The sequence below is a fragment of the Brachybacterium vulturis genome, assembly GCF_043641765.1.
Classification (GTDB): domain Bacteria; phylum Actinomycetota; class Actinomycetes; order Actinomycetales; family Dermabacteraceae; genus Brachybacterium; species Brachybacterium vulturis_A.
Map to the genome: position 1 here is coordinate 170,259 of NZ_JBHZRO010000003.1, position 83,287 is coordinate 253,545.

General features: G+C 72.0%; 77 protein-coding genes and 1 pseudogene (1 of these 78 running past the window's edge). 11 read left to right on the forward strand and 67 right to left on the reverse strand.

Annotated features, from left to right (window positions below):
• The 3 genes from ACHUEU_RS03490 to ACHUEU_RS03500 all read right to left on the reverse strand — a co-directional run.
• A protein-coding gene (locus ACHUEU_RS03490) for a DUF3040 domain-containing protein (protein WP_394214506.1) crosses the window boundary here: on the reverse strand, window positions 1-372 show its 5' portion. 36 nt of this gene lie to the left of the window's left edge; the window shows 372 of its 408 coding nt (coding positions 1-372); it begins with the start codon at window positions 370-372; its stop codon lies off the left edge, out of view.
• Window positions 373-528: 156 nt separating this feature from the next.
• Window positions 529-1,830 carry a DNA polymerase IV gene (gene dinB / locus ACHUEU_RS03495; protein WP_394214508.1) on the reverse strand — a complete coding sequence of 434 codons (1,302 nt, stop codon included), beginning with the start codon at window positions 1,828-1,830 and terminating at the stop codon, window positions 529-531.
• Between the two features lie 55 nt (window positions 1,831-1,885).
• Complete coding sequence (locus ACHUEU_RS03500) at window positions 1,886-2,374, reverse strand: hypothetical protein (RefSeq protein ID WP_394214509.1); 489 nt, start codon at window positions 2,372-2,374, stop codon at window positions 1,886-1,888.
• Between the two features lie 199 nt (window positions 2,375-2,573).
• On the opposite strand from ACHUEU_RS03500, the gene ACHUEU_RS03505 reads away from it, so the two are divergent.
• The gene (locus ACHUEU_RS03505) at window positions 2,574-3,449 is read left to right on the forward strand and encodes a spermidine synthase (protein WP_394214510.1); all 876 of its coding nucleotides are present in this window, start codon (window positions 2,574-2,576) and stop codon (window positions 3,447-3,449) included.
• 109 nt (window positions 3,450-3,558) lie between these two features.
• Here the strand turns inward: ACHUEU_RS03505 and ACHUEU_RS03510 are convergent, their stop codons facing one another.
• Together ACHUEU_RS03510 and ACHUEU_RS03515 are read right to left on the reverse strand one after the other, a co-directional pair.
• Window positions 3,559-3,762 carry a cold-shock protein gene (locus ACHUEU_RS03510; RefSeq protein WP_096799793.1) on the reverse strand — a complete coding sequence of 68 codons (204 nt, stop codon included), beginning with the start codon at window positions 3,760-3,762 and terminating at the stop codon, window positions 3,559-3,561.
• Window positions 3,763-4,043: 281 nt separating this feature from the next.
• A complete protein-coding gene (locus tag ACHUEU_RS03515) occupies window positions 4,044-5,021 on the reverse strand; it encodes a proteasome assembly chaperone family protein (protein WP_394214511.1) in 978 nt (325 codons plus the stop codon).
• 152 nt (window positions 5,022-5,173) lie between these two features.
• On the opposite strand from ACHUEU_RS03515, the gene ACHUEU_RS03520 reads away from it, so the two are divergent.
• Complete coding sequence (locus ACHUEU_RS03520) at window positions 5,174-7,417, forward strand: HelD family protein (protein WP_394214512.1); 2,244 nt, start codon at window positions 5,174-5,176, stop codon at window positions 7,415-7,417.
• 212 nt (window positions 7,418-7,629) lie between these two features.
• On the opposite strand, the gene nrdR is transcribed toward ACHUEU_RS03520, so the two are convergent.
• Window positions 7,630-8,112, reverse strand: coding sequence for a transcriptional regulator NrdR (gene nrdR / locus ACHUEU_RS03525; RefSeq protein WP_394214514.1), 483 nt, complete (start codon window positions 8,110-8,112; stop codon window positions 7,630-7,632).
• 28 nt (window positions 8,113-8,140) lie between these two features.
• Window positions 8,141-8,533, reverse strand: coding sequence for a LysM peptidoglycan-binding domain-containing protein (locus ACHUEU_RS03530; RefSeq protein WP_394214515.1), 393 nt, complete (start codon window positions 8,531-8,533; stop codon window positions 8,141-8,143).
• A 169-nt stretch (window positions 8,534-8,702) separates the two neighbouring features.
• On the opposite strand from ACHUEU_RS03530, the gene lexA reads away from it, so the two are divergent.
• Window positions 8,703-9,407 carry a transcriptional repressor LexA gene (gene lexA / locus ACHUEU_RS03535; RefSeq protein ID WP_394214516.1) on the forward strand — a complete coding sequence of 235 codons (705 nt, stop codon included), beginning with the start codon at window positions 8,703-8,705 and terminating at the stop codon, window positions 9,405-9,407.
• A 51-nt stretch (window positions 9,408-9,458) separates the two neighbouring features.
• Here lexA and ACHUEU_RS03540 read toward each other — a convergent pair whose 3' ends face one another.
• Together ACHUEU_RS03540 and hflX are read right to left on the reverse strand one after the other, a co-directional pair.
• Window positions 9,459-11,480, reverse strand: coding sequence for an ATP-dependent DNA helicase (locus ACHUEU_RS03540; RefSeq protein ID WP_394214517.1), 2,022 nt, complete (start codon window positions 11,478-11,480; stop codon window positions 9,459-9,461).
• A 35-nt stretch (window positions 11,481-11,515) separates the two neighbouring features.
• On the reverse strand, window positions 11,516-13,066 hold the full coding sequence (gene hflX / locus ACHUEU_RS03545) for a GTPase HflX (RefSeq protein ID WP_394214518.1): 1,551 nt from the start codon (window positions 13,064-13,066) through the stop codon (window positions 11,516-11,518).
• A 146-nt stretch (window positions 13,067-13,212) separates the two neighbouring features.
• Here hflX and ACHUEU_RS03550 point away from each other — a divergent pair, with 146 nt between their 5' ends.
• Complete coding sequence (locus ACHUEU_RS03550; RefSeq protein WP_394214519.1) at window positions 13,213-13,827, forward strand: class I SAM-dependent methyltransferase; 615 nt, start codon at window positions 13,213-13,215, stop codon at window positions 13,825-13,827.
• A 32-nt stretch (window positions 13,828-13,859) separates the two neighbouring features.
• On the opposite strand, the gene dapF is transcribed toward ACHUEU_RS03550, so the two are convergent.
• Together dapF and miaA are read right to left on the reverse strand one after the other, a co-directional pair.
• Complete coding sequence (gene dapF / locus ACHUEU_RS03555; RefSeq protein WP_394214520.1) at window positions 13,860-14,708, reverse strand: diaminopimelate epimerase; 849 nt, start codon at window positions 14,706-14,708, stop codon at window positions 13,860-13,862.
• 10 nt (window positions 14,709-14,718) lie between these two features.
• Window positions 14,719-15,699 (reverse strand): tRNA (adenosine(37)-N6)-dimethylallyltransferase MiaA, encoded by a 981-nt coding sequence (gene miaA, locus ACHUEU_RS03560; protein ID WP_394214521.1) that lies wholly within the window; start codon window positions 15,697-15,699, stop codon window positions 14,719-14,721.
• Between the two features lie 168 nt (window positions 15,700-15,867).
• Here miaA and ACHUEU_RS03565 point away from each other — a divergent pair, with 168 nt between their 5' ends.
• Window positions 15,868-16,359: a YbjN domain-containing protein gene (locus tag ACHUEU_RS03565; protein ID WP_394214522.1), complete on the forward strand. Its 492-nt coding sequence runs from the start codon at window positions 15,868-15,870 to the stop codon at window positions 16,357-16,359.
• A gap of 106 nt (window positions 16,360-16,465) precedes the next feature.
• Here ACHUEU_RS03565 and miaB read toward each other — a convergent pair whose 3' ends face one another.
• The 12 genes and pseudogenes from miaB to ACHUEU_RS03625 form a co-directional block, all read right to left on the reverse strand.
• A complete protein-coding gene (gene miaB / locus ACHUEU_RS03570) occupies window positions 16,466-18,061 on the reverse strand; it encodes a tRNA (N6-isopentenyl adenosine(37)-C2)-methylthiotransferase MiaB (protein ID WP_394214523.1) in 1,596 nt (531 codons plus the stop codon).
• A gap of 12 nt (window positions 18,062-18,073) precedes the next feature.
• On the reverse strand, window positions 18,074-18,772 hold the full coding sequence (locus tag ACHUEU_RS03575; RefSeq protein ID WP_394214525.1) for a regulatory protein RecX: 699 nt from the start codon (window positions 18,770-18,772) through the stop codon (window positions 18,074-18,076).
• A gap of 3 nt (window positions 18,773-18,775) precedes the next feature.
• Window positions 18,776-19,912: a recombinase RecA gene (gene recA / locus ACHUEU_RS03580; protein WP_394214526.1), complete on the reverse strand. Its 1,137-nt coding sequence runs from the start codon at window positions 19,910-19,912 to the stop codon at window positions 18,776-18,778.
• Window positions 19,913-20,186: 274 nt separating this feature from the next.
• Window positions 20,187-20,411 (reverse strand): DUF3046 domain-containing protein, encoded by a 225-nt coding sequence (locus ACHUEU_RS03585; RefSeq protein ID WP_394214527.1) that lies wholly within the window; start codon window positions 20,409-20,411, stop codon window positions 20,187-20,189.
• Window position 20,412: 1 nt separating this feature from the next.
• Entirely contained in the window at window positions 20,413-20,718 is a 306-nt protein-coding gene (locus ACHUEU_RS03590) for a helix-turn-helix domain-containing protein (RefSeq protein ID WP_096803658.1), read from the reverse strand.
• A 211-nt stretch (window positions 20,719-20,929) separates the two neighbouring features.
• Complete coding sequence (locus ACHUEU_RS03595; protein WP_394214528.1) at window positions 20,930-21,454, reverse strand: CinA family protein; 525 nt, start codon at window positions 21,452-21,454, stop codon at window positions 20,930-20,932.
• A complete protein-coding gene (pgsA, locus tag ACHUEU_RS03600; protein WP_394214529.1) occupies window positions 21,454-22,050 on the reverse strand; it encodes a CDP-diacylglycerol--glycerol-3-phosphate 3-phosphatidyltransferase in 597 nt (198 codons plus the stop codon). The genes ACHUEU_RS03595 and pgsA overlap by 1 nt, the downstream gene beginning before the upstream one ends.
• A gap of 55 nt (window positions 22,051-22,105) precedes the next feature.
• A complete protein-coding gene (locus tag ACHUEU_RS03605; RefSeq protein ID WP_394214531.1) occupies window positions 22,106-25,015 on the reverse strand; it encodes an FtsK/SpoIIIE family DNA translocase in 2,910 nt (969 codons plus the stop codon).
• Between the two features lie 106 nt (window positions 25,016-25,121).
• A pseudogene (locus ACHUEU_RS03610) lies at window positions 25,122-25,923 on the reverse strand (ribonuclease J); the annotation flags it as partial.
• A 92-nt stretch (window positions 25,924-26,015) separates the two neighbouring features.
• Window positions 26,016-26,924 carry a 4-hydroxy-tetrahydrodipicolinate synthase gene (gene dapA / locus ACHUEU_RS03615; protein WP_394214532.1) on the reverse strand — a complete coding sequence of 303 codons (909 nt, stop codon included), beginning with the start codon at window positions 26,922-26,924 and terminating at the stop codon, window positions 26,016-26,018.
• Window positions 26,925-26,979: 55 nt separating this feature from the next.
• On the reverse strand, window positions 26,980-29,730 hold the full coding sequence (asnB, locus tag ACHUEU_RS03620; protein ID WP_394214533.1) for an asparagine synthase (glutamine-hydrolyzing): 2,751 nt from the start codon (window positions 29,728-29,730) through the stop codon (window positions 26,980-26,982).
• A 172-nt stretch (window positions 29,731-29,902) separates the two neighbouring features.
• Window positions 29,903-30,631, reverse strand: coding sequence for an HAD-IA family hydrolase (locus ACHUEU_RS03625; protein ID WP_394214534.1), 729 nt, complete (start codon window positions 30,629-30,631; stop codon window positions 29,903-29,905).
• A gap of 74 nt (window positions 30,632-30,705) precedes the next feature.
• On the opposite strand from ACHUEU_RS03625, the gene ACHUEU_RS03630 reads away from it, so the two are divergent.
• The gene (locus ACHUEU_RS03630; protein ID WP_394214535.1) at window positions 30,706-31,476 is read left to right on the forward strand and encodes an AzlC family ABC transporter permease; all 771 of its coding nucleotides are present in this window, start codon (window positions 30,706-30,708) and stop codon (window positions 31,474-31,476) included.
• Entirely contained in the window at window positions 31,473-31,787 is a 315-nt protein-coding gene (locus tag ACHUEU_RS03635) for an AzlD domain-containing protein (protein ID WP_394214537.1), read from the forward strand. The genes ACHUEU_RS03630 and ACHUEU_RS03635 overlap by 4 nt, the downstream gene beginning before the upstream one ends.
• Before the next feature lie 36 nt (window positions 31,788-31,823).
• On the opposite strand, the gene ACHUEU_RS03640 is transcribed toward ACHUEU_RS03635, so the two are convergent.
• From ACHUEU_RS03640 to ACHUEU_RS03665, 6 genes are all read right to left on the reverse strand, one after another.
• Window positions 31,824-32,225 carry a hypothetical protein gene (locus tag ACHUEU_RS03640; RefSeq protein WP_394214538.1) on the reverse strand — a complete coding sequence of 134 codons (402 nt, stop codon included), beginning with the start codon at window positions 32,223-32,225 and terminating at the stop codon, window positions 31,824-31,826.
• A 13-nt stretch (window positions 32,226-32,238) separates the two neighbouring features.
• Window positions 32,239-33,006, reverse strand: coding sequence for a 4-hydroxy-tetrahydrodipicolinate reductase (gene dapB, locus ACHUEU_RS03645; RefSeq protein WP_394214539.1), 768 nt, complete (start codon window positions 33,004-33,006; stop codon window positions 32,239-32,241).
• 51 nt (window positions 33,007-33,057) lie between these two features.
• Entirely contained in the window at window positions 33,058-34,401 is a 1,344-nt protein-coding gene (locus ACHUEU_RS03650; protein WP_394214540.1) for a M16 family metallopeptidase, read from the reverse strand.
• A 164-nt stretch (window positions 34,402-34,565) separates the two neighbouring features.
• Window positions 34,566-36,818: a polyribonucleotide nucleotidyltransferase gene (locus ACHUEU_RS03655; protein ID WP_394214541.1), complete on the reverse strand. Its 2,253-nt coding sequence runs from the start codon at window positions 36,816-36,818 to the stop codon at window positions 34,566-34,568.
• Between the two features lie 207 nt (window positions 36,819-37,025).
• A complete protein-coding gene (rpsO, locus tag ACHUEU_RS03660; protein ID WP_096803672.1) occupies window positions 37,026-37,295 on the reverse strand; it encodes a 30S ribosomal protein S15 in 270 nt (89 codons plus the stop codon).
• Between the two features lie 147 nt (window positions 37,296-37,442).
• Window positions 37,443-38,477 (reverse strand): bifunctional riboflavin kinase/FAD synthetase, encoded by a 1,035-nt coding sequence (locus ACHUEU_RS03665; protein WP_394214543.1) that lies wholly within the window; start codon window positions 38,475-38,477, stop codon window positions 37,443-37,445.
• A 389-nt stretch (window positions 38,478-38,866) separates the two neighbouring features.
• Here ACHUEU_RS03665 and ACHUEU_RS03670 point away from each other — a divergent pair, with 389 nt between their 5' ends.
• Complete coding sequence (locus ACHUEU_RS03670; protein WP_394214544.1) at window positions 38,867-40,399, forward strand: L,D-transpeptidase; 1,533 nt, start codon at window positions 38,867-38,869, stop codon at window positions 40,397-40,399.
• A gap of 82 nt (window positions 40,400-40,481) precedes the next feature.
• Here ACHUEU_RS03670 and truB read toward each other — a convergent pair whose 3' ends face one another.
• From truB to ACHUEU_RS03705, 7 genes are all read right to left on the reverse strand, one after another.
• Entirely contained in the window at window positions 40,482-41,432 is a 951-nt protein-coding gene (truB, locus tag ACHUEU_RS03675; protein WP_394214545.1) for a tRNA pseudouridine(55) synthase TruB, read from the reverse strand.
• Window positions 41,429-41,908, reverse strand: a complete 480-nt coding sequence (rbfA, locus tag ACHUEU_RS03680; protein ID WP_394214546.1) for a 30S ribosome-binding factor RbfA — start codon at window positions 41,906-41,908, stop codon at window positions 41,429-41,431. Before rbfA ends, truB begins: the two co-directional genes overlap by 4 nt.
• Window positions 41,905-43,059, reverse strand: coding sequence for a TRM11 family SAM-dependent methyltransferase (locus ACHUEU_RS03685; protein ID WP_394214547.1), 1,155 nt, complete (start codon window positions 43,057-43,059; stop codon window positions 41,905-41,907). The genes rbfA and ACHUEU_RS03685 overlap by 4 nt, the downstream gene beginning before the upstream one ends.
• A 63-nt stretch (window positions 43,060-43,122) precedes the next feature.
• A complete protein-coding gene (gene infB / locus ACHUEU_RS03690) occupies window positions 43,123-45,957 on the reverse strand; it encodes a translation initiation factor IF-2 (RefSeq protein WP_394214548.1) in 2,835 nt (944 codons plus the stop codon).
• Window positions 45,958-46,052: 95 nt separating this feature from the next.
• A complete protein-coding gene (locus ACHUEU_RS03695; RefSeq protein ID WP_394214549.1) occupies window positions 46,053-46,355 on the reverse strand; it encodes a YlxR family protein in 303 nt (100 codons plus the stop codon).
• A gap of 140 nt (window positions 46,356-46,495) precedes the next feature.
• On the reverse strand, window positions 46,496-47,482 hold the full coding sequence (gene nusA / locus ACHUEU_RS03700) for a transcription termination factor NusA (RefSeq protein WP_394214550.1): 987 nt from the start codon (window positions 47,480-47,482) through the stop codon (window positions 46,496-46,498).
• A 1-nt stretch (window position 47,483) separates the two neighbouring features.
• Complete coding sequence (locus tag ACHUEU_RS03705) at window positions 47,484-48,080, reverse strand: ribosome maturation factor RimP (RefSeq protein WP_394214551.1); 597 nt, start codon at window positions 48,078-48,080, stop codon at window positions 47,484-47,486.
• Window positions 48,081-48,206: 126 nt separating this feature from the next.
• On the opposite strand from ACHUEU_RS03705, the gene ACHUEU_RS03710 reads away from it, so the two are divergent.
• Window positions 48,207-49,283 (forward strand): DUF4439 domain-containing protein, encoded by a 1,077-nt coding sequence (locus tag ACHUEU_RS03710; RefSeq protein WP_394214552.1) that lies wholly within the window; start codon window positions 48,207-48,209, stop codon window positions 49,281-49,283.
• A gap of 40 nt (window positions 49,284-49,323) precedes the next feature.
• Here the strand turns inward: ACHUEU_RS03710 and ACHUEU_RS03715 are convergent, their stop codons facing one another.
• Window positions 49,324-51,108: a proline--tRNA ligase gene (locus ACHUEU_RS03715; RefSeq protein ID WP_394214553.1), complete on the reverse strand. Its 1,785-nt coding sequence runs from the start codon at window positions 51,106-51,108 to the stop codon at window positions 49,324-49,326.
• A gap of 143 nt (window positions 51,109-51,251) precedes the next feature.
• Here ACHUEU_RS03715 and ACHUEU_RS03720 point away from each other — a divergent pair, with 143 nt between their 5' ends.
• Window positions 51,252-52,658 carry a hypothetical protein gene (locus ACHUEU_RS03720; RefSeq protein ID WP_394214554.1) on the forward strand — a complete coding sequence of 469 codons (1,407 nt, stop codon included), beginning with the start codon at window positions 51,252-51,254 and terminating at the stop codon, window positions 52,656-52,658.
• A 28-nt stretch (window positions 52,659-52,686) separates the two neighbouring features.
• Here the strand turns inward: ACHUEU_RS03720 and ACHUEU_RS03725 are convergent, their stop codons facing one another.
• The 11 genes from ACHUEU_RS03725 to rpsB form a co-directional block, all read right to left on the reverse strand.
• The gene (locus ACHUEU_RS03725; protein WP_394214555.1) at window positions 52,687-53,535 is read right to left on the reverse strand and encodes a GNAT family N-acetyltransferase; all 849 of its coding nucleotides are present in this window, start codon (window positions 53,533-53,535) and stop codon (window positions 52,687-52,689) included.
• Window positions 53,536-53,541: 6 nt separating this feature from the next.
• Window positions 53,542-54,702 carry a flavodoxin-dependent (E)-4-hydroxy-3-methylbut-2-enyl-diphosphate synthase gene (gene ispG, locus ACHUEU_RS03730; RefSeq protein WP_394214556.1) on the reverse strand — a complete coding sequence of 387 codons (1,161 nt, stop codon included), beginning with the start codon at window positions 54,700-54,702 and terminating at the stop codon, window positions 53,542-53,544.
• 111 nt (window positions 54,703-54,813) lie between these two features.
• A complete protein-coding gene (locus ACHUEU_RS03735; RefSeq protein ID WP_394214557.1) occupies window positions 54,814-56,157 on the reverse strand; it encodes a M50 family metallopeptidase in 1,344 nt (447 codons plus the stop codon).
• A gap of 3 nt (window positions 56,158-56,160) precedes the next feature.
• Window positions 56,161-57,366: a 1-deoxy-D-xylulose-5-phosphate reductoisomerase gene (dxr, locus tag ACHUEU_RS03740; RefSeq protein ID WP_394214558.1), complete on the reverse strand. Its 1,206-nt coding sequence runs from the start codon at window positions 57,364-57,366 to the stop codon at window positions 56,161-56,163.
• Window positions 57,363-57,911, reverse strand: coding sequence for a DivIVA domain-containing protein (locus tag ACHUEU_RS03745; RefSeq protein ID WP_394214560.1), 549 nt, complete (start codon window positions 57,909-57,911; stop codon window positions 57,363-57,365). Before ACHUEU_RS03745 ends, dxr begins: the two co-directional genes overlap by 4 nt.
• A gap of 96 nt (window positions 57,912-58,007) precedes the next feature.
• The gene (rlmN, locus tag ACHUEU_RS03750) at window positions 58,008-59,300 is read right to left on the reverse strand and encodes a dual-specificity RNA methyltransferase RlmN (protein ID WP_394214562.1); all 1,293 of its coding nucleotides are present in this window, start codon (window positions 59,298-59,300) and stop codon (window positions 58,008-58,010) included.
• Window positions 59,297-60,199, reverse strand: coding sequence for a phosphatidate cytidylyltransferase (locus ACHUEU_RS03755; RefSeq protein ID WP_394214563.1), 903 nt, complete (start codon window positions 60,197-60,199; stop codon window positions 59,297-59,299). The genes rlmN and ACHUEU_RS03755 overlap by 4 nt, the downstream gene beginning before the upstream one ends.
• A gap of 59 nt (window positions 60,200-60,258) precedes the next feature.
• Window positions 60,259-60,825 carry a ribosome recycling factor gene (gene frr / locus ACHUEU_RS03760; protein ID WP_394214564.1) on the reverse strand — a complete coding sequence of 189 codons (567 nt, stop codon included), beginning with the start codon at window positions 60,823-60,825 and terminating at the stop codon, window positions 60,259-60,261.
• A 120-nt stretch (window positions 60,826-60,945) separates the two neighbouring features.
• Window positions 60,946-61,698: a UMP kinase gene (gene pyrH, locus ACHUEU_RS03765; protein ID WP_394214565.1), complete on the reverse strand. Its 753-nt coding sequence runs from the start codon at window positions 61,696-61,698 to the stop codon at window positions 60,946-60,948.
• A 134-nt stretch (window positions 61,699-61,832) separates the two neighbouring features.
• On the reverse strand, window positions 61,833-62,657 hold the full coding sequence (gene tsf, locus ACHUEU_RS03770) for a translation elongation factor Ts (protein WP_394214566.1): 825 nt from the start codon (window positions 62,655-62,657) through the stop codon (window positions 61,833-61,835).
• 99 nt (window positions 62,658-62,756) lie between these two features.
• Window positions 62,757-63,719 (reverse strand): 30S ribosomal protein S2, encoded by a 963-nt coding sequence (rpsB, locus tag ACHUEU_RS03775; protein ID WP_394214567.1) that lies wholly within the window; start codon window positions 63,717-63,719, stop codon window positions 62,757-62,759.
• 412 nt (window positions 63,720-64,131) lie between these two features.
• On the opposite strand from rpsB, the gene ACHUEU_RS03780 reads away from it, so the two are divergent.
• On the forward strand, window positions 64,132-64,848 hold the full coding sequence (locus tag ACHUEU_RS03780) for a M23 family metallopeptidase (protein WP_394214568.1): 717 nt from the start codon (window positions 64,132-64,134) through the stop codon (window positions 64,846-64,848).
• 25 nt (window positions 64,849-64,873) lie between these two features.
• Here the strand turns inward: ACHUEU_RS03780 and ACHUEU_RS03785 are convergent, their stop codons facing one another.
• The 19 genes from ACHUEU_RS03785 to ACHUEU_RS03875 form a co-directional block, all read right to left on the reverse strand.
• Window positions 64,874-65,917 carry a tyrosine recombinase XerC gene (locus tag ACHUEU_RS03785; RefSeq protein ID WP_394214569.1) on the reverse strand — a complete coding sequence of 348 codons (1,044 nt, stop codon included), beginning with the start codon at window positions 65,915-65,917 and terminating at the stop codon, window positions 64,874-64,876.
• A 39-nt stretch (window positions 65,918-65,956) separates the two neighbouring features.
• Window positions 65,957-67,207 carry a DNA-processing protein DprA gene (dprA, locus tag ACHUEU_RS03790; RefSeq protein ID WP_394214570.1) on the reverse strand — a complete coding sequence of 417 codons (1,251 nt, stop codon included), beginning with the start codon at window positions 67,205-67,207 and terminating at the stop codon, window positions 65,957-65,959.
• Window positions 67,204-68,745: a YifB family Mg chelatase-like AAA ATPase gene (locus ACHUEU_RS03795; protein ID WP_394214571.1), complete on the reverse strand. Its 1,542-nt coding sequence runs from the start codon at window positions 68,743-68,745 to the stop codon at window positions 67,204-67,206. The genes dprA and ACHUEU_RS03795 overlap by 4 nt, the downstream gene beginning before the upstream one ends.
• Window positions 68,745-69,236 carry a YraN family protein gene (locus ACHUEU_RS03800; protein ID WP_394214572.1) on the reverse strand — a complete coding sequence of 164 codons (492 nt, stop codon included), beginning with the start codon at window positions 69,234-69,236 and terminating at the stop codon, window positions 68,745-68,747. The genes ACHUEU_RS03795 and ACHUEU_RS03800 overlap by 1 nt, the downstream gene beginning before the upstream one ends.
• A gap of 97 nt (window positions 69,237-69,333) precedes the next feature.
• Window positions 69,334-69,636, reverse strand: a complete 303-nt coding sequence (locus ACHUEU_RS03805; RefSeq protein ID WP_096803700.1) for a DUF2469 domain-containing protein — start codon at window positions 69,634-69,636, stop codon at window positions 69,334-69,336.
• Window positions 69,633-70,478 (reverse strand): ribonuclease HII, encoded by an 846-nt coding sequence (locus ACHUEU_RS03810; protein WP_394214573.1) that lies wholly within the window; start codon window positions 70,476-70,478, stop codon window positions 69,633-69,635. The genes ACHUEU_RS03805 and ACHUEU_RS03810 overlap by 4 nt, the downstream gene beginning before the upstream one ends.
• Entirely contained in the window at window positions 70,475-71,254 is a 780-nt protein-coding gene (gene lepB, locus ACHUEU_RS03815) for a signal peptidase I (protein ID WP_394214574.1), read from the reverse strand. The genes ACHUEU_RS03810 and lepB (ACHUEU_RS03815) overlap by 4 nt, the downstream gene beginning before the upstream one ends.
• Window positions 71,255-71,284: 30 nt before the next feature.
• Window positions 71,285-71,863 (reverse strand): signal peptidase I, encoded by a 579-nt coding sequence (lepB, locus tag ACHUEU_RS03820; protein WP_394214575.1) that lies wholly within the window; start codon window positions 71,861-71,863, stop codon window positions 71,285-71,287.
• Window positions 71,864-71,871: 8 nt separating this feature from the next.
• Window positions 71,872-72,222 carry a 50S ribosomal protein L19 gene (rplS, locus tag ACHUEU_RS03825; protein ID WP_089065816.1) on the reverse strand — a complete coding sequence of 117 codons (351 nt, stop codon included), beginning with the start codon at window positions 72,220-72,222 and terminating at the stop codon, window positions 71,872-71,874.
• 322 nt (window positions 72,223-72,544) lie between these two features.
• Window positions 72,545-73,294 (reverse strand): tRNA (guanosine(37)-N1)-methyltransferase TrmD, encoded by a 750-nt coding sequence (gene trmD / locus ACHUEU_RS03830; RefSeq protein WP_394214576.1) that lies wholly within the window; start codon window positions 73,292-73,294, stop codon window positions 72,545-72,547.
• A gap of 8 nt (window positions 73,295-73,302) precedes the next feature.
• A complete protein-coding gene (rimM, locus tag ACHUEU_RS03835; protein WP_394214577.1) occupies window positions 73,303-73,887 on the reverse strand; it encodes a ribosome maturation factor RimM in 585 nt (194 codons plus the stop codon).
• Window positions 73,884-74,762 carry a hypothetical protein gene (locus ACHUEU_RS03840; RefSeq protein WP_394214578.1) on the reverse strand — a complete coding sequence of 293 codons (879 nt, stop codon included), beginning with the start codon at window positions 74,760-74,762 and terminating at the stop codon, window positions 73,884-73,886. The genes rimM and ACHUEU_RS03840 overlap by 4 nt, the downstream gene beginning before the upstream one ends.
• A gap of 121 nt (window positions 74,763-74,883) precedes the next feature.
• Window positions 74,884-75,126: an RNA-binding protein gene (locus ACHUEU_RS03845; protein WP_096803707.1), complete on the reverse strand. Its 243-nt coding sequence runs from the start codon at window positions 75,124-75,126 to the stop codon at window positions 74,884-74,886.
• A 1-nt stretch (window position 75,127) separates the two neighbouring features.
• The gene (gene rpsP / locus ACHUEU_RS03850; RefSeq protein ID WP_394214579.1) at window positions 75,128-75,607 is read right to left on the reverse strand and encodes a 30S ribosomal protein S16; all 480 of its coding nucleotides are present in this window, start codon (window positions 75,605-75,607) and stop codon (window positions 75,128-75,130) included.
• A gap of 349 nt (window positions 75,608-75,956) precedes the next feature.
• Window positions 75,957-77,069, reverse strand: a complete 1,113-nt coding sequence (locus tag ACHUEU_RS03855) for an amidohydrolase family protein (RefSeq protein WP_394214580.1) — start codon at window positions 77,067-77,069, stop codon at window positions 75,957-75,959.
• A 66-nt stretch (window positions 77,070-77,135) separates the two neighbouring features.
• Window positions 77,136-78,743 (reverse strand): signal recognition particle protein, encoded by a 1,608-nt coding sequence (gene ffh, locus ACHUEU_RS03860; RefSeq protein WP_394214581.1) that lies wholly within the window; start codon window positions 78,741-78,743, stop codon window positions 77,136-77,138.
• Window positions 78,744-78,886: 143 nt separating this feature from the next.
• A complete protein-coding gene (locus ACHUEU_RS03865; protein ID WP_394214582.1) occupies window positions 78,887-81,232 on the reverse strand; it encodes a [protein-PII] uridylyltransferase family protein in 2,346 nt (781 codons plus the stop codon).
• On the reverse strand, window positions 81,222-81,560 hold the full coding sequence (locus ACHUEU_RS03870) for a P-II family nitrogen regulator (RefSeq protein ID WP_394214583.1): 339 nt from the start codon (window positions 81,558-81,560) through the stop codon (window positions 81,222-81,224). The genes ACHUEU_RS03865 and ACHUEU_RS03870 overlap by 11 nt, the downstream gene beginning before the upstream one ends.
• Window positions 81,557-82,963, reverse strand: a complete 1,407-nt coding sequence (locus tag ACHUEU_RS03875; RefSeq protein WP_394214584.1) for an ammonium transporter — start codon at window positions 82,961-82,963, stop codon at window positions 81,557-81,559. Before ACHUEU_RS03875 ends, ACHUEU_RS03870 begins: the two co-directional genes overlap by 4 nt.
• Between the last annotated feature and the right edge of the window lie 324 nt (window positions 82,964-83,287).

Genomic DNA, 83,287 nt, shown 5'->3' on the forward strand with positions numbered 1-83,287 from the left:
GCGCTCCTCCATCTTGCGCATGAAGGTTCCGCCGTCATCCCCGCCGGGAGCGGCGGGACCGGATCCTCCGCCGCCCTCGCCGCCGGCGGTGCCCTTGCCCTCCGAGGAGCTGCCGGACCCCGTGATCGCATAGACCGCACCGGCGAGCATGCCGATGAAGGCGATGACGCCCAGCCAGATCGCCGGGAGGCTCACCGCCAGCACGAGGACCATGAGTCCCACGACGACGGCACCCAGGCCGATGAGGATCCGACGCCCGTTGCGTCGCGGCGGCGTCTTCGGTGCGAAAGCTCGTGCGAGGCGCGGATCATCAGCGAAGAGCTGACGCTCCATCTCGTCGAGCATCCTCTGCTCGTGTTCAGACAGCGGCATGATCCCGCTCCTTGTCCCCGTCCTCTCGCGCCGGTCGGCGCACATCCACCGCACGAGGATCCTGGCCCCCATCGGTGGTGGCTCCAGTTTAGATCCTGTTCCTGGATAATGTGAACAGTCGCAGTACGGCATCACACGGGCACCCGCGCCCCGCCCTCATCGGCCGTCACGCTCTCGGGTGTGCGGCCCGTCCTCGCCGGGGTGCGCCGTCGACTCCGGGGCAGGATCCGGGGCGTGGTCCACCGGGCCGCGCTGCGCGCCGTCGTCGGCGACGAGCGTCGATCCCCGGCCCAGACTGCGGGTGCCGAAGCGCTCGAGCGCCCGATCCATCGCGGCCTCCAGGTCCTGCCAGCCCGCCGCCCGCACGTTGAGCTCCGATTGCACGGGCGTGCCGGCGGCCGGCTCCAGATGCGCGGCACGCACCCCGACCAGTCGGACCCGGCGCATCGTGGAGCGCTCCCGCTCCCACAGCGGAACCACCTGTTCGCGGAGCCGCTCACCGCTGGAGGTGGGCTGATCCCACGTCGAGGAGCGCGTGATGGTGGTGCCGTCGGGGGCGCGGAGCTTGAGCACAACGGTCCGCGTCACGACGTCTCCGCGGCGCAGCTGCCGGGCGACGTCATCCGCCATCTGCGTGATGGCCCGGCGCACCTCTGCGGGGTCGGTCAGGTCCGCGTCCCAGGTCCGCTCGGTCCCCAGCGACTTGTCCCTGGTGCGGTGCCCCAGCCCGGTGCGGTCGCTGCCGTCGGCGAGCGCGAGGATCTCCGGCGCCCGGGGGCCCACGGCCCGCGTCAGGGCGGAGCGGGGGATCTCCCGCAGCTCGCCGATGGTGCGCACGCCGATCCGGGCGAGCGCCTCCTGCGCCTTGGGACCGATGCCGGAGATCACGGAGACGGGCAGCGGGGCGAGGAACGCGGCGGTGCGGGCGGCGGGGACGATGAGCAGCCCATCAGGTTTGGCTCGGGCGGAGGCGATCTTCGCGACGGCACGGGAGATGGAGCCCCCGACCGAGCTCGGCAGGCCGAGCTCCTCCCGGATCCGTCGCCGCAGCAGTTCGGCGATCTGCTCCGGTGCTCCGAACAGCCGGCGGGCGCCGCGCACGTCGAGGAAGGCCTCGTCGATGCTGATCTGCTCGATGTCGGCGACCACGTCGCCGAGCAGCTCCATCACCCGGGCGGAGATCTGACGATAGTGCTCGATCCGCGGCGGCACGATGACGAGATCCGGCGCCAGTCGCCGCGCCGACGCCATCGGCATCGCGGAACGGATGCCCCGGGTGCGTGCGGGGTAGCTGGCCGCGGCGACCACACCGCGCGCACCGGAACCGCCCACCACCACCGGCAGGCCCTGGAGCCGGGGATCGTCACGCACCTCGACGGAGGCGAAGAAGGCATCCATGTCCAGATGCAGGATGCCGGGGACCTCCTCCGCCGACCCCGCATCACCGCACTCGTCCATCAGCACCTCCCTCGTGGGGACTCTACCGGGAATACCGCTCTCCCTCCCGCCGCGATCAGCCGGCGTCGGGGTGCTCGGCGACGTGGCTGGGAAGGTCCTCGAGCAGGCGCTGGGCGACCGCCGCGAGGTGTGCACCGGTCTCCTCGAGGTGACGGCGCAGCAGCACCGGATCGGGCAGGGAGGTCCCCTCGCGATCCAGCCTTCCCCTCTCGGCCACCAGCGGGTCCAGCTGCTCCGCCCGCTCGGCGTCCTGCCCGCCGAGACGCTCGAGCGCGGTCCACACGTTCAGCGGCAGCGCTCGGCGCCGCTCGCGATTGGCGCGCGAGACCAGCACCCCGGCTCCGCGCAGTGCGGCACGATGGATCAGCTCGAAGGCCGCGCGCGGATCTGCCTCGAGCTGAGACCGCCCCTGGCGCAGCAGCTCGCGGGCGCGTTCGAGGTCCGCCTGATCCTGATCCAGGCGAGCCAGGCGCAGACGCAGGGCGCGGGTGCCGGCGCCGATCGGTGCCGGGGCTCCTGCTCGGCGGGACATGGTGCGCGTCATCGCTCTCCTCCTCCGTGGGCACGGGGCGCTCTCTGCGTGGATTCGATGAGGGGAACGCTATGCGTAGGGGCCGACAGACGAGGCGGGTCCATGGACGAGGTGGACGAGCACGGGATGGGGAGGAGCGGTCGCTGCGTCGCCGGCGGTCTCACGGATCTCCGCGGTCCCCGTGCTCCCCGCGGTCTTCTAGAGTGGGCCGATGCCCCGTCGCGACCGCTCGCGCCGCGCTGCCTTCACGCGGCTCGGCCCCCTCGACACCTCGATCCCCGTCTCCACCGGGACCGCACGCCTGACCCTGGAGAACGACGGCTCGGTGCTGCTGGACGTCAACGGGGTCCCCTCATCCCACCTGCATCCCGATCCCGAGCACCTGGTGTTCGAGTACATGCGCTGGATGCTGCTGGTGATCGACCGTCACCTCGCGGAGCTCCCGGCACCGCAGGGCCCTGGCACCACGGTCGCGCCGGGCGGCACCCCGGCCCCCGCGCCCCAGCTCGCGCACCTGGGCGGGGGCGGCTGCTCCCTGCCACGGGCGATCGCCGCCCGCCATCCGCGCACCCGGCAGACCGTGGTGGAGATCGATGAGCTGCTCGCCCAGCAGGTGCGGGACTGGTTCGACCTCCCCCGTTCACCACAGCTGAGACTGCGCATCGAGGATGCGCTCAGCGCCCTCGCCTCCTGGCGCGAGGATCGATTCGACGTCCTGGTCAGGGACGTCTTCAGCGGGATGGTCACGCCTGCGGAGCTCACCACGAGGGAGACGGCCGCCCACGCCGACCGGGTGCTGCGCGAGGGCGGGATCTACCTGGCCAACTGCGCGGCACCGCCGGGCAGCGGCCTGTTGGCGGACGAGGTCGCCACCCTCTCCGCCGTCTTCCCGCACATCGGCGTCATCGCCGAGCCCGCCCACCTCTCGGGCAAGAGGCGGGGGAACTGCGTCCTGCTCGCCTCCCGGCGTCCGCTCCCCGCGGGCATCGACCGCGACCTGCGCTCCGATGCGGTCTCGGTGCGTCTGGCGAGCCAGCCCCGGGTCGAGGCGCTCGCCCGTGCCGGACGCGTGCTGCGCTCCTGCTGAGAGCACCCGGTGAGATCACCCGGGGAGCGTGAGCGACCCGGACGACGACGGACCGGGCAGGAGCGCATTGCTCCTGCCCGGTCCGTGATGCTGACGGAGGTGCCGTCGATCAGACGGGGCGAACCTGCTCGGCCTGAGGCCCCTTGTCGCCCTGGCTGACCTCGAACTCCACGCGCTGACCCTCGTCGAGGGCGCGGTAGCCGTCCATGTCGATCTTGCTGTGATGCACGAAGACGTCTGCGCCGCCTCCGTCGATCTCGATGAATCCGTAGCCCTTTTCGGCGTTGAACCACTTGACCGAGCCCTGTGCCATACCTGTCACCTTCTGTGTCGTCCTTCATCGATCGCACGACGCGATCGCGGTGCCGCGTGAAGCCGTCCCCCGCCGGAGCGGGTGGCGTCAGGTGCAAGCCGTACTGCTGTGCCGAGGCACCGTCGTCGGACTGTCCTGCCGGACCTGCATCACCGCAACGACTCCATTCTGTCATGACCGTGGCCCGGTTCACACGGAGTTGCTCATGACTGGATCACGAAGAGATAACGAACTGCGGTCGATCCGGGCCCTCGCGCCCACGGACCGCTCCGCACCGGCGCTCACAGCGGCGGGGGATCCTCCGGGGAGTCGCCGTCGTGATCGGCGAGGAAGCGCTCGAAGTGCTCGCCGATCTCGTCGGCCGTCGGGAGGTCCATCGTGGTCGCGAGCGGCGAGGAGTCCTCGCTCTCGCCCACCGAGTCGTACTGCTCCTCGAGCGCACCCACGATCTGACGCACCTCCCCGTTCTGCTCGAGGGACCCCTGCAGCGCCACCGTGGCGGCATCGGTGAGGTCTCCGAGGTGGACCAGCGGGAGATCGAGCTCCGCCGCCTCGCTGACCCGCCGCAGCAGGGCCAGCGCGCCGGCCGGGAAGTCGGTCCGGGCCAGGTAGTGCGGGATCTGGGCGGCATAGCCCATCGCGGGATGACCGGCCCGGCCCAGCCGGTGCTCGAGCAGTGTGCTGAAGGCCGCCGGGATCACCAGCTCAGGGGTCCCCTCCTCCCCGAGATCGGGAGCGGTCCCGGGGGCCGGCGTCGCCCCGGCGCCCGGACGGCCCAGCAGGGAGGGGTCGTTGGCATGCGCGAACAGACCGATCGGGCGGGTGTGGGGCACGGCCATGGGCACCCCCTGCATGCCGACCACTCGTTCGACGTCGAAGTACTCCACGAGATCGATCAGGGCCTCGGCCAGGCGGCGCCACTGCAGGTCCGGTTCGGGCCCGTCGAGGAAGAGGAAGGGCCGGTCCTGCTCGTCGTACATCAGCGAGAGCGTGAGCTCGGGGACCTCCACGTCCACGAAGGAGGTGCCGTCGAAGGTCGCGTGCGGGCGGGCGCCGCGATAGTCGAGCAGCTCGTCGGTGTCGAAGGAGACCAGGCGCAGGTGGCGCAGCTCATCGCGCAGATAGGTGGCGGCGATGCGGCAGGCATTGCCGGCATCGACCATCCCCGGCAGGGCATGCACCAGCGTGAGCCCGGAGCGCGGAACCGCCTCCAGGACCTCGGTCGACTCGAACCGATACAGATCGCGAGGGTCTCGCATCGTGGCTCCTCCCTCGCGGCCGATTGGACGTGGATCACCTGATGGCGCGCGCACCCAGGCCCGTCCACCATAATGGACCACCGTGCTTCGCCGATCCGGGGTCCGCCGGAGACGGGCACTGCATGACGACGCACCGGGTGAGAGGCAGGGCCGTGGACGACGCTGAGGAACAGATCGCCCGGGAGATCGCACGTGAACAGACGTACGCCGACCGTCTCTACCGACGGCTGGATGAGCTGATCGCCCAGGTCGAACGCAATCTCGAGACGATCCAGGGATCACAGCACGCCTCGACCCATCAGAACCGCTCCGAGCGCGATTCCTTCATGGCACTGTACGAGGACCGTCTCGCGCTGCTGCGCTCCGTGTCCCGGAGTCTGGTCTTCGGTCGTCTCGACATGGACGACGCGGCCCGTCACTACATCGGCCGCATCGGCCTGTTCACGCCCGAGCGGGAGCAGCTGCTGGTGGACTGGCGCGCCCCCGCCGCGGCCGCGTTCTACCGCGCCACCAGCACCGACCGGCTCTCGGTCCGGCTGCGGCGGCACCTGATCAACCGGGGCCGCACCGTCTCCGGCCTCGAGGACGACGTCCTGGACCCGTCCGTGCTCGCGGACCCCGACCACGATGCCGTGCTCCAGGGCGAGGGTGCGCTGCTCGCCGCCGTCTCCGGGAAGCGCACCGGGCGGATGGGCGACATCGTGGCGACCATCCAGGCCGAGCAGGACCGCATCATCCGCTCCGAGAACCGCGGCGTGCTGGTGGTCCAGGGAGGGCCCGGCACCGGCAAGACCGCCGTCGCCCTGCACCGGGCGGCGTACCTGCTCTACACCCACCGTCGGCGGCTGGAGCACACGGGCGTGCTGATCATGGCCCCCACCCCGGGCTTCCTGCGCTACATCGAGCGAGTGCTGCCGAGCCTCGGCGAGTCCGGAGTCGTGATGCTCACGCCCGGCGAGCTGTTCCCCGGGGTCGAGACCTTCCTGCACGACGAGGACGCGACCGCGCGCCTCAAGGGCGACATCTCCATGGCCGAGCTCCTCGGCCGAGCCGTCAGGCAGCGTCAGGTGATCCCGCAGGCCGACGTCGAGCTGCGCATCGACGGCACCCCGATCACCCTCACCCGGGACGCGGTCCGCGCCGCCCGGCGCGAGGCCCGAGCGTCCCACAAGCCCCACAACGCCGCCCGTGCGGTCTTCGTCCGGGCGGCGATGGACCGCCTGGTGGAGAGCTATGAGAAGTCCCTGCGCACGCAGGGCCACACCGTCATCCCGGAGGATCGCCCGGACCTGCTCTCGGATCTGCGCCACGACCCCGAGATCAAGCGCCAGCTGAACCGGGCCTGGCTCCCCTACACCCCGCAGGGCTTCCTGCGGATCCTGTTCTCCCGTCCCGAACGGCTGCGGGAGGCCGCCCCCCGGTCGCTGGCCGCCCAGGTGGACCTGCTCGTCCGCCCCAAGGACTCCCCCTGGACGGTCGAGGACGTCCCGCTGCTGGACGAGGTCGCCGAGCTGCTCGGCGAGGACGATGCGCCGACCGAGGCCCGGGCCCGGGACGATGCCGAGCGCCGACGGTCGGAGGTCGAGTACGCCCGCACGGTGATCGAGAACATCGACACCTCGGGGATCATCCGTGCAGAGGACCTCGCCGACCAGGTCAGCCACATCCGCGACGGCCGGACCCTGGCCGAGCGCGCCTCCTCGGAGCGGAGCTGGACCTACGGGCACGTGGTGGTCGACGAGGCGCAGGAGCACTCCCCCATGAGCTGGCGGGCCCTCATGCGACGGGCCCCCACCAAATCGTTCACGGTGGTGGGAGACGTCGCCCAGACCTCCTCCGCCGGCGGCACCGACTCCTGGACCGCCGCACTCTCCCCCTACATCCAGGATCGGCTCCAGGTCGAGCGCCTCACGGTCAACTACCGCACGCCGAGCCGGATCATGGATCGCGCGGTGGCGATGGCGCAGGCCCACGAGCTGCCGGTGACACCGGTGAGCTCCGTGCGGGAAGGCGACCGGGGCCCGCTGATCGAGCGGGTCGCAGCCACCGGGCTCGCCGCAGGCACCGCCGCGGCGGTGGTGGCGGTGCACGGGGAGCGACTGGGACGGATCGCGGTGATCGCCGCGCAGGAGCGACTCGACTCCCTCGTCGGAGGCCTGCGCGCCCGGGAGACCCTGCCGGCCATCGGTGTGGGCTCGGCGGGCGTGGACGACGAGATCGCGGTGATGACCGCTCAGGATGCCAAGGGGCTCGAGTTCGACGCCGTGGTGATCGTGGAGCCGGCGGAGCTGATCGACGCCCATGGCGCCGGCGACCTGTACGTGGCGATGAGCCGCTCCACCCAGCATCTCGGCCTGGTCCACGCCCGGGAGCTGCCTGCCGGCATCGCGGAGTGAATGCTGGGGGGCCAGGGCGGCGACCGCCACCCCGGACCGCGATCGGCGGCCGTGGCTTCCCCTCCACGACCGCCGATCAGATGTGCGCTGCATGAGCGCACGAGGCATATCTTATGCACATCCACCGATGCCCTCGCACCACATCCGAGATGTGGCGCGATCTCACCCGCGCCTCGTGTGAGCGGACACCTCTCGCGCCGTGGCGGACAGCCTCAGAGGCTCGGCTCCGCTGCCGGGTCCCCGCCCTGCGGCATCTCCGCACGCAGCCGTGCGATCGCCGCCTCGAAGTCCTCGAGGGAGTCGAAGCCCCGGTAGACGCTCGCGAAGCGCAGATAGGCGACCAGATCGAGCTCCTGCAGGGGCTGCAGGATCGCGAGGCCGACCTGATGGGCGTCGATCTCTGCCAGGCCGCTGGAGCGGATGCTCTCCTCCACCCGTTGGGCGAGCATCGCCAGCTGATCATCGCTGACGGGACGCCCCTGGCAGGCCTTGCGCACCCCGGAGATCACCTTGGCCCGGCTGAACGGCTCGCTGACCCCGGAGCGCTTCAGCACGGAGAGGGAAGCGGTCTCCGCCGTCGAGAAGCGTCGGGAGCAGTGGGGGCACTGCCGCCGACGACGGATCGTCGCGCCGTCGTCGGACGTGCGGGAGTCGACGACGCGGGAGTCGGGATGGCGGCAGAACGGGCAGTGCATCCGCCCAGAATACCGGCCACTCCCCGGCTCAGCGGGCCGCATCCTCCAGGAACGGCAGCTGGATCTCCTGACCGGCCGTGACGCGGCCCGTGGGCAGCTGGTTGTGCACGCGCACCTCGGTGATGAACTCCTGTGCACTCACACCCTCCGGCGCGTACTGCTCGGCGAAGCCCCACAGGGTGTCGCCGGCCTCGACGGTGACCGTCACCGGCTGCTCGCCCCCGGTCCCCGCCAGTGCGGGCAGATCCACCGACAGCAGCACGGCAGCGGCGACGAGCAGGCCGAGGACGAAGGCGACCGCGGTGATCAGCAGGCGCCCGCGGCGGGTCGGCTCGAGTCGAACGCGCGCTCGAGGAGCGCCCTCACGACGAGGCGTGCCCGGCGACGAGATGGGAAGGACCGTAGCGATCTCGGTACGCATATCCGAACTCCTGTTCGATCGAATGTATGTGCGACTGTAACCCGGGCCGCTCGCGACACGCAACAGAAACCTCGAACACATGTTTGGCTTCCGGGGTGTCCCGCTCTACCCTGGGTGACAGGACAACGGAACCGCACGGGTCCGACAGACGACGCCAGGAGGCCGCACGATGACGCCGAGCACCCCCCAGCCGATCCCGCTCCGCGGCGAGGCTCCGGCGGATGAGCGCACCGCGGGCCTCACGCGTCGTCAGCGGCTGATCCTGGAGACGATCAACGAGGCGGTGGCCGCGCACGGCTACCCGCCCACCATGCGCGAGATCGGTGATGCGGTGGGGCTGACCTCCTCGTCATCGGTCGCCCATCAGCTGCAGTCGCTCGAGCGCAAGGGGTTCCTGCGTCGCGACCCCAAGCGACCGCGCGCGATGGAGGTGGTGATGCCCGACACGGACGACGCCCCGGCTCCGCCGTCCTCCGCGCCGGAGCCCGAGATCATCCCGAACTCGGTGACCGTCCCCCTGGTGGGGCGGATCGCCGCCGGTGTCCCGATCACGGCCGAGGAGCACGTCGAGGACGTCTTCACCCTCCCCCAGCGGCTGGTGGGCGATGGTGACCTCTTCCTGCTCCAGGTGGTCGGGGACTCGATGATCGACGCCGCCATCTGCGACGGGGACTGGGTGGTCGTGCGTTCGCAGAGCACGGCGGAGAAGGGCGAGATCGTGGCCGCGATGATCGACGGCGAGGCGACCGTGAAGACCTTCGTGCAGCGCGATGACCACGTCTGGCTGATGCCCCACAATCCGGCCTTCGCCCCGATCCTCGGCGATCACGCCGAGATCCTCGGCAAGGTCGTGGCGGTGCTGCGGGCCGTCTGAGCAGCCCTGGCTGCCCTCCGGGCGGCTGCCGGCGCTCCGTTGTCCGCGCTGTCAGCCGTCCGCGAGACGGCGCAGCGCCGCCAGGGCGATCTCCGGGTCCGTGGTCGGCCACAGCGGCGGCATGGACTCCCGCAGGAAGCTCCCGTAGCGCGCCGTCGCCAGGCGCGGGTCCAGCACCGCGACCATGCCGCGATCCTCGTCGGAGCGGATGAGGCGCCCGGCACCCTGGGCGAGCAGCAGTGCGGCGTGCTGTGCCGAGATCGTCATGAAGCCGTTGCCGCCATGGCGTCCGATCCGCTCCTGCCGGGCCGCGGTCAACGGGTCATCCGGGCGGGGGAACGGGATCCGGTCGATGGTGACCAGCCGCAGCGATCGCCCCGGGACGTCCACGCCCTGCCACAGGGTGAGAGTGCCGAAGAGGCTCGCGTCCTCGTCCTCGCGGAAGGTGCGCACCAGATTCGCCATCGAGTCCTCTCCCTGCACGGCGATCGTCAGATCCAGCCGGGCGCGCACGTGCTCGGCCGCGAGCTCCGCGCCGCGGCGCGAGGAGAACAGGCACAGCGCTCCGCCCCGGGAGGCCTCCACCAGCTCGGTGAGGTGATCCAGCATCGCCGGGGAGGGCCCGTCCCGGCCCGGCTGCGGCAGCTGTCTCGCGGTGTAGAGGATGCCCTGGCGCCGGTACGCGAAGGGGCTGCCCACATCGAGCCCGGCCCATGCGCTGGTGTCCGCTCGCGGCGGCAGCTCGTCCTCGGCGATCCGGTCCCGGCGGGCCAGGCCCACCTCCCCCGCCGCCGGTTCGAAGCGGCCGCCGAGCGCGAGGGTCGCGGAGGTGAGCACCGTGGTGCGCTCCTCGAGGATCGCCCCGCGCATGGCCGCCGCGACGCTGAGCGGCGCGACCTGGATGCTGGAGCGGCCGGTGGCCGGGGAGTGCGAGATCGAGACCACGTCATCCTCGCCCGGAGAGGCGAGGCGTTCGCAGACGTCGATGATCTCCTGCAGGTTCGCCCGGACGGTCTTGCGGGCCCCCGCGGAGGTGTCGTCGCCCGCGTCCTTCGCGTCGGAGTGCGCCGTGCGCGCCTCGACCCGCAGCTGGGTGACCGCGTCGTCGAGACGCTCGGGCAGCTCGCCGATGACCCGCCCGTCGGGAGCGAGCTCGAGGGACTCGCGCAGCTCCTCGGAGGCGTCCTCCAGAGCGGTCCCGGCCACGCCGAGCCCGCGCAGGTCGCGGATGGTGCCACGCAGCATGCCCGGGGTTAGCACGTCGGTGACGGCACCGGTGACACGGGTGGAGAGGTCATGCGCCTCATCGAAGACGACGACGTCGTGGTCGGGGATGATGCCGTGGTTGTCGAAGGCGTCGATGGCGAGCAGCGCATGATTGGTCACCACCACGTCGACCTCTCGCGCCAGGTCCCGGCTGCGCTCGGCGAAGCAGTCCTCCACCATCGGGCAGCTGCTGCCGATGCACTGGGTGCCGGTGACCGAGACCTGCCGCCATGCGCGGTCGGAGACGGCGTCCTCGAGGGAGTCGCGGTCCCCGCTGTCGGTCTCCTCGGCCCATTCGCGCAGGCGCCGCACCTGCTGCCCCAGTCGCTCCCCACCTCCGCGGGCAGGATCCGCCGTGGCCTCCGCGAACAGCGCGCCGGGTTCGATGTCGACCGGGTAGCCGCCGGCGATCTTGTGCTTGCACAGGTAGTTCGCCCGTCCTTTGAGGAGCGCGAAGGTGGGGGTGCGGGGCAGCTGCGGGGCGAGCGCCTCGACCAGACGCGGCAGATCCTTGCGGACGATCTGGGTCTGCAGCGCGATGGTGGCGGTGGAGACCACCACCGGTCGACCGCTGACCAGGGCGTGGCGCAGGGCCGGGACGAGATACGCGAGGGACTTGCCGGTGCCGGTGCCGGCCTGCACCAGCAGGTGCCGACCTCCGGACATGGCCAGGTCCACCGCCTCCGCCATCGTCTGCTGGCCCTCGCGAGGTGCCCCGCCGATCGCCGTCACCGCAGCATCCATCAGGGTGGACAGTGGGATGTCCCCCGCCGTGGGAGCGACGGGGTGGGTGGACGGAGCGGTCATCCGCTCAGGGTATCCGCGCCGTGGCCGCGCACCGCTCAGGACGCGCTGCGCAGCTCGGCGGCGAGCGCCGCATCCACCCGAGCACGGAGGTGGGTGCCCTCCATCAGGTGCTCCTCGGCGAGCACCTCGCCGGTGGTGTGGACCCGGGAGATCAGGTCCCCGCGGGAGTAGGGCACCACCAGGTCCACCTCGACGGCGGGACGGGGCAGCCGCTCGGCGATCAGATCGCGCAGCTCCTGGAGCCCCTGGCCGGTGCGCGCGGAGACCACGACGCTCTCCTCGACCTGGCTCCGGATCCGGGCGATGGTCTCGGGTTCGGCGAGGTCGGCCTTGTTCAGCACCACGATCTCGGGCACGTCGAAGCCCTCGAGCTCGCCGAGCACCGTGCGCACCGCGGTGATCTGACCCTCCGGGTCCGGATGGGAGGCATCGACCACATGCAGCAGCAGGTCGGAGTCCCCGACCTCCTCGAGGGTGGAGCGGAAGGCCTCGACCAGCTGCGTGGGCAGGTGTCGCACGAAGCCGACGGTGTCCGCGTAGGTGAACTCCCGGCCGTCCGGCGTGCTGGAGCGCCGCACGGTCGGGTCCAGGGTCGCGAACAGGGCGTTCTCGACCAGCACCCCGGCGCCGGTGAGCCGATTCAGCAACGAGGACTTCCCCGCGTTGGTGTAGCCCGCGATCGCGACGGCCGGGATCTGGTGACGTCTGCGGTCCGCACGCTGGGCGTCGCGGCCCGGGGTCATCGCGGAGATCTCGCGGCGCAGCTTGGCCATGCGGTCACGGATCCGCCGACGGTCCAGCTCGATCTTCGTCTCGCCCGGTCCGCGGGACCCCATGCCGGCGCCGGCACCGCCCACCTGGCCGCCGGCCTGGCGGGACATCGACTCGCCCCAGCCGCGCAGTCGCGGCAGCAGGTACTCGAGCTGAGCGAGCTCCACCTGCGCCTTGCCCTCGCGGGACTTCGCATGCTGGGCGAAGATGTCCAGGATCAGCGCGGTGCGGTCGATGACCTTGACCTTGACGATGTCTTCGAGGGCGCGGCGCTGGCCGGGTGCCAGCTCACCATCGGCGATCACGGTATCCGCACCGCTGGCGGCGACCATCTCGGCGAGCTCCGCGGCCTTGCCCTTGCCGAGGAAGGTCGCCGGGTCCGGATGCGCACGGCGCTGCAGGACCCCGTCGAGCACCTCGGAGCCGGCGGTCTCCGCCAGCGCGGCGAGCTCGAGCAGGCTGGTCTCGGCCTGCTCGGCGTTGCCGGACGTGAACAGGCCGGCGAGGACCACGCGCTCCAGCCGGAGCTGGCGGTACTCGACCTCGGTGACGTCCTCGAGCTCGGTGGACAGGCCCGCGACACGACGCAGCGCCTGCCGGTCGGCCAGGTCGTACTGCTCGCCGTCGGCCTCGGAGCCGTAGGTGGCGGCAGAGGGGGAGGCGTCGCCGCGGGCGAGGATCCGTGCGGTCAGCGGGTCGCGGGCGGGTCCGGGCCGGTCCGTACTGCGCGAGCTCTCCACGGCCCCGGTTCCTTCCGCGCTGGTCCCGTCGACGTCGGCGTCGGAGGCGGGTTCGGGATGGAAGGCGATGGGCACGGTCGGGGCACTCCTCGGGTGGGGGATACGAAGGTCTCCAGAGTCCCACGTCCCGGCACGGGGGTCGAGGGATTTTGCGCTGGGCGGAGCGGAGGGCACCGGCCGCGCCGCACCCGGAGCACCCTCGGGCTCCGTATCCTGCTCGGGTGGACGAGCACTACTTCACCCCCTCCCCTGCGACCGACGACCGCCGTTTCCCGTTGCGCGTGCGCCTGGCCGGCCATGACCTCGACCTGGTCTCGAGCGCCTCCGTGTTCAGCGGACGCGGCCTGGACAAGGCGACCGCGGTGCTGCTGGACCGTCTCGACGAGCTCGCCGTCCCGCCGCCCGGGGCGACGATCGTGGACCTCGGCTGCGGCTGGGGCCCGATCGCCCTGACCGCCGCGCTGCTGCATCCGGGATCGCAGGTGTGGGCGGTCGACGTCAGCGAGCGTGCCCGGGAGCTCACGGCGGAGAACGCCCGCCGCGCGGGCCTGACCAATGTGCGGGTCCTCGCGCCGCAGGAGGTGCCGGAGGCTCTCGCACCGGAGGCGATCTGGTCGAACCCACCGATCCGCATCGGGAAGGAGGCACTGCGCTCACTGCTGCAGGAGTGGACCGGGCGTCTGGCCCCCCAGGGCACCGCGGCGCTCGTGGTCGGCAAGAACCTGGGGGCCGATCCGCTGGCCCGCTGGCTCGGCGAACAGCTGCCCGACCGTCCGGTCGCGAAGGTCGCCAGCGCGAAGGGGTTCCGGGTGATCGAGGTCGGGCCCGCCGGCTGAGAGCCCGCGCCGCGGCCCCGATCAGCAGGTGCTCACACCAGGGTGGTGCCGTCCGCCACCAGCTGGGCCGGCCCGGTGAGCAGCACCTCTCCCTCTGCGGACCAGCCCACCTGCAGCCTCCCGCCCGGCACGTCGACGGTCCACGGCTCGCGCGAATCGTCCCCGCCGCGCCGCGCCGCAGCGACCGCGACAGCGGCCACCCCGGTCCCGCAGGAGCGGGTCTCCCCCACCCCGCGCTCGTGCACCCGCATCGCCACGTGCCGGGGACCTCGCTCGCTGACCAGTTCGATGTTCGCCCCGCCGGCCGGTTCGGGGTCCAGGGCCGGGCGTCGGCTCAGGTCGAGCTGCTCCAGCACGATCCCCTCCGGGAGGAAGGCCACGGCATGAGGGTTGCCCAGGTCGACGTCCGTCGCGGGCAGCTGCTGACCGGCGATCTCGACCGTGCGGGCCTCGGGCGTGCTGCGGGAGGTGCCCATGCCCACGCGGACGCTCCACGGCCGGCCCGGGCTGGTGGGGCGGTCGAGGATCTCGACGGTGCGCACTCCGGCACGGGTGAGGATCGCGAAGCGCTCGTCGGCGACGTGGCCTGCCCGCTGCAGGTGCGCGGCGAGCACCCGCACCCCGTTGCCGCACATCTCGGCGATCGAACCGTCGGCGTTGCGGTAATCCATGAACCACTCCGGGGCGTCCGGCGGGGCATCGATCCCGGCACTGCGGGACCGGACTGCGCGGATCACGCCGTCCCCGCCGATGCCCGAGCGGCGCTCGGCGAGCCCGGCCACGGTGGCCGCGTCGAGCGTGAGGAGGCCCTCGGGGTCGTCCAGCACCACGAAGTCGTTCTCGGTGCCGTGCCCCTTGGTGAAGTCGATGCGCTCGCTCATGGCACCGAGCCTACGACGACTGCCCGCTGCCCCTCGCGACCGCGACCTCGATCTGCGCCAGCGCCCGATCCACGAGCCCCGGCCCAGCGTCGGCCGCGAGCCAGTGGACCCGCTGGTCGCGACGGAACCAGGTGTCCTGCTTGCGCACCAGGCGCCGGGTGCCGGCGATCGTGTCCTCGATCGCCTGCTCACAGCTCAGGGCGCCGTCGAGCACCGCGAGGCCCTGCTCGTAGCCGATCGCCCGGCGCGCCGTGCGCCCCTCGTCCAGGCCCAGCGCCCGCAGGCTGTGGATCTCCTCGAGCAGGCCCTGCTCGACCATCCGGTGCACGCGCGCCCGGATCCGCTCGTGCAGCAACGGACGGTCCAGGCGCAGACCCAGCTGCACGGTGGTGGGGTCGTGGTGGTGGGGTCGGGGCAGGAAGGCCGTGAACGGGCGGCCGGTGAGCTCCCGCACCTCGAGCGCACGCACGATGCGGCGGGCGTCGTGGGAGCCGATGGTGCGCGCGGCCTCGGGGTCGGTGTCCCTGAGCTGCCGGTGCAGGGCCTCAGCACCCTCCCGCTCGGCCTGCTCCTCGAGGCGGGCGCGGACAGCGGGGGCCGTCGGCGGGAACTCGATCTCGTCGAGGGCGGCGCGGACGTACAGCCCGGAGCCGCCCACCAGGATCGGGACCCGGCCCCGGGAGCGGATCCCGGCCACCGCGTCGCGGGCGTCCCGCTGGAAGGCGGAGACGCTCGCCTCCTCGGTCACCTCCAGCACGTCCAGCAGGTGGTGGGCGATGCCGCGACGCTCGCGCGCGGTGACCTTGGCGGTGCCGATGTCCATCCCCCGGTACAGCTGCAGTGCGTCGGCGTTGACGACCTCGCCGTCCAGTCGTTCGGCCAGCGCGATCGCGAGGTCGGACTTGCCGGTGGCGGTCGCGCCCACCACCGCCACCAGCGGCACCTTCGCGCCCGTCGCGGCGGCGGTGGGCGGTGCGGCGGGGGCGTCCATGGCAGGCATGGTATCGGCGTCCTGGCCGGCACGGATCCGTCCGTCCGGCGGAGCGTCAGCGGGATCACGACGGCCACCGCGGCCGTTCCGACGCCGAGGGAGTAGGGTGATCGGCGATCCGGGCCCCGGATCCTCATGGACCCCTGTACCGAACCCCCGAGGTGGGAAGTGACTGCACCGAACGAGTCCCCTGTGCAGACGGGCACGGACTCCGCCGACGAGTTGGCCCCTCTGTCCCTGTCCAGGGTCGAGGAGAGCCTCGCGCGGCACGGCTACGCCTTCGTCGAGGACGAGGAGCATCCGGAGATCCTGCGCGCGCGCTTCGACGACTACCGATTCCAGTTCATGATCTCCGGGGATGAGCACGGCGTGCTCCAGACCCGCGGGCGCTGGAGCCACTCGGTGGATGTCTCCCGCAAGGTCGAGATGGTCAAGCTCTGCAACGAGTGGAACATGAACCGGATCTGGCCGAAGGTCTACGTGCGCCGCGAATCCGAGGGACTGCTGGGCGTCTACGGCGAGCTCGCCGCGGATTTCCGCGCCGGTGCGCTGGATTCCCAGATCGACAATGCGATCACCTGCGGGCTGAGCACCGTGATCGCCTTCTTCCACAGCCTCGAGGAGCGCCTCGGCGCGGAGCTGGACGACCTCGACAGCTGAGGGCCCGCGACCGTGGCCCCGTTCCTGGCACGAGCTCGGCGGCCACCCCGGGCGGCCCCGCCACGTCCCGGAGGTGCGGCCGCGGAGCGTTGCTGGAGGTCCCGGGTCAGCGCGGGCGCAGTCCCGGCATCCCCAGCGTGATCGGTCCGCTGGGCGCTGCGCCGCCGGTGCCGCAGGAGCTGCCGGCGTCCCCTCCCGGCGCGCCCGCCTCCCAGGCGTCGCCGGAGCGGGTGCGCCGCACCGAGTAGCGTTCGCTGCCGGGGCGGCCGGCCGGTTCCAGCGCGCTGTCGGCGATCAGGTAGTGCGGTGCGGCATACGTGACGGTTGCCGTGACCAAGTCGCCGGGGCGCGGGCGCTCCGTCCCGGTGATCCCCTCGGGCAGCGAGAAATGGACCAGTCGGTGGTCGCGGGCCCGGCCCGAGAGGCGGTCGGTGCGCGCATCCCGCGTGCCCTCCCCCTCGGCGACCAGGATCTCGACCGGCCGGCCCTCGAGGGCGAGGTTCTCCTCATGGGTGATGCGGTCCTGGAGCGCGGTCAGGCGCTCGAAGCGCTCCTGCACGATCTCCTTGGGCAGCTGGCCCTCCATCGTCGCCGCCGGGGTGCCGGGCCGGATCGAGTACTGGAAGGTGAAGGCGCTGGCGAAGCGCGAGGCCTCGACGACCTCGAGCGTCCGCTGGAAGTCGTCCTCCGTCTCCCCCGGGAAGCCGACGATGATGTCGGTGGTGATCGCCGCCTCCGGGATCCGCTCCCGGACCCGGTCCAGGATGCCCAGGAACTTTCGGGACCGGTAGGAGCGCTTCATCCGGCGCAGCACGTCGTCGCTGCCCGACTGCAGCGGCATGTGCAGCTGCGGCATCACGTTCGGGGTCTCCGCCATCGCGTCGATGACGTCGTCGGTGAACATCGCCGGGTGCGGGGAGGTGAAGCGCACCCGCTCCAGGCCGTCGATCTCGCCGCAGGCCCGCAGCAGCTTCGCGAAGGCGCCGCGGTCCCCGAACTCCACGCCGTAGGAGTTCACGTTCTGCCCCAGCAGCGTGACCTCGATGGCTCCGGAGTCGACGACGTCCCGCACCTCGGCGAGGACGTCCCCGGGACGGCGGTCCTTCTCCTTGCCCCGCAGCGAGGGCACGATGCAGAAGGTGCAGGTGTTGTTGCAGCCCACCGAGATGGAGACCCAGGCGGCGTAGGCGGATTCGCGCCGCGTGGGCAGGGTGGAGGGGAACACCTCGAGGGATTCCAGGATCTCGGCCTGGGCCTCGGCGTTGTGCCGCGAGCGGTCCAGCAGCACCGGGAGCGAGCCGAGGTTGTGGGTGCCGAAGACGACATCCACCCAGGGTGCGCGCTCGACGATGGTGTCCCGGTCCTTCTGGGCGAGGCAGCCGCCGACGGCGATCTGCATGCCGGGATTGGCGTCCTTGCCGGGCCGCAGCGATCCGAGGGTGCCGTACAGCTTCTTGGCCGCGTTCTCGCGCACCGCACAGGTGTTGAACACGATGACGTCGACCTCGCCCCGGCGGGCGTCGGCCTCCGCCGGGGCGGCGACGTAGCCGGAGTCCTCGAGCATGCCGGTGAGGCGCTCGGAATCGTGGACGTTCATCTGGCAGCCGAAGGTGCGCACCTGGTAGGTGCCGCGAGGTCGGGGAGCGGCGCCGTCGATACGGGGATCCGGCGCCGGGTGCGGGGCGAGCGAGCTGAAGGACATAGTGAGGCGAGTTTACGGCGCTGAGCCCGTCGACACCTCCGCGGCGGTGCGCAGTTCGCCGGAGATCACGTGGACGGCGAGGGAGCCCGGGTATCCCTTGCGGGTCAGCAGCGCGTCCAGGCGCCGTGAGAGTCGCCGACGGTGGGTGCCGTCGCGTTCGCTGCGGAGCTGCTCCCGGTCGCGGTGCCCGATGCGGGAGCGCACCAGTTCCCGGCAGCGCCGTTCCTCGTCCGTGTCGCCGCCCAGGGCGGCATCGATCCACTGCGCCTCGACCTGCTTCGTCTCGAGCTCTCGGCGCAGGGCCGCGTCACCGAGGGCCCGGAGTTCACGGCGCTGCTGCACCCAGTCCCGGGCGAAGGTCTCGTCGTCGATCAGGCCTGCCCGGTCGAGGCGGGCCATCGCCTCGTGGGCGATCGCGCCGGGCACCTCGCGCTGCCGGAGCCGTTCCCGCATCTCCCCGGCGGACCGACGCCGGGAAGCGAGCAGCCGCATCAGGTATCGACACTCGTGGACCACGGCCTTCTCCTGCGCGGCTCGCTCCGGGTCCGGGGCCGGTCGCGGCGCTTCGAGGATCTGCCGGGTGCGGTCGGCGAGGCGCGCGGTGACATCCCCGGTTCCGGCGCTGCCCGAGGGCGACCCGGACACAGCGGCGCCGGCGGCGGGGACCACCGCCTGGTCGTCGGCGCCGCCGGCGCGGGGAGACGGGGACATCGCTCAGATGGTGACGGGGACGTCCTCGTCGAGGAACTCGTCCTCGCCGAGCGGTGCCGCGACCTCCGGGGTCGCGGCCTCCGGGGCCTCCGGCTCAGCCGCGTACTTGCCCACACCCAGGGTGCGCAGGATCTTCTCCTCGATCTCGGCAGCCAGATCCGGGTTGTCCTTGAGGAACTGGCGGGAGTTCTCCTTGCCCTGTCCCAGCTGGTCCCCCTCGTAGGTGAACCAGGCGCCGGACTTGCGCACCACGCCGTGCTCGACACCGAGGTCCAGCAGGCCGCCCTCACGGGAGATGCCCTCTCCGTAGAGGATGTCGAACTCGGCCTGCTTGAAGGGCGGGGCCATCTTGTTCTTCACCACCTTGACGCGGGTGCGGTTGCCGACGGAGTCGGCGCCGGACTTCAGCGTCTCGATGCGGCGGATGTCCATGCGCACCGAGGCGTAGAACTTCAGGGCCTTGCCGCCGGTGGTGGTCTCGGGGCTGCCGAAGAACACACCGATCTTCTCGCGCAGCTGGTTGATGAAGATCGCGGTGGTGCCCGAGGCGGACAGCGCACCGGCGAGCTTGCGCAGCGCCTGGGACATGAGGCGGGCCTGCAGGCCGACGTGGGAGTCGCCCATCTCGCCCTCGATCTCGGCCTTCGGCACCAGGGCCGCGACCGAGTCGATGACCACGACGTCCAGAGCGCCGGAACGGATCAGCATGTCCGTGATCTCCAGGGCCTGCTCACCGGTGTCCGGCTGGGAGACCAGCAGCGCGTCGGTGTCCACGCCGAGCTTCTTCGCATACTCCGGGTCCATCGCGTGCTCGGCGTCGATGAACGCGGCGATGCCGCCGTTGCGCTGGGCGTTGGCCACCGCGTGCAGGGCGAGGGTGGTCTTGCCGGAGGATTCCGGGCCGTAGATCTCCACGATGCGGCCACGGGGCAGCCCGCCGATGCCGAGCGCGGCGTCCAGCGAGACCGAACCTGTGGGGATGACCTCGACGGGCGGCCGGGTGTCGTCACCCAGGCGCATGATCGAGCCCTTGCCGAACTGGCGGTCGATCTGTGCGAGCGCATTGTCGAGCGAGGAGCTGCGGTTCTTCTCGGTCGACTTCGAGACCGGGGGCTTGGACGCGGACTTCGGTGCAGCCATGTGCTTGTTCCTTCCTGAGGGCCGGGAGACCCGACGCGGGTGACCAGTGCGGCCACACTAGGCGCCGACCCCGACATTCGCCGTCGCCCCCGTCCCGCTGTGGACGGCGGGACGATGGGGAGGGCAGATCAGTACGTGGAGGTGGTGCTGGAGGGACCGTCGGGACACACTCTACCGAACAGACGTTCGAACGCGAGGGAGATCTCGGCGTGTCGCGTGCTGCGGGCATCGCACGCCGGTGGGAGATCCCTCCGGACCGCCCTCCGCTGCGGCCTCAGCGCCGCCGCTGCTGCGCGGGGATCTCCCAGCGCGCGGACTCCGGGACGTCCATCGCCTCGCACAGTGCGGTCCACACCGCACGCACAGCGACCCCGTGCTCGAGTGCCTCCGCGGCACTCAGGCCGCCGATCTCCTCGAGCACGAGGTCGTGCGTATAGGCGCGGGCGAGGGCAGGGCCGAACACGTGGTCGGCCAGCTCCGAGAACTCGCTGCGCCGCACCTCAGCGGGCGCCGACGAGCGGCGCGGTGCCGTCCGCGAGACCCTCCGGGACCGTATCCGGGATCGTCACCTGCTCGGCGATCGCGATCCTCTCGGACACCTCGCGGAGGACGAAGGACAGGGGAAGCCCCAGCGCGTCGGTCACCGAGACCAGCAGCTCGCTGGACGCCTCCTTCTGACCTCTCTCGATCTCACTGAGGTAGCCCAGCGACACACGGGCATCGGAGGACACCTGTCGCAGGGTGCGGCCCTGCGTGCGGCGCGCGTCGCGCAGCACGTCGCCCAGCTCCTGGCGGAACAGGATCATGGACCTGCCTCCTCTCCTCTGACTCGGGGTGAACGCGTGGTGCAGTGCGGGATTGCCGTACGTCGATGTCATCACGAACAGTTCAACGCGGTGCACCACGAAAGTGTTCCCCCGAGTGTAGTGGCCCACCCCCGACAGTTCGCTGAACCGTGTGCATGGTGGGACGGTGGGGAGGAACCCACCTCCCTCCCCTGCTGAGCTGGGGAGCCGCCTACTCCGTGAGCGCGAGGGACAGCATCTCGATCGCGGCGTCGACCGTCAGGGCGCGGATCCGGGCTCTCCCGCCGCTGAGACGGAGCTCACGGGTGAGCGTGGGCAGGCCTCGTCGGGCGAGCCCGAGCACGACGGTCCCCTCGGCGACTCCCCGCTCATCCGGACCGGGGCCCGCCACCCCCGTGGTGGAGACGGCGAGGTCCGCGCAGTACAGGGACAGCGCGCCCTCGGCCATGGCAGCGGCGACCTCCGCGGTGACCGCGCCGGTGGCGGCGAGCAGAGTCGCATCCACCCCGAGCACCCGCGTCTTGGCCTGCAGGGAATAGCAGGCCGCTCCCCCGGCGATCACCGCGCTGGCGCCGGGGGCGTCCACCAGGCGGGCCACCACGGCTCCGGCGGTCAGGGACTCCGCGGTCGCGAGAGTCCACCCCCGCTCCCCGGCCCGCCGGATCACGTCGACGGGGTCGAGGCCCGTCGCGGGACCGGCCGCGGACTCGGGCCCCGCCGTGACGCCGTCGGGCATCAGGCCTCGGCGCCGCCGGCCAGGGCCTCACGCCGCAGCCGCAGGCCGTCCTTGAGGTTCACCAGTCCGGACCACACGGTCAGCACCACGGCCAGCAGCATCATGGCCAGACCGAGCCAGCGTGCCGGGGCCCACCAGACCTCGAACGGGAGCAGGCAGAAGGTGATGGCGATGGTCTGGACCATCGTCTTGGCCTTGCCCGCCATGTTCGCCGGCAGCGCGCCGTACTTCAGGATCGTGAACCGCATGACGGTGATCCCGATCTCGCGCACCAGGATCAGGATCGTCATCCACCACGGCACGTACTCCCACACCGACAGCATGATCAGCGCCGCGCCGGTCATCGCCTTGTCCGCGATGGGGTCCATGAGCTTGCCGAAGTCCGTGATCAGGTTCCGGCTGCGGGCCAGGTGGCCATCGGCGAGGTCCGTGATCATCGCGAGCACGAACACCCCGGCGACCAGCAGCCGGCCGGGCACCGTCTCCGGGTACAGGATCGCGAGGACGACCAGGAGCGGCACCATCGCGCACCGCACCATGGTGAGGATGTTGGCGATGTTCCAGAGCGGGACCTCTGCGGTGCGTGGTGCGGTCATCGGTGGCTCCTGGGCTGGTGGTGAGGTGAGCGTCGGGACGGGACGGGCAGGGTGCTCAGCGCCCGGTGAGGCTCCAGGCGTCCTCGCCGTCCTCGCCGGAGTCGTCGTCGTAGTAGTCGGTGTCCGGCTCCGAGTCGTCCTCGGCCAGCGGGTCCTCGCCGTAGCGGTCGGGGGACTGTCCCGCCCCCTCGGTCTCGACCGGAGTGCCCGGGGTGAGATCGACGGCCTGGTCCGCGCCGTAGGGCTCCTCCCCGCTCTCCTCGGACGGCACGTCCTCGCCGCGGATGCGGGCGATCGCGGTGCCGAGCTCCTCGGGATGGATGAGCACGTCGCGGGCCTTGGACCCCTCCGAGGGGCCGACGATCTCGCGGGACTCCAGCAGGTCCATCAGCCGGCCCGCCTTCGCGAAGCCCACCCGCAGCTTGCGCTGCAGCATCGAGGTGGAGCCGAACTGCGTGGTCACCACCAGCTCGGTCGCCTGCAGCAGCACGTCGAGATCGTCGCCGATGTCATCGTCGATCTGCTTCTTGGCGGCGACGACCTGGACGTCCTCGCGGTAGTTCGGCTTCATCTGGGTCTTGACGTGGTCGACGACCTTGTGGATCTCCGACTCGTTGACCCAGGCGCCCTGGACGCGCATCGGCTTGGCCTTGCCCATCGGATGGAACAGGGCATCGCCCTGACCGATGAGCTTCTCCGCGCCGACGGAGTCGAGGATCACGCGCGAGTCCTGCAGCGAGGAGGTCGCGAACGCCAGCCGGCTGGGCACGTTGGCCTTGATGATGCCGGTGACGACGTCGACCGAGGGGCGCTGGGTGGCGAGGATGAGATGGATCCCGGCCGCGCGCGCGAGCTGGGTGATCCGCTGGATGGAGGCCTCGACATCGCGCGGGGCGACCATCATCAGGTCCGCGAGCTCGTCGACCACGACCAGCAGGTAGGGATACGGCGCCAACCTGCGCTCGCTGCCCGCAGGCACCTGGATCTCCCCGGCGCGGACGGCCTTGTTGAAGTCGTCGAGATGCTTGAACCCGAAGGTGGCGAGGTCGTCGTAGCGGGCGTCCATCTCCTTCACCACCCATTCGAGGGCCTCGGCGGCCTTCTTCGGGTTGGTGATGATCGGGGTGATCAGGTGCGGGATGCCCTCGTAGATCGTCAGCTCGACACGCTTGGGGTCCACCAGCACCATGCGCACCTCCTCGGGGGTGGCGCGCATCAGGATCGAGGTGATCATCGAGTTCACGAAGCTGGACTTGCCGGCGCCGGTGGCGCCCGCGACCAGCAGGTGCGGCATCTTGGACAGGTTCGCGACCACGTAGCCGCCCTCGACGTCCTTGCCCACGCCCATCACCAGGGGGTGCTCGTTGCGGCGGGCCACCGAGCTGCGCAGCACGTCGCCGAGGACGACGGTCTCGCGGTCCGTGTTGGGGATCTCGATGCCGATGGCCTTCTTGCCGGGGATCGGCGAGAGGATGCGCACGTCAGCACTGGCGACGGCGTAGGAGATGTTCTTGTCCAGGGCCGTGACCTTCTCGACCTTGGTGCCGGGGTGGAGCTCGACCTCGTAACGGGTGACCGTCGGCCCGCGGGAGAAGCCGACCACCTCGGCGTTGACGTTGAACTGCTCGAAGACCTCGCCGAGAGCGGCGACGACCTGGTCGTTGACCTCGGAGCGGGTCTTGTGCGGCGGTCCCTCCAGCAGGAAGGAGGACTCCGGCAGGGTGTAGACGACATCGCCGGCGAGCTCGAGCTGCTCCCCGGCGCGCGGGAGGTCGCCCATCGGCGGCGGGACCAGCTCGGGCTTCTCCTCCGCCGCCGGCTTCTGGGCGGTCGTCCCGGCGGGCACCGCCGCGGTCCGCCCTGCGCCCCTGCCCGGGGTGGGCATCGGTGTGGTGGCCTGCGCAGCGCCCGCAGCGCCCGGCGCGGGGAACGTCTTCGGCCGATGGTTCTCGTCCTCGACGGCGCCGAGGACCTCACCGGATTCTGCCGGAGCACTGCCGCGGGTCGCGGAGCGGCGACGCCTGCGCTTCGCGGTCGCGGCGGCCCCGGCGCCCTCGTCCACCCCCTGTTCGAAGGCCTCGTCACCGACGTACCCGAAGCTCTCGTGGTCGCGCTCGGCGGCCTCGGCCTTCTCCTTCCGGGTGCGGCGACGGGGCCGGCCCGTCGGCTGTGCCTCGGTGGCCTGCTCGTGCACGGCGGGATCCACCCGGCGCGGACGCAGGCCGAAGGCGATGCGCTCCTCGTCCTCCTCCTCGCTGCGGCCCACCATCTCCTCGTACACGCCGCGCAGGCGCGACGGGATGGACTCGACCGGGGTGGCGGTGAGCACCAGGACCCCGAAGGCGATCAACACCGAATGGAGGACGATGACGGCGACCGGGGGCACCAGTGCCTCGAGCGGCGCGGCGGCGAGATAGCCCAGCACGCCACCGCCACGGGCCAGGGCATCGATGCCGTCGGCCGGGGCGGGCAGCCGGGCGGAGACCGAGGCGATGGCCGAGAGGGCGGTGAGCAGGATCGCGATCCCGATCGCGATGCGGGAGTTCGCGCGCACCTGGTCGGGACGGCGGAACATCCGCAGCGACCAGCCGGCGGCCAGCAGCGGGATCACCATCGAGGAGATGCCGAAAGTGCCGGCGACCACGGTGTGGACCGCCCCGAGCACGGGCCCGGACGACTGCCACCACTCGACGACGGCGACCAGCGTCCCGATCAGCAGCAGGAACAGCGCGTAGCCGTCGCGCCGCTGCTCGGGCGCGACCTCCCAGCGCTGCACGCCGATCGAGCGGACCATGCCGCCGACCATCCGGGCGATCACCAGATAGCCGGAGCGCACTGCGCGCACCGGCAACGGGAGCGTCGAGGGGTCGTTCGCCGCGGAGCCGCTGGTGCGCGAGGTACCGGCAGCAGAGGTCCGCGAGGAGCCTTTCGACGCACGTGCGGGGGAAGACGTACGTGTCGCCATGGCCCCGATCCTACCGCCCGCATCGCCGCGCGCCCGGGAGGCGGCGCGGACGGCACCATTCGGCGGGCTCAGATCACGCGTGGGCGGAGGCCCGGCGACGGTGCCCTCAGGACTCGATGACGATGGGCAGGATCATCGGCCGGCGGCGCAGGCGCCGACCGACGTAGCGCCCCAGCAACCGGCGCATGACCTGCTGCAGCCGGTGGGTGTCGCGACGGTATGCCCGTTCCGCGACGGCCTGCTCGAGCGCCGCGATGATCTCCGGGCGGATCGTCCCGAAGACCTGCGCGTCCTCCGCCACGCCGCGGGCGTGGATCTCGGGGCCGGCGAGGAGCGCCCCGGTCTCGGAGTCGACCACGGCGAACAGGGAGATGAAGCCCTCGTCCCCCAGGGTCCGGCGGTCCCTCAGGTCCGCCTCGGAGATCTCTCCCGCACTGGAGCCGTCGACGTACACGTCACCGTTCGGCACCTGGCCGACGGTCCTCGCGATCCCGTCCTGCTGATCGACCACGTGGCCGCCCCTCGCGAGCACGATCCGCTCGGGCGGCACGCCGGTGGCCTCGGCGATCTTCCCGTTGGCGAGGATGACGACGTCTCCCGGGCCCACCCCGACCCGGTGGTCGCCCTGCGCGATCCGGCCCAGTGCCGCCATCGGTTCGCCCTGGCTGCCGGTGCGCGGCGGCGGCGTCCAGCACCTGCTGGACGCGGTGGACGTGGCTGGAGAAGGAGGCGGCGACGATCTTCTTCCCGGCCCGGGCGAAGAGTGCGTCCAGGGTGGGGCCGATCTCCCGCTCGCCGACGGTGAAACCGGGGAGCTCGGCGTTGGTGGAGTCGGTCATGAACAGGTCGACCCCGGCCTCGCCGAGACGGGCGAAGGCGCGCAGGTCCGTGATCCGGCCGTGCAGCGGCGGCGGTGGCGGCAGTCGCCGGGAGCGGACGGCTGGCATCGGGACCTCAGAGCGTCAGCGGGCGGGAGAGGGCCCGCGAGGAGCAGCTCCGGTCAGAGCAGACCAGCGGCGTCCAGCGCGGCGCCGAGCATGCGCATCTGGTCACCGTCGGCCGGGACGTGGGGGCCGCGCATCGCGGCATGAGGCAGCACGCCCTGCAGGTGCAGCGCCGCCTTCGCGGCCACGGCACCGGGCATGTGGTTCATGATGGCGTCGACCACCGGGACCAGGCGGTGGTGGGCCTCACGGGCGGCGGCCAGGTCGAAGCGGTCGACAGCATCGATCATCGCCTTCTCCAGCTCACCGGCGACCTGCCCCACCACGGACACGATCCCCACCGCACCGATCGACAGCCAGGGGAGGTTCAGCCCGTCCTCCCCCGAGTAGTAGACGAGGTCGGTCTGCTCCATGATCCGCGAGGCCTGCTGCAGGTCCGCCTTGGCGTCCTTGACGGCGCGGATCCGTGGGTTCTCCCCCAGGCGCAGGAGAGTCTCGTAGGCCAGCGGCGTCCCGGTGCGGCCGGGGATGTCGTAGAGCATGACCGGCAGGTCCGTGGAGTCGGCGATCGCGGTGGTGTGCGAGATGATCCCGGCCTGGCTGGGCTTGGAATAGTACGGCGTGACGACCAGCAGGCCGTCGATGCCGAGCTTCGCGTGCTCACGCGCGAGATCGATCGAGTGGGCGGTGTCATAGGTGCCCACGCCCGCGACCACGGTGATCTCGGGGCCGACAGCGTCGCGCACCGCCCGCGCGAGCTCGAACTTCTCCACATCGGTGAGGGTCGGCGCCTCGCCGGTGGTGCCGGAGACCACGATCATGTCGTGGCCGTGCTCGACGACGTGGACGGCGAGCTGCTGGGCCGCATCGAGGTCGATCTTGTGGCCGTCCTCGGTGAGCGGGGTGACCATCGCGGTCCCCACCGCGCCGAAAGGCCGCGCGAGGCGCAGGTCGGTGCTGGTCATGATCTCCTCCCGAAAATGCTCTGGTCCCCGGAGCCTAGACCAGGACGACGTGGTCTCACCGCTGTGACGCGATGCCGAGATCCACCAGGACCGCCATCGGGGTGCGCTGCCGGCCCTGACCGAGGGGATTGTCGGCGAAGGTCGCCTCGAGGTGCTCGTGCGGGGTCGCCACATCGGAACCCAGGACGTTGCGCCCGATGTCATTGGCGTCCATCACCACGGTGCCCGCGAAGCTCTCGCGCAGGGAGGCGGGGATCTCCGCTGCCCGGATCGCGGCGGAGATCCGGGCGGAGACCGCCTCCGGATCCTTCGGCGGGAGCTTGGCGGAGACGTTCGAGGGGAAGGCGGAGTAGGGCGTGGGGCCGTCGATGGCTCGCACGTTCGCCCCGACGATCTCGTAGAACAGTCCCCTGCGGCCCACCACCTTGCCGGCGGCGCCCGCGGCGGAGGCGGCGAGCACGCGGGGCAGTCCGACCTCGCGGATGGCCAGCTCCATGGTGGTCGGGTCGCCCAGGCCGATGCCGGCCGGGGTGCGGCTGACGAAGCGGCTGAGCACCTTCGCCGAGCGACGGGGCCTGACCTCCCAGGTGAACCAGGAGCGGCCCTGCGAGATCGCGATGATCTTCTCGCTGATCACGAAGTACCACGGCGCGCCTGCGGGCACGGCGTCGGCGGGCAGCTCGGCGGCGAAGCGCTCGATCCGCTGCCGGGCGAGCGCCTCGATGTCGTCGCCGCGGGCCACCAGCTCGGTCTGCAGCGGCAGCCGGCGCCAGGTGTGCCGATCAGCAGCGGAGACGAGATCGAGCTGCTTGCCGGGATTGGCGACGTAGTCGCTCTTGGGTGCTTCGGCCTCCGCCGCCGACGCCGAGGCCACCGCCGGCGCGGGTGCGGGGGCGTCGTCGGCGCCCGCGTCGGCCGAGCCGCCGAGCGCGCGGACCGCACCGGCGGCGTCGTCGAAGAAGGTGCGCATCCACAGCTCGACGTTCAGCAGGCGCCAGAACATCAGGGTGCCGTGGTTCTCCGGATGGGCGATGTAGTCGTCGAACAGTGCCAGCACGCTCGCGGCGTCGAAGTAGGGGCGCGCGGCGAAGGACGGCGAGGCGAAGATCTCCCGCAGCTGCGGGGCGATCGAGCGGAACCACTCCCCCTCGGGCGTGGTGAAACCGATCTTGTTGCGCCGCTTGGAGATCATGTCGGGGAGGATCCCGTCCATGGACTCGCGCAGGATCCGCTTGTTCCACCCGTCGTGGATGATCGCGGACTCATCGAGGGAGAACAGGAACTTCAGCAGCTCCTTGTCCACGAAGGGCACCCGCCCCTCGATGCTGAAGCGCATCGTGTTCTTGTCCTCGTAGCGCAGCAGGGAGGGCAGCGAGGAGCGGAAGGTGTCCTCGAGCAGCCGCTCCTTGAGGTCGTCCTGGACGGAGGAGACCTTCTCGCCGCTGTGCTCGGCGACGAAGCCGGAGTTCAGCAGCGCCTCGATCGGCACCGAGGTGCGGCCGGAGAACTTCGTGCGGGCGAGCTTGCGCAGGATGTCACGGGAGCCGACGAGCTCGCTCGCGAGCTCCTTGAACCGCTTCTGGCGACGCAGCTGGCGCAGGTAGACGTAGAAGTACGGGTTGTACCCGGCCATCATCTCGTCGGCGCCCTGGCCGTCCAGCAGCACGGTGACGTGCTGACTGGCCTCGCGCATCACCGCGTACTGGGCGTACGGGCCGGTGGAGATGATCGGCTCCTCCTGCGTGCGCACGAAGTCGTGCACGTCCTCGAGGAAGGCGGCGGGCTGCGGGGTGATCTTGTGGGAGGTGATCTGGCTCCGGTAGTCCTCCAGCAGCGCGTCCACGTAGCGCTCCTCGTCGTTCGAGGAGTTCGGGAACACTGCGGAGAAGGTGTTCTGGCGGGTGCCGACGGCGCTGTAGCGCTCGTCCTCGGGCTGCTCACGCAGCTGGCGGGCGATCACGGCGGCGACCGCGGAGGAGTCCAGGCCGCCGGAGAGCGAGGTGCCCACGGGCACCTCGGACTGCAGACGCAGACGCACCGATTCCTGGAACCGCTCGCGGTACTCGTCCACGACCTGCTCGTCGTAGGGCCGGGCGGGGCGGGCGGCGATCTCGCGCAGCTCGTCCTGCAGCCGGGTGAAGGAGGAGACCTCGGTGCCGTCGGCACGGATCTCGAGCACCTCGCCAGCCATCAGCCGGTGCACTCCCGCGAAGAAGGTCTGCGAGTCGTCGTCCTGGACCCGGAACTTCAGGTAGCGGTAGACCGCGCGGTCGTCCGGCGCGGCGTCGAACACGCGGGCGGCCAGCAGCGAGCGGATCTCCGAGCCGAACACGACGCGCGGACCGTCCGCGGCCTCGGGGTCGCTCCAGTAGTAGAGCGGCTTGATGCCGAAGTGGTCACGGGCCACGGTCACGGTGCCGGTGCGGGCGTCATGGATCGCGAAGGCGAACATGCCGTTGAAGCGGTCGTAGGCGGCGGTGCCCCACTCCGCATGGGCCTCCAGCAGCACCTCGGTGTCGGAGTCGGTGCGGAAGACGTGGCCGAGACCCTCGAGCTCGGCGCGCAGGTCGAGGTAGTTGTAGGTCTCGCCGTTGTAGATGATCGTGTACCGACCGTCCGCGGTGGTCATCGGCTGGGCGCCGTGCTCGCGGTCGATGATCGCGAGCCGGCGGTGGGCCAGCCCGGTCCGGTCATCGACGAAGAGGCCCTCACCGTCGGGACCGCGGTGGGCGAGCGCGCCGCTCATCCGGCGGGCGATGCCCTCGGTGTCAGCACCGAATCCATAGGTACCGGCGATTCCGCACATACGACGAGTCCTTTCGAGGGGGACGGCTTCCGTCCGCGATCACGACTCCCGACGGCGGAGGGCAGGGGCGTCGACGACGCCTCCGGCGGCTCCGGGCGTACGGACGGACCGGGTTCGGCCGCCCGAGCCTATCAACGCCGGTGGGCGCGTCGACGCAGGCGCGACGTGACGTTCAGCGTCCGCGGCGCGAGAGCAGCAGCTCGGTGCCGTCGACCCGCACCTCGAGATCGTCCAGCGATGTGACCAGCGCCTCCGCGAGAGGAGCAAGGTCCCCCGCCGGCGTGGTGCTGGTCACCGCGACGGTGCGGGCGCCGGCGGCCGCACCGGAGCGCAGCCCACCGATCGAGTCCTCGATGACGATGCTCGCGGCCGGCTCCGCGCCGAGCCTCTCGGCCCCCAGCAGATAGGGCTCCGGGTGAGGTTTGCCCCGGGCGACCTGGTCCGCCGTGACGAGACCGGCGGGGACCGGGAGTCCGGTCCGGTTCCAGCGGGCCTCGAACAGCGGCGCGGTGCAGGAGGTGACGATCGTCCAGGTGGGCCGGCCCAGCTGCGCGGCGGCGGCATCGAGCTCGGCGAGCAGCCGCGCAGTGCCCGGCAGCACCACGATCTCGTCGACGTCGGCGATCTCGAGCTCCTCCACCCGGCGGTGCGCCGCCGTGAGCTCGTCCTCCCCGAGCCCGGGCAGGACCTCGCCGAGCACCTGCCGGGCCGGCTTGCCGTGCTGTTCGGCCCCGAACTCGAGGTCGAGGCCGAGCTCGGCGAACAGTCGGTTCCAGGACCGCTCGACGGCAGCGCCGGAGTCGATCAGGGTGCCGTCCATGTCCAGCAGCAGCACTGCTCCGCGCAGCGGCAGGGTGTGCTCGTGCGCGCGGCGGGAGGCGGGATCCGAAGAGGCGGTCATGGTCCTAGATTCTCACATCGCACGATGGACGGCTCGGCGGCGTCGTCCCTGGTGATCCTAGAGTGGTGAGCATCATGACCACTGCTTCCCCCAGCCCGCAGGAGGCGCGCCCGACCGCCCTCGAGCCGCTCGTCGGCCGGCTGCGCACGATCCGCCGCACCGGGCTGTCGATCGGGATCGCGACCGGTCTGTACGGGATCTCCTTCGGCGCGCTCGCGACGGCGTCGGGCCTGGACGTCTGGCAGGCGATGGTGCTCTCTGCGGTGATGTTCACCGGCGGCAGCCAGTTCGCGTTCATCGGCGTGGTCGGCGGCGGCGGCTCCGCCCTCGGAGCGGCGCTGGCCTCGCTGCTGCTGGGCATCCGCAACACGCTGTACGGGCTGATCCTGGCCCCGTCGCTGCCGAGGGGCGGGTTCCGGGGCCTCGCCCGGGCGCACCTGACGATCGACGAATCGGCCGCACTGGCCGCCAGCGGCACCACGACCTCGCAGAAGCGGGCCGGCTTCTGGGCGGCAGGGGTATCGGTGTACCTCTTCTGGAACCTGTTCTCCCTGGTGGGGGCTCTCGCCGGGCAGCACATCGCGGATCCGGGGGCATGGGGCCTGGACGCGGCCGCGGCGGGGGCGTTCATCGCGCTGCTGTGGCCGCGCCTGCGCAGCGGGGAGGCGATCGCGGTCTCTGTGGCCGCTGCCTTCGTGGCCCTGGTGACCACCCCTGCACTGCCGTCGGGGCTGCCGGTGCTCGCCGCGGCGCTGGTGGCCGTGGTCGCGGGACTGCTGCCGTCACGGCGCAGGCCCGTGCACCATGCGGTCGAGCTCGAGGAGAATCGGGAGGAGCAGCGATGAGCGGGCTGTGGATCGCGGTGATCGCCGCCTCGGTGCTGTCCTTCGCCCAGAAGTGGATCGGCTACCAGGCCCCACCGGATGTGCTCGAACGGCCCCGGGTCTCCCGGATCACCACTCTGCTCCCGATCGCTCTGCTGGGGGCGCTGGTCGCGACCCAGGCCGCGACCAGCGGCAGCGAGATCGTGCTGGATGCGCGTCTGGCGGGCCTCGGGGCGGCGGTGGTGCTGCTCGTGCTGCGCGCCCCGTTCCTGGTGGTGGTGGTGGGGGCGGCAGTGGTCGCGGCGGGGCTGCGGGCGGCGGGCTGGGCCTGAGCCGGCCCTGATCTCGCCGGCGTCGGCGCCCGGCCCTCAGCCGCGGTGCTCGGCGATGGCGCGTCGGGTCGCCCTCCGGGCCCCCTTGCGGTCCCGGAGCGCGTCATAGGCCAGGGCGAGTCGGAACCAGGCGCGCCAGTCGTGCTCGGCGCCGTCCTGGATCGTGGTGCGGGCGGCCTCGAATTCGGCCCGGGGATCCTCGTCGTCGGCCTCGGCCGGGGGCTCGTACTGCCGGGCGAGGCGCCCGGAGCCGAGTCCGAAGAGCAGCTCCCGCCAGGTCACCCAGATCGTGAGCAGCAGCAGGATGACGATGCCGAGGGCGAGGCCGAAGCCGAGCGCGCTGCCGGCACGGACGAAGCCCCAGGCGATCCAGCCCAGGCCCCAGGCGTACGCCGCGGTGATCAGCACCAGCACGGCGACGAAGAGCTTCTCCTTCATCTGCGCGCCCGGCTCAGCCGAGGTCCATATAGCCGTCGAGGCCTACGGTGAGGCCCGGGTGGGCGGCGACCTCGCGCACCCCCAGCAGCACCCCGGGCATGAAGCTGATGCGGTCGAAGGAGTCGTGGCGCAGCGTGAACTGCTCCCCCGCTCCGCCGAACTGGACGACCTCGTGGGCGACCAGGCCGCGCTGGCGGACGGCGTGGACGTGGATGCCGTCGATGACCGCGCCGCGGGCTCCGGAGGGGTCCTTCTCGGTCGCATCCGGCACCGGGCCCAGTCCCGCGGCGGCCCGGCCGCGGGCGATCGCGGCGGCGGTGTGGCTCGCGGTCCCGGAGGGGGCGTCGAGCTTGTTCGGATGGTGCATCTCGATGATCTCGGCGCTCTCGTAGTACCGGGCGGCGATCTCCGCGAAGCGCATGGCCAGCACCGCACCGATGGCGAAGTTCGGGGCGATCAGCACGCCGACGCCGTCGGCGCCCCGGAGCTGCGCGCGCAGCTCGTCCAGGGACTCCTCGGACCAGCCGGTGGTGCCGACCACGGCGTGGATGCCGTGCTCGACCAGCCAGCGGACGTTCTCGCCGGTCGCGGACGGGACCGTGAGGTCGACCGCGACCTCGGCGCCGGCCTCGGCCACGGCCTCGAGAGGATCGCCGCGGCCGATGCGGGCCACCAGCTCGAGATCCTCCGCCCCCTCGACGGCGGCACAGGCGGCCGCCCCCATGCGGCCGGAGGCGCCGAGCACGGCGACGCGGGTGGGACGGGACGACGTCTGGGTCATGGTTCTCCTCGAGGGCGGGGGACGGTGCGGGACGAACGGGGTGGGGTGCGCTCAGCCCTCCGGGCCGACCTCGACCCGGGTGCTGAAGGAGCCGGCGAGCTGGGTGGCGAGCGCGCTGACATCGTCCACGCCGACGGCACCGATGCGCGCCAGGGTCTCGTCGACACCGGTGTAGCGGCCGTGGACCAGCTCGATCGTGCCCAGCCGGCCCATCCGGGAGCTGGTGTCCTCGAGGCCGAGGGCGAAGGAGCCGGTGATCTGCCCCTTGGCGCGGGCGAGCTCGAGCTCGTCGATGCCCTGCTCCCCCATTCGCGTCAGCTCCTCGGCGAGCAGCTCGACCACCTGGGAGGTGCGGCCGGGCCGGCAGGCGGCATACATGCCGAACAGCCCGGCGTCGCGGTAGCCGGCGCTGAAGGAGTAGACCGAGTACGCCAGCCCGCGCTGCTCGCGGATGTTCTGGAACAGACGGGAGGACATCCCCCCGCCGAGGATCGACATCAGCACCGAGAGGGCGTGGCGGTCCTCGCTGAGGGCGGTGAGCCCGTGGCCGCCGAGGAAGATGTGGTTCTGCTCGGTGGACCGGCCGAGGCGGTGCGGGGCGAGCGCGGCGACCTCGGCGGGGGCGTGGACGAGGCCTCCGCCGGCGGCCGCCCGGTGCGCGGAGCGGGAGCCCGGATCCGGCAGGGCACCGTCGGCCAGCTCCCAGCCACCACGGCGCAGGCCGGCCTGGAGCAGTCCGGCGAGCTCGTCATGATCGAGATCACCGACGGCGGTCACCACCAGCTTGTCCGGCCGGTAGTGCTCGGTGAAGTGGTCGCGCACGTCCTCGATGGTCAGCGCCTGCACGCTCGCGGCGGTGCCGCCGACGGGCCGGCCGATCGGGGTGTCCGGGCCGAGCACGTCGGCGAGGAAGGTCTCGTAGCCGACATCGGTGGGGTCGTCCTCGGCCATCGCGAGCTCCTCGAGGATGACCTCGCGCTCGGTGACCAGCGCGTCCTGCTCGAGGAGCGATGCGGTGATCATATCGGTGAGCACGTCCACGGCCATCGGGATGTCCGCCGAGCGGACCCGACCGTAGTACAGCGTGTGCTCCTTGGCGGTGAGGGCGTTGGAGTCCCCGCCCACCTCGTCGAAGGCGGTGGCGATGTCCATCGCGCTGCGGCGGCGGGTGCCCTTGAACAGCAGGTGCTCGAGCACGTGGGTGGAGCCGGCATGGGCCGGGGTCTCGTCCCGGGAACCGACCGGCAGCCACAGCCCGATGGTCGCGCTGCGCACGCTGCGGTCCGTCTGGGTCAGCAGCCGCACGCCCCCGGGCAGGATGCTGCGGCGCACCCCGGTCGCGGGATCCAGCAGCACGTCGGAGACAGGGTCATCGAAGGAGAGGTCGAGAGGCATCGATCGATTGTTCCACGGCTCGGGTGCTGCGCGGGGCGAGCGGTGCGTCACTGCCGTGCCGCGAGGCCTCACGGTGGTGGCGACGGAGGCGCGGCAACAGGACGGGGAGGCATCCGCGCGGATGCCTCCCCGTCCTGGGGTGCCGACCGGGGTCGGCGGATGGATCACTCCGCGGAGCTACCCTCCGCGGCCTCGTCCTCGATCACCGCGAGGGAGATCTTGCCGCGGGCGTCGATCTCACGGATCTCCACCTCGATCGTCTCGCCGACCTTGGCGACGTCCTCGACATTGTCGACCCGCTTGCCGTCGTTCAGCTTGCGCAGCTGGGTGACGTGGAGCAGTCCGTCCTTGCCCGGGGTCAGCGAGACGAAGGCGCCGAAGTCGACCACGCGCACGACGGTGCCGAGGTAGCGCTCACCGATCTCGGGGACCATCGGGTTGGCGATGGCGTTGACCGCGGCGCGGGCGGCCTCGGCCGAGGGGCCGTCGGTGGCACCGATGTAGACGGTGCCGTCGTCCTCGATGGTGATGTCGGCGCCGGTGTCGTCCTGGATCTTGTTGATCATCTGGCCCTTCGGGCCGATGACCGCACCGATCTTGTCGACCGGGACGGTGACCGCGAGCACGCGCGGGGCGTGCGGGCTCATCTCGTCGGGCACGTCGATGGCCTCGCCGAGCACACCGAGGATCGCCAGGCGGGCCTCGTGGGCCTGCGACAGCGCACCGGTGAGCACGGAGGTCGGCAGACCGTCGAGCTTGGTGTCGAGCTGGATGGCGGTGATGAACTCACCGGTGCCGGCGACCTTGAAGTCCATGTCGCCGAAGGCGTCCTCGGCACCGAGGATGTCGGTGAGGGCCGCGTAACGGGTCTCACCCTCCACCGTGTCCGAGATCAGGCCCATGGCGATGCCCGCGACCGGAGCGCGCAGCGGCACCCCCGCGTTCAGCAGCGACAGGGTCGAGGCGCAGACGGAGCCCATCGAGGTGGAGCCGTTGGAACCGAGGGCCTCGGAGACCTGACGGATCGCGTAGGGGAACTCCTCGCGGGAGGGCAGCACGGGGACCAGGGCGCGCTCGGCGAGCATGCCGTGGCCGATCTCGCGACGCTTCGGGGAGCCGACGCGACCGGTCTCGCCGGTGGAGTACGGCGGGAAGTTGTAGTGGTGCACGTAGCGCTTGCGCGTGACCGGCCCGAGCGAGTCGATCTGCTGCTCCATCTTGAGCATGTTCAGCGTGGAGACGCCCATGATCTGGGTCTCGCCGCGCTGGAACAGGGCGGAGCCGTGCACTCGCGGGAGCACCTCGACCTCGGCGGAGAGCGCACGGATGTCGCGCAGGCCGCGACCATCGATGCGGACGCCGTCGGTGAGGACCTTTGTGCGCACGACTTGCTTGGTCAGCGCACGGAATGCACCGCTGACCTCCTTCTCGCGACCCTCGAGCTGCTGGCCCTCGCCGGCGAGCTCCGCGACGAGCTCGCCGAGCAGCTGCTCGGTGCGCTCCTCGCGCTCGGTCTTCGCGGCGATCGACATGACCTCGGCCAGGCGTCCGGCGGCAGCCGCCTCGACGATGGAGTAGGCGTCGTCCTGGAAGTCCAGGAACAGCGGGAACTCGCGCACCGGCTTGGCGGCGGTGGCGGCCAGCTCCTGCTGGGCGACGCAGAGGCTGCGGATGAAGACCTTCGAGGCCTCGATGCCCTCGGCCACGACGGCCTCGGTGGGGGCGATCGCGCCCTGCTCCTTGATGAGCGTCCAGGCGTTGTCGGTGGCCTCGGCCTCGACCATCATGATCGCGACATCCTGGTTCCCCGCCGCGTCCTCGACGATGCGGCCGGCGACGACCATGGAGAACACGGCCTCGTCCAGCTGCGAGAAGGTCGGGAAGGCGACCCACTGGCCGCCGCCCTGGGTGTTCGGCATGAGCGCGATGCGCACCGCGCCGATCGGACCGTTGAAGGGCAGGCCGGAGATCTGGGTGGAGGCGGAGGCGCCGTTGATGCCGACCACGTCGTACGCGTCCTCGGGAGCGTTCGCCATGACCGTGAGCACGACCTGGACCTCGTTGCGCAGGCCCTTGACGAAGGCCGGGCGCAGCGGGCGGTCGGTGAGGCGGCAGGCCAGGATCGCATCGGTGCCGGGGCGGCCTTCGCGGCGGAAGAACGAACCGGGGATGCGGCCCGCGGCGTACATGCGCTCCTCGACGTCGATCGTGAGCGGGAAGAAGTCGAAGTGCTCCTTGGGCTTGTTCGACACGGCGGTGGCCGAGAAGACCATGGTGTCGTCGTCGAGGTAGACGGCGACGGCGCCGGCGGCCTGCTGGGCCAGGCGTCCGGTCTCGAAGCGGACCTCGCGCCGGCCGTAGGAGCCGTTGTCGATGACTGCGGTGGTGGCGGTGATGTCGGGGCCTTCCATGGCCATGGGACTCTCCTTGAATGGGGGGTGCCCTGCCGGTGCGGCCTTCGTCAGTCACCCGCGGCTGCCGGGGTCCCGGATCGTCCGGTCTCCTGCTCCGCGGGCCACTGCCGAGGACCGAACCTGGTCGGGGCGGTGGGCGGATGTCCCGCCGTCCGAGGACGGCGGGCACACGAAACCGCCGCCCGCCCTCAGGGCGAGCGGCGGCGATCGTCAGCGGCGGATGCCGAGACGCTTGATCAGCGAGCGGTAGCGCTCGATCTCGACGCCCTGCAGGTACTGCAGGAGGCGCTTGCGCTGACCGACCAGCAGCATCAGACCACGACGGGTGTGGTGGTCGTGCTTGTGGTCCTTGAGGTGCTCGGTCAGGTAGGTGATGCGATGGGTGAGCAGCGCGACCTGGACCTCGGGCGAACCGGTGTCGCCCTCGGTGGTCCCGTACTCCTTGATGATCTGCTGCTTCGTAGCGGTGTCGAAGGCCATGGCTCTCCTGGGTCGTTGCGCGGCGCTCCGGGACCTCGTGTCCGGGCTCTGGGACGAGCGGGCCCCGCAACGCGCCTGCCCGGGGGCCGGTGCGACGAGTGGGGCGGAATCGCTCTCCGCGGCCGATAAGACGGCTCGCGCAGAATATCAGTCAGGGATGCCGGGCCGGGAGTACTCCGCAGCGAGAGTGCGGCGGGTCACCTCGACGTCCTCGTCCATCTGCGCGACCAGGGTCTCGATGGAGTCGAACTTCAGCGTGGGGCGCTGATAGTCGACGAACTCCAGGCGCACCAGGTCCCCGTAGAGGTCCAGGTCGTGGTCGCCGTGCACGTACGCCTCGACGGTGCGGCAGGGGGCGCCGTCGGCCCCGCCCTCCCCGTCGGACGCGAAGGTCGGATTGGTGCCGATGGAGATGGTCGCGGGGGCCCCGGCCAGCGGCGGGGTCCCGAGGTGGGCGGGGATCTGCTCGGCGACGGTCAGATATCCGGCGTAGACCCCGTCCGCCGGGATCAGCCCGGCCGGCGAGGGGCCGAGGTTCGCCGTCGGGAAGCCGAGCTCGCGCCCGCGCCGGAAGCCGTGATGGACCACATCGGTGACCGTGTGCAGCCGACCCAGTGCCTGGTTCGCGGCGGCCACGTCCCCGTCGAGCAGGTCCCGGCGGATCCCCGAGGAGGAGATGCGACCGGCTCCGACGCCGTCCGGGCCGAGCTCGTCGACGGTCAGGACCTCGAAGCCGTACCGCTCGCCGAGCTCGCGCATGGTCTCGATGGTGCCGACGTTCCCCCGACCGAACAGCGCGTCCTCTCCGAGCACCACGCACCGCGCACCGAGCCCCTCGACGAGGAAGCGGCGCACGAACTCCTCGGGCGAGTGCTGCGCGAAGTCGACGGTGAACTCCAGGTCCAGCACGCCGTGCATCCCGGCCAGCAGGAGCAGGCGGTCACGGTCCTCGTGACCGGTCAGCAGCGGGGTGCGAGCGGGGTCGCCCATCACGTGTCGCGGATGGGGCCAGAAGGTGAGCGCCACCGGCGCGAGCGATCGCGACTCGGCATGGTGCCGCAGCTGATCGAGCACGAACCGGTGACCGCGGTGGACCCCGTCGTAGTTGCCGATCGAGACCGCGGTGGGTCCGAGCTCAGCGGGCACCTCCTGGACGGAATGCCAGATGGGGACTCGGGTCACGACGCGGTCATGTCCTTCCGGGGCCGGATGCGCTCCTGCCGGGAGTGCGCAGTGTTCACAGGGATCGAGTGAGCTCGGGGGCGCCGGGGTCGACGCGGCCACGAGGATCGCCGGTGCACACTGTAGCGCCCGTCGGCCGGTCGCACGGTGAGCGCCGGAGCTCGCCCTGCACGTCCGGGCCCGCCGCCCGCGACGCAGTCGAGGACGGGGCGCCGCCGGCCGTCGCGGCGATGCAGAGTTGTGACGAAGGTCCGACGGTTCTCCATATCGTGGGATGTTGCCGCTCCGTTAGTCTGAGAGACAAGGCGGCGCCGGGGAGGGACCCCTGTGCGCACCCGCATCTACCCGCGGGGGCAGTCACGACGGCCGCCGAGAACGGATCTGTTTCCATGACGAACGTGACCGATGGGGCCGCGCCGGGCGGCCCGTCCCGACCCACCGGCCGTCACAGCCGTCGCCGAGTCGCCCTCCTGCTGGTGGCCATCCTCGCCGTGATCGCCGTGGTCCTCGGCGGCGGTGCGCTGGCCTACTCCAAGCAGTTCGAGGGCCGTGCGCTCCCGGGCACCACGGTGCTCGGTCAGGATGTCGCCGGTCAGACCCCGGAGGAGATCGCCGGCCTGGTCGCCGACCGGGGAGAAGGGGTGACGGTCACCGTCACCGCCGGGGACCAGCAGCTCGACAAGAGCCTCGCGGATCTCGGCGTGAGCGTCGATGCCGCCGCCACCGCGCAGGCCGCCGTCGACCGCGACGACTCCCTCACGGGCGTGCTCGCCTCGACCTGGTCGGGCGAGCACGTCGTGGAACCCGTCGTGACCGTCGACCGGGCAGCGACCGCGGCCTTCGCCGAAGGTCTCGTGCCCGAGGACCGGACGACCCCGGTCGACGCCTCGGTCTCCTTCGACGAGGATGCCCAGAGCTGGACCACCGAGCCCGGCCGCAATGGCCAGGGGGTCGATCCGGAGCCTCTGGTCGCCGCGGTGGCCGAGAACGCCGCTGCCCTCGAGGACTTCTCTGTGGAGCAGCCCATCGAGGAGATCACCCCGGCGATCACCACCGAGGAGGCGGAGGAGGTCGTCGGCTCCATCTCCGCCCTGCTCGAGCAGCCGATGTCGATCACCGGCGCCGACGAGGAGACCCACGAGGTCTCCCCCGAGCGCCGCAACGACTGGATCTCCGTGTCCCCCGCCGAGGACGGCCGATCGCTGCACATCGTCGTGGACGAGGAGTCCGTGCACGAATGGGTCGCCGCCCGCGCCGAGCAGGATGCCGTCGAGGCGGAGGACGGGATCGAACAGGTCGACGCGGACGGCGAGGTCGTCAAGGTCGTGGCCGAGAAGCAGGATGGCCTGAAGATCACCAACACCGATGCGATCGCGGAGCAGCTGATCACCGCGCTGAAGGGCATCACGCCCCTCGAGGCCGCCTTCGAGTCCACGACGGTCGAGGCCGAGGTCGAGCGGGTGGACGCGCCCGAGCCCGAGAAGGACGAGGAGAAGACCGAGGACGGGGAGGAGAGCACGGTCCCGGCGAATCCGACCGGCGAGAAGTGGATCGACGTCGATCTCTCGCAGAAGACCGTCACCGCCTACGTGGGCGACACCCCGGTGTGGGGCCCGCGGGCGATGGTCGATGGCAAGCCCGGCAACGAGACCGTCACCGGCACCTACGAGATCTACCTGCGCTACGACCTCCAGGACATGACCAACGCGGCGTACTACCCCGAGGATCACCCGAAGTACTACCTCACCGAGGACGTCCCGTGGGTGCAGTACTTCCACCGCGGATTCGGGTTCCACGGTGCGCCGTGGCGCTCCTCCTTCGGGTACTCCGGTTCGCACGGCTGCATCAACATGCCGGTCTCCGATGCGAAGTGGCTGTACGACTGGGCGAGCATCGGCACCAAGACCGTGGTCCACCACTGATCTGCAGATCTTCCTGCCCCGAGGGCGGCTGACGCGGGGCATCCACCGACGGTGGGTGCCCCGCGTCGATGGTGGCGGGGCCTCAGCAGCGCGCGTCGACCGGGACGACCAGCCGGGGCCGCCAGGAGGAGCCGTCCTGCTGCAGGATCGCGATCAGGTGCCCGGCGGCGTCCAGAGCGGCGACCGGGCGGTCCTGGACCTCGAGCGGGTGGCGTCCGTGCGGTGCGGGGGCGGGTGCCACGACCGCCTCGGATCGGATCCGGCGCCCGCTGCCGAGCGCCTCGGCCTGAGCCTCATCGACGGCCAGCGTGGGGAGCACCCGGGCGGCGATGGTGCCCAGGCCGTGCAGCGGCAGCTCGACGTCGTCCCCTTCGCCGCGCGCCGGGACGTCCACCGCGTCCTCGACGCTGAACGGCCCCACCGCGGTGCGCCGCAGCGCCGTGAGGTGGCCGCCCACGCCGTGCGCGGCGCCGAGATCACGTGCCAGGGCGCGCACGTAGGTGCCGGAGGTGCAGTCGATCACGGCGTCCAGATCGAGGAACGGGCCCTCCACGGACCGTCCCGTCACGGCGAAGCGGGAGATCCGTACGGGACGGGCGGTGAGCTCGACGTCCTCCCCGGCCCGGGCCCGTGCATAGGCGCGTCTGCCGTCGATCTTGAGGGCGCTGACGGTGGAGGGCACCTGGGCGATGTCGCCGCGCAGGGCGTTCAGCGACTGCTCGAGCTGGTCCTCGGACAGGGCGGTGGCATCGGCCACGTCGCCCAGCGGCTCCCCCTCGCGGTCGTCGGTGGTGGTGGCCCGGCCCAGCCGGATCGTCGCCCGGTAGGTCTTGTCCAGTCCCACCAGGTAGGTGAGCAGGCGCGTGCCCTGGCCGACGCCGAGCACCAGCAGCCCGGTCGCCATCGGGTCGAGGGTCCCCGCATGACCGACCTTCTTCGTGCCCAGCAGCCACCGGACCCGCGCGACCACGTCGTGGCTGGTGCGCTCCGGGGCCTTGTCGACCAGGAGGATGCCGTGCGGGGCCGTGCTCACGCCTGCTCGCGGCCGAGGTCGTCCTCGGAGGGTGCGGAGCCGTCCTCCGGCTCCTCCTCCCGCGGCTTGCGATAGGGGTCCGCCTCCCCGGCATAGGCGGCACCGGCCTTGGCCTGCTCGAGCTCGGCGTCGCGGCCCCGGGCCTCGGTGAGCAGGTCCTCGATGACGCGGGCGTTCTCGGGCACCGCATCGGCGATGAACTCGAGGGTCGGGGTCAGGCGCACGCCGGTCTGGCGGCCCACCTCACGACGGAGCATGCCGGTGGCGCTGACCAGCGCCGCGCCGGTCCCTTCTCGCTCCTCGTCGGTGCCGAGGACGGTGTAGAAGAGGGTGGCGTGCTGGAGGTCGCCGCTGACCCGCACGTCGGTGATGGTCACGAACCCGAGGCGCGGGTCCTTGACACGGTTGTCGAGCATGGTCGCGACGATGACCTTGATGCGGTCGGCGAGCTTGCGGGCGCGGGGGTTGTCGTTCATGAGATCTCGTTCTCCTGATCAGCGGCGAGAGCGGAGAGCTGCTCGACGCGGGGGTGGTTCGTGGGGACCGCGAGCAGGATGTCGCGGTCGATGGACTGGTCGACCCGGTGGCGGAAGGCGCCGTCGGCGCTGAGCACCTGCAGCCCGGACTCGGCGAGCACCGCGGAGGCCTGGGCGTGATCGAGGGTGCGGCGGTTCACGGCGAGGGCGATCCCGGCCCCGTCCCGCAGCAGTCGACGCCAGCCCGGGGCCGCGCCGCGCAGCACCTCCAGGGGGGACCGTCGCCATGCCCCATCAGCGCGGGAGCCGTGCTGGACACCGTAGGGCAGATCGGCGACCAGGGCATCCACCGAGGCGGCCGGCAGCAGCTGTCCCAGCCGGGCCGTGTCGCAGCCGAGCACGGTGAGGCGCTGACCGCCGCCGGCGCGCAGGGTCTGCTTGTCCGCAGCGAGTTCCGCCTCGAGGCGGGTCCCCAGCTGTTCGCCGTGCACGGTGAGCCGGGTGCTCTCCAACGTGTGCTTGAGGCGGTGGTCCCGCAGCCAGGTGCCCAGGAACGCACGATAGGCCTCGACGTCCTTGCGGTCGATCTCGGCGCCGACGGGGCTCAGGCCCAGCCGCAGGGCACGGTTGAGGGTGGTGCCACGACCGCAGAGCGGGTCGAGCAGCGACAGGGTGCCGTCGAACAGACCGGCACGCCGGGTCGACAGGGCCGCGGCGAGGTTGATCAGCAGCGCGGTGAACTGCTCGTTGGTCTTCCCCGGATAGCGCAGGATCGTCTCCAGATCCGCGGGATGGTGCAGCCTGCCGGGCAGATCCCAGGGCCGCAGCAGCGGCGCGGTCGGGAGCGCGGAGCCCGCGGCGGCCTCCTCGACCACGTCCAGCACGCCGAGAGTGGCGGACAGCGAGGCGAGCAGCCGGGCCGTGGCGGCAGCGGAGGCGCTGCCGGCGGTCGGGGCACGGGAGGAGGGGTCGTCCTCGGTGCGCACCTCGAGAGCGTCCATGCCGCCGACCACGCGCTCCCGCACGACGGGTGCGGCTCCCTGGTGGGCGCCGAGCACCCAGTGCGCCTCCGCGAGCGCCAGAGCACCCGCGGCCTGCGCGTAGACGCGGTTGGCCGAGGGTGCTCGCAGGGCGAGGGACACCTGGGTCATCGTGGTCTCCTCCCCCGCCGGGTGGCGTCCGGGCGTCCTGCAGGACGCCCGGACGCTCCAGGATCAGATGCGGGGCTTCTCCTGCATCTCGTAGGTGGTGATGTGGTCCTCGAGCTGGAGATCGTTGTACGAGCCCAGGTTGATACCGCACTCGTACCCCTCGCGGACCTCGGTGACATCATCCTTGAACCGGCGCAGACCGGCCACCTCGATGTTCTCGGCGACCACCACACCGTTGCGGGTGATGCGCGCCTTCGCACCGCGCCTGATGATGCCGCTGCGCACGATCGAACCGGCGATGTTGCCGAACTTGGAGGAGCGGAAGATCTCGCGGATCTCCGCCGAACCGAGCTCGACCTCCTCGTACTCCGGCTTGAGCATGCCCTTGAGGGCGGACTCGACCTCGTCGATGGCGTTGTAGATGACCGAGTAGTACTTGATCTCCACGCCTTCACGATCGGCGTAGTCCGCGTTCAGACCCTCCGCGCGGACGTTGTAGCCGATGATGACCGCGTTCGAGGCGACCGCGAGGTTGATGTTGTTCATCGTGATCGCGCCGACGCCGCGGTCGATGATGCGCAGATCCACGCCCTCGCCGACCTCGATGCCCAGCAGCGACTCCTCGAGGGCCTCGACCGCACCGGCGGCGTCACCCTTGAGGATGAGGTTGAGGGTCTCGACCTTGCCGTCGGCCATGTGCTGGTTGATGTCCTCGAGGCTGATCCGCTTGCGGACCTTCGAGAGCGACGCGGCGCGCTTGGCGGCCTCGCGCTTCTCGGCGATCTGGCGGGCGGTGCGCTCGTCCTGGGCGACCAGGAAGGAGTCACCGGCGCCGGGCACCGAGGTCAGACCGAGCACCTGGACCGGACGGGACGGGCCCGCCTCGGTGACGGTGTCGCCGTTCTCGTCGAGCATCGCGCGGACACGGCCGTGGCCGCTGCCGCAGACGATCGCGTCGCCGACCCGCAGGGTGCCCTGCTGGACCAGCACGGTGGCGACCGGGCCGCGCCCCTTGTCGAGGTTCGCCTCGATGGACACGCCGCGCGCGTCCTTGTCCGGGTTCGCGGTGAGCTCGAGGGCGGCATCCGCGGTGAGCAGCACAGCCTCCAGCAGCGCCTCGATGTTGAGGTTCTCACGAGCGGAGACGTCCACGAACATCGTGTCGCCGCCGTACTCCTCGGCGATCAGGTTGTACTCGGTCAGCTGCTGCCGGATCTTCTCCGGGTTGGCGTCGGGCTTGTCGACCTTGTTGACCGCGACCACGATCGGGACGTGCGCCGCCTGGGCGTGGTTGAGCGCTTCGATCGTCTGCGGCATCACACCGTCGTCGGCCGCGACCACCAGGATCGCGATGTCGGTGACGTCCGCACCGCGGGCACGCATGGCGGTGAACGCTTCGTGACCCGGGGTATCGATGAAGGTCAGTGCACGGTCCTGCTCCTCGTGCTCGACGTCCACCTGGTACGCACCGATGTGCTGGGTGATGCCGCCGGCCTCACCGGCGCCGACCTTGGCCTTGCGGATCGTGTCCAGCAGGCGGGTCTTGCCGTGGTCGACGTGACCCATGACGGTGACGACGGGCGGACGCGGCATGCGATCCGCCTCGTCCTCCTCGGCGAGCTCGGCGTCGAGATCGATGTCGAACTGCTCCAGCAGCTCGCGCTCCTCGTCCTCCGGGGAGACGATCTCGATCTTGTAGCCCAGCTCCTCGCCCAGCAGGCCGAAGGTGACCTCGTCCAGCGACTGGGTCGCGGTGGCCATCTCGCCCATCGCGAACATCACCGTGATCAGCGACGCGGGGTTGACATCGATGCGGTCGGCGAAGTCCGACAGCGAGGCACCGCGGCGCAGGCGAACGGTCTGGCCGTTGCCGCGCGGGATCGAGACGCCACCCGGCGCGGGAGCCTGCTGCTGCTCGAATTCCTGACGCTTCGCGCGCTTCGACTTGCGTGAACGGGCCGGCTTGCCGCCGCGGCCGAACGCACCCTGGGTGCTGCCGCGACCGCCACGGCCGCGAGGACCGCCGCCACCGCCGCCGGGACGGCTGGGACCTCCCGGGCCACCGGGGCCGGGACGGCCGCCGCGACCGCGACCGCCGCCGCCCTGGTTGGCCTCGGTGAGGCCACCGCTGGAGTGCTGCCGCATGATGCCGGGGGTCGGCATCCCGGGACGACCGCCGGCCGGACGCGGGGCGCCCTCACGAGGCGGACGGCCCGCTGCCTGGTCCCCGGCGGCAGGACGCGGACGCTGGCCCGGACGGGGCATGCCCTGAGCGCTGGCGAAGGGGTTGTTCCCGGGACGGGGCGCTCCCTCACCGCGCGGCGGGCGACCGCCGCCCTGGCCCGGCTTGCGGGAACCGGGACGGGGCATGCCCTGCGAGCTGGCGAAGGGGTTGTTGCCGGGACGAGCACTGCCCGGACGGGGCGAGGGCCGCTCGCCACCGGGCTTCGGCGCGGGGGCCGGCTTCTCGGCGCCCGGCTTCGGCGCGGGGGCCGGCTTCTCGGCACCGGGCTTCGGTGCAGGGGCCGGCTTCTCGGCGCTCGGTGTCGGTGCCGGAGCGGGCGCTTCCGCCGTCTCCGCGGCCGGGGCAGCGGGCTCCTGGGGGGCGGACTCGGCCGACTGCTTCGCGGCGGGCTTCATCCCCGGCTTGGGCGCGGACGCGCCGCCGGGCTTGGGAGCGCCGGAGGCCGTGGAGGGCGCACCGGTGCCGCTCTTCGCCGCGGGAGCATCGTCACCGCTCTTGGCGGGGAGCTCCTCACGCAGTCGGCGGGCGACGGGTGCTTCGATGGTCGAGGAAGCGGAGCGAACGAATTCGCCCATGTCCTGCAGCTTCTGGAGCACTGCCTTGCTCGGGTGTCCGAGCTCCTTGGCGAGCTCGTGGACGCGGACCTTAGCCACATTTCTCCTGTCTCGGTCCGGCCGACAAGAGGGCTCGGACCACTAATTCCTGAAGGTGCTCATTGGTGAGTACTCATCGGATGTCCATGGTTCTTCTACCTGTTCCACGTGCGGGTGAAATCGGGGTTCTCGAGCGACTGGGCGAGGAGCCCGGTGTCGACCGGCCCCCGGAAGGACCGGGGGAAACCGCCTCGCCGGAGGGCGAGCTCGAGACATGACGCGGCGGGATGGAGCCACGATCCGCGGCCGGGAGCCGACCCCGAGGGGTCGACGCGGACGCGCGGAGCGGCACCGCCGGGAGCGGGCTCCCGGACCAGACGCACCAGGTCGTCGCGCGCGGCCACCTGGTGGCAGCCGACGCACGTGCGCTCGGGACGACGGGAGGAGCGGGTGACCATTCCTCCACCTCCGTTCCGAGCGCCTCCGCTCGGGCAGCTGCACGATCGTGGGACGATGCGTGCCTGCACCCGGCGAACAGCCTCCCCAGTGTAGCGGACGGGCTGCGCACCTTCTGCAGCGGGGAGGCGTGGGACACACCTCAGTCGGCGGGCACCTGCTCCGGTGCACCGTCGGACCGGATGTCGATCTTCCAACCGGTCAGCTTCGCGGCGAGCCGGGCGTTCTGCCCGTCCTTGCCGATCGCGAGGGAGAGCTGCGTCTCGGGCACCACGGCCCGTGCCGAACGGCCGACCTCGTCGAGCACCGTCACGCTGGCCACGCGCGCGGGCGAGAGCGCATTGGTGACGTAGGTGGCCGGGTCCTCGTCGAAGTCGACGATGTCGATCTTCTCGCCGCCCAGTTCGTTCATCACAGCCCGCACCCGGGCCCCCATCGGGCCGATGCAGGAGCCCTTGGCGTTGACACCGGGCACGGTCGCCCGCACGGACATCTTCGTGCGGTGGCCGGCCTCCCGGGCGAGGCCCGCGATCTCGACCGTGCCGTCGGCGACCTCGGGGACCTCGAGGTCGAACAGGCGGCGCACCAGGTTCGGGTGCGAGCGCGAGAGCGTGATCTGCGGGCCCTTCGGGCCGCGCCGCGCCTCGGTGACGTAGGCCCGCAGCCGACGGCCGTGCGAGTAGTCCTCGCCCGGCACCCGCTCGTGCGGGGGCAGCACGGCCTCGACCTCGCCGAGGTCGACCAGCACCATCCGCGGGTCACGGCCCTGCTGGATGATGCCGGAGACGATCTGATCTGCCCGGTCGGCGTACTCGCCGAGCACCGCCTCGTCCTCCAGGTCGCGGATGCGCTGGAAGATCACCTGGCGGGCGGTCGAGGCGGCGACGCGTCCGAAGTTCTCGGGGGTGTCGTCCCACTCCTCCAGCACGATGCCGTCGCCGTCGCGCTCGCGGGCGATCACGGCGACCTCTCCGGTGCTGTCGTCGATGAGCACCTCGGAGTCCCGCACCGGGTGGTCGGTGTGGAGGTAAGCGGCGTGCAGCGCCGAGCGGATCGCGTCCAGCAGCACGGGCAGGCTGATCTCGCGCTCGCGTTCGAGGGCCCGCAGGGCACCCATATCGATGTCCATCTCAGCTCTCCTTCTGTGCGGCCGGGTGGTCCGCGGCGGTGGTCTCGGCGTCAGCGAGCAGCTGCGCGAGGTCGGCGGGCGGGTCGAACTCGACCTCGACCCGGGCGGTGGTGACCTTGGCGATCGGGATCACCGGGCGTTCGGGGGTGCCCTGGGGCAGCTTCAGCGTCCGGCCGCGGTCGTCGCGACCGGGCTCCTGGCGCAGGTGCAGGTCCTCTCCGCGCACGGCGAGCAGCCGGGCCCGGTAGCGGGTGCCATCGGCGGTGGTCAGCGCCAGCAGACGGCCGCGGGAGCGGCGGAAGTGACGCGGCTGCGTCAGTTCGCGATCGACCCCGGGGGTGGTGACCTCGAGCAGCACCGGAGCACTGCCCAGCACGGCGTCGTCGGCGTCCACCGCCTCGGAGAGCGCACGCGAGGCCTCGGCGACGGCATCGAGATCCGCGCTGCCCAGCTGGTCCTCGGGGAGGTCCACGACGAGGCGCACCTGCGGCATCCCGCCGCCGCGGCGGATCTCGACGTCCTCGAGCACGAGCCCGTGGGCGTCCAGCACCCGGGTCGCCGTCTCCCGCAGGATGGTCTGGTCCTCGAGTGCGCTCATGGCCCGCTCGCCTCCTGCTGCTATGGGTGTCTGTGGTGGCCGGGGCGTCCCCCGGGCGATGGCACCAGGATAGTGGCCGCGGCCGGTCCGTGCCTCCACCCGGGTCGCCGATGCGAGAATCATCCCGTGTCCCGTCCTGCTCTCCCGCCCTGCCCCGCCCCCGCTCCCTCCCGCCGCCTCCTGCTGCGGACCGCGGGCGTCGCGGTGCTGCTGCCGCTGACGGGCTGCGGGCGGATCGCGCTGGGCGGGCCCGAGGAGTACACGCCTCCCCCGCCGGGGATCGATGATCTCTACCGTCATGATCTGCTGGAGCTGCTGGAGCGCACGATCGTCGGCACCGCACGGGTGGCCGCCGCCGATGCTGCCGACGGCGAACCGCTGCTGTCCTCGACCGTGGCCGCGCTCTCCGCCGCCCTGCCGGTGCAGCGCACCGCACTGCTCACCGGCGCGGAGGCGGAGAAGCAGCGCGGGGCCGGCGAGGGCCGCGCTCCGGGGCAGGCCTCGCCGCCGCCCGCGGAGGCGCCGACCGATCTGCCGGGGCTGGTCGACGCCCTCGTCCGGCTGCGCGAACTCGCTGCGTCAGCGGCTCGTCAGGTCTCCGGGTCGTTGGCACGGCCGGTGGTCGCGATCGCGGCCCACACCGCCTGGGCGGCGCGGCGGCTGCGCGGTGGTGCGAGCAGCGCCGGGCTCGCCCCCTCCCCCACGGCCGACGAGCTGGTGCCGACCCGGGAGGTGCCCGCGACCGATCCGCCGTCGATCGGTGCGGAGTCCGATTACCACAGCACGCTCGAGCGGGCCCAGCTGGAGGAGTGGTACGCCGGTTTCCTCCACGAGGTGCTCGCCGCCCGGTCCGAGGACGCGGCGCGGCAGCAGCATCTCGAGCTCACCGCGCTGCACCGGGAGCGTGCTGCGGAGCTGGGCCGGATCGCCGAGGAGGACGGCGCCCCGGTCGTGACCCGCCAGGCGGTCTATGCGATACCCGGGGGGACCCTCGATGCGCAGTCCGCCGCGGAGCTGCCGACGCTGCTGGCCCAGGGGTTGCTGGTCGATCACATCGCGCTGGTCGGGGCCGCCCCGTTCGAGCGGCGGCCGTTGTCGATCGCCGCGGCCCTCCAGGAGGCGGAGCTGCTGGCCCCCCGGGTGGACCGATTGGACCCGCTGCCGAGCCTCGAGGTCGAGCCGCCCCCGCCCGTCCAGGAGTGACCGGCGGGGCGGCGGAGCGCCGCTCCGGGGCAGTGCCGGCTCAGGTGCTGCGGACCTCCGCGACCACCGCGTCCACGATCTCCTGCGGGCTGACCTCGCGGACCTCGCCGCTGGCGCGGTCCCGCAGCTCCACCCTGCCCTCGGCGAGGCTCCTGCCCACGACCACCGAGGTGGGCACACCCAGCAGCTCGGAGTCCTTGAACTTCACGCCCGGGGAGACCTTGGGCCGGTCGTCGTAGAGCACTTCCAGGCCGCGCGCCTCGAGCTCGCCGGCGATCCGCTCGGCCTCGGCGAAGATCTCCTGACCCTTGCCGGTGGCGACGATGTGCACATCGGCGGGAGCGAGCTGACGGGGCCAGACCAGGCCCTTCTCGTCATGGTAGAGCTCGGCGACCGCGGCCACGGCGCGGGTGACGCCGATGCCGTAGGAACCCATGGTCACCACGGCCGTCTTGCCGTTCTCGTCGAGCACCTTGAGGTCCAGCGCCTCGGCGTACTTGCGGCCGAGCTGGAAGATGTGCCCCATCTCCATGCCGCGGGTCAGGTGCAGCGGGCCGGAGCCGTCGGGCGCAGGATCGCCGTCGCGCACCTCCGCGGCCTCGATGGTGCCGTCGGCCGTGAAGTCCCTGCCGAAGACGAGGTCGTAGACGTGCTGGTCCTTCTCCCCGGCGCCGGCGACCCAGGAGGTGCCGGGGACGACACGCGGGTCGACCAGGTAGCGGATCCCCGACTCGGACTCCAGCCCCAGCCCCTCGGGGCCGATGAAGCCCTTCTTCAGCGCCGGGTGCTTCTCGAAGTCCGCGTCGGTGAAGGGGGTCGCGATCGCGGGCGCCAGCGCCGCCTCGAGCCGCTTCGGGTCGACCTCCCGGTCCCCGGGCAGGGCGATGACCAGCGGTTCGGTGGAACCATCGGGGGAGGTCAGCAGGTAGACGAGGTGCTTGAGCATCTCGTAGCGGGTCCACTCCCCCGACTCGGCGATCGGACCCTGCCCCGGGAAGGCCCGGTTCGAGAACTCGGCGAGCTTCGCGATCGTCGACGCGCCGGGGGTGTCCTCGATGTGCATCGCCGGCAGCGCGGCGATCTCGGCGTCGTCCAGCGCGGCCGGGGCCATCGTGGTGACGGCCTCGACGTTCGCGGCGTAGCCGCCGTCGGAGACCACGAAGGTGTCCTCCCCCACGGTGGTGGGGTGCAGGAATTCCTCGGAGCGGGAGCCGCCCATGGCACCGGCGTCGGCCTGACAGATCACCGTGGGCAGTCCGAGCCGTTCGAAGGTGCGCTGGTAGGCGCCGCGCTGCTTCTCGTAGGAGACGTCCAGTCCCTCGTCGCTCACGTCGAAGGAGTAGGCGTCCTTCATGATGAACTCCCGGGTGCGCAGCAGCCCGGCCCGGGGGCGCGCCTCGTCACGGTACTTCGACTGGACCTGGTACAGCATCGTGGGCAGATCCTTGTACGAGGAGAACAGGTCCTTCACGGTGAGGGTGAACATCTCCTCATGGGTGGGGGCGAGCAGATAGTCGTCCTGCTTGCGGTCCTGCAGCCGGAACAGGTTCGGACCGTAGTCCTCCCAGCGACCGCTGGTCTCATAGGGCTCCCGTGGCTGCAGCGCCGAGAACAGCACCTCCTGACCGCCGATCGCATCCTGCTCCTCACGCACGACCTGCTCGACCTTGCGCAGCACCTTCAGCCCCAGCGGCAGCCAGGTGTACACCCCGGCGGCACTGCGACGGATGTAGCCCGCACGCACCAGCAGCCGGTGGCTCGCGACCTCGGCGTCGGCCGGGTCCTCCCGCAGCGTGCGGACGAAGGACGAGGACAGACGGATCATGGGGCAGGCCTTTCACACGGGGCGGTTCGGGGCGGGGCCACCGGGGCTCGCGCGGCCCCATCGTACTGGGCGCCACGGACCGGCCGTACTGGTGACGACGGTCCGGCCGACGCCGGAGCCGGGCGTCTCGGTACGCTGAACGGATGCACCGGCGAGGACAGCGGGCGCCGGAGACCCCGGTTCCCGTCACGAGCACCGCGGGCGCGGAGGACACCACTCCGCCGCCCGGGGCATCGCGACGGCAGCTGCTGCGCAGCGCCGGGACCGTCGCCGTTCTCGGAGCCGTCGGTGCCGGGTCCCTCGCCGCGCGGCAGCTGGCGCGGCCCGCGGCCGACCCCCGCTCCGTGATCCCCCTGTGGTCCGGGACCGTCGCCTATGACACCGGCGGCACCCGGAGGCTCGTCGGCGGGCGCGGGGGTCCTCTCGAGCTGATGGCCGGCACCCGGTTCGCCGCGGACCTGCCGGCCGGCTCCCCGGTGCGGCGGCGCGCCGCCGGGTTCGACGAGGGCACCGCCGCCTGGCGGGACCGGCTCGCGGGCGCTCGCCCGCAGGAGCCGCTGCTGCACGACCTCGCCGCCTCCGCGCTGCAGGATCTCTGGGTGCTCGGGGATGCGCTGCCCGCTCCCGTCGCGGGCTGGAGCCCGTCCTGGCGCCACCTCTGGCCGCGCGATGCCGCCTTCTGCGCAGCGGCGCTGGCGCGGGTGGGCCACCTCGACGATGCGGTCCGGGTGCTGACCCATCTGCAATCGCTCCAGGCCGCGGACGGCTGGTTCGAGGCCCGGTACGACCCGGGCACGGGACGGACACCGGATCACCGGCGGCGGCAGTTCGACGGCACCGGCCTGCTGCTCTGGGCGACGGCGGAGGTCGCGGACGCTGCCGAACGGACCGGTGGCGACCGCCGGGAGACCGTCGGGGCGAGCCTGGCCTCCCTGATCAGGCTGTCCGTGGGCACCCTGCGCAGGGCGACGCGGGACGGCACCGCGATGCCGCCGGTCTCCCCTGATTACTGGGAGATGCGGGAGGACTCGGTGACCCTGTGGACCATGGCCGCGACGCTGACGGGGCTGCGCGCCGGGGCACGGCTGACCGAGGATCCGGAGGTGCAGCGGGCCGCTGCGACCTTCACGCTCCTGCTGGAGGGCACCTTCGGGCGCAGCGGCCTCCAGCGCTATCGCGGCGGCGGCGGGGCGGACTCCGCGCGGGCGCTCCTGGACGCGACCGGCTGCCACGGCGTGGTGTCGACCACGCAGCTCGCCGCGCTGGAGCGCGAGCTGGCCCGGCCGGGCGGGGGGATCGCCCCGGGCGCATCGTGGCGCGCCGACGGGGTGAGCTGGACCCCGTCGACGAGCCTGCTGGGCCTCGCCCTCGCCCGCACCGGCGAGCACGGCGCGGCGTCCGGGATCCTCCGCTGGCTGGCCGAGCACCGCACCGTCGCCGGCTCCTTGCCGGAGAAGGTGCTCTTCGACGGGCGACCGGCAGAGGTGGCGCCGTTGGCCTGGACCGCGGCGAACACGGTGCTGGCGCTGGATGAGCTCCTGCGGGGATGACCGTCCTGGGCCCGCGGCGGCCCGTCGATCAGAACAGGATGGTGGACAGCTCGCCGACCTGGCGGAAGCCGGCGGCGGCGTAGGCGCGGCGGGCCGGTGCGTTGAAGTCGTTGACGTAGAGCGAGACCCGCGGCGCGTGGTCCCGGCTCACCTGCTGCACGAGCTCCGCCATCCCTGCCCGGCCCAGACCCCGGCCCCGCTGGTCCGGGCGCACCCAGACCCCGTGGATCTGGGCGACGTCACCGAACAGAGCACCGACATCGGCCTTGAACAGCACCTCGCCGTCCTCGATGACGACATAGGTGCGGCCCCGACGGATCAGCTCGCCGATGCGAGCCCGGTAGGCCCGGCCGCCGTCCCCGGCCACCGGATCCACCCCCACCTCCTCACGGAACATCGCGACGGCGGCGGGGAACACCGCCGCCTCCTCCCCCGGGACCGCGGCGCGCAGACCGACCGGGGTGAGACGCGGAACCGGCGGGTCCTCGGCCAGCAGCAGCGGCTGGCTCCAGCGGTGCTCCCGCACCTCGGCGCCCCAGACCTCCGCCAGCGTTCTCCAGAGGATCTCGACCGCCCGACGGTCGCCGACCAGCGAGCTGGAGCGACGCGGCCGGGACACCTGGTGCCGCCCGAAGTCCGTCAGCGCCCGATCGGTCGCGGACAGCGGCGCGAGGTTCACGCCGTGCCACAGCAGCCCCTCAGGGCTCTGCTCCTCCCCGACCAGGGAGAACTCCTGGGACAGGGAGGCGGAGCGGCCGAGCTCGCGCAGGCGCGCACCGGGCAGGGCGTTGGTGACCGGATCGGTCAGCGCGAGGGCGAGCGCGTCCTCATGGCCGCCGGAGCGGACCGCTCGGACCCGCCCGCCGCGCCGGAACATCTCCGCTCAGCTCACGGAGACGGACGGGATGCCGGAGTCGGGCGCGTCCTCGCCCATCTCCGCCGCGATCCGGTTCGCCTCGGCCAGCAGCGTCGGCACGATGTCCGCCTCGGGAACGGTCTTGATGACCTGTCCCTTGACGAAGATCTGGCCCTTGCCGTTGCCGGAGGCGACTCCGAGATCGGCCTCTCGGGCCTCGCCCGGGCCGTTGACGACGCAGCCCATCACGGCGACGCGCAGCGGCACCTCGAGGTGCTTGAGCCCCTCGGTGACCTCGTCGGCGAGCGTGTAGACGTCCACCTGGGCACGGCCGCAGGAGGGGCAGGAGACGATGTCGAGCTTGCGGGCCTTGAGGTTCAGCGACTGCAGGATCTGGATCCCGACTTTGACCTCCTCGACCGGTGGGGCCGACAGCGAGACCCGGATGGTGTCGCCGATGCCCTCGCCGAGCAGGATGCCGAAGGCGACAGAGGACTTGATGGTGCCCTGGAAGGCGGGGCCGGCCTCGGTCACGCCCAGATGCAGCGGCCAGTCGCCGGCCTCGGAGAGCTGTCGGTACGCCTCGACCATGATGATCGGGTCGTTGTGCTTCACGGAGATGCCGAAGTCGTGGAAGTCGTGCTCCTCGAACAGGGACGCCTCCCACTTCGCGGAGGCCACCAGCGCCTCGGGGGTGACCCGGTCGCCGGTCATCATGCGCTGGTCGATGCTGCCCGCGTTCACGCCGATCCGCAGGGCGGTGCCGTGGTCCTTCGCGGCCTTGGCGATGGCCCCCACCTGATCGTCGAAGCGGCGGATGTTGCCGGGGTTCACGCGCACCCCCGCGCAGCCGGCCTCGATCGCGGCGAAGACGTACTTGGGCTGGAAGTGGATGTCGGCGATCACCGGGATCGGGGACTTCGCGGCGATCGCGGCCAGCGCGTCGGCGTCCTCCTGGCGCGGGCAGGCCACGCGCACGATGTCGCAGCCCGCGGCGGTCAGCTCCGCGATCTGCTGCAGGGTCGCGTTGATGTCGTGCGTGGGGGTGGTGGTCATCGACTGCACGGTGATCGGTGCGTCGCCGCCCACGGCGAGGTTGCCGAGTCCGACCTTGCGGGTCATCCGCCGGGGTGCGAGCACCGGCGGCGGCTGCTTGACGGACGGGATGCCCAGGCTCACAGAAGTCACCTTCTCATTATGGACGTCCGAGGCGGGGGTTGCGAGGCGAGGTGAGACACCTCCACCGCACCTGCACGATGCCGGTGGCGGTGGCGCGCGTCACCGGGGTGCGGGTGGCCGTCAGGGGAACAACGTGATGGGCTCGACGATGTCCGCGTACAGCAGCAGCACCGTCATCAGGAGGAACACGAGCGCCACCGCATTGGTCACCGGGAGCATGCGGGACATGTCCACCGGGCCGGGGTCGGGCCTGCCCCGCAGCCGGGCGAGGGCGCGGCGGGCCCCCTCGAACAGCGCGCCGGCGATATGCCCGCCGTCCAGCGGCAGCAGCGGCACCAGGTTGAACACGAACAGCGCCATGTTCAGCGAGGCGAGCATCGAGAGCATCGTGCCCGCCTTCTCGCGCAGCTCGAAGCCGGGCTGCTCGGCGGCGGCGACCTCACCGGCCAGGCGCGAGACCCCCACCACGCCGAGCGGGCCGTTGGGGTCGCGTTCGGCGGTGCCGAAGGCGGCCTGCCCCACCTCCCACAGCCGCACCGGAAGGGTGAGCACCAGCTCCCCGGTCCGGGTGAAGGCCGTCCATGCCATCTCCGGCACCATCGCCGGGGACCGCGGCACCAGGTCCGGGGTCCCGGAGACGCCGAGGAATCCGACCTGTTCGGTGACCAGGTCCCCGTTGCCGTCGCGCACGGCGGCGCCGTCCTCGTCGAGCACCGGGCGGTCATCGACCACCATGGTGGCCTCGAGCGGGATCAGCTGGCCGCCGCGCTCGACGACGATCTCGACGGTGCGCTCCTGGGAGGCGCGCACCGAGGTGGTGACGTCCTGCCAGCTGTGGATCTGCCGGCCGTCGATCACCCGCAGCGTGTCACCGGGCCGGATGCCCGCCGCGAGGGCGGGGGCGGGCTCGCGCCCCTCGCAGCTGACGTCCGCCGGGGCATCGGCGGGGACCACGCACTCGGAGACCGCCTGCACGGTCGGGGTCACGGCCGGCAGACCGATGCCGCTGACCAGCACCACCATCAGCACCACGGAGATGAGCAGGTTCATGAGCGGGCCGCCGAGCATCACCACCAGCTTCTTCGGCACCGCCAGGGCGACGAAGGTGCGGTGGGCGTCCGCGGGACCGTACAGGGAGGATTCGTACTGCTTCGCCTCCTCCGCCAGCTCCGTGATCTGCTGCAGCAGGCCCGTGGAGTCCTCATGGATGGTGCCCGGGGGCTCCCCCCTGTGCGGCGGGTACATGCCGATCATCCGGATGAAGCCGCCCAGCGGGATCGCCTTGATGCCGTACTCGGTCTCCCCGCGGGTGCGGGACAAGACGGTGGGGCCGAAGCCGACCATGTACTGGGTGACCCGAACGCCGAACAGCTTCGCAGGCACCAGGTGGCCCACCTCGTGCAGGGCGATGGAGACCGCCAGTCCCACCGCGATCACCAGGATGCCGAGCATGAACAGCAGCACGCCTCAGTGCTCCGCGGAGGTGATCAGCTGCCGGGCGCTCCGGCGCGCCCACGCCTCGACGTCCAGCAGCGGCGGGACCCCGTCGGCGGGGAGGGCACGGGGCCGCTGCGGATGCTCGAGCACGGCCCGGATCAGCGCGGTGATCCCCAGGAAGTCGAGGTCACCGTCGAAGAACGCAGCCACGGCCTCCTCGTTGGCGGCGTTGAAGACAGCCATCGCCCCGCCGCCCTCGCGGTGGGCGGCACGGGCGAGCTCGATCGCCTCGAAGGTGTCCTCGTCGACCGGTTCGAAGGTCCAGGACTGGGCGGCGGAGAAGTCCAGTGCCGCGGCGAGCCCGGGGAGCTTCTCGGGGTGGGCCAGCGCCCAGCCGATGGCGTGGCGCATGTCCGGGGGGCTCGCCTGCGCGATGGTGGAGCCGTCCACGAGCGTGACCATCGAGTGCACGATCGACTGCGGGTGCACGACCACCTGGACCCGGTCCTCGGGAAGATCGAACTGGAAGCAGGCCTCGATCACCTCGAGCGCCTTGTTGACCAGGGTGGCGGAGTTGGTGGAGATCACCCGGCCCATGGACCAGGTGGGGTGGGCCAGGGCCTGCTCCGGGGTGACCTCGGTCAGCTGCTCGCGGCTGCGCCCGCGGAAGGGTCCGCCGGAGGCGGTGATCACCAGCTGATCGATCTGGTCGTGGCGCACCCCGGCCAGCGCCTGTGCGATCGCGGTGTGCTCCGAGTCCACCGGCAGGATCTGCCCCGGTGCGGCGGCGTCGGTGACCAGGTGACCGCCGACCACCAGGGACTCCTTGTTGGCCAGGGCGAGCCGGGCGCCGGAGGCGAGACCGGCGAGGGTGGGCAGCAGGCCGACGGAACCGGTGATGGCGTTCAGCACCACGTCCCCGTCGCCGAGGGAGCCGGCGAGCTCGACCACGGCCTCCGCCCCCGCGTCGAACCTCGGGGCACCGAGCCCCTCCGCGCGGCAGCTGCGCTGCACGGCCGCCTCCACGTCCTCGATCCGTGCGGGGTCGGAGACCACCACGCGCTCGGGGCGATGGGCGAGGACCTGCTCGGCGACGAGGGCGGGCCGGGTCCCGCCGACCGCGAGACCGTGCAGCCGGGCGACCTCCGGGAACCGGGTCAGGACGTCCAGCGCCTGGGTGCCGATGGATCCGGTGGCGCCCAGCAGGGCGAGCCGACGCTCGCGGGGGCCGATCACGGCACGGAGGCCATCACGTCCGCGACATGATCGAGGTAGACGTCGACCACGGCCTCGCGGTAGCCGTCCGGGCCGCGGCGACGGCCGAAGGCGGCCCGCCGCACATCATCGACGCTCATCGGGTGGCCGTCGGTGAAATAGGCGACGAGCTGGTCGCACAGACCGTCGACATCGGCCTTGTCGTAGGCGGGCTCGCCCTGTGCGGCCGGGGCGAAGCGGTCCCCGGCGGGACGCTCCAGCCGCTCCTTGAGCACCTCCGCGCGCTCGGTGAGCTTCGCGACCCAGACCTCCTCGCCGTGCTCGGCGACGGCGTCGTCCCGGGCCTGGAGGGCGAAGGCGTCGGAGAGCCGGTCCAGCGCTTCGTCGACGACGCGCATGTCGTATCCGCCCCGCTCCGTGCCGAAGCTGGCCGCCGTGATGTCACCGCCGGTGAACGAGGGGTCGCGCCCCTCATAGGCGGTGCGGGCGCGGGAGAGGAACTCGTCGACCTCGCGCATGTCATATCCGACGCTGAAGCGCGAGACACGCTCGAACGATGTGCTCACCAGTGGGTCCTTCCTCGGTGCTGTCGGGGTCCCACTGTAGCGGCGTGGGCGGGGTGGTGCGGGGAGGCGTGCGGGACGCGGTGGACCGGGTCGGGCTCAGTCGCTCGTGGCCGCGATGGCCTCGACGCGGGCGACCCGCGCTTCGCGGTCCTCCCGATGGGTGTCGGTCTCGATGACCTCGGCGGCGAGCTGGCCGCAGGCGCCGTCGATGTCGGAGCCGCGGGTGTCGCGGATGGTGGCGGAGATCCCGTTGTCCCGCAGGGTCTCCACGAAGCGCTTCTCCACGCGGGGATCCGAGGCGGTCCATTTCGAGCCCTTGACCGGGTTCAGCGGAATCGGGTTGACGTGGATCCAGTGGGCGCCGCCCTTGGCGATCAACCGGTCGGCGAGCAGTTGGGCCCGGTGCTGCTGGTCGTTGATGTCCCGGATCAGCGCGTACTCGATGCTGACCCGGCGCCCGGTGGTCTCGAAGTACTCCCAGGCGGCATCGAGGATCTCGTCGATGTCGAAGCGGGTGTTGATCGGCACCAGCTCATCGCGCAGCGCGTCGTCGGGCGCATGCAGCGAGACCGCAAGGGTCAGGGGGATCTTCTCCGCGGTGAGCTTGCGGACCGCCGGTGCCAGACCCACCGTGGAGACCGTGATGTGCCGCGCCCCCATCCCGAAGCCCTCCGGGGCCGGGGCGTTCAGGCGCCTGCACACGGTGGCCACGGGGCGGTAGTTCGCCAACGGCTCCCCCATCCCCATGAAGACGATGTTGTTGACCCGGCCGGCCCCGCCGGGCAGCTCGCCCCGGGCGAGCATCCGGTTGGCGATGCGGACCTGCTCGAGGATCTCTGCGGCCGAGAGGTTGCGGGTCAGGCCCATCTGGCCGGTGGCGCAGAAGGGGCAGTTCATGCCGCAGCCGGCCTCGGAGGAGATGCACAGGGTGTTGCGGTCGCTGTAGCGCATCAGCACAGACTCGACCATGGGGCCGTCGAACAGCTGCCAGAGGAACTTCTGGGTCGCGCCATGGTCGGCGGACTGTCGGGAGACCTGCGTCAGCAGCGGCGGGAAGAATTTCTCGACCAGCTCGTCACGGCGGTCCTGGGGCAGGTCCGTGAGGTCCTCGGGGTCGGTGGTGAAGTGCTCGAAGTAGTGCACCGAGAGCTGCTTCGCGCGGAAGCCCGGAAGCCCCATCTCCTCGAGCGCGGCCTTCCGCTCGGTGAGCGTGAGGTCGGCCAGGTGCACCGGCGGCTTGCCCCGGCGGGAGGGACGCATCTGGAGCTGGCCCGGGGCCAGGGCGACCTTCTGCCCGGGCACCGCCTCGCGCGACAGGTCGGGGGTGGGGGACAGCGCGACCGGCGTGGGGTTGCCCGGACGGCTGGTCGGTTCCTCGGGGGTGTTCATGGCAGCAGTACCTCCAGCATGATGTAAGTGGTGGGGGCGGCGAGCAGGATGGAATCGATCCGGTCCAGCACTCCCCCGTGGCCGGGCAGCAGGTGCCCCATGTCCTTGATGCCGAGATCGCGCTTGAGCAGGGACTGGGAGAGGTCGCCCCCGGTGGAGACGAGCACCAGCACCGCGCCGATCGCGGCTGCTGCCCACCAGGGCAGGTCCAGGGCGAGGGTGCCGACCGCGGTGACCCCGGCGGTGCCCAGGAGCAGGGAGCCGGCGAACCCCTCCCAGCTCTTCTTCGGACTGATCCGGGGAGCCATCGGATGCTTCCCCAGCAGCACCCCGGCCACGTAGCCGCCGATGTCGTTGCCGACCGGCCCCAGGATGGCCAGCAGCACCAGCATCTGGCCCTGCTCCTGGGCGAACAGCAGCAGCAGGAAGCAGCCCAGGAACGGGATCCAGGCCAGCGCGAACACTCCCCCGGCCACGTCACGCAGCGCGCTGAGGCCCATGGACTCGCTGACGCGCCACAGGATGAGCACGCAGACGGCGGCGGCCGTCGCCACCAGCAGCCCCTCGGCACCGAACACGACGGTGGAGACCACCATCCCGATCACGCCGACCAGCAGTGGGGTCTGCGGCAGTCGCAGACCGCCCTCCGCCAGTGCCCGCGTCACCTCCAGCACCGCGATGACCATCGCGATCGCGGCGAGCACCGCGAAGGCCTGCGGCACCACGAACAGCGCCACGAACAGCAGGACGGCCAGACCCGCCCCGACCGCGATCGCGGCCGGCAGATTCCGGCCGGCACCGCGGCGCTTGGCGTGCTCGGGCTCGCTCCCGGGCGCGTCAGGGGCCGCCTCGAGCGTGCTCGAGACGGTCGGGGCGGTGAGCGCCGGATCGGTGCTCACGCCGACGGCCCCTGGGGTCGTGGTCTGCGGTGCAGGGTTCTGCGCTCCTGTGCGGCGACTCAGACGGTCTCGAGCTCGGTCTCCTTGAGGCCGAGCGACTCATCGATCTGCTCGATGTACTTCTTGGTCAGCGACTCGAGCTCCTTCTCCGCGCGGATGCCCTCGTCCTCGCCGATCTCCTTGTCCTTGACCAGCTTCTCGATCGCCTTCTTCGCATTGCCGCGGGAACCGCGCACGGAGACGCGCCCGTCCTCCGCCTTGGTGCGGGCGAGCTTGACGTAGTCCTTGCGACGCTCCTCGGTCAGGGCGGGCAGCACCACGCGCAGGGTGTCGCCGTTGTTCGTGGGATTCACGCCCAGGTCCGAATCCCGCAGCGCGGTCTCGACGCCGGACATGGCGGACTTGTCATAGGGCGTGACGATGACCGTGCGCGCCTCGGGGAACTGCAGGGAGGCCAGCTGGTTCAGCGGTGTCGGGGCGCCGTAGTACTCGACGGTGATGCCCTGGAACATCGCGGCATTCGCGCGGCCGGTGCGGATCGCGGTGAAGTCCTCCTTGGTGACCTCCACGGACTTCGTCATCTTGGACTCCGCGTCCTTCAGGATGCTCGGGGTGTCGTCGCTCACGGGGTGCTCCTCGGTTCTCGGTAGGTGTTCGTGATCCATTGTCCCGCCTCGTCAAGGGCGGCAGGCGGACTCGGGGGTGCTCTGCGGTTCCCGGCAGGACGGTGGCCCGCCCGGCCGGGGTCACTTGGTGACGACGGTGCCGATGCGGTCGCCGCGCATGGCGCGCGTGATGTTGCCGGGGGCGTCGAGACCGAACACCATCATCTGCTGGGCGTTGTCCATGCACAGGCTGAAGGCGGTGGAGTCGACGACCTTCAGGCCGCGCTGGAGGGCGTCGTTGTAGGTGACGTGATCGAGCTTCTCCGCGTCGGGGTTGGCGCGCGGATCGGAGTCGTAGACGCCGTCGACGCCGTTCTTGGCCATCAGCACCTCTTCGCAGCCGATCTCCAGGGCGCGCTGGACGGCGACGGTGTCGGTCGAGAAATAGGGCATGCCGGCACCGGCGCCGAAGATGACCACGCGGCCCTTCTCGAGGTGCCGCACGGCGCGCAGCGGGATGTAGGGCTCGGCGACCTGTCCCATCTCGATGGCGGTCTGCACGCGGGTGGAGACACCGCGCTGCTCGAGGAAGTCCTGCAGGGCGAGGCAGTTCATGACGGTGCCGAGCATGCCCATGTAGTCGGCGCGGCGACGGTCCATCCCGCGCTGGGAGAGCTCTGCACCGCGGAAGAAGTTGCCGCCGCCGACGACGACGGCGCACTCGACACCGAGCGCCACGCCCTCGGCGATCTCCCCGGCGATCCGGGAGACGACATCGGGGTCGATGCCGACGGCGCCCCCTCCGAAGGCCTCGCCCGAGAGCTTCAGAAGAACGCGACGTCCATCCTCGGGCCGGGGGAGAACAGGAATCGGTGACGTAAACGTCTGGGTCATGTCGGTCCTTCCGCGCTGGGTTCTCGGCGATGATACCGGTGCGGCCCCGCACCGATGGTGCGGGGCCGCAGAGCGGTGGCGACGCTCACGCATCGCCGGTGGGGTGGGGATCGGGTGATCCTCGTCCCGGGGTCTCAGCTGCCGACGCGGAAGCGGAGGAAACCGGTGACGGTGCCGCCGACCTCCTCGACGACCTGGCCGACGGACTTCTTGGAGTCCTTCGCGAACGCCTGGTCCAGGAGGCAGTTCTCCTTGAAGAAGCCGTTCAGGCGACCCTCGATGATCTTCGGCATCGCCTTCTCGGGCTTGCCCTCGTTCTTCGCGGTGTCCTCGGCGATGCGGCGCTCCTCGGCGACGGTCTCCTCCGGGACCTCCTCGCGCGAGAGGTAGGTCGGGGTGAACGCGGCGATGTGCATCGCGATGTCGCGCGCGACCTCGGCACCGGCCTTGTCGGTGGCGACCAGCACGCCGACCTGCGGAGGCAGGTCCTTGTTGGTGCGGTGCATGTACTCGGTGACGACCTCGCCGGAGACCCGGCCGATGCGGCGCACCAGGATCTTCTCGCCCATGGTGGCGCCCGCGTTGGTGAGCGCCTCGCCGAACGGGGTGGCGGCCAGGTCCTCGGGCTCGCCCGCACCGGACTCGACGGCCGCAGCCACGGCCTCGTCGCCCAGGGCGACGAACTTGTCGTTCTTGGCCACGAAGTCGGTCTCGGAGTTGAGCTCGACCAGGGTGCCGGTCCGACCGTCCTCGCTGTCGCGGATATCGACGGCGATGAGGCCCTCGGAGGCGGTGCGGCCTTCGCGCTTGGCGATGCCCTTGAGTCCCTTGACGCGGATCAGCTCCACGGCCTTGGCCTTGTCGCCGTCGGCGTCGTCGAGCGCCTTCTTGACGTCGAGCATGCCCGCGCCGGTGGACTCGCGGATCTCCTTGATGTCTGCTGCCGTGTAGTTGGCCATGTTCCTCTTCCTTGTGGGAGCTGCGGGAGGGGGAGGGAGGCGGGGTGCGCCTCCCGGAGAGAGGCCCGGGAACGGTGATGCCGTCCCCGGGCCTGTGAGTCACTCGGCGGCCGGAGCCTCGGAGGACTTCTCCTCGGCGACTGCCTCGGCGGCGGCATCCGCTGCGGGAGCGTTGTCGGCCGCCTGGGCCGGGGCCTCGGCGGAGATGCCGGCCGGCTCCTCGGCGGTCTCGGCGGATTCCGCGGCGACGGACTGCTCGGCGGGAGCGCCCTGCTGCTGGACCTCGGACTGCTTGAGCAGCTCCTGCTCCCACTCGGCCAGCGGCTCGACCTCGACGGCGGAGACGTTCTTCTCGCCGCCGGTGGACCTGGCGTGCCGCTCCTGCAGACCAGCGGCCACGGCATCGGCGATGACGCGGGTCAGCAGCGTGACGGAGCGGATCGCGTCGTCATTGCCCGGGATCGGGTAGGTGATCTCGTCGGGATCGCAGTTGGTGTCCAGGATCGCGACGACGGGGATGTTGAGCTTCTGCGCCTCGTCGACGGCCAGGTGCTCCTTGTTGGTGTCCACGATCCAGACGGCCGAGGGCGCCTTGCCCATGTCGCGGATGCCGCCGAGCGTCTTCTCGAGCTTGTCCTTCTCGCGGCGCATCATCAGCAGCTCCTTCTTGGTGCGGCCGGAGGAGGCCACATCCTCGAAGTCGATCTGCTCGAGCTCCTTGAGGCGGTTCACGCGCTGGGAGACGGTCTGCAGGTTGGTGAGCATGCCGCCCAGCCAACGCTGGTTCACGTAGGGCATGCCCACGCGGGTGGCCTGCTCCTGGACGGACTCCTGCGCCTGCTTCTTGGTGCCGACGAACAGGATGGTGCCGCCGTGGGCGACGGTCTGCTTGACGAAGTCGTACGCCTTGTCGATGTACGTCAGGGTCTGCATCAGGTCGACGATGTAGATGCCGTTGCGCTCGGTGAAGATGAAGCGACGGACCTTCGGGTTCCAACGACGGGTCTGGTGTCCGAAGTGGACGCCGCTCTCCAGGAGCTGGCGCATGGTGACGACTGCCATGATGGTGTCCTCTGTTCTCCGGCCCTGGGCTCGCACGGCGCGCCCGTGGGCGTCCGCGGTCATCGCGCAGGACCTGCGTTCTCGGTTGTTCCCCCGCCACCGGTCGGTGCGGGGCCTGGTGCCCGGGTCGCCGACCGCCCCGAGGCATCCCGCGCCTGAGGTGCGGGAACGGTCGGGGACCGATGGTCGACGGGCCCTGATGGGCACGCGAAGTCATCCGGACGGACCGGATGCTGGGAAGCAGTCTATCCGACGCAGCGGCCCGGCCGGGCGCGGCGTGCGTCACCCTCCGGAGTGCCGGCAGGGGCGTCGGGGTCGTGTCCCAGGCGACCGTTCCTCCCCACCTCCTGTTCGTCCACGGTCCGGGGCGCGCGCCATGCCCGGTGGCGGGCGCTGTCGGAGGATGCGCTGCATGTCTCCCTCGCCCGCTCCCGCTCTGCCGTCGTTCCCCCTCCCCCGACATCCCTGCCCCGGCACCGGGCGGCGAGCCCGCGTGCTGAGGGTGCCGGCGCTGCTTCTGGTGCTGGTCGCGCTGGTCTCGCTGCCCGGGCACGCCAGGGCCGACGAGCCGCGCTGGCGGTGGCCGCTGCCGCCCCCTCACCCCGTGATCGCCCCGTTCCAGGCACCCGAGCACCGCTATGGTCCCGGCCATCGCGGGATCGACATCGCCGTCCCGGCCGACGGCGCGGCGGTGCGCGCGGTGGCGGCGGGCACGGTGCGGTTCAGCGGGATGGTCGCAGGGCGCGGGGTCGTCTCGGTGACGCACGCCGATGGTCTGATCTCGACCTACGAGCCGGTGCACGGCGCTCTGGAGGCGGGCGGCTCCGTGGAGGCGGGCGAGGTGCTCGGCACCCTGGCCGATACCGGGGTATCGCACTGCCCGGGCAGTGCGTGCCTGCATCTCGGGGCGCGGAGGGGCGCAGGGTATCTGGACCCGCTGCTGCTGCTGGGCGCGCACGGCCCGAGCGTCCTGCTGCCCTGGGACGAGCCGTCCACCGGGGCGGGCCCGGCGGCAGCTGCCGGATCGGTGGCGCCGCCGGCCGGTGAACTCCTGTCGACGGCGGCCGCCCGGACGCTGGACTCAGCCCTCGCCGCGGCGGTGCCGGCCCCGGCCGTGCCGCTGCGGTGAGAGCCGGCCCGCGCCTGCACAGTCCTCAGGCGCGCGGATGGGCCTGGTCGACGGTGCGGCGCAGACGCTCCGCGCTGACGTGCGTGTAGATCTGCGTGGTCGCCAGGGAGGAATGGCCGAGGAAGTCCTGGACGCTGCGCAGGTCCGCACCGCCTTCCACGAGATGGGTGGCGGCGCTGTGCCGCAGGGTGTGCGGGGAGACGTGGCGGGTGATCCCGGCCTCGTGCGCATGGCGATCCACCAGGGTGCGCACGGCCCGATCACCGAGGCGTCCCCCGCGCACCCCGAGGAACAGCGCCTCACCGGCCCGTGCCGCACCCGAGGAGCTCTCCTGCAGCACCGGGCGGCCCTCGGCCTCCCACCGCTCCACGGCCTCGAGGGCGGGGATGCCGACGGGGACGATCCGCTCCTTGTCACCTTTGCCGCGGACCCGGACGGTGTGCCCGCCGCGATCGATCCCCGAACGGTCCAGGGCGACCAGCTCGGAGACTCGCAGCCCCGAGGAATAGAGGAGTTCGAGCACGGCGGCGTCCCGCAGCAGCACCGCCCGTTCGACAGGGCTCTGCGGCGCGTCAGGTCGCTGCGGCTCGCTCGCTCCCGGTGGCGCCGGCGCCTGCCCGGCGGAGGGCTCGGGGGCTCGGGGCCGGACGGGATCCGGGGAGCGCATCGTCGCCCCGATCCCGTCGAGCAGCGCGCCGGCCTGGTCACCGGTGAGCACGGTGGGCAGGTGCCGGCCGCGGCGCGGTGCCCGGAGCCGACCGCCGACGTCGTGCGGGATCTGCCCGGTGGCGGCGAGCCAGCTGGTGAAGCTGCGCGCCACGGCGGCGGAACGAGCCAGCGTGCTCGCGCCGGCCCCGGACTCGGCGCGCGCGGCCAGCCAGGACCGCAGCGCGGTCACGTCCAGCTCGTCCACGGCGATGCGTTCGACGTCGCGCAGGTGCTCGAGCAGCCCCGCGGCCTCGCGCCGGTACGCGCGCACGGTGTGCTCCGAGCGGCCGCGCTCCAGGCGCAGATGCTCGGCGAAGTCCTCGGCGACGGTGCCGTCGTCCTGCTCCCGCTGCGTGCTCATGGCTCCAGTGTCGCGCATCGGTGGTCGGGGACGGCCACTTCAGGACGCGGCGCGGGCACGCCGTGCTCGCTGCGAGGACCGCGCCACCAGACCCAGCAGTTCGAGGCGGGCCAGGGCCGCGTCCACCTCCGCGGGTCTGAAGCCGACCTCGTCCGCGATCCGGGCCTCGGCGATGCTGGAGCGCGGGGGCACCGCATCGAGGATCCGGCGGTCCGCGGGGGTCAGCAGGTCCAGTTCGTCCTGGACGGCGAATCCGCTCTCCCCGGAGGCGGGCCCACCGGGGAGCAGGTCCAGCAGATCCCCGGGTTCCGTGATGAGCACGGCTCCACGGTCCCGGAGCAGCCGGTGGCTCCCGGCGCTCGCGGCGGAGGTGACCGGTCCGGGGACGGCTCCGACCGGTCGGGAGAGCTCATCGGCCAGGCGGGCGGTGGACAGGGCCCCCGAGCGCCAGGAGGCCTCGACCACGACGGTCGTCCGCGACAGTGCGGCGATCAGCCGATTGCGGGCCAGGAAGCGCCACCGGGTCGGGGCGGTCCCCGGCGGTGCCTCGCTGACCAGCAGATGCCGCTCTCGGATCGTCTCCAACAGCTGGGTGTTGCCCCGTGGATAGAGGCGATCCAACCCTCCCGCCAGCACCGCGATGGTCGCACCTGCGTCGGCGGCCAGCGCACCGCGATGGGCTGCGGCGTCGATGCCGTAGGCCCCGCCGGAGACGACGGTGCCGCCGCCGGCGGCGAAGGCCGAAGCCAGCATCGCCGCGGTGTCCTCGCCGTACGGGGTGGAGGCCCGGGAACCGACCAGGGCTGCGGCGCGGGCGCCCAGCAGGGCATCCAGACGCCCGGGGCCCTGGACCCAGAGGCAGTGCGGGGTGGTCTCCTGCAGGTCCTCCAGCAGCTCGGGCCATTCGCCGTCGTGCGGGGTGAGGAGGCGGATCCCGTCGCGCTCGGCATCCGTACGCACCTCCTCGACATCGATGCGAGCCAGGCGCGCGGTCCAGCGCTCGATCGCCCGCGTCGTCCGAGCGATGGGGGAGCCGTGCGCGGGATCCGCGGCCTGGCCGGGGAGGCGCCCGCCCAGCGCACGAAGCAGCGTGGCCGCATCCTGGCTCCGGACCACCTCCAGCGCGGCGGCGGGACCGAGCACGGCGCAGGCGGCGAAGGCGATCAGATCGGAGGGCTCGGCCATCAGCGACCAGGTGATCCGCGCGGTGCGGTCGCACTCGCGGGTCGCGCTCGAGAGAGGGTCGAGGGGTGCGGGATCCGGGACGGTCATGGGGTCCTGAGCGGTCATCGCGGGTCTCCTTCGCGCAGGGTGAGGGCCTGACCGATGTGTTCGGCGGCAGGGCGGTCGGCATCGTCGAGGTCCGCGAGCGTCCAGGCGAGGCGCAGCACGCGATCGTGGCCGCGCAGGGTGAGCCGGCCCTGGGCGACGGCGTGGTCCAGCAGGCGGCGCTCGGAGCGCTCGGGGGCGAACTCCGTGCGCAGCAGAGGTCCGGGGAGCTGGGCGTTCAGAGTCCATGCCCGCCCCTCGAAGCGACGGTGCTGACGCTCGCGGGCCGCGCCGACCCGCTCCGCGATAGCTGCGCTCGACTCCCCCGGCATGCCGCCGCTTCCGTGCACGTCGACCGGGCCCACCTCGACGCGCATGTCCACCCGGTCCAGGACCGGGCCGGAGAGCCGCGCCCGGTAGCGACGGCGCTGCTGCGGTGTGCAGCTGCAGGCCTCGCCCTTGCCCCAGGCCTTCCCGCACGGACAGGGATTGGCGGCCAGCACCAGCTGGAACCGAGCCGGGTACCGGGTGACTCCCCGGGTGCGGTGGAGAGTGATGTCCCCGGTCTCCAGCGGCTCGCGCAGCGCCTCGAGCACGCGGGCGGGGAATTCCGGTGCCTCGTCGAGGAACAGCACTCCGGCGTGGGCCCGGGAGATCGCCCCGGGACGGGCCAGTCCCGCGCCTCCCCCGACCACGGCCGCGACGGAGGCGGTGTGGTGCGGGCTCTCGAAAGGGGGCGTCCGCAGCAGCCCGGCACCGGCGTCGAAGCGGCCGGCGAGCGAATGGATCGCGGAGACCGTCTGGGCGTCCGCGGATCCCAGTCTCGGCAGGATGCTCGGCAGTCGCGAGGCGATCATGGTCTTGCCCGCCCCCGGCGGTCCGGCCAGCAGCAGATGGTGGGCCCCGGCGGCGGCGACCTCCGCAGCACGCCGCGCCGTGGCCTGCCCCAGGACATCGGCGAAGTCCGGTCGATGGGCCGGCGGTGGGCCCTGGGCGGGCGCCGGCAGGCCGGTGATCGACAGCGGCCTCGGCGGGGAGGGCGGGACATCGGCGCCGAAGCGATGCAGGAGCTCGGTGAGGTCCCCGGCGCCCGCGATCTCCATACCGTCGACGAGCCGCGCCTCGGGCAGGTTCTCCTCCGGGACCACCGCGCGGGTGAGGCCGTGGGCGCGGGCGGCGAGGAGGGCCGGCAGGATCCCGGGGATCGGCCGCACCCGACCGTCCAGCCCCAGCTCTCCCAGCAGCACCAGATCCGCCGGGACGGGGGCGAGCAGGTCGCCCTGGGCATCGAGCACCGCCATGGCGATGGCGAGGTCGAAGCCGGAGCCGTGCTTGGGCCGCCAGGCCGGGGTCATGTTGACCGTGATCCGGCGCGCGGCGAGGCGGATGCCGCTGCGGGCGGAAGCCGCGCGCACCCGGTCCCGGGCCTGCAGCGTGGAGGAGTCGGGCAGCCCGACCACGGAGAACGCGGGCAGTCCCGGGGAGACGTCGGCCTCGACCTCCACCAGGGTGCCCTCGAGCCCGGTGAGACTGACCGAGAGGGTGCGCGCGTGGCCCATCAGGACACCGCCTCGAGATGCTCGATCGCGAAGGTGCCGTCGGGATGGGCGTGGACGGCGACGACATCGATCCGCACGTCACGATGCGGGGTCGAGCGCTCCATCAGGTACGCGCCGGCCAGCCGGCGCAGGCGCCGCAGCTTGTCCGGAGTGACAGCGGCCTGGGGCACGCCGGTGACGAAGGAGCGCCGGGTCTTCACCTCGACGAAGACGAGCGTGGTGTGCGCCAGCGCCACGATGTCCAGCTCGCCGTGCCGCAGGCGCAGATTGCGCTCGACGATCTGCCAGCCGCAGGCGCCCAGGTGAGCGGCGGCGAGGTCCTCTCCGGCGCGACCGAGCTCACCGGTGGTCATGTCGCGCACCCGGCGGGGCGGCGGGGCGGCGACCGGTCCTGCCGGGGGCGGGGCCGCGGCCGCCCCGGGCAGCGGAACGGGGTGCGCGCCGTCGGAGGGGCCGGTGGCGGGTCGGGGGCTGTTCGCGGGGCTGTCCATGCGGCCAGCGTGACCGGATGCGCGGGCCGGCGCAGTGGCTGCGCCGCGAGTGGGGACGGAGAGGCACTGGGGAGGAACGGTGCGCCGCCGTCGGAGGTCAGGGCAGGGAGATGTCCTGCTTGTTGAGCTCCTCGACGTTGACGTCCTTGAACGTCACCACGCGCACCGAGCGCACGAAGCGGTTCGAGCGGTAGATGTCCCACACCCAGACATCGGCGAGGCGCAGCTCGTAGAAGACCTCACCGCCACCGGAGCGGACCTGCAGATCCACCTGGTTGGCGAGATAGAAGCGACGCTCGGTCTCGACCACGTAGGTGAACAGGCTGACCACGTCGCGATACTCGCGGAACAGCTGGAGTTCGAGGTCGGACTCAAAGTTCTCGAGTTCCTGGGCGCTCACCGACGCTCCTTCCCATCCTGCGGGTGCCATTGGTCGTCCCACAGTACGCCAGCGTCGAGGGACTCCGAGATCGTCGCGGGCACCCCAGGCGCCACGGCCTCCGAGTCGACGGCGGGCATCGACGGCGCCGGCGCGGGTGCCGGGGGCACGACGGCGGGGCCCGCCTGCTCGACGGCGGGCCGGGAGGTGAGCCGCCAGCTGCGCCGGTGGTGCTCATGGACGCCGCGCAGGTCGATCGCCTCGCGGTGCGCCGCGGAGCCATAGCCTTTGTTCGCGGCCCAGCCGTAGTGGGGGGCCTGCGCGTCGAGCTCGATCATGCGCGCGTCCCGTGCCACCTTGGCCAGGATGCTGGCCGCGGCCACGCTCGCACAGTCGCGATCCGCCGCCACCTGCAGGTGGACCAGCGGCGCGGGACGCTCCACCGTCGCGAGCGAGGGAGTGAGGACGTCGACATCCCCGTCGAGCACGATCGCGTCGACCGCGCCGTCCAGCTCGATCGCCTCCAGGGCGCGCAGAGCGGCGCGGGTCAGCGCGGGCATGATCCCGAGCTCATCGATCTCGGCCGGGCTCGCCCACCCCACGGCACCGGCATGCACGGAGTCCAGGATGGGGTCCACGAGCGCCTCGCGGCGGCGTGCGCTCAGCTTCTTGGAGTCCCGGACTCCGTCGGGCAGCGGGACGATGATCCCATCGTGCACCTCGAGCGCGCAGGCGCCCACGGCGACGGGGCCCGCCAGCGCGCCACGGCCCACCTCGTCGATCCCCACGACGAGGCGGCGACCGGCCCCGCAGCGAGCGGCGAGGGCACGCTCCACCTCGAGGGTCGGGACGGTGACGGTCATGGCCTCTCCGGCAGGTCGGAGAAGGTCCCGCGGCCGTCGTCGAGACGGTGCCAGCTGCTGATCGGCCAGAAGATGACGTCGGCCCGGCCGGTGATGTCGGACTCGTCCACGAAACCACCGTCACCCCGGATCTCGTGCCAGGCCGAATCGGCGGAGGCGTAGCGGTTGTCGCCCATCACCCACACCTTGCCCTCCGGCACCGTGACGTCGAAGGCTGCCTGGCAGGCGGGGGTCTCGGGGTGGATGTACGGCTCATCGAGCGTGGTCCCGTTGACCTCGAGCGCCGCCCCCTCGGACTCACAGACGACGTGGTCGCCGCCCACCCCGATCAGTCGCTTGACCAGATGGTCCTGCGAGGGGTCCGGGGCGAGGCCGACGAGGCTCAGCAGCATCATCACCCGTACCCGCGGGGTGGGGTTCACGGTGGCATCCCCGGGGATCCAGTCGTCCGGGTCCTCGAAGACGATGACGTCGCCGCGATGGAGATCGAAGACGCCGGGGCTGAGCTTGGAGACCAGGATCTTGTCGTTCTCCAGCAGCGTCGGGTTCATCGAGGCCGAGGGGATGTAGAACGGCTGGATCAGGAAGGTCTTGACCAGCACCGCGATCAGCAGCGCCACCACCATGGTGACCACGGTGTCGAGCCACAGCGGCATGCGCTGACGGCGCGGTCTGCGCGACCCGTCGCGCCCCGCGCCCCGGGCTGAGGGGTCCGCACCGGCTGCGGAGTCCTCGTGGCGGGGCTCCGCAGGACGGGAATCGTGGGACGCGTTCATCGCGGTGATCCTATCGGCAGATCCTGGGGGTCAGAGCGCACCGCGGCGAGTGAGAGGCCACACGATGCGGTCCGCCTCCCCCACCACTCGGTCCACCGGGATCATGCCGCCGCCCGGCGCGCCCAGCAGGTGCCGGGAATCGGTGGAGTCGCTCCGGTTGTCTCCCAGGACGAACATGCGCCCCTCGGGGACCCGCAGATCGAACTCGATCTCGCTCGGCGCCGCGCCGCGGGGCAGATAGGGCTCCTCCAGCGGGACCCCATCGACGGTGATCGCCCCGCCGGGTGCGCAGCACTGCACCCTGTCGCCCCCGGTGGCGATGACGCGCTTGACCCAGAACCGGTCCCCGTCCGTCGCCGAGGGGGCGAAGTACCCGCGCCCGTCGAGGACGACGATCTCGCCGCGCTCCGCACTGCCGCGGGAGGCGCGGTCGACCAGCAGCACGTCACCGGGCTGGATCGTCGGCGCCATCGAGACCGAGGGGACGCGGAAGGGCTGGGCCACGTAGTGCCGTGCCAGCAGCACGCCGACCAGCAGCAGCACGACACAGACGGCGGCGACCACCACCGGGTGGGGTCGCCGCCGTCCGCTCACGCTGTCGCAGGACATGCCTGAGATCAGGAGTGGCTGCGCTTCTCCTTGATGCGGGCCTTCTTGCCCGTGAGGTTGCGCAGGTAGTACAGCTTCGCGCGGCGCACGTCGCCGCGGGTGACGACCTCGATCTTGTCGACGGTCGGGGCATGCACGGGGAACACGCGCTCGACGCCGACGCCGAAGGAGATCTTGCGGACGCGGAAGGTCTCGCCCACGCCGTGGCCCTGACGGCCGATGACGTAGCCCTGGAAGATCTGGATACGAGAGCGGTTGCCCTCGATGACCTTCACGTGCACCTTGACGTTGTCGCCGGCGCGGAAGGCGGGGACGTCCTCGCGCAGGGACGCCTTGTCGAGCTCATCGAGCTTCTGCATAGTCTTTCTCCAGCCCTCCGCCTCAGGTCGGACGGCGTCGTTCGCGGGACTCCCCCGACGGGGGTGTCCCTCTGGAACCAACGATCCGGCGAGGAGCAGGCTCCCCGTTCCGGTGTGCTGGGCCTCTGGCGGCGACTCCCATCGCCACGGACCTGCCCGACCGCTTGCTGCGCCCTCCCCTGAGGCAGAGGGGCGCGCGGTGCGCACGAGGGGTCATTCTGCCAGCGCGGTGCCGGTGCGGCAAGCTCGGCGCTCGCCGACCGTGCCGGTCGTCACCGTGAGGGAGCGTCCGCTGCGTCGCGGTCCGGCGTCCCGGACAGGCTCAGGACCCGGCGGCGTCCCCGTCGATCGGCGCCAGCAGGTCGGGTCGGCGCTCGCGGGTGCGGGCCTCGGACTGCGCCTGGCGCCAGGCCGCGATCTTCCCGTGATCCCCCGAGAGCAGGATCGGCGGCGCCTCGCGGACCACCCCGGCGGGGTCGGTCCAGCTCGCCGGGCGCGTGAACACCGGGTACTCGAGCAGCCCTGCGGCGTGGGATTCCTCGATCAGGGACTCGGCGTTCCCGACCACGCCCGGGACCAGGCGCACCACGGCCTCGGTGATCGCGAGCACCGCGACCTCACCGCCGTTGAGCACGTAGTCGCCCAGGGAGGCCAGCGCCACCTCGCAGCCGATGTCGGCCAGGTGCTGGTAGACGCGTTCATCGATGCCCTCGTAGCGTCCGCAGGCGAACACCAGCCACTCGCAGCCGGACCACTCCTGCGCCGTGCTCTGGGCGAAGGGCTCCCCTGCCGGGTTCGGGAAGATGATCAGCGGTTCGACGTCGGCCCCCAGCGCCGCCTGCCCGGACTCGCGCACCCCGCAGAAGGCGGCCGCCCACGGTTCGGGCTTCATCACCATGCCGGCACCGCCGCCGAGCGGGGTGTCGTCGACCGTGCGATGGCGGTCATGGGTCCACTGGCGCAGGTCGTGCACGTGCAGGTCCACAAGGCCTTCGCGGCGGGCCCTGCCGATCAGCGACAGCTCCAGCGGGGTGAGGTACTCGGGGAAGATCGTGATGACGTCGATGCGCATGGTGGTCCTCAGCGCTCCGTGCGGGGCGGTGCGGAGGTCTCGGGCTCAGGGCCCTGTTCGTCCTCGGGAAGGGCGTCGAACAGTCCTCCGGGCGGGTCGGCGCGCACCACGCCCGCCTCGAGGTCCACCTCGGGCACGAGCTGATCCACCAGGGGCAGCTGCACGCGGCGACGGTCGGTGGTGCGCACGATCAGCAGATCCTGCGCCGGGTAGTGCTCGATCCCGAGCACCGTGCCGAGCTCGCGCCCGTCGATGTGCTGGACGCGCAGGCCCTTCAGCTGCGAGGGGTACCAGGCGTCGGGGTCCTCGTCGGCCTCCTGCTCGGCGTCGACCCCGATCTGCAGGTCGATGCCGCGCAGGGACTCGGCGTCGCTGCGGTCGGCGACCTCGTCGAAGTGCACGTACCAGCGGTCCTGCTGCGTCCGGGTGCTCCCCACGGTCAGGGAGCGGGGGCGTCCCGCGGCCTCGACCGTGAAGACGGTGCCGGGCTGCAGCCGCTCCTGGGGCTGGTCGGTGCGCAGAGTCAGCGCGACCTCGCCGCGCAGCCCGTGGGCCCTGCCGATGGTCGCGACGATGACGTCGAGCGTGCTCATGAGCGTCCTCCATGGTTCGTGCCGTGCTGGTCCTCGGCGCTGGCGCCGAGGACCGGGTCGTGGTCGACCTCCCCTGTTCCCGGGGAGGAGTAGCCGATCGCCTCGCAGGCGGCGCCGAGCTCGGTCAGCGGTCCGCTCAGCCCGTCGGACCAGGTCTCGCCCTCCAGCGCGTCCTGGAACGGGGCGCGCACCTGCGCGAGCGCGGAGCGCACCGCCTCGTCGTCCACTGCGGCGATCTGCGCAGCCAACAGGTCGGCGGTGTCCCGCAGATCCTGCTCCCGGCCGGCGGGGACCGCACGCGGGGACAGGCCCACGAGCTTGAACATGTTCGAGGTCAGCACATTGGCGTTGGCGAAATGGGTGAGGGTTCCGGGGGTGTCGAAGACGTCCGCGCAGACCAGCGCCGCGGGCTTGGTGCCGTCCTCCCCCGGCGCCACGGCCCACAGCGCCGCCGTCGAGACCGCCTGGCAGCTGCCGGCCAGGCCCTCCCAGGCGCTGCGGAACGCGTCCAGGTCCGCCTCGGCACCGCGGACGGGCTCGATGCGGAACCACTCGGCCAGATCGCCTGCGGTCCCCTGCGCCGAGGCAGGCGCCCCTTCGAAGGCGGTCTCGATCTCGTCGCCGGTCAGGGCGAAGAAGTCCGGATCGGAGGGGCCGACCTCGGGGGCGGACGCGGCACGCGCCAGGACGGTCCGGGACAGAGGATCCGCGTACTCGGGATCGCCCCAGAAGGTGGTGCAGGCGGCGCTCAGCTCCGCCTGGCCCTCGGCCTGCGGAGCCGCCGTGGGGGCGGGGTCCGACCCGGCATCCGACGGGGACGGAGCTGATCTGCCCGCGGCGCTGCATCCGCCCAGCAGCACGGCCAGCGCCAGCAATGCCGCCCCTGTCGGGCCCGGGCCGCGGCGACGCCGTCCGGGCCGTGAATGCCAGGAGCGGTGCTGCCCGGACCTCTCGGTCCGTTCGGCAGCACCGCTCCTCGAAGTGGCTCGCGGCACCTCAGCGCCGGTCGACGTCGACGATGTCGACCCGCACGTCATCATCCGACAGGGCGGCCGTCACCGTGCGCAGGGCGCGGGCGGTGCGACCGGACCGACCGATCACTCGACCGAGGTCGGCGGCGCCGACCCTGACCTCGAGCAGCGGGCCGCGACGAGTGGACTTCTCGGTCACGGCCACGGCATCCGGATCATCGACGATGCCGCGGACGAGATGGTCGAGGGCGTCGGCGCGGGAGCTCATGTCAGGCCTCGTCGGTCGCCGCGGCGTCGGCGTCCTCGGTGGTCTCGCCCTCGGCCGGGGCCTCCTCGGAGCCGGCCTCGACCTCGGAGGACTCGGAGTCCTTCGCGGCCTTGGCCTTCTTCGCGCCCTCGCGGGATTCGGCGGCGGCCTTGTCGGCGTCGGCGATGAGCTCCTCGGCGGTCTTCTTCGCCCCGGAGCCCTTCATCGAGCCGGCGGCGTCGCCCTCGCCCTTGAACTTCGCCCAGTCACCGGTGACCTTCAGCAGGGCGGCGACCTGCTCGGTCGGCTGGGCACCGACGCCGAGCCAGTACAGCGCACGCTCGGACTCGACCTCGATGAACGAGGGCTCCTCGGTGGGGTGGTACTGGCCGATCTGCTCGATCACGGCGCCATCGCGCTTCTTGCGCGAATCGGCGACGACGATGCGGTAGTGCGGTGCACGGATCTTGCCCATGCGCTTCAGACGGATCTTGACAGCCACGTGGGTGGACTCTCCTTCAGGGATGTTCGGGTGAGTCCCGCCGCAGCCTGTGGGGTCATGCGGGCGCTGACGGTCCTCGGGGTGTCGCGCACGGACGGGTAGAGGGCCGGTCCGTGCACATACAGCACCTGAGTATGCCAGGCGGAGCGCCCCCGACACCAGCCGCGCGCCTGTGCACCAGGGCACACGCGATGCCGGACCGGGTTCGCCGGACGGAGCCGGGCCGGCCGCGGGCCGCGCAGGCTGGCGCTTCCCCCCAGGCAGTGAGGGCGAAGTACCGCTGGGGTGGGACGAAGTCCTGACGCGACAGCACGGCCGGCCAGCCGAGCGCGGCCGCTTCCCGGAGCGTTCAGGCGACGATCCGCCCTCCCAGCACGACGTGGCTCCGCTCGCGCAGGGCGCGGTGGTCTGCACGCGGGTCCCGGGGCAGGACCACCAGATCGGCCGGGGCCCCGTCCTCCAGACCGGGCACCCCCAGGAAACGGCGGGCCGCCCAGGTCGCGGCGTCCAGGATGGTGAGGGCGTCGAGCCCCGCCCGCGCGAACTCATCCAGCTCGTCATGGATGATGCCGTGGCCGAGCACTCCCCCGGCGTCGGTGCCCACCAGCAGCTGCACCCCGGCGTCATGCGCGTCGCGGGTGCGCTCGTACCGGGCGGCACGGAGGCGACGCATATGCGCGGCGTAGTCGGGGAACTTCGTGGCGCCCTGGCTCGCATAGCTCTCGAACTCGCCGACGTTGACCAGCGTGGAGACCACGGGGACGCCGGCCTCGGCAGTACGGCGGATCGTCTCGTCGGTGAGTCCGGTGGCATGCTCGAGGCAGTCGAATCCGGCATCGAGGGCGAGCGGCAGGGTCGATTCGTCGAAGGTGTGGGTGGTGATCCGGGCCCCCGCATGATGGGCGGCGCGGGCTGCGGCGGCGAAGTCCTCGGCCTGCCAGCACGGAGTGAGGTCGCCGACGCCGCGGTCGATCCAGTCCCCCACCAGCTTCACCCAGCCGTCGCCGCGCTGCGCTTCCCGCGTCACGGCCGCCGGGAGATCCTCGGGCTCGATCTCGTCCGCATAGCCGCGCAGATAGCGGTGGGTGCGGGCCAGGTGTCGGCCGCAGCGGATCAGGCGCGGCAGGTCACGCTGCTGCTGCAGCGGCGAGGTGTCGGTGATCGAGCCGGCGTCCCGGATCAGCAGCACGCCGGTGTCGCGGTCCGTCAGCGCCTGCTGCCGAGCGGTCTCCAGGGTGGTGCCTCCTCCGCCGTCACCGATCCCGAGATGGCAGTGCAGATCCGCGAGGCCCGGGATCATGTAGCCGTCGATCTCCCGGATCTCGGTGCCCGCAGGCAGCTCGGGACGGCCGTGATGGATCCGCCCGTCGACCACCCAGGCGTCGAGGATCTCCTGGTCGGGACCGAGCAGGACCGGACCGCGCAGGTGGAGGACCGGAGCGGGGCTTACGTCGGTGAGCATGCAGTCGAGCCTAGCCGTCGTCCTCCCGGCATCGGTCGGAGTCACCGCACCGCCCGGCGGCGCTGCTCACTTGCCGCCGAGAAGCTTCTGCATCTCCGGCGGGAGCTGGTTGGGGTCGAAGTCCGACAGGTCCGGCTGGCCGGGCTGCTGGGCACCGCCGCCGAAGGCAGATCCGCCCTGGCCGCCCTCCCCGCCACCTGCGGCAGCCTTCTTCGCGGCCTCGGCCTGCTCGCGCGCGGCCTTGGCGGGGTTCTTGGACTTGGACTTCTTGACCTGCTTCTGCGGGGCCTGCTTGCCCCGGGACTTCTTGCCCATGCCCATGCCGGGGCCGCCGGGCATCCCGGGCATGCCGCCGCCGGCACCACCCGCCATCCCCTTGCCCATCGACCGCATCATGGTCTGGGCCTGCTTGAACCGCTCCAGCAGCTGGTTGATCTGCTGGACGCTGGTGCCGGAGCCCCTGGCGATGCGGTTGCGGCGCGAGCCGTTGATGACCTTGGGGTTGCTGCGCTCCTCGGGCGTCATCGAGCGGATGATCGCCTCGACCTTGCCGATCTCGGCCTCGTCGAAGTTCTCGAGGGCCTCGCGATGCTGGCCCATGTTCGGCAGCATCCCGAGCATCTTCTTGATGTTGCCCATGTTCTTGAGCTGCTGCATCTGGGACAGGAAGTCGTCGAGGGTGAAGTCCTCGCCCGATGCCAGCTTCGCGGCGGCCTTCTCGGCCTCCTCCTGGTCGAACGCCTTCTCGGCCTGCTCGATCAGGGTGAGCACATCACCCATGTCGAGGATGCGGTTGGCCATGCGATCCGGATGGAAGCGCTCGAACTCGTCGAGGCTCTCACCCGTGGAGGCGAACAGGATCGGACGCTGGGTCACGCCGGTGATGGACAGCGCTGCGCCGCCGCGGGCGTCGCCGTCGAGCTTGGAGAGCACCACGCCGGTGAAGCCGACGCCGTCGCGGAAGGCCTCGGCGACGCGGGCGGCGTCCTGGCCGATCATCGCGTCGACCACGAACAGGGTCTCGTCGGGAGTGACGGCGTCGCGGATGTTCCGCGCCTGCTGCATCATCTCCTCGTCGATGCCGAGACGGCCGGCGGTGTCGACGATGACCACGTCGTGCTGCTGGAACTGCGCGGTGGACACGCCGTTCATCGCCACCAGCACCGGGTCGCCCACCCCGTTGCCGGGCTCGGGGGCGAAGACCGGCACGCCGGCGCGCTCGCCGACGATCTGCAGCTGATTCACGGCGTTGGGGCGCTGGAGGTCGGCGGCGACCAGGATCGGGGTGTGCCCCTCGGACTTCATCCAGTGCGCGAGCTTGCCGGCCAGGGTGGTCTTGCCGGCGCCCTGGAGGCCGGCCAGCATGATCACGGTGGGCGGGTTCTTCGCGAAGTGCAGCTCGCCGGTGGCCCCGCCGAGAACCTCGACCAGCTCGTCGTTGACGATCTTGACGACCTGCTGGGCGGGATTGAGCGCCTTGGAGACCTCTTCACCCAGGGCGCGCTCGCGGACCCGGCCGGTGAACGAGCGGACCACCGAGACGGCGACGTCGGCGTCGAGCAGGGCGCGACGGATCTCGCGGATCGTCTTGTCGACGTCCGCCTCGCTGAGGCGGCCATGGCCGCGCAGGCCCTTCAGCGACGCTGTGATGCGGTCGGAGAGGTTGTTGAACACGAAGCGCTTCCCCTTGGTCGTATGGACCGCCCCAGTGTAGTGCGCCGCCCGGATGGCCTTCAGCAGACGCGAGCGAGCCCACAGGAGAGAACCGCCACCCCGCGGCTCCCGGGCCGCGGCGACCGCGGCCGCCGCACCGCCGCTCAGGTCTCGGCGGCCTCCATCAGTGCGGCGACCATCCGGCCCGTCGTCGGCGGGTCCAGGGCCCGGCCGTGCTTGTCGGTCAGGTACAGCACGTCCACGGCGCGGCGGCCCAGCGTCATCACGTGGGCGCTGCGCAGCTGCACCCCGTGCAGGGCGATCGTCTCGGCGACGTCGGCCAGCAGGCTGGGGCGGTTGCGGGCGTTGACCTGCACCACGGTCGCGTCCCGGGAGGCGCCGGGCAGCAGGGTCACCACCGGGGCGTCCTCGGTGGTCCGCGGCGGGGCGGCGGGCGGCAGCTCGAGGACGCGGGCGTCGGCGCGGTCGCGGTGGGCGAGCTCGCGCTCCAGCGCGGTGCGCAGCACGGAGGGGTGGGGCAGGTCCTCCGGCGCCACGGCCACCCACCAGGTGTTCACGGCGATGCCCTCCCCGGTGGTGACCACGGCGCTGTGCACGTCCAGCCGCAGCCGCACCAGCACTCGGGCCATGGCGGCGAAGACCCCGTCGCCGTCCGGGGCGCCGAGGCAGATCTGAGAGATCGGCTCGGGCTCGAGGTGGGCGGGGTACAGCACCTGGGCGCCGCCGTTGCGGCGGACCGCGGCCAGCACCGTCTCCTGCGCGGAGCGCTGCGGGGCGAGCCGGGTGCGCGGGGCGGGAGCGGTGCCGGCCAGGGCGGTGCGGGCCAGGCCCGTGAGATGGTCGACGAGGTCCTTCCGCCAGGTGGACCAGGCCGCGGGGCCGGCGGCGATCGCATCGGCCTCGGTCAGTGCGCGCAGCAGCTCGAGCGTGCCGGGGTCCTCGTCGACGGCGCGCAGCAGCTCGCCCACGGTGGCGGGGTCGGCCAGGTCACGGCCGGTGGCGAGGTCGACGAGGGTGAGGTGCTCGCGCACCAGGGCGGCGATGGTGCGGGCGTCGTCGTCCTCGAAACCGAGATGGGCGGCGGCGGCCCGGGCGAGCGGGGCGCCCTCGGCGGCGTGGTCGCGGGCGTCGGCGCGCTTGCCCAGGTCGTGGAGCAGAGCGGCGACCAGCAGCAGGTCGGGTCGGCTGACCCGGGCGACGAAGCGCTGCGCCTCCAGCACCGTCTCGATCTGGTGGCGGTCCACGGTGAAGCGGTGCACGGCGGAGCGCTGGGGGCGGTTGCGGATCTGCTCCCAGCCCGGCACCCAGCGCGCGACGATCCCGGTCACGTCAAGGGCCTCGTAGGTGTCGGCGAGGTGCTCGCCGGCGAGCGCGTCGACCAGCACGTCGCGCTGGGCGGGATGCAATCGGCCGACGGGCGCCTGCGCCATGCGGGCGAGGGTCGCGGGCGCCAGCGGCGCTCCGGTGGTGGCGGCGTGGCGGACCGCCGCGAGATCGTGCAGCGGGTCGGAGGACCCGGGATCGACGGAGACCTCGCCGGCCTGGACCAGCACTCCGTGGGGCAGGCGCTGCAGGGCGGGGCGGCGCGCGCTGCCGACGCCGCGGGTGGCGGTGCCGCCGCGGGCGAGACCGGCCGCGGCCGCGCGCACCGAGCGGTGCAGCTGCCAGGTGACGGCGCGGGCGGCCTCGGCGAGCACGGCGTGGTGGTCATCGGCGGTGGCGTGCCCGGTCAGGGCCGCGACCGCGTCCTGGTCGGCGCGGCGCAGACGGGTGCCGGAGGTGCCGGTGACAGCCTGCAGCGCGTCCCGGGCATCGCGCAGGGTGGTCGCGGCGGCGTCCACCACGGCGTGGTCGTGGTCGGCCAGCCAGCTCTCGGCGAGCGCCCGGATGATGGTGATGTCCCGCAGCCCGCCGCGGTCGGACTTCAGGTTCGGCTCCGAGGAATGGGCGAGGGAGCCGTAGCGGCGGTCCCGGTCGGTGGCGAGGTCCACCAGCTCCCCCACCCGGCGCCGCGCCTGGCGGCGCCACTGCGCCCGCACCGTCGTGGAGGTGTCCCGGACCAGCCGGGCGTCGCCGGCGACCGGGCGCAGATCGAGCAGCGAGATGGCGGCGCGCAGGTCCGCGGCGGCCACCTGCTCGCACTCCTCGGGGCTGCGCACGGCGTGATCCAGCGAGGTGCCGGAGTCCCAGATCGGGTACCACAGGGCGGTGGCGAGCTGCTCGGCGCGGGCCCCGTCGACCTGCTCGGGATCCAGCAGCAGCACCAGGTCGAGGTCGCTCGCCGGTCCCGGGGAGCGGCGGCCCAGGGAGCCGGTGGCGGCCAGTGCGGCGCCGGACGCGGGCCCGTCGGCCCTCTCCCACAGCTCGCGCAGCCAGTCGTCCACGAGATCGGACTGGGCGCGGCGGCGGGAGGGGCCGACGGTGGGGTCGGCGAAGCCCTCGTGGAGCACCTGGGTGATCCGACGGGAGGCGAACTCCTCAGAGGGCATCCGCTCCCCGCTCCCCGGTGCGGACCCGGACCACGGTGCCGACGTCGACGGCCCAGATCTTGCCGTCCCCGATCCGCCCGGTGCGGGAGGCGGCGAGGACGAGGTCGATGATCGCGTCCTGGTCGCTCTCGAGGGCGAGCACCTCGATCTTGAGCTTGGGAATGGTGTCGATCCGGTACTCGGCGCCCCGGTAGACCTCGGTGTGCCCACCCTGGCGGCCGTACCCGGCGACCTCGGTGACGGTCAGTCCGGTCACTCCGTACTCGCGCAGGGAGTCGGTCACCGCCTGCAGGGCATGCGGCTGGATGATCGCGGTGATGAGCTTCATCGGGTCCCTCCTGGGGTGGCCGGAGCGGTGGTGGCCGGAGCGGTGGTGACCGCGGCGGCGTCCTCCCCGGGGTGGGCCGGGGCCGGATTGTGCGGCTCCGGTCCGGCACCGGAGGGCGGGAAGGGGCTCGGGGCGATCGGGCGTTCCCGGCGGGAGGCCAGGGCACCGGCGAGATCGTATCCGGCCTCGGCATGCTGGGCGATGTCGATCCCCGCCTGCTCGTCGGCCTCCGGGATCCTCCACCCGAGGGTGTGCTTCAGGGCCAGGGCGATCACCGCGGTGAGCACGCCGGAGAAGAGCATCGCCGCGAGGGCGACCAGCACCTGCACCAGCAGCAGACGCGCTCCGCCGCCGGTCAGCAGTCCTCCGTCGGCCGCGAGGAACCCGATGCCGACGGTGCCGACGAGTCCGCCCACCAGGTGCACGCCGACCACGTCGAGCGAGTCGTCGATGCCGACGCGATTCTTCAGGCCCACGGCGAGGGCGCAGGCCGCGCCGGCGGCCAGGCCCAGCACGATCGAGGTGAGCGGGCTCAGCGCCGCGGCGGCGGGGGTGATGGCGACCAGGCCGGCGACGACGCCGGAGGCCGCGCCGAGGCTGGTGACGTGCCGGTCACGGATCTTCTCGATCAGCGCCCAGCCGAGCATCGCTCCGGCGGTGGCGACCGTGGTGTTCACCCAGGCCAGTCCGGCGGTGGCGTCGGCCGTTCCGGCGGAGCCGCCGTTGAAGCCGAACCAGCCGAACCACAGCAGCGCGGCGCCGAGCATCACCAGGGGCAGGTTGTGGGGCTTCATCGGCACGGTGCCGAAGCCCTTGCGGGCGCCGACGATGATCGCGAGCACCAGGCCGGCGACGCCGGCGTTGATGTGGACCACGGTGCCGCCGGCGAAGTCGACGGGCTCGGCGATCGCCGCGAAGGGGCCGTCGCCGCTGAGCAGTCCGCCGCCCCAGACCATGTGGGCCAGCGGCGCGTAGACCACGAGGACCCACACGGCGGCGAAGAGCATCCAGGTGCCGAGCTTCACGCGGTCGGCGATCGCCCCGGAGACCAGGGCGGTGGCGATGATCGCGAAGGTCATCTGGAAGCCGGCGGCGACCAGGAAGGGCACACCGGAGTCGGCGAGGATCGACTGCTCGTCGGTGCCGACCAGTCCGAGGTGCTCCAGCGGGTTGCCGAACAGGCCGCCGATGTCGGTGCCGAAGGCGATCGAGTAGCCGGCCACCGTCCAGGCGACGGCCACCACGGCGATCGCGGTGAAGGACATCAGCATCATGTTCAGCACGGTGCGGGCGCGCACCATCCCGCCGTAGAAGAGGGCGAGGCCGGGGGTCATCAGCAGGACGAGTGCCGCGCTGGTGAGGATCCAGGCGGTCGCCCCCGTGTCGAGGGTGAAGGGCTCCATGTCAGCTCCTGGTGGAGGGGGGACCGATCCGGGATCCGCAGCGCGGGACCCCGGGCCGTACGGCCGTGCGGCCGTGGCCTCATGGTGTGCGCCGCCGCCGCGTTCTCCTGCGCCGAGAAGGGCCCGTGACCGTTCCGTGACCCGATGTCCCGCAGGGCGGACGGCACCGGGGACGACGAACCCCCGCCGGATGGGGCGGGGGTCCGTGGTGGCGGGACGGGCGGGCCGGAGGCGCTGCCCGGTGGGGTCAGACGCTATGGGGGTGGCGGAGTCGCTGGGTCGGGTCTTGTGGCCCAGGGCCCCGCTATGAAGACTCGTGGATCA

What these genes read in the sequence shown, in the direction of transcription:
- ACHUEU_RS03505 (WP_394214510.1), top strand. Translation starts at nt 2,574, where the DNA reads ATGCCCCGTCGCGACCGCTCGCGCCGCGCTGCCTTCACGCGGCTCGGC.
- rlmN (WP_394214562.1), bottom strand. Translation starts at nt 59,300, where the DNA reads ATGAACACCCCCGAGGAACCGACCAGCCGTCCGGGCAACCCCACGCCG.
- rpsB (WP_394214567.1), bottom strand. Translation starts at nt 63,719, where the DNA reads ATGGCAGTCGTCACCATGCGCCAGCTCCTGGAGAGCGGCGTCCACTTC.
- ACHUEU_RS03845 (WP_096803707.1), bottom strand. Translation starts at nt 75,126, where the DNA reads ATGAGCTCCCGCGCCGACGCCCTCGACCATCTCGTCCGCGGCATCGTC.
- rpsO (WP_096803672.1), bottom strand. Translation starts at nt 37,295, where the DNA reads ATGGCCTTCGACACCGCTACGAAGCAGCAGATCATCAAGGAGTACGGG.
- asnB (WP_394214533.1), bottom strand. Translation starts at nt 29,730, where the DNA reads ATGTGCGGAATCGCCGGTACCTATGGATTCGGTGCTGACACCGAGGGC.
- dinB (WP_394214508.1), bottom strand. Translation starts at nt 1,830, where the DNA reads ATGGACGAGTGCGGTGATGCGGGGTCGGCGGAGGAGGTCCCCGGCATC.
- ACHUEU_RS03785 (WP_394214569.1), bottom strand. Translation starts at nt 65,917, where the DNA reads ATGAGCACGCAGCGGGAGCAGGACGACGGCACCGTCGCCGAGGACTTC.
- dprA (WP_394214570.1), bottom strand. Translation starts at nt 67,207, where the DNA reads ATGACCGCTCAGGACCCCATGACCGTCCCGGATCCCGCACCCCTCGAC.
- ACHUEU_RS03780 (WP_394214568.1), top strand. Translation starts at nt 64,132, where the DNA reads ATGTCTCCCTCGCCCGCTCCCGCTCTGCCGTCGTTCCCCCTCCCCCGA.
- ACHUEU_RS03510 (WP_096799793.1), bottom strand. Translation starts at nt 3,762, where the DNA reads ATGGCACAGGGCTCGGTCAAGTGGTTCAACGCCGAAAAGGGCTACGGA.
- lepB (WP_394214574.1), bottom strand. Translation starts at nt 71,254, where the DNA reads ATGAACGCGTCCCACGATTCCCGTCCTGCGGAGCCCCGCCACGAGGAC.
- lexA (WP_394214516.1), top strand. Translation starts at nt 8,703, where the DNA reads ATGACGCCGAGCACCCCCCAGCCGATCCCGCTCCGCGGCGAGGCTCCG.
- miaA (WP_394214521.1), bottom strand. Translation starts at nt 15,699, where the DNA reads ATGGACGCCCCCGCCGCACCGCCCACCGCCGCCGCGACGGGCGCGAAG.
- ACHUEU_RS03515 (WP_394214511.1), bottom strand. Translation starts at nt 5,021, where the DNA reads ATGCGAGACCCTCGCGATCTGTATCGGTTCGAGTCGACCGAGGTCCTG.
- ACHUEU_RS03595 (WP_394214528.1), bottom strand. Translation starts at nt 21,454, where the DNA reads ATGCCCGACGGCGTCACGGCGGGGCCCGAGTCCGCGGCCGGTCCCGCG.
- ACHUEU_RS03540 (WP_394214517.1), bottom strand. Translation starts at nt 11,480, where the DNA reads ATGACCGCTCCGTCCACCCACCCCGTCGCTCCCACGGCGGGGGACATC.
- lepB (WP_394214575.1), bottom strand. Translation starts at nt 71,863, where the DNA reads ATGTCCTGCGACAGCGTGAGCGGACGGCGGCGACCCCACCCGGTGGTG.
- ACHUEU_RS03855 (WP_394214580.1), bottom strand. Translation starts at nt 77,069, where the DNA reads ATGCTCACCGACGTAAGCCCCGCTCCGGTCCTCCACCTGCGCGGTCCG.
- ACHUEU_RS03635 (WP_394214537.1), top strand. Translation starts at nt 31,473, where the DNA reads ATGAGCGGGCTGTGGATCGCGGTGATCGCCGCCTCGGTGCTGTCCTTC.
- ACHUEU_RS03695 (WP_394214549.1), bottom strand. Translation starts at nt 46,355, where the DNA reads ATGGTCACCCGCTCCTCCCGTCGTCCCGAGCGCACGTGCGTCGGCTGC.
- ACHUEU_RS03625 (WP_394214534.1), bottom strand. Translation starts at nt 30,631, where the DNA reads ATGACCGCCTCTTCGGATCCCGCCTCCCGCCGCGCGCACGAGCACACC.
- ACHUEU_RS03655 (WP_394214541.1), bottom strand. Translation starts at nt 36,818, where the DNA reads ATGGCCATGGAAGGCCCCGACATCACCGCCACCACCGCAGTCATCGAC.
- rimM (WP_394214577.1), bottom strand. Translation starts at nt 73,887, where the DNA reads ATGAGCACGCTCGACGTCATCGTCGCGACCATCGGCAGGGCCCACGGG.
- recA (WP_394214526.1), bottom strand. Translation starts at nt 19,912, where the DNA reads ATGGCTGCACCGAAGTCCGCGTCCAAGCCCCCGGTCTCGAAGTCGACC.
- ACHUEU_RS03530 (WP_394214515.1), bottom strand. Translation starts at nt 8,533, where the DNA reads ATGCGTACCGAGATCGCTACGGTCCTTCCCATCTCGTCGCCGGGCACG.
- ACHUEU_RS03650 (WP_394214540.1), bottom strand. Translation starts at nt 34,401, where the DNA reads ATGCCTCTCGACCTCTCCTTCGATGACCCTGTCTCCGACGTGCTGCTG.
- pgsA (WP_394214529.1), bottom strand. Translation starts at nt 22,050, where the DNA reads ATGACCGCACCACGCACCGCAGAGGTCCCGCTCTGGAACATCGCCAAC.
- ACHUEU_RS03590 (WP_096803658.1), bottom strand. Translation starts at nt 20,718, where the DNA reads ATGATCCTGTTCCGCCAGGAGCTGGGCGACGTGCTGCGCGACGCGCGC.
- ACHUEU_RS03725 (WP_394214555.1), bottom strand. Translation starts at nt 53,535, where the DNA reads ATGTTCCGGCGCGGCGGGCGGGTCCGAGCGGTCCGCTCCGGCGGCCAT.
- ACHUEU_RS03705 (WP_394214551.1), bottom strand. Translation starts at nt 48,080, where the DNA reads ATGAGCGCACTCGAGGACCAGACCATCCTGCGGGAGACGGCGACCCGG.
- ACHUEU_RS03875 (WP_394214584.1), bottom strand. Translation starts at nt 82,963, where the DNA reads ATGGAGCCCTTCACCCTCGACACGGGGGCGACCGCCTGGATCCTCACC.
- tsf (WP_394214566.1), bottom strand. Translation starts at nt 62,657, where the DNA reads ATGGCCAACTACACGGCAGCAGACATCAAGGAGATCCGCGAGTCCACC.
- ACHUEU_RS03575 (WP_394214525.1), bottom strand. Translation starts at nt 18,772, where the DNA reads ATGTCCCCGTCTCCCCGCGCCGGCGGCGCCGACGACCAGGCGGTGGTC.
- ACHUEU_RS03810 (WP_394214573.1), bottom strand. Translation starts at nt 70,478, where the DNA reads ATGACCGTCACCGTCCCGACCCTCGAGGTGGAGCGTGCCCTCGCCGCT.
- ACHUEU_RS03720 (WP_394214554.1), top strand. Translation starts at nt 51,252, where the DNA reads ATGCACCGGCGAGGACAGCGGGCGCCGGAGACCCCGGTTCCCGTCACG.
- ACHUEU_RS03800 (WP_394214572.1), bottom strand. Translation starts at nt 69,236, where the DNA reads ATGGACAGCCCCGCGAACAGCCCCCGACCCGCCACCGGCCCCTCCGAC.
- rplS (WP_089065816.1), bottom strand. Translation starts at nt 72,222, where the DNA reads ATGCAGAAGCTCGATGAGCTCGACAAGGCGTCCCTGCGCGAGGACGTC.
- ACHUEU_RS03630 (WP_394214535.1), top strand. Translation starts at nt 30,706, where the DNA reads ATGACCACTGCTTCCCCCAGCCCGCAGGAGGCGCGCCCGACCGCCCTC.
- trmD (WP_394214576.1), bottom strand. Translation starts at nt 73,294, where the DNA reads ATGCGCATCGACGTCATCACGATCTTCCCCGAGTACCTCACCCCGCTG.
- nrdR (WP_394214514.1), bottom strand. Translation starts at nt 8,112, where the DNA reads ATGCACTGCCCGTTCTGCCGCCATCCCGACTCCCGCGTCGTCGACTCC.
- ACHUEU_RS03605 (WP_394214531.1), bottom strand. Translation starts at nt 25,015, where the DNA reads ATGGCGACACGTACGTCTTCCCCCGCACGTGCGTCGAAAGGCTCCTCG.
- ACHUEU_RS03685 (WP_394214547.1), bottom strand. Translation starts at nt 43,059, where the DNA reads ATGACCCAGGTGTCCCTCGCCCTGCGAGCACCCTCGGCCAACCGCGTC.
- dapA (WP_394214532.1), bottom strand. Translation starts at nt 26,924, where the DNA reads ATGACCAGCACCGACCTGCGCCTCGCGCGGCCTTTCGGCGCGGTGGGG.
- ACHUEU_RS03715 (WP_394214553.1), bottom strand. Translation starts at nt 51,108, where the DNA reads ATGATCCGTCTGTCCTCGTCCTTCGTCCGCACGCTGCGGGAGGACCCG.
- ACHUEU_RS03500 (WP_394214509.1), bottom strand. Translation starts at nt 2,374, where the DNA reads ATGACGCGCACCATGTCCCGCCGAGCAGGAGCCCCGGCACCGATCGGC.
- rbfA (WP_394214546.1), bottom strand. Translation starts at nt 41,908, where the DNA reads ATGAACGACAACCCCCGCGCCCGCAAGCTCGCCGACCGCATCAAGGTC.
- ACHUEU_RS03795 (WP_394214571.1), bottom strand. Translation starts at nt 68,745, where the DNA reads ATGGGCCACGCGCGCACCCTCTCGGTCAGTCTCACCGGGCTCGAGGGC.
- miaB (WP_394214523.1), bottom strand. Translation starts at nt 18,061, where the DNA reads ATGTCCTTCAGCTCGCTCGCCCCGCACCCGGCGCCGGATCCCCGTATC.
- ACHUEU_RS03870 (WP_394214583.1), bottom strand. Translation starts at nt 81,560, where the DNA reads ATGAAGCTCATCACCGCGATCATCCAGCCGCATGCCCTGCAGGCGGTG.
- ACHUEU_RS03640 (WP_394214538.1), bottom strand. Translation starts at nt 32,225, where the DNA reads ATGAAGGAGAAGCTCTTCGTCGCCGTGCTGGTGCTGATCACCGCGGCG.
- ACHUEU_RS03865 (WP_394214582.1), bottom strand. Translation starts at nt 81,232, where the DNA reads ATGCCCTCTGAGGAGTTCGCCTCCCGTCGGATCACCCAGGTGCTCCAC.
- dapF (WP_394214520.1), bottom strand. Translation starts at nt 14,708, where the DNA reads ATGAGCGAGCGCATCGACTTCACCAAGGGGCACGGCACCGAGAACGAC.
- ACHUEU_RS03670 (WP_394214544.1), top strand. Translation starts at nt 38,867, where the DNA reads ATGACGAACGTGACCGATGGGGCCGCGCCGGGCGGCCCGTCCCGACCC.
- nusA (WP_394214550.1), bottom strand. Translation starts at nt 47,482, where the DNA reads ATGGACATCGATATGGGTGCCCTGCGGGCCCTCGAACGCGAGCGCGAG.
- pyrH (WP_394214565.1), bottom strand. Translation starts at nt 61,698, where the DNA reads ATGACCCAGACGTTTACGTCACCGATTCCTGTTCTCCCCCGGCCCGAG.
- dapB (WP_394214539.1), bottom strand. Translation starts at nt 33,006, where the DNA reads ATGACCCAGACGTCGTCCCGTCCCACCCGCGTCGCCGTGCTCGGCGCC.